General features: G+C 66.1%; 102 protein-coding genes (1 of these 102 only partly in view). 49 read left to right on the top strand and 53 right to left on the bottom strand.

What is annotated here, in order from left to right; genetic code table 11:
* The 9 genes from pstC to AC1DOM_RS07150 all read left to right on the top strand — a co-directional run.
* Positions 1-844, top strand: the 3' portion of a protein-coding gene (gene pstC, locus AC1DOM_RS07190; protein ID WP_498961706.1) for a phosphate ABC transporter permease subunit PstC. The gene continues 128 nt to the left of window position 1, outside the view; the window shows 844 of its 972 coding nt (coding positions 129-972); its start codon lies off the left edge, out of view; it ends in the stop codon at positions 842-844.
* On the top strand, positions 844-1,710 hold the full coding sequence (gene pstA, locus AC1DOM_RS07185) for a phosphate ABC transporter permease PstA (RefSeq protein ID WP_498961704.1): 867 nt from the start codon (positions 844-846) through the stop codon (positions 1,708-1,710). Before pstC ends, pstA begins: the two co-directional genes overlap by 1 nt.
* A 38-nt stretch (positions 1,711-1,748) precedes the next feature.
* A complete protein-coding gene (gene pstB / locus AC1DOM_RS07180; RefSeq protein ID WP_498961702.1) occupies positions 1,749-2,564 on the top strand; it encodes a phosphate ABC transporter ATP-binding protein PstB in 816 nt (271 codons plus the stop codon).
* Complete coding sequence (gene phoU, locus AC1DOM_RS07175) at positions 2,561-3,256, top strand: phosphate signaling complex protein PhoU (RefSeq protein ID WP_498961700.1); 696 nt, start codon at positions 2,561-2,563, stop codon at positions 3,254-3,256. Before pstB ends, phoU begins: the two co-directional genes overlap by 4 nt.
* A 117-nt stretch (positions 3,257-3,373) precedes the next feature.
* Positions 3,374-3,808: an EF-hand domain-containing protein gene (locus AC1DOM_RS07170; protein ID WP_498961698.1), complete on the top strand. Its 435-nt coding sequence runs from the start codon at positions 3,374-3,376 to the stop codon at positions 3,806-3,808.
* Positions 3,809-3,815: 7 nt separating this feature from the next.
* On the top strand, positions 3,816-4,634 hold the full coding sequence (locus tag AC1DOM_RS07165) for an HvfB family MNIO-type RiPP peptide maturase (RefSeq protein WP_498961696.1): 819 nt from the start codon (positions 3,816-3,818) through the stop codon (positions 4,632-4,634).
* A complete protein-coding gene (locus tag AC1DOM_RS07160; RefSeq protein ID WP_498961694.1) occupies positions 4,627-5,364 on the top strand; it encodes an HvfC family RiPP maturation protein in 738 nt (245 codons plus the stop codon). Before AC1DOM_RS07165 ends, AC1DOM_RS07160 begins: the two co-directional genes overlap by 8 nt.
* Positions 5,365-5,436: 72 nt before the next feature.
* Positions 5,437-6,063: a ribonuclease T gene (gene rnt / locus AC1DOM_RS07155; protein WP_498961943.1), complete on the top strand. Its 627-nt coding sequence runs from the start codon at positions 5,437-5,439 to the stop codon at positions 6,061-6,063.
* Positions 6,038-6,358 (top strand): DUF6984 family protein, encoded by a 321-nt coding sequence (locus AC1DOM_RS07150; protein ID WP_498961692.1) that lies wholly within the window; start codon positions 6,038-6,040, stop codon positions 6,356-6,358. The genes rnt and AC1DOM_RS07150 overlap by 26 nt, the downstream gene beginning before the upstream one ends.
* A 15-nt stretch (positions 6,359-6,373) precedes the next feature.
* Here the strand turns inward: AC1DOM_RS07150 and AC1DOM_RS07145 are convergent, their stop codons facing one another.
* Genes AC1DOM_RS07145 through rlmB form a run of 3 tightly spaced genes read right to left on the bottom strand, consistent with a single transcriptional unit; the run spans position 6,374 to position 7,676 of the window.
* Positions 6,374-6,670: a hypothetical protein gene (locus AC1DOM_RS07145; protein ID WP_498961690.1), complete on the bottom strand. Its 297-nt coding sequence runs from the start codon at positions 6,668-6,670 to the stop codon at positions 6,374-6,376.
* Positions 6,667-6,936 (bottom strand): CBU_0592 family membrane protein, encoded by a 270-nt coding sequence (locus tag AC1DOM_RS07140; protein ID WP_498961688.1) that lies wholly within the window; start codon positions 6,934-6,936, stop codon positions 6,667-6,669. The genes AC1DOM_RS07145 and AC1DOM_RS07140 overlap by 4 nt, the downstream gene beginning before the upstream one ends.
* Complete coding sequence (rlmB, locus tag AC1DOM_RS07135; protein WP_498961686.1) at positions 6,933-7,676, bottom strand: 23S rRNA (guanosine(2251)-2'-O)-methyltransferase RlmB; 744 nt, start codon at positions 7,674-7,676, stop codon at positions 6,933-6,935. The genes AC1DOM_RS07140 and rlmB overlap by 4 nt, the downstream gene beginning before the upstream one ends.
* 403 nt (positions 7,677-8,079) lie before the next feature.
* Between rlmB and AC1DOM_RS07130 the strand changes: the two genes are divergently transcribed.
* The 4 genes from AC1DOM_RS07130 to AC1DOM_RS07115 all read left to right on the top strand — a co-directional run bounded on the left by AC1DOM_RS07130 (position 8,080) and on the right by AC1DOM_RS07115 (position 10,787).
* Positions 8,080-8,376, top strand: coding sequence for an XAC0095 family protein (locus AC1DOM_RS07130; RefSeq protein WP_498961684.1), 297 nt, complete (start codon positions 8,080-8,082; stop codon positions 8,374-8,376).
* Positions 8,376-8,567, top strand: a complete 192-nt coding sequence (locus AC1DOM_RS07125; protein ID WP_498961682.1) for a hypothetical protein — start codon at positions 8,376-8,378, stop codon at positions 8,565-8,567. The genes AC1DOM_RS07130 and AC1DOM_RS07125 overlap by 1 nt, the downstream gene beginning before the upstream one ends.
* Before the next feature lie 115 nt (positions 8,568-8,682).
* The gene (locus AC1DOM_RS07120) at positions 8,683-9,774 is read left to right on the top strand and encodes a DJ-1/PfpI family protein (RefSeq protein WP_498961680.1); all 1,092 of its coding nucleotides are present in this window, start codon (positions 8,683-8,685) and stop codon (positions 9,772-9,774) included.
* A 20-nt stretch (positions 9,775-9,794) separates the two neighbouring features.
* Positions 9,795-10,787, top strand: a complete 993-nt coding sequence (locus AC1DOM_RS07115; protein WP_498961678.1) for a GlxA family transcriptional regulator — start codon at positions 9,795-9,797, stop codon at positions 10,785-10,787.
* A gap of 272 nt (positions 10,788-11,059) precedes the next feature.
* Here AC1DOM_RS07115 and AC1DOM_RS07110 read toward each other — a convergent pair whose 3' ends face one another.
* Entirely contained in the window at positions 11,060-13,315 is a 2,256-nt protein-coding gene (locus AC1DOM_RS07110) for an autotransporter outer membrane beta-barrel domain-containing protein (protein ID WP_498961676.1), read from the bottom strand.
* 192 nt (positions 13,316-13,507) lie between these two features.
* Positions 13,508-14,563 carry a LacI family DNA-binding transcriptional regulator gene (locus AC1DOM_RS07105; RefSeq protein WP_498961674.1) on the bottom strand — a complete coding sequence of 352 codons (1,056 nt, stop codon included), beginning with the start codon at positions 14,561-14,563 and terminating at the stop codon, positions 13,508-13,510.
* Positions 14,564-14,651: 88 nt separating this feature from the next.
* On the opposite strand from AC1DOM_RS07105, the gene rnr reads away from it, so the two are divergent.
* Positions 14,652-17,078, top strand: coding sequence for a ribonuclease R (gene rnr / locus AC1DOM_RS07100; RefSeq protein ID WP_498961672.1), 2,427 nt, complete (start codon positions 14,652-14,654; stop codon positions 17,076-17,078).
* 4 nt (positions 17,079-17,082) lie between these two features.
* Positions 17,083-17,883, top strand: coding sequence for a hypothetical protein (locus AC1DOM_RS07095; RefSeq protein ID WP_498961670.1), 801 nt, complete (start codon positions 17,083-17,085; stop codon positions 17,881-17,883).
* Here the strand turns inward: AC1DOM_RS07095 and AC1DOM_RS07090 are convergent, their stop codons facing one another.
* From AC1DOM_RS07090 to AC1DOM_RS07080, 3 genes are read right to left on the bottom strand one after another with little or no spacing between them, the layout of a single operon-like run.
* Positions 17,884-19,563: an alpha-amylase family glycosyl hydrolase gene (locus AC1DOM_RS07090; RefSeq protein ID WP_498961941.1), complete on the bottom strand. Its 1,680-nt coding sequence runs from the start codon at positions 19,561-19,563 to the stop codon at positions 17,884-17,886.
* 32 nt (positions 19,564-19,595) lie between these two features.
* Positions 19,596-21,098 carry an MFS transporter gene (locus AC1DOM_RS07085; RefSeq protein WP_498961668.1) on the bottom strand — a complete coding sequence of 501 codons (1,503 nt, stop codon included), beginning with the start codon at positions 21,096-21,098 and terminating at the stop codon, positions 19,596-19,598.
* 22 nt (positions 21,099-21,120) lie between these two features.
* Positions 21,121-23,208, bottom strand: coding sequence for a glucosidase family protein (locus AC1DOM_RS07080; RefSeq protein WP_498961666.1), 2,088 nt, complete (start codon positions 23,206-23,208; stop codon positions 21,121-21,123).
* 206 nt (positions 23,209-23,414) lie between these two features.
* Here AC1DOM_RS07080 and AC1DOM_RS07075 point away from each other — a divergent pair, with 206 nt between their 5' ends.
* Together AC1DOM_RS07075 and AC1DOM_RS07070 are read left to right on the top strand one after the other, a co-directional pair.
* Entirely contained in the window at positions 23,415-25,028 is a 1,614-nt protein-coding gene (locus tag AC1DOM_RS07075; protein WP_498961664.1) for an alpha-glucosidase family protein, read from the top strand.
* A 95-nt stretch (positions 25,029-25,123) separates the two neighbouring features.
* On the top strand, positions 25,124-28,009 hold the full coding sequence (locus AC1DOM_RS07070) for an alpha-1,6-glucosidase domain-containing protein (RefSeq protein WP_498961662.1): 2,886 nt from the start codon (positions 25,124-25,126) through the stop codon (positions 28,007-28,009).
* Positions 28,010-28,197: 188 nt separating this feature from the next.
* Here AC1DOM_RS07070 and AC1DOM_RS07065 read toward each other — a convergent pair whose 3' ends face one another.
* Both AC1DOM_RS07065 and AC1DOM_RS07060 read right to left on the bottom strand, forming a co-directional pair.
* Positions 28,198-29,613, bottom strand: a complete 1,416-nt coding sequence (locus tag AC1DOM_RS07065; protein ID WP_498961660.1) for a sugar porter family MFS transporter — start codon at positions 29,611-29,613, stop codon at positions 28,198-28,200.
* 29 nt (positions 29,614-29,642) lie between these two features.
* A complete protein-coding gene (locus AC1DOM_RS07060; protein WP_498961658.1) occupies positions 29,643-32,186 on the bottom strand; it encodes an alpha-amylase family glycosyl hydrolase in 2,544 nt (847 codons plus the stop codon).
* 269 nt (positions 32,187-32,455) lie between these two features.
* Here AC1DOM_RS07060 and AC1DOM_RS07055 point away from each other — a divergent pair, with 269 nt between their 5' ends.
* The gene (locus tag AC1DOM_RS07055) at positions 32,456-35,257 is read left to right on the top strand and encodes a TonB-dependent receptor (RefSeq protein ID WP_498961656.1); all 2,802 of its coding nucleotides are present in this window, start codon (positions 32,456-32,458) and stop codon (positions 35,255-35,257) included.
* An 87-nt stretch (positions 35,258-35,344) separates the two neighbouring features.
* Here AC1DOM_RS07055 and AC1DOM_RS07050 read toward each other — a convergent pair whose 3' ends face one another.
* The 6 genes from AC1DOM_RS07050 to zwf all read right to left on the bottom strand — a co-directional run bounded on the left by AC1DOM_RS07050 (position 35,345) and on the right by zwf (position 41,318).
* Complete coding sequence (locus AC1DOM_RS07050; protein ID WP_498961654.1) at positions 35,345-35,590, bottom strand: hypothetical protein; 246 nt, start codon at positions 35,588-35,590, stop codon at positions 35,345-35,347.
* Positions 35,591-35,685: 95 nt separating this feature from the next.
* Positions 35,686-36,339, bottom strand: a complete 654-nt coding sequence (locus AC1DOM_RS07045) for a bifunctional 4-hydroxy-2-oxoglutarate aldolase/2-dehydro-3-deoxy-phosphogluconate aldolase (protein ID WP_498961652.1) — start codon at positions 36,337-36,339, stop codon at positions 35,686-35,688.
* Entirely contained in the window at positions 36,336-37,319 is a 984-nt protein-coding gene (gene glk / locus AC1DOM_RS07040; protein ID WP_498961650.1) for a glucokinase, read from the bottom strand. The genes AC1DOM_RS07045 and glk overlap by 4 nt, the downstream gene beginning before the upstream one ends.
* Positions 37,316-39,160 (bottom strand): phosphogluconate dehydratase, encoded by a 1,845-nt coding sequence (gene edd, locus AC1DOM_RS07035; protein ID WP_498961939.1) that lies wholly within the window; start codon positions 39,158-39,160, stop codon positions 37,316-37,318. Before edd ends, glk begins: the two co-directional genes overlap by 4 nt.
* Positions 39,157-39,858, bottom strand: coding sequence for a 6-phosphogluconolactonase (pgl, locus tag AC1DOM_RS07030; protein WP_498961648.1), 702 nt, complete (start codon positions 39,856-39,858; stop codon positions 39,157-39,159). The genes edd and pgl overlap by 4 nt, the downstream gene beginning before the upstream one ends.
* A complete protein-coding gene (gene zwf, locus AC1DOM_RS07025) occupies positions 39,858-41,318 on the bottom strand; it encodes a glucose-6-phosphate dehydrogenase (RefSeq protein ID WP_498961646.1) in 1,461 nt (486 codons plus the stop codon). Before zwf ends, pgl begins: the two co-directional genes overlap by 1 nt.
* A 125-nt stretch (positions 41,319-41,443) precedes the next feature.
* On the opposite strand from zwf, the gene AC1DOM_RS07020 reads away from it, so the two are divergent.
* Together AC1DOM_RS07020 and AC1DOM_RS07015 are read left to right on the top strand one after the other, a co-directional pair.
* Entirely contained in the window at positions 41,444-42,946 is a 1,503-nt protein-coding gene (locus AC1DOM_RS07020) for a tetratricopeptide repeat protein (RefSeq protein ID WP_498961644.1), read from the top strand.
* A 77-nt stretch (positions 42,947-43,023) separates the two neighbouring features.
* Positions 43,024-43,581 carry a hypothetical protein gene (locus AC1DOM_RS07015; protein WP_498961642.1) on the top strand — a complete coding sequence of 186 codons (558 nt, stop codon included), beginning with the start codon at positions 43,024-43,026 and terminating at the stop codon, positions 43,579-43,581.
* A gap of 85 nt (positions 43,582-43,666) precedes the next feature.
* Here the strand turns inward: AC1DOM_RS07015 and AC1DOM_RS07010 are convergent, their stop codons facing one another.
* Complete coding sequence (locus tag AC1DOM_RS07010; protein WP_498961640.1) at positions 43,667-44,776, bottom strand: right-handed parallel beta-helix repeat-containing protein; 1,110 nt, start codon at positions 44,774-44,776, stop codon at positions 43,667-43,669.
* Between the two features lie 362 nt (positions 44,777-45,138).
* On the opposite strand from AC1DOM_RS07010, the gene AC1DOM_RS07005 reads away from it, so the two are divergent.
* Positions 45,139-45,546, top strand: coding sequence for an ExbD/TolR family protein (locus AC1DOM_RS07005; protein ID WP_498961638.1), 408 nt, complete (start codon positions 45,139-45,141; stop codon positions 45,544-45,546).
* A gap of 22 nt (positions 45,547-45,568) precedes the next feature.
* Here the strand turns inward: AC1DOM_RS07005 and AC1DOM_RS07000 are convergent, their stop codons facing one another.
* The 4 genes from AC1DOM_RS07000 to AC1DOM_RS06985 form a co-directional block, all read right to left on the bottom strand.
* Positions 45,569-45,958 carry a hypothetical protein gene (locus AC1DOM_RS07000; RefSeq protein WP_498961636.1) on the bottom strand — a complete coding sequence of 130 codons (390 nt, stop codon included), beginning with the start codon at positions 45,956-45,958 and terminating at the stop codon, positions 45,569-45,571.
* Between the two features lie 44 nt (positions 45,959-46,002).
* Positions 46,003-47,544, bottom strand: coding sequence for a serine hydrolase domain-containing protein (locus tag AC1DOM_RS06995; RefSeq protein WP_498961634.1), 1,542 nt, complete (start codon positions 47,542-47,544; stop codon positions 46,003-46,005).
* Between the two features lie 70 nt (positions 47,545-47,614).
* Entirely contained in the window at positions 47,615-50,548 is a 2,934-nt protein-coding gene (locus tag AC1DOM_RS06990; protein WP_498961632.1) for a TonB-dependent receptor, read from the bottom strand.
* Complete coding sequence (locus AC1DOM_RS06985; RefSeq protein ID WP_498961630.1) at positions 50,545-52,038, bottom strand: transglutaminase-like domain-containing protein; 1,494 nt, start codon at positions 52,036-52,038, stop codon at positions 50,545-50,547. The genes AC1DOM_RS06990 and AC1DOM_RS06985 overlap by 4 nt, the downstream gene beginning before the upstream one ends.
* A 167-nt stretch (positions 52,039-52,205) precedes the next feature.
* Here AC1DOM_RS06985 and AC1DOM_RS06980 point away from each other — a divergent pair, with 167 nt between their 5' ends.
* The 5 genes from AC1DOM_RS06980 (at position 52,206) to AC1DOM_RS06960 (ending at position 58,441) form a co-directional block, all read left to right on the top strand.
* A complete protein-coding gene (locus AC1DOM_RS06980; RefSeq protein WP_498961628.1) occupies positions 52,206-53,357 on the top strand; it encodes a DUF819 family protein in 1,152 nt (383 codons plus the stop codon).
* A gap of 9 nt (positions 53,358-53,366) precedes the next feature.
* Positions 53,367-54,776: a C40 family peptidase gene (locus AC1DOM_RS06975; RefSeq protein WP_498961626.1), complete on the top strand. Its 1,410-nt coding sequence runs from the start codon at positions 53,367-53,369 to the stop codon at positions 54,774-54,776.
* Between the two features lie 21 nt (positions 54,777-54,797).
* Positions 54,798-55,895: a dipeptide epimerase gene (locus AC1DOM_RS06970; RefSeq protein WP_498961624.1), complete on the top strand. Its 1,098-nt coding sequence runs from the start codon at positions 54,798-54,800 to the stop codon at positions 55,893-55,895.
* Between the two features lies 1 nt (position 55,896).
* On the top strand, positions 55,897-56,733 hold the full coding sequence (locus AC1DOM_RS06965; RefSeq protein ID WP_498961622.1) for a MurR/RpiR family transcriptional regulator: 837 nt from the start codon (positions 55,897-55,899) through the stop codon (positions 56,731-56,733).
* Positions 56,734-56,872: 139 nt separating this feature from the next.
* A complete protein-coding gene (locus AC1DOM_RS06960; RefSeq protein ID WP_498961620.1) occupies positions 56,873-58,441 on the top strand; it encodes an arylsulfatase in 1,569 nt (522 codons plus the stop codon).
* Between the two features lie 9 nt (positions 58,442-58,450).
* Here the strand turns inward: AC1DOM_RS06960 and AC1DOM_RS06955 are convergent, their stop codons facing one another.
* Both AC1DOM_RS06955 and AC1DOM_RS06950 read right to left on the bottom strand, forming a co-directional pair.
* Entirely contained in the window at positions 58,451-59,236 is a 786-nt protein-coding gene (locus AC1DOM_RS06955; protein ID WP_498961618.1) for a transporter, read from the bottom strand.
* Complete coding sequence (locus AC1DOM_RS06950; RefSeq protein WP_498961616.1) at positions 59,233-60,813, bottom strand: arylsulfatase; 1,581 nt, start codon at positions 60,811-60,813, stop codon at positions 59,233-59,235. Before AC1DOM_RS06950 ends, AC1DOM_RS06955 begins: the two co-directional genes overlap by 4 nt.
* 149 nt (positions 60,814-60,962) lie before the next feature.
* On the opposite strand from AC1DOM_RS06950, the gene AC1DOM_RS06945 reads away from it, so the two are divergent.
* The 4 genes from AC1DOM_RS06945 (at position 60,963) to AC1DOM_RS06930 (ending at position 63,868) form a co-directional block, all read left to right on the top strand.
* Entirely contained in the window at positions 60,963-62,012 is a 1,050-nt protein-coding gene (locus AC1DOM_RS06945) for an NAD(P)-dependent alcohol dehydrogenase (protein ID WP_498961614.1), read from the top strand.
* 111 nt (positions 62,013-62,123) lie between these two features.
* Positions 62,124-62,924, top strand: coding sequence for a hypothetical protein (locus AC1DOM_RS06940; protein ID WP_498961612.1), 801 nt, complete (start codon positions 62,124-62,126; stop codon positions 62,922-62,924).
* Positions 62,925-62,969: 45 nt separating this feature from the next.
* Entirely contained in the window at positions 62,970-63,335 is a 366-nt protein-coding gene (locus AC1DOM_RS06935) for an ArsR/SmtB family transcription factor (RefSeq protein WP_498961610.1), read from the top strand.
* Positions 63,332-63,868 carry an SRPBCC family protein gene (locus AC1DOM_RS06930; RefSeq protein WP_498961608.1) on the top strand — a complete coding sequence of 179 codons (537 nt, stop codon included), beginning with the start codon at positions 63,332-63,334 and terminating at the stop codon, positions 63,866-63,868. The genes AC1DOM_RS06935 and AC1DOM_RS06930 overlap by 4 nt, the downstream gene beginning before the upstream one ends.
* 7 nt (positions 63,869-63,875) lie before the next feature.
* Here the strand turns inward: AC1DOM_RS06930 and AC1DOM_RS06925 are convergent, their stop codons facing one another.
* The 3 genes from AC1DOM_RS06925 to AC1DOM_RS06915 are packed head-to-tail and all read right to left on the bottom strand — an operon-like array spanning position 63,876 to position 66,689.
* The gene (locus AC1DOM_RS06925; RefSeq protein ID WP_498961606.1) at positions 63,876-64,667 is read right to left on the bottom strand and encodes an isocitrate lyase/PEP mutase family protein; all 792 of its coding nucleotides are present in this window, start codon (positions 64,665-64,667) and stop codon (positions 63,876-63,878) included.
* 31 nt (positions 64,668-64,698) lie between these two features.
* Positions 64,699-65,217, bottom strand: a complete 519-nt coding sequence (locus AC1DOM_RS06920) for a methylated-DNA--[protein]-cysteine S-methyltransferase (protein ID WP_498961604.1) — start codon at positions 65,215-65,217, stop codon at positions 64,699-64,701.
* Positions 65,214-66,689, bottom strand: coding sequence for a DNA-3-methyladenine glycosylase 2 family protein (locus tag AC1DOM_RS06915; protein ID WP_498961602.1), 1,476 nt, complete (start codon positions 66,687-66,689; stop codon positions 65,214-65,216). The genes AC1DOM_RS06920 and AC1DOM_RS06915 overlap by 4 nt, the downstream gene beginning before the upstream one ends.
* A gap of 229 nt (positions 66,690-66,918) precedes the next feature.
* On the opposite strand from AC1DOM_RS06915, the gene AC1DOM_RS06910 reads away from it, so the two are divergent.
* From AC1DOM_RS06910 to AC1DOM_RS06890, 5 genes are all read left to right on the top strand, one after another.
* Positions 66,919-68,286: a DUF4331 domain-containing protein gene (locus tag AC1DOM_RS06910; protein ID WP_498961600.1), complete on the top strand. Its 1,368-nt coding sequence runs from the start codon at positions 66,919-66,921 to the stop codon at positions 68,284-68,286.
* Between the two features lie 115 nt (positions 68,287-68,401).
* The gene (locus AC1DOM_RS06905; protein ID WP_498961598.1) at positions 68,402-69,457 is read left to right on the top strand and encodes a tetratricopeptide repeat protein; all 1,056 of its coding nucleotides are present in this window, start codon (positions 68,402-68,404) and stop codon (positions 69,455-69,457) included.
* The gene (locus tag AC1DOM_RS06900; protein ID WP_498961596.1) at positions 69,454-70,548 is read left to right on the top strand and encodes a HupE/UreJ family protein; all 1,095 of its coding nucleotides are present in this window, start codon (positions 69,454-69,456) and stop codon (positions 70,546-70,548) included. Before AC1DOM_RS06905 ends, AC1DOM_RS06900 begins: the two co-directional genes overlap by 4 nt.
* Positions 70,549-70,636: 88 nt before the next feature.
* Entirely contained in the window at positions 70,637-71,191 is a 555-nt protein-coding gene (locus tag AC1DOM_RS06895) for a sigma-70 family RNA polymerase sigma factor (RefSeq protein ID WP_498961594.1), read from the top strand.
* Entirely contained in the window at positions 71,188-71,958 is a 771-nt protein-coding gene (locus tag AC1DOM_RS06890) for an anti-sigma factor (protein WP_498961593.1), read from the top strand. Before AC1DOM_RS06895 ends, AC1DOM_RS06890 begins: the two co-directional genes overlap by 4 nt.
* Here AC1DOM_RS06890 and AC1DOM_RS06885 read toward each other — a convergent pair.
* The 5 genes from AC1DOM_RS06885 to AC1DOM_RS06865 all read right to left on the bottom strand — a co-directional run bounded on the left by AC1DOM_RS06885 (position 71,953) and on the right by AC1DOM_RS06865 (position 75,570).
* A complete protein-coding gene (locus AC1DOM_RS06885) occupies positions 71,953-72,426 on the bottom strand; it encodes a GNAT family N-acetyltransferase (RefSeq protein WP_498961591.1) in 474 nt (157 codons plus the stop codon). The two genes, AC1DOM_RS06890 and AC1DOM_RS06885, sit on opposite strands and share 6 nt — an antisense overlap.
* 22 nt (positions 72,427-72,448) lie before the next feature.
* Complete coding sequence (locus AC1DOM_RS06880; RefSeq protein ID WP_498961589.1) at positions 72,449-72,994, bottom strand: cytochrome P460 family protein; 546 nt, start codon at positions 72,992-72,994, stop codon at positions 72,449-72,451.
* 72 nt (positions 72,995-73,066) lie between these two features.
* Positions 73,067-73,807, bottom strand: a complete 741-nt coding sequence (locus tag AC1DOM_RS06875; RefSeq protein ID WP_498961587.1) for a DUF72 domain-containing protein — start codon at positions 73,805-73,807, stop codon at positions 73,067-73,069.
* The gene (locus AC1DOM_RS06870; RefSeq protein WP_498961585.1) at positions 73,804-74,922 is read right to left on the bottom strand and encodes a sensor histidine kinase; all 1,119 of its coding nucleotides are present in this window, start codon (positions 74,920-74,922) and stop codon (positions 73,804-73,806) included. Before AC1DOM_RS06870 ends, AC1DOM_RS06875 begins: the two co-directional genes overlap by 4 nt.
* Positions 74,923-74,994: 72 nt before the next feature.
* Positions 74,995-75,570: an NADPH-dependent FMN reductase gene (locus tag AC1DOM_RS06865; protein WP_498961584.1), complete on the bottom strand. Its 576-nt coding sequence runs from the start codon at positions 75,568-75,570 to the stop codon at positions 74,995-74,997.
* Positions 75,571-75,674: 104 nt separating this feature from the next.
* Between AC1DOM_RS06865 and AC1DOM_RS06860 the strand changes: the two genes are divergently transcribed.
* Positions 75,675-76,088, top strand: a complete 414-nt coding sequence (locus AC1DOM_RS06860) for a cupin domain-containing protein (protein WP_498961582.1) — start codon at positions 75,675-75,677, stop codon at positions 76,086-76,088.
* 4 nt (positions 76,089-76,092) lie between these two features.
* Here AC1DOM_RS06860 and AC1DOM_RS06855 read toward each other — a convergent pair whose 3' ends face one another.
* Genes AC1DOM_RS06855 through AC1DOM_RS06845 form a run of 3 tightly spaced genes read right to left on the bottom strand, consistent with a single transcriptional unit; the run spans position 76,093 to position 77,622 of the window.
* Positions 76,093-76,512: a carbonic anhydrase gene (locus tag AC1DOM_RS06855; protein WP_498961580.1), complete on the bottom strand. Its 420-nt coding sequence runs from the start codon at positions 76,510-76,512 to the stop codon at positions 76,093-76,095.
* Between the two features lie 25 nt (positions 76,513-76,537).
* Positions 76,538-76,690 (bottom strand): hypothetical protein, encoded by a 153-nt coding sequence (locus tag AC1DOM_RS06850; protein WP_498961579.1) that lies wholly within the window; start codon positions 76,688-76,690, stop codon positions 76,538-76,540.
* Positions 76,691-76,710: 20 nt separating this feature from the next.
* On the bottom strand, positions 76,711-77,622 hold the full coding sequence (locus AC1DOM_RS06845) for a transporter (protein ID WP_498961578.1): 912 nt from the start codon (positions 77,620-77,622) through the stop codon (positions 76,711-76,713).
* A 149-nt stretch (positions 77,623-77,771) separates the two neighbouring features.
* On the opposite strand from AC1DOM_RS06845, the gene AC1DOM_RS06840 reads away from it, so the two are divergent.
* Positions 77,772-79,127: a hypothetical protein gene (locus AC1DOM_RS06840; protein WP_498961576.1), complete on the top strand. Its 1,356-nt coding sequence runs from the start codon at positions 77,772-77,774 to the stop codon at positions 79,125-79,127.
* Between the two features lie 42 nt (positions 79,128-79,169).
* On the opposite strand, the gene AC1DOM_RS06835 is transcribed toward AC1DOM_RS06840, so the two are convergent.
* From AC1DOM_RS06835 to AC1DOM_RS06805, 7 genes are all read right to left on the bottom strand, one after another.
* Positions 79,170-80,360: an epoxide hydrolase family protein gene (locus AC1DOM_RS06835; protein ID WP_498961574.1), complete on the bottom strand. Its 1,191-nt coding sequence runs from the start codon at positions 80,358-80,360 to the stop codon at positions 79,170-79,172.
* Entirely contained in the window at positions 80,357-81,427 is a 1,071-nt protein-coding gene (locus AC1DOM_RS06830; protein WP_498961572.1) for a LuxR C-terminal-related transcriptional regulator, read from the bottom strand. Before AC1DOM_RS06830 ends, AC1DOM_RS06835 begins: the two co-directional genes overlap by 4 nt.
* 148 nt (positions 81,428-81,575) lie before the next feature.
* The gene (locus AC1DOM_RS06825; RefSeq protein WP_498961570.1) at positions 81,576-82,790 is read right to left on the bottom strand and encodes an epoxide hydrolase family protein; all 1,215 of its coding nucleotides are present in this window, start codon (positions 82,788-82,790) and stop codon (positions 81,576-81,578) included.
* Between the two features lie 134 nt (positions 82,791-82,924).
* Positions 82,925-85,111: a tetratricopeptide repeat protein gene (locus AC1DOM_RS06820; RefSeq protein WP_498961568.1), complete on the bottom strand. Its 2,187-nt coding sequence runs from the start codon at positions 85,109-85,111 to the stop codon at positions 82,925-82,927.
* Positions 85,112-85,371: 260 nt separating this feature from the next.
* On the bottom strand, positions 85,372-85,662 hold the full coding sequence (locus AC1DOM_RS06815; protein ID WP_498961566.1) for a hypothetical protein: 291 nt from the start codon (positions 85,660-85,662) through the stop codon (positions 85,372-85,374).
* Positions 85,663-85,712: 50 nt separating this feature from the next.
* Positions 85,713-88,304, bottom strand: a complete 2,592-nt coding sequence (locus tag AC1DOM_RS06810; RefSeq protein WP_498961564.1) for a helix-turn-helix transcriptional regulator — start codon at positions 88,302-88,304, stop codon at positions 85,713-85,715.
* Between the two features lie 61 nt (positions 88,305-88,365).
* Positions 88,366-88,851 carry a nuclear transport factor 2 family protein gene (locus tag AC1DOM_RS06805; protein WP_498961562.1) on the bottom strand — a complete coding sequence of 162 codons (486 nt, stop codon included), beginning with the start codon at positions 88,849-88,851 and terminating at the stop codon, positions 88,366-88,368.
* A 243-nt stretch (positions 88,852-89,094) separates the two neighbouring features.
* On the opposite strand from AC1DOM_RS06805, the gene AC1DOM_RS06800 reads away from it, so the two are divergent.
* Positions 89,095-91,536 carry a YadA family autotransporter adhesin gene (locus tag AC1DOM_RS06800; protein ID WP_498961560.1) on the top strand — a complete coding sequence of 814 codons (2,442 nt, stop codon included), beginning with the start codon at positions 89,095-89,097 and terminating at the stop codon, positions 91,534-91,536.
* Positions 91,537-91,693: 157 nt separating this feature from the next.
* Here the strand turns inward: AC1DOM_RS06800 and AC1DOM_RS06795 are convergent, their stop codons facing one another.
* Positions 91,694-93,280 carry a tetratricopeptide repeat-containing sulfotransferase family protein gene (locus AC1DOM_RS06795; protein ID WP_498961558.1) on the bottom strand — a complete coding sequence of 529 codons (1,587 nt, stop codon included), beginning with the start codon at positions 93,278-93,280 and terminating at the stop codon, positions 91,694-91,696.
* Between the two features lie 167 nt (positions 93,281-93,447).
* On the opposite strand from AC1DOM_RS06795, the gene AC1DOM_RS06790 reads away from it, so the two are divergent.
* The gene (locus tag AC1DOM_RS06790) at positions 93,448-95,112 is read left to right on the top strand and encodes a M4 family metallopeptidase (protein WP_498961556.1); all 1,665 of its coding nucleotides are present in this window, start codon (positions 93,448-93,450) and stop codon (positions 95,110-95,112) included.
* A 73-nt stretch (positions 95,113-95,185) separates the two neighbouring features.
* Here the strand turns inward: AC1DOM_RS06790 and AC1DOM_RS06785 are convergent, their stop codons facing one another.
* Entirely contained in the window at positions 95,186-95,944 is a 759-nt protein-coding gene (locus AC1DOM_RS06785; protein ID WP_498961554.1) for a hypothetical protein, read from the bottom strand.
* 183 nt (positions 95,945-96,127) lie between these two features.
* Here AC1DOM_RS06785 and AC1DOM_RS06780 point away from each other — a divergent pair, with 183 nt between their 5' ends.
* The gene (locus AC1DOM_RS06780) at positions 96,128-97,576 is read left to right on the top strand and encodes an ArnT family glycosyltransferase (protein WP_498961552.1); all 1,449 of its coding nucleotides are present in this window, start codon (positions 96,128-96,130) and stop codon (positions 97,574-97,576) included.
* A 10-nt stretch (positions 97,577-97,586) separates the two neighbouring features.
* Entirely contained in the window at positions 97,587-98,285 is a 699-nt protein-coding gene (locus AC1DOM_RS06775; RefSeq protein ID WP_498961550.1) for a phosphatase PAP2 family protein, read from the top strand.
* Here the strand turns inward: AC1DOM_RS06775 and AC1DOM_RS06770 are convergent.
* On the bottom strand, positions 98,282-98,911 hold the full coding sequence (locus tag AC1DOM_RS06770; protein ID WP_498961548.1) for a phosphatase PAP2 family protein: 630 nt from the start codon (positions 98,909-98,911) through the stop codon (positions 98,282-98,284). The genes AC1DOM_RS06775 and AC1DOM_RS06770 overlap by 4 nt on opposite strands.
* A 192-nt stretch (positions 98,912-99,103) precedes the next feature.
* On the opposite strand from AC1DOM_RS06770, the gene AC1DOM_RS06765 reads away from it, so the two are divergent.
* Together AC1DOM_RS06765 and AC1DOM_RS06760 are read left to right on the top strand one after the other, a co-directional pair.
* Positions 99,104-99,310, top strand: a complete 207-nt coding sequence (locus AC1DOM_RS06765) for a hypothetical protein (RefSeq protein WP_498961546.1) — start codon at positions 99,104-99,106, stop codon at positions 99,308-99,310.
* Positions 99,311-99,348: 38 nt separating this feature from the next.
* A complete protein-coding gene (locus AC1DOM_RS06760) occupies positions 99,349-100,488 on the top strand; it encodes a hypothetical protein (protein ID WP_498961544.1) in 1,140 nt (379 codons plus the stop codon).
* A 1-nt stretch (position 100,489) separates the two neighbouring features.
* On the opposite strand, the gene AC1DOM_RS06755 is transcribed toward AC1DOM_RS06760, so the two are convergent.
* Positions 100,490-100,948 (bottom strand): GNAT family N-acetyltransferase, encoded by a 459-nt coding sequence (locus tag AC1DOM_RS06755; RefSeq protein WP_498961542.1) that lies wholly within the window; start codon positions 100,946-100,948, stop codon positions 100,490-100,492.
* A gap of 172 nt (positions 100,949-101,120) precedes the next feature.
* Between AC1DOM_RS06755 and AC1DOM_RS06750 the strand changes: the two genes are divergently transcribed.
* The 3 genes from AC1DOM_RS06750 to AC1DOM_RS06740 are packed head-to-tail and all read left to right on the top strand — an operon-like array spanning position 101,121 to position 105,007.
* Positions 101,121-101,657 carry an outer membrane beta-barrel protein gene (locus AC1DOM_RS06750; RefSeq protein WP_498961540.1) on the top strand — a complete coding sequence of 179 codons (537 nt, stop codon included), beginning with the start codon at positions 101,121-101,123 and terminating at the stop codon, positions 101,655-101,657.
* Positions 101,658-101,713: 56 nt separating this feature from the next.
* Entirely contained in the window at positions 101,714-103,270 is a 1,557-nt protein-coding gene (locus AC1DOM_RS06745; protein WP_498961538.1) for a phospholipase D family protein, read from the top strand.
* 39 nt (positions 103,271-103,309) lie between these two features.
* Positions 103,310-105,007, top strand: a complete 1,698-nt coding sequence (locus AC1DOM_RS06740; protein ID WP_498961536.1) for an esterase/lipase family protein — start codon at positions 103,310-103,312, stop codon at positions 105,005-105,007.
* On the opposite strand, the gene scpC is transcribed toward AC1DOM_RS06740, so the two are convergent.
* Genes scpC through AC1DOM_RS06700 form a run of 8 tightly spaced genes read right to left on the bottom strand, consistent with a single transcriptional unit; the run spans position 104,948 to position 112,071 of the window.
* Positions 104,948-106,456 (bottom strand): succinyl-CoA:acetate CoA-transferase ScpC, encoded by a 1,509-nt coding sequence (scpC, locus tag AC1DOM_RS06735; protein ID WP_498961534.1) that lies wholly within the window; start codon positions 106,454-106,456, stop codon positions 104,948-104,950. The two genes, AC1DOM_RS06740 and scpC, sit on opposite strands and share 60 nt — an antisense overlap.
* Positions 106,453-106,914: a hypothetical protein gene (locus AC1DOM_RS06730; protein ID WP_498961532.1), complete on the bottom strand. Its 462-nt coding sequence runs from the start codon at positions 106,912-106,914 to the stop codon at positions 106,453-106,455. The genes scpC and AC1DOM_RS06730 overlap by 4 nt, the downstream gene beginning before the upstream one ends.
* 36 nt (positions 106,915-106,950) lie before the next feature.
* On the bottom strand, positions 106,951-108,567 hold the full coding sequence (locus tag AC1DOM_RS06725; RefSeq protein WP_498961530.1) for a response regulator: 1,617 nt from the start codon (positions 108,565-108,567) through the stop codon (positions 106,951-106,953).
* Positions 108,560-109,426, bottom strand: a complete 867-nt coding sequence (locus tag AC1DOM_RS06720) for a sensor histidine kinase (protein ID WP_498961528.1) — start codon at positions 109,424-109,426, stop codon at positions 108,560-108,562. The genes AC1DOM_RS06725 and AC1DOM_RS06720 overlap by 8 nt, the downstream gene beginning before the upstream one ends.
* Entirely contained in the window at positions 109,423-110,439 is a 1,017-nt protein-coding gene (locus tag AC1DOM_RS06715) for an ATP-binding protein (RefSeq protein ID WP_498961526.1), read from the bottom strand. Before AC1DOM_RS06715 ends, AC1DOM_RS06720 begins: the two co-directional genes overlap by 4 nt.
* A 7-nt stretch (positions 110,440-110,446) precedes the next feature.
* The gene (locus tag AC1DOM_RS06710; protein ID WP_498961524.1) at positions 110,447-110,851 is read right to left on the bottom strand and encodes an anti-sigma regulatory factor; all 405 of its coding nucleotides are present in this window, start codon (positions 110,849-110,851) and stop codon (positions 110,447-110,449) included.
* A complete protein-coding gene (locus AC1DOM_RS06705; RefSeq protein WP_498961522.1) occupies positions 110,848-111,210 on the bottom strand; it encodes an STAS domain-containing protein in 363 nt (120 codons plus the stop codon). Before AC1DOM_RS06705 ends, AC1DOM_RS06710 begins: the two co-directional genes overlap by 4 nt.
* A gap of 3 nt (positions 111,211-111,213) precedes the next feature.
* Positions 111,214-112,071: an STAS domain-containing protein gene (locus AC1DOM_RS06700; protein ID WP_498961520.1), complete on the bottom strand. Its 858-nt coding sequence runs from the start codon at positions 112,069-112,071 to the stop codon at positions 111,214-111,216.
* A gap of 238 nt (positions 112,072-112,309) precedes the next feature.
* On the opposite strand from AC1DOM_RS06700, the gene AC1DOM_RS06695 reads away from it, so the two are divergent.
* The 3 genes from AC1DOM_RS06695 to AC1DOM_RS06685 all read left to right on the top strand — a co-directional run bounded on the left by AC1DOM_RS06695 (position 112,310) and on the right by AC1DOM_RS06685 (position 114,040).
* Positions 112,310-112,993 carry a DsbA family oxidoreductase gene (locus tag AC1DOM_RS06695; RefSeq protein WP_498961518.1) on the top strand — a complete coding sequence of 228 codons (684 nt, stop codon included), beginning with the start codon at positions 112,310-112,312 and terminating at the stop codon, positions 112,991-112,993.
* Complete coding sequence (locus AC1DOM_RS06690; protein ID WP_498961516.1) at positions 112,990-113,280, top strand: DUF1330 domain-containing protein; 291 nt, start codon at positions 112,990-112,992, stop codon at positions 113,278-113,280. The genes AC1DOM_RS06695 and AC1DOM_RS06690 overlap by 4 nt, the downstream gene beginning before the upstream one ends.
* Positions 113,281-113,365: 85 nt before the next feature.
* Positions 113,366-114,040, top strand: coding sequence for a type 1 glutamine amidotransferase domain-containing protein (locus tag AC1DOM_RS06685; protein WP_498961514.1), 675 nt, complete (start codon positions 113,366-113,368; stop codon positions 114,038-114,040).
* Positions 114,041-114,143: the final 103 nt, after the last annotated feature.

Here is a 114,143-nt window from a genome sequence, read left to right as displayed (position 1 = left end):
CGCCTTCTCGATGTTCTGGGGCGGCCGGCTGGCCTTCCAGACCTTCGGCCTGAAGTTCCTGTGGACCGACGTCTGGGACCCGGTGAACCAGACCTTCGGCGCGCTCGTGCCCATCTACGGCACGCTCGTCACCGCCTTCGTCGCCATGCTCATCGCCGTGCCGGTGAGCTTCGGCATCGCGATGTTCCTCACCGAGATCGCGCCCAAATGGTTGCGCGGCCCCGTGGGCGCGGCGATCGAACTGCTCGCCGGCATCCCCTCGATCATCTACGGCATGTGGGGCCTGTTCGTCCTGGTGCCGGTGTTCTCCGAGCACGTGTATCCGTGGGTCGACGAACACATGGGCACGCTGCCGCTGGTCGGCCGCTTCTTCTCCGGCCCGCCGCTGGGCCTGGGCATGGGAACCGCGGGCCTGGTGCTCGCGATCATGGTCATCCCCTTCATTGCTTCGGTCATGCGCGAGGTGTTCCTCACCGTGCCGGGCCGCCTGAAGGAATCGGCGTACGCGCTCGGATCCACGCGCTGGGAAGTGGTGTGGGACGTGGTGCTGCCCTACACGCGCTCGGCGGTCATCGGCGGCATCTTCCTCGGCCTGGGCCGCGCGCTCGGCGAAACGATGGCGGTCACCTTCGTGCTCGGCAACGCGCATGAGCTCACCGCATCGCTGCTGATGCCCGGCAACTCGATCGCCGCGACCATCGCCAACGAATTCGCCGAAGCCGATTCGGAGATGTATCGCAGCTCGCTGATCGCGCTGGGCTTCGTGCTGTTCCTGGTCACCTTCACCGTGCTGACCATCGCGCGCCTGATGCTCCGCCAGCTGTCGCGCAAGGAAGGCAACTGATGGCCAGCATGGAAACCCTCTACAAGTTCCGCCGCGCGAAGAACCTCACCGCGCAGGTGCTCGCCACGGCCGCGACGATCTTCGGTCTGTTCTGGTTGGCATGGATCGTGTGGACGACGCTGACCAACGGCATCGCCGCACTCGACCTGGATCTTTTCACCAAGATGACGCCGCCGCCCGGCGACGACGGCGGCCTGCTCAACGCGATCTTCGGCAGCGTGGCGATGAGCCTGCTCGGCGTGCTGTTCGGTGCGCCGATCGGCGTGCTCGCCGGCACCTACCTCGCCGAGTTCGCACGCACGCGCTTCACCGCGCGCCTGGGCGAAACGATCCGCTTCATCAACGACATCCTTCTGTCGGCGCCGTCGATCGTGCTCGGCCTGTTCGTGTACACGCTCGTCGTCGCGCCGATGGGGCACTTCTCGGCGCTGGCCGGTGCGATCGCGCTCGCCTTCATCGTGCTGCCGGTCGTGGTGCGCACCACCGATGAAATGCTGCGCCTGGTACCCGCGCAGATGCGCGAGGCCGCGCTCTCGCTCGGCGTGCCGCAGTGGAAGGTGACCGTGCAGGTGCTCTATCGCGCCTCGCTGCCGGGTATCGTCACCGGCATCCTGCTCGCGCTGGCCCGCATCTCCGGCGAAACCGCGCCCCTGCTGTTCACCGCACTCAACAACCAGTATTGGACCACCGACCTGTCACAGCCGATGGCTAACGTACCGGTGGTGATCTTCCAATACGCCATGAGCCCCTACGAGGCCTGGCACACGCTCGCCTGGGCCGGCGCGTTCGTGCTGACCGCCTTCGTGTTGCTCGTTTCCCTGGCCGCCCGCGCGATCGTCTCCCGCTCGCGCATGGTCCACGACTGATCCTTCCCTCTATGACGCTCTTCCAGCGGACCCCGGACATGAACGACGCACGCATCGCCGTCGCCACCCCGCAACGCGACAACACATTGGCGACCGTCTCGCCGATCAAGCTCGCCGCGCGCGGTTTGGACTTCCACTACGACAAGTTCCACGCGGTGAAGAACATCCACCTCGAGGTCCCCGAGCATCGCGTGACCGCGCTGATCGGGCCGTCGGGCTGCGGCAAGTCCACGCTGCTGCGCATCTTCAACCGCATCTACGCGCTGTACCCCAAGCAATACGCCTCGGGCGAAGTGCTGCTGGACGGGCAGAACGTGCTCGACCCGAAGTACCCGCTCAACCGACTGCGCAGCAAGGTCGGCATGGTGTTCCAGAAGCCCGTGCCGTTCCCGATGACGATCTACGAGAACGTCGCCTACGGCATCCGCCACCACGAGCGCCTGTCGAAGTCCGACATGGACGCGCGCGTCGAAGAAGCCCTGCGCCAGGCCGCGTTGTGGGACGAGGTGAAGGACAAGCTGAAGCAGAGCGCGCTGGGCCTGTCCGGCGGCCAACAGCAGCGCCTGTGCATCGCGCGCGCCGTGGCCCTGCGCCCCGACGTGTTGCTGCTCGACGAGCCCACTTCCGCGCTCGACCCGATTTCCACCAGCCGCATCGAACAGCTGGTGGAAGAACTCAAGCAGCGCTACACGATCCTCATCGTCACCCACAACATGCAGCAGGCTGCGCGCGTTTCGGACTACACGGCCTTCATGTACCTGGGCGACCTGATCGAACACGACACGACGGAAGTCATTTTCTCCAACCCCTCGAAGCAACAGACCGAGGACTACATCACGGGGCGTTTCGGATGAACCAGGTCCACGACCACATCGTCAAGAGCTACGACGAAGAACAACGCCGCCTGCTCGACGAAATCGTGCGCATGGGCACGATGGCCGCGGCGCAGCTGGAAGCCGCGCTCGACGTGGTGGAACGCCGCGACGACAAGGCCGCCGAACGCATCGTCGCCAACGACGAAGCGATCGACGCCATCGAGCGCGAGATCGACCACGGCGTGATGAAGCTCGCGCTGCGTGGCCCGATGGCGCGCGACCTGCGCACGATCCTGGCCGCGTTGAAGGTGTCTTCCGACATCGAACGCATCGGCGACTATGCCGCCAACGTCGCCAAGCGTTCGTGCGCGCTGAACCTCTCGCCGCCGCTGCCGCATACGCGCGGTCTGGATGCCCTCGGCCGCCTGGCGCTGGAACAGGTGCGCGATGTCATCGTCGCCTACCGCGACAGCGACGCCGAAGCCGCCCAGCGCGTCCGCAATCGCGACGCGGAACTGGACACGCAGTACACCGGCCTGTTCCGCGAACTGCTGACCTACATGATGGAAGACGCGCGCGCGATCACCCCGTGCACGCACTTGCTGTTCATGGCGAAGAACCTGGAACGCATCGGCGACCACGCGACCAACATCGCCGAGAACATCTGGTTCCTGGTGCATGGCGAAGAACCCTTGCCGCCGCGGGAAAAGCGCGACGCGACCAATAGCTGACCATGACCTGTGGCAGGGGCCGCATCCGCGCCCCTGCCCCCTGCGTATCTCCCCCGAGCTCAGGCATCATTGCCCGCCTGCTCGCCCCTGCGGCCAAGCCGCGTCATGGAGATGCGTATGTCCAGCAAGATCAAATCCCCCCTGGCCCTGAGTGCCGCGCTCGCAGGTGGACTGGTGCTGACCGGTTCGGCGTTCGCGATGCAGCCCTTGTCGACGGGCTACATGGCATCGGACTCGGCCGTGGCCGAAGGCTCGTGCGGCGCCGACCACAAGGCCGCCGAAGCGAAGAAAACCGCCGACACCGGCATGAAGGCCGAAGAAGGCAAGTGCGGCGTGGCGAAGATGGACAGCGACAAGGACGGCAAGGTGTCGAAGGCCGAGTTCGCCGCCGCGCACGACAACGACGACAGCAAGTTCGCCTCGCACGACACCAACAGCGACGGCTTCATCACCGCCGAGGAAATGGAAGCCCACATGGGCGGCTCCGGCGGCGCGGGCAAGATGATGGAAGAAGGCAAGTGCGGCGAAGGGAAGTGCGGCGCCAGCGCGTGATCGCGTGATGGCATTGCCTGCCGCATCTGCGGGACTCGGCCTGCGGCGCGCTCTCATGGGCGCGCTGCAGGACGCTTCGATGGGTGCGTTCGATTTCCTCGAATGCGCGCCGGAAAACTGGATCGGCGTGGGCGGGCGATTGGGCGACCGGTTCGCGACGCTCGCAGCGCGGCATCCGATCACGTGCCATGGGTTGTCGCTGTCGTTGGGTGGGCCTGCGCCGCTCGATGACGGATTTGTCGATCGCATCGGCGCGTTTCTCGACGGCCGCGGCATCTCGCATTACAGCGAACACCTGAGCTACTGCAGCGACGACGGCCAGTTGTACGACTTGATGCCGATCCCCTTCACCGACGCGGCCGTGCGCCACGTGTCCGACCGCATCCGCCGCGTGCAGGATCGCCTAAGGCGCCGCATCGCGATCGAGAACGTCAGCTACTACGCAGCGCCGCAGCGCGCGCTCGACGAAGCCGACTTCGTCAACGCCGTCCTCGACGACGCCGATTGCGATCTGCTGCTCGACGTCAACAACGTCTACGTCAACGCGATCAACCACGGCTACGACGCGCGCGCCTTCCTGGCCGCGATGCCGACGGCGCGCGTCACGCAGTACCACATCGCCGGGCATTACGACGAAGCCGACGACCTGAAGATCGACACGCACGGCGCGCCGGTGAAGGACGATGTGTGGGCGTTGCTGGACCACGCGTACGCCTTGCACGGCGTGCGGCCGACGCTGCTGGAACGCGACTTCAACTTCCCGGCATTCGACGTCTTGCTCGCGGAAGTCGAACGGATTCGCGAAATCCAGCGTCGCCATGTCTGACACATTGCGACAACAGCAATTGGCGTTCGCGGCGCACGTGCGCGATCCCGCGAACAACCCCGCGCCCGACGGCATCGAAGACCGGCGCATGGCGATTTACCGGGATCTGTTCTTCAACAGCCTCCAGAGTTTGCTGGCGTCCAACTTCCCCGTGATCCGCAAGACACTGGGCGACGACGCCTGGCGCGCACTCGTTCGCGCGTTCTACGCAACCCATCGCGCGCAAACACCGCTGTTCACCGAAGTCGGCAACGAATTCGTCGAATGGTTGTCGCCGCGCGATGGCTGGCTCCCCGAACTCGCCCACTACGAATACGCGGAACTGGCGCTGTCGATCTCCGACGCACCGATTCCGCCGCACGACCCGAGCGGCAACCTTCTCGACGCCATCCCCGTCGCCTCCCCGCACGCGTGGCCCCTCGCCTACACCTGGCCCGTCCATCGCATCGGCCCCGACTTCCAACCCGATGCACCGCCGGCGGAACCCACCCTCCTCCTGCTCCATCGCGACCCCGCAGGCGACGTCCACTTCTCCACCCTGTCGCCCGTCACTTTCGCCCTGCTCGCATCGATCGAAACCAACACGACCGAAAGCGGCCGCAACCTCCTGCAAACCCTCGCCACGCAAGCCCAGGCTCCCGACCCGGCCGCTTTCCTGCAAGACGGCGAAGCCACCCTCCGCGACCTCCATACCCAAGGCGTGCTGCTGGGAACCGTGCCGCGCTGCTAGGCTGTCGCGATGACGCAGTCCGACACCCCGCCCGCCACCGAACCCGGCAGCGAGGCCCCCGCCTTCCGCCGCATGTCCGACCGCTTCCGCGGCTACCTGCCCGTGGTCGTCGACGTCGAAACCGGCGGCTTCGACTGGCAGAAACACGCCCTGCTCGAAATGGCCGTCATCCCGATCGACCTCGACGCCCAGGGCCGCTACATCCCCGGCGAAGTCGCGAGCTCCCACTTCATCCCGGCCCCCGGCCTGGCGATCGACCCCAAGTCGCTCGAAATCACCGGCATCGTCCTCGACCACCCCTTCCGCTTCGCCAAACACGAAAAAGAAGGCCTCGACCACGTCTTCGCCGCCGTGCGCGCCGCCGTGCGCAAACACAACTGCCAGCGCGCGATTCTCGTCGGCCACAACGCCCACTTCGACCTCAACTTCCTCAACGCCGCAGTGGCCCGCGTGCAACACAAGCGGAACCCCTTCCACCCCTTCAGCGTGTTCGACACGGTGACACTGGGTGGCGTGGCCTTCGGGCAAACGGTGCTCGCGCGCGCGGTGCAGGCCGCCGGAATGGAATGGAACGGCGAGGAAGCGCACTCGGCGGTGTACGACGCGGAGAAGACAGCGGCGTTGTTCTGCAGCGTGGCGAACAAGTGGGGGATCGGCATGGGGAGCCGCGACGATGGAACGACAGCTCACGTCAGCTGAGAAAGGCTTGATCCGTGCGCTGATCGAACGCGCACAAGGATTTGAAATTCCCTTCGAATGGTTGGACCAAGTGAAGGTCGAACCGATGGAGGACGGCGGGATGGGCAGCCTGCGTTTCCTGCCCGCGTCGCCCGGGCAAATGTTCGGCAAGGAAGTCGCTGAAGTGCTCTTTGATGACGCCGACGGCGTGGTGGTCAGTGCCACATTGAACGTGGACAGATCCGGCGTCCTATTCGAGCTCGATGTCTGGAAGGTCGATCAAAGCCCGCTCATTCGCATCCCGAATCGCTTCTAGCCGACTTCGCGGAACTTACCGGCTAAAGAACCACACGAGCCAAACGACGAGCATCCCGACCAACCCAGTGATCTCCGTCGCGAAATAGGCGCGGATCAACAAGCGGTCAGCGGGCTCGAAACGCCACGACTCCCACAGCAAGCGCATGGGAAGAGAGCCCCCGTAGAAAAGCCTTGGCGGCCTCCCTGCCTCTTCGAACCGGCCGGTCCGATGCAGCCACGAGATCACCCGATTGCGCAGCACCATCGAGGCCAGCACAAACCCGGCAATGACGTAGAGCGCGACTTCCAGCGCTGGACTCAGCCCCTTCACCTGTCCGCCGCGCTCGCACGCGCCCGCAAACTCCGCGACCGCCACAACCCATACGCACTCACCAACACCCACGTACTCTCGAGCACGAACACCGAGATGTTGAACGACCCCATCAACGACACGAGGATGCCCAGCGCGCCGAACAGATTGAGCAACTGATACGTCGCCCCATCCCCGCGCATCTTGCCCATCTGCTGCGCCGCGAACGCCGCGAGGATCATCAGCGTCCCCGCGAACCCGACCACGTCGTACCAGGCGAAATTCACAGCCGCTGCCTCACTGCTTCGAACAATGCGACGCCCGTGGCGACCGACACATTGAGACTCTCGAACTCGCCCGGCATCGGAATGCGCACCAACTGATCGCAATGCTCGCGCGTCAACCGGCGCAGGCCATCGGCCTCGCCACCGAGCACCAACGCGACATTGCCCTTCATGTCGATCGAATACAGCGACGCCTCGGCCTCGCCCGCCAACCCGTAGATCCACACACCCTGCTGCTGCAGATCGCGCAGGCACCGCGCGAGATTGGTCACGCGCACGACCGGAATACTGTCCGCCGCACCCGCCGACGTCTTGCGCACCGTCGCGTTGACCTGCACCGCCTTGTCCTTCGGAATCACCACCGCAGTCACCGCCGCAGCGGCCGCACTGCGCAGACACGCGCCGAGATTGTGGGGATCCTGCACCCCGTCGAGCACCAACACGAGCGCCTTCCCCGCCGCGGCCTCGACCAACCCCTCCAACTCATCCTCGCCCCAGGTCTTGGCCGCCGCATACCGCGCGACCGCCCCCTGGTGCCGCAAGCCACCGGCGACCCCGTCGAGCGCGTTCTGCGCCACCCGCCGCACCTCGATCCCGAGCCGCCGGGCCTGGGTTTCGATCTCGGTGATGCGCGGGTTCTTGGCATTGGCCTCGAGGAGGACCTCCCGCACGTTCTCGCCGTCGTGCTCGACGGCCGAAGCGACGGCATTGATGCCGGCGATCCATTGGGATTGTTTGTTCATGGGGCCTATTGTGCCGCAGAGCTCCCACACGGGTCTCCACATGGCCAAAACCTCGCCAGCGACGAGCCGGGGACAAAGCCGTCGAGAAGGCGGGCTATCGCCGAGCTCAGCGCAAGAAGAAACCCGCCGTCGCGAACGAGCAATGATGGAAGTCTGTTGATTCGTCGGACGCGCAACGCGTTCGCGTCTGATTTCTTGCGCTGCCATTGGTCGGCAACATTCGGCACGGAGCTAGAAACTCCTCTTGATGACGTCCAATGCAGTGCGCTCCTCCTGCGTCGGGAGGGGCCGGAATACAAGACCTCGCAAGAGGAAATACGTCCGCCGACATCAAGCGGTTTTCTACCTCCCGACACCTTGCGTCGCATTTGCGACGCAAGTCCTTCCAGTCCAGGAGGTTGCCATGTCCAAAGATCTTCACGACCCTCGCACCAGCACCGCAGTCCTCGCCATCCCTGAGCCCGCGCACTTCTCGCTCGTGCAGATCGCCTACTTCGTCCGCTTGATGGCGCACCTGACCGAACCCGGCACCAACGCCAGCAACTACGACGCGATCCTGCGCCCGAATTCCCTGGGCTGGTACTTCTCCAACCTGTCGAAGGAACTCGACGCAATCATCGACGCCACCTACCTCGCCGGCGAAGGCCCAAAGTCGCGACCAAACAAGCCGGCAACCCGCATCCGCCGCAAACTCAATTGATGCAGCGCCCCGCGCTTTCGCATCCCGAAACCGATCAGCTACCTGCAAAGCTGCGCTTTGCAGCCCCCAATGCCCGCTCGGGCGAAAGCCCCCTGATCGAAGCGACCCGCAAGGTGATGCCCCAGCGTGGGGAGTTTCAGATTTTTTTCCCAAAAAAATCTGGAACTTCACACGTTCGGGCGGCGCACTGATCGGTTTCGAGCGGGCTTTCCTCCGCGCACCAACTTGGCAGGAATTGACAGTTCATTGGCGCACGACACGCAGGTCGGGCAGGCAAATTGAAGGCCCCTCCTAGGTGCCGCCCCCATGTCCCGCCTCAACTTCCTCCGCACCACCGCCCTCGCCCTGGCCGTCGCCACCCTCCCGGCCCACGCCGACGAACACTTCGCCCCCTACACCCCGCAACACGGCCACACCAAACCCGTAGTCGCCGTCATCGGCCACAACGCCGGCACCGAACTGACCGACTTCGTCATCCCCTACGCCGTCCTCCAACGCTCCGGCGCAGTCGAGACCTACGCAGTCGCCACACAACCCGGCGCAATGACAATGCGCCCCGCCCTCCACCTCCAACCCGACCTCGACACCAACACCTTCGACACCCGCTACCCCGAAGGCGCCGACTACGTCATCGTCCCCGCCGTCGTCCATCGCGACGACCCCGCCCTCCTCGCCTGGATCAACCAACAGAATGCGAAGGGCGCCACCATCGTCAGCATCTGCGACGGCGCCCTTGTCGTCGCCGCCACGGGCCTGCTGAAAGGCCACCGCGCGACGGCCCATTGGGCGACCGAGTCCTACCGCCGGAAGACCTACCCGGAAGTGACGTGGGTCTCGAACACCCGCTACATCGTCGATGGCCGCCTCGCCTCGAGCGCAGGCATCAGCGCCGCGATCCCCGCATCGCTCGCCCTGCTCGAATCCATCGCCGGCCACGACAAAGCCCTGGCCGTCGCCGCGCAATTCGGCGTCACGTCCTGGACCACGCAACACAACAGCGACACCTTCAAACCCCACATGGGCAACCTCGTCGCCCTCGCAAAAACCAACGCGACCAACAAGTGGTTCCACTCCAACGAAAAACTCGGCCTGCCGCTGCAGGACGGCATGGACGACATCGCGGTGGCACTGACCGCCGACGCCTGGTCGCGCACCGGGCGCAGCCAGGCGTATGGCATCTCCCCCACGCAGAAGGTGCGCAGCCGCTCCGGCCTCGTCTGGCTCTCCGACAGCGCGCGCCCAACCGACATGCAACACGCCATCGCCGCCGTGACGGCCAGCGCAGGCGTGCCACTCTTCGACGCCGTCCTGGCTGCCATCGAAGGCCGCTACGGCCGTTCGACTGCACAGGGCGTTGCGATCGACTTTGAGTACCCTTGGGCGCCGGCGGCCGAATGAGCGCTGCCCGGGAGAGTGCAATGTCGAACGCCGCGCGCGTGGTGGCCGTCACCACCTACGACCACATGAACCTGCTGGACCTGAGTGGACCGCTGCAGGCGCTCGCGACGGCCAATCGGCTCGTCAGGCCGGATCAGCGCTACGACGTGCACGTCGTGTCGGTGCACGGTGGGCCGATCACGACAGGCTGCGGATTGCAGGTGATGTCAGATCCCGTGGATTCGCTCGATGCGATTCGCGTCGATACATTGATCGTGCCCGGCGGCTGCGCAGGCTCACGCTTCGAAGCGCCGTCTGCATTAGCCAAGTGGGTCGGCGAAACCGCGTCCTCCGTGCGCCGCGTCGCCTCGGTCTGCACCGGCGCATTCGTCCTCGCCGAAGCCGGCCTCCTCGCCGGCCGCCGCGCCGCCACGCATTGGCATTGGGCGGACCAACTCGGCGAACGCTTCCCCGCGATCGACGTCGACGCCGACCGCATCTTCGTCAAGGACGGCGCGATCTGGACCTCGGCCGGCGTGAGCGCAGGCATCGACCTCACGCTCGCCTTGATCGAAGAAGACCACGGACATCGCATCGCCATCGAAACCGCGCGCGAACTCGTCGTCTTCGTAAAGCGCGCCGGCGGCCAATCCCAATTCAGCGTGCCGCTGAAGGCGCAGACCAGCAAGGACGCACGCTTCGCCGACCTGCACGCATGGATGGCCGCCAACCTGCGCGGCGACCTGCAGGTGGAACTGCTCGCCGAACGCATGGGCATGAGCCCGCGCACCTTCGCGCGCACCTACGCGGCGAACGTCGGGCGCACGCCGGCGAAGACGGTGGATGCGATGCGCCTGGAAGCGGCGTGCCGATCCCTGGAGGAGACGGCATTACCGTTGAAGGCCGTTGCGGCGCAGGCAGGTTATATCGACGAGCAGGCGCTTCGTCGTGCATTCCAGCGGCAACTCGGCGTCGGGCCCACGGATTACCGTGCGCGCTTCTCGCAGCATGCGTTGGCGGGCGACGTGGCCTGACGCTTCCCGAAAACGATCGGCTACCTGCAAAGCTCGCTTTGCAGCCCCCAGTGAACGCTCGGGCGAAAGCCCACTGATCGAAGCGACCCGCAAGGTGATGCCCCAGCGTGGGGAGTTTCAGATTTTTTTCCCAAAAAAATCTGGAACTTCACACGTTCGGGCGGCGCGTCGATCGGTTTCGAGCGGGCTTTCCGAGGCGCACTACCCCACCCAAAAAGAAACCCGCCTTTCGGCGGGCTTCTTTTTGACCTCCCCTGGAGGGGAGGTGGGCATCACCACGTCCACCGCACGCCCACGTCCGCACCACGCCGGTCGACGTGCGTGCCTTCCAAGGATTGCGCATACGACAGCGACACGAACGCGGTCGCACCCGTCCGCAACTTCGCCGACACACCGACATCCACCGTCGCCTGCAAGCCGAGGTCGTGGTTGGCGTAGCTCTGCATCGTTTCCGATGTATCCATCCGCAGCACGGATGCCGCAACCGTCGGTTCGCCGATCGTGTCGGCGACGCCCACCAACATCCACGGCCGCCACATCCCCGACTTCATCTCGATGTCGCGCTCCACGCGCACCGCCGTGCGGGCGTGGCCGAGGAGGCCATCGGCGAGGTTCAGGTCCATGCCGTTGAAGTCGTGGCGGTCCTGCCAATGCACGGCGTCGACCCCCACTTCGACTTCGGGCGCCATCGTCCAGCTATCGCCCATCGCGAACTTGCGGCCGACGTTGGTCGACGCCGACAGCGTGTTGCCGCGCAGCTCGTCGTGCGTGCCGTCCGTGAACACGTCCGCGTCGTGCAGGTAGGCGGACAGCACGAAGTCGGCCCACATGTCGTTCTTCCAGGTGTTGCCGAGATAGAAGCCGCCCATCGGCGTATGCGTGCGGATGTTCGCATCACCCTTCCCCACCGGCCCGCTACCGGCGACCGTGCCGTCGGTCCAGTGGTTGCCGTCGATGTAGCCGAGCACCCAGCCGGCGCGCAGCTTGCGTTCGCCGGTATCTCGCATCTGCGTGTCGGCGCCGATGTACACGCCGTTGATGTCGCCGTCGAAGGCGTAACCGCGGCCCTTCGAAACATGGGTTTCGTCGCCGGACACCGCCATCCAGAAACCGTGGCAGTCGGTCGCGAGTTCGGCCTTGGCGCGGGCGTCGCGATCGTCCTGCATGCGGCAGTCGTCGTGCGCGCGTGCGTCATCGAGGCGGCCGAACACGCGTTGCGTGGCATCGCGCACCGGCAGGCCGCCGATGGTGTGCAACACGGCGACGCCGGGGATTTCCGGGACGACTTCTTCCTGCGTGGTCGTCAGGTACCACGCGTGGTCGGCCTGGTCCTGGCCGAAGGCCCACATCCACGGAGTGCCGTCCAGGCGGACACGGCCGCCGACAGCCTCCGCGGCGACGAAGCCACCGTCGCCGGGCGTGTCGTTGGGGCTGTCGATGACGCGCACCTTCTTCGACATCGGGTCGGTGCCGTCGCTCGTGAAGCGCACGCCGGTCGTGCCGACGATGTTGCCGCCGATGTCCAGGCCGCCCGCGGTGCCGTTGCCGGGTGAGACGAAGACGTCGAGCAGGCTGCCGTTCGATCCGGTGTAGTCCCCGGAAATCGCGAGGCGGTTGGCGCCGACCTCGATGCGGCCTGCATTCTCCACTGCACCGTCGATGCGGGCGCCGGCGCGCGCGTCGAGGCGCGAGGTGACGTCGATCGCGAGCGTGCCGGTGACCAGCGGCGTCGACAGGGTCATCGCACTGCCGTCGAGCAGTTCGGTGCGTTCGAAGCCGGTGGCGGTGAACGGCGCCTCCAGCGTCATGCCGCGGAAGAGCAGGCGATCGTTGCCTGCGCCGCCGGCGATCGTCGCGGCGTCGATCGTCGCCTGCGCGAATTCGACCGTGTCGTCGCCGGCACCGAAATCCAGTGCGCCCTTCACGGTGCCCGCGGCGAAGAAGCGGTCGTCGCCGGTGGTGCCGGTGAAGGTGCCGCGGACGTCGAGCGTCGTGCCGGTGCCGACGAAGGTATCGGCGCTGGTGAGCGTTCCGCCTTCGGCGACGTCGAGCGTGCCGCCGACGAGTTGCACGGTGTCGAACGCCTGCGTCCCCGCGAGCGCCAGGGTGCCGGCGCCGGTTTTGCCCGTGAGCGTGACGTTGCCGCCGAGCGTGGTGAGGTCACCCGCAGTGATCGCGTTGCCGAGCGTGATCGTGTACGTGCCGCTCGAGGGGAAGATCGCGCGGTTGTCGCCATTGGTCCAGCCGATGTCGGCGCCGCCCGTCAACGCGGTGTCGAAGTTCGTCAGCGTGGAGTTCCAGGTGCCGTTGCCGCCGTTGGCGTTGGCCGCGGGATTGCCGCCGTTGACCGTGCCGCCATCCCAGTAGAAGTCGGTCGCATGCACCTGCGCGCACGCCATCGCCAGCAGCGACGGCAGTATCGCGTGGCGGAGCGTGCGGCGTGCGCTGGTGCGTGTCCGCGCCAGCTCCGACACGACGACCCACGCACCGAGCACGCGCGACCAGATGACACGGAAGACATGATTCATCGCACTATCCCCGGGGAATTGCCGAGGACGCTAAGGGTTCGCGGGACGAATCGACATTGACACTTGGGGCATTCGAGCCCTTTCCGATCACGTTGCCCGAACGGGCAATGTCTTGCGGCGGATGGTCGCGATGGACGCATCCGGCGGCATTTGCCCAAGTGGTGCGCGCGAAACGTGCGCGGCGCGGAGACGTTATTCCGTGATCTCGTCCACGAGCGCAACACTGCCGCTCGACTTCCGGACAATCAGGCTCGCCGGGATCATCTGGCTCTCGACCGGCTCGTCGCGGATTTGCCGCAGCAGCGCATCCACCAGCATTTCGCCGGCGCGCTGCGTGTTCTGGTACACCGTCGTCAGCGGCGGGTTGGCGAAGCGCGCCATCGGGATGTCGTCGAACCCGACCACCGAGACATCCTCGGGAATGCGCAAGCGCTGCTCGGCCAGCGCACGCATCGCGCCGATCGCGATCAGGTCGCTGGCCGCGAAGACCGCATCGAAGGGCAGGCCACGTTCGAGCAGCGTGCGCGCCGCCGCATAGCCCGCGTCTTCCGAACTCTCCGCATCCACCTGCAATGCCGGATCCATGCCCACGCCCAGGTCGTGCAAGGCCACGTCGCAGCCGCGGTAGCGCGCGAAGAATTCCGGATAACGCGTGCTCGCATCGCCGAGGAAGGCGACCTTCCGCCGCCCGACCGAATACAGATGCTCGCCGACCAGTTGCCCGCCGTGGAAATTGTCGCAGCCGATCGAGACGCCCGGTTGCCCCGGGAGCACCGCGCCCCACCGCACGAAGTGCGTGCCCTGCTCCACCAGGCTTTCGAGCGTGCTCTGGTACAGCAGGTAGTCGCCGTAGCCGAGCAGGATCAGGCCGTCGGCCTTCATGCTGTTCTCGTAATCGGCGTGCCAGTCGTTCGACAGCTGCTGGAACGACACCAGCAGGTCCTGCCCGTGCTTGGCGCACGCGCGCGTGATCGAGCCGAGCATCGACAGGAAGAACGGGTTGATGTGCGATTCGTCGGGCGTGGGATCTTCGAACAGCAACAAGGCGATGCAACCCGCGCGTTGCGTGCGCAGGCTCGAGGCGTGGCGGTCGACCTTGTAGTTGAGTTCGCGCGCGACCGCTTCCACCCGCTTGCGCGTTTCGATGTTGACTAGGGGGCTGCCGCGCAACACGCGCGAGACCGTCGCCTGCGAAACGCCGGCGCGGTAGGCGATGTCGACGGAGGTGGCTTTCGGCTTCTTCCCCATAGCGGCCGAGGATGACAGGGCCGGGGCCGCCGTGTGAAGGGCCGGGCGTTGACGGTCCCGACATGAACGGGCGTGCGACCATGGGCGCATGGCCAAACCCCCCAGCAAGCGCGGCAGCAGCCGCGGCAAGACCCCGAATTCCGCCGGAGCGCCCAAGGGCGCGAAACCCGGCGCCCCGAAGCACAAGGCGGCGCAACGCCCCGGCTGGATGCCCGCCCCGCCGCCGCCGCTGCGTGGTGCACCGCCGTCGCGCTCCGGTCCGCCACGGCCGGCCCCCAATCGCGATCCGCACCACGCGCGCGAATCGGCTCGGTACGACCAACCCATCGCCAGTCGCGAGATGCTGCTGCGCATCCTCGAAGCCAACGACGGCCCGATGGATGCCGATGCGCTCGCGCAAAAACTCTCGCTCACCGAACCCGACCGCTTCGACGCACTGAGCAAGCGCCTCGGCGCGATGGTGCGCGACGGCCAGTTGCTGCAGAACCGCACCGGTTCCTACGCACCGGCGCAGCGCATGGACCTGATCCCCGGCGTGGTGATCGCGAATCCCGACGGCTTCGGCTTCCTGCGCCCCGATGCGGGTGCGCGCGCCGACGATCTGTTCCTGCCGCCCTTCGAAATGCGCAAGGTGATGCACGGCGATCGCGTGCTCGCCTCGGTCACCGGCATGGATCGTCGCGGGCGTCGCGAAGGCGCGATCGTCGAAGTGCTGGAACGTCGCCTCAATCGCCTGATCGGGCGTTACACGGTCGAAGCCGGTATCGGTTATGTCGTGCCCGACGACCGCCGCATCCAGCGCAACGTGCTCATCCCGCCGGGCGAAACCAGCGATGCGAAGCCCGGCCAGCTCGTCGTCGCCGAACTGGTGCAGGCACCCGATCCGCAGCGCCCCCCGATCGGCAAGATCCTCGCGGTGCTCGGCGACAAGCTGACGGCTTCGCTCGCAGTCGAAGCGGCGATCCACGCCCACGAAATCCCGCACGAATTCCCGCCGCAGGTGCTGGCTGAAGCCACGCTGGTCCCACTCGTCGTCGAAGAATCGATGACGCAGGGCCGCGTCGACCTGCGCAAGCTGCCGCTGGTGACCATCGACGGCGAGGATGCGAAGGACTTCGACGATGCGGTGTATTGCGAACCCACGCGCGATGGCTTCCGCCTGGTCGTGGCCATCGCCGACGTGTCGCACTACGTGCGCCCCGACACGCCGCTCGACGACGAAGCCAAGCTGCGCGCGACCTCCGTGTACTTCCCGGGTTTCGTCGTGCCCATGCTGCCGGAGACGCTGTCCAACGGCATCTGCTCGCTGAAGCCGAACGTGGATCGCATGTGCTTCGTCTGCGACATGCAGATCGATCGCGAAGGCCAGGTCACCAAGTCGAAGTTCTACGAGGCGGTGATGAACTCGCACGCGCGCCTGACCTATACGCAGGTCTGGAACGCGATCGACGAAACCGCGCTGCCCGAATTGCGCGACGAGGCCTTGCAGGTGATCGGCGAACAACTGCCGCAGGTCCAGCGCCTGCACCAGTTGTTCCAGGTGCTGAAGAAGGCGCGCGGCAAGCGCGGCGCCATCGAGTTCGAATCCTCCGAAGTGCGTTTCGTCCTCGGCCCGCAGGGCGAAGTCACGCAGGCCGGCATGCTCCAACGCAACGACGCGCACATGCTGATCGAGGAATGCATGATCGCGGCGAACGTCGAAGCCGCGCGCTACATCCTGAAGAAGAAGATCCCCGCCCCCTTCCGCGTGCACGACAAGCCGCCTGAGCAGAAGTACACCGACCTGCTGGAATTCCTCAAGGAATTCGCGCTCAAGATGCCGCCGTGGTCGAAGGTCGAGCCGCGCGATTTCACCGCGCTGTTGAAGAAGATCCGCGAGCGGCCCGATGCCACGTTGCTGGAATCGGTGCTGCTGCGCAGCCAGTCGCTGGCGGTCTACGCGGCCGAGAACCTCGGCCACTTCGGCCTGGCACTGGATGCCTACGCGCATTTCACCTCGCCGATCCGCCGCTATCCGGACCTGCTGCTCCATCGCGCGATCAAGCACGCGCTGTCCGGCGGCACGGCGGTGGACTTCAAGTACAGTGAGCACGAAATGGCCGCGCTGTGCCTGCAATGCTCGGAGCGCGAACGCCGTGCCGACGAGGCCGAGCGCGAAGTCGACGAGCGTTACCGCGCCGCGTGGATGGAACAACACGTCGGTGGCCAGTTCAGCGGCACGATCAGCGGCGTGACGAGCTTCGGCCTGTTCATCGAACTCGACGAATCCAAGGTCAACGGCCTGGTCCACGTCACGCAGTTGCCGAACGACTATTACCACTTCGATCCGATCCGCAAGACGCTCAAGGGCGAACGCACGGGACGCGAGTTCCGCCTGGGCGATCGCGCCGACATCGTCGTGCTGAAGGCCAGCGTCGAAGATCGCAAGATCGATTTCCGCCTGGTCGAAGAGCGCGGCGAGAAACCCCTGCCGCCGCGTGGCATGCCCGCGAAGAAGGTCAAGCAGCGGTATTGACCCGATGCAGAACGCGCAGCAGCCCGTCGAGATCTTCTGGACCGGTGGATGGGATTCTACCTTCCGCGTGCTGACGGTGCTGCTCGAGCACCGTTTGCGGGTCGCGCCGATCTATCTGCTGGACCGCACGCGCCCGTCGACGCAGATCGAAATCGAGACCATGGACCGGATCCGGGCCGCGCTGGCCGAAACGCATCCGGAGACGCGCACGTTGCTGTTGCCGACGACGATGTCGGAAGTGACGGACATCGCACCGGACGCGGACATCCAGGCCGCGGGAGAGCGGCTCGCGCAACTCGGTGTCGGCAGCCAATACCCGTGGCTCGCGCGCTATTGCAAGCAGCACGGAAAGCGCGAGATCGAGCTGTGCACCGAGAAGGCCGCGCACATCCATGGCGCGGGCGTGGTGCTGTACGACAACATGTCCGGGCCGCTGCCTTCGCCGCATGGCTACACGACGCACCGCATCCTGCCGGACGCGCCCAATCACGATGCCTACCTGATTTTCGGCGCCTTCTCGTTCGCGATGATCGACGTCTCGCGCCCGCGCATGGTCGAAGTCGCCAGGCGCAACGGCTGGGAACCGCTGATGGGCCTGACCTGGTTCTGCCACCGCGCCAAGCGCGACCGCCGGCCCTGCGGGCTCTGCAATCCCTGCATCAACGCGATCGACGAAGGCTTCGGCTGGCGCATCCCGCGGTCGCGACGCGTGTTGTCGGCGCTCTACAAATCGACGCTGTGGCCCTTGCGCAAAGCCGCGAGGAAGTTCGTCCTGCGGCGTCGCATGACCGGCTCGCAGGCCTGATCAATTCCCCACGTGCCGCCGCGCGCGCGCCATGCCGCGGTCGAGCTCGGTCTTCAGGGTCGGATCGCTGACAGGCGCATCCAGGATGTAGACGGCGACATCGTGCGGCGCCACCGTCGCATCGAGGGTTCCGCCACGCGGGACATCGATCGCCGCGCCGCCGAGTGCCGCCTTCCATTGCCCCGGCTGCATCGACGCGCGCACGCTGAAATCCGCCGGCGCGCCGCCCTTGTTGAGCAGCACCAGCGCGATCTGCGCCGTCTTGCCCTGCTGCAACACCCGATAGAACGCCGCGTGGTCACCCTGCATCTCGACGTTCACCTGCAGGCCGCGCTGCAGCGCCGGCGTTTGCGCACGCAGGTTCGCGATGCGGCGCAACTGGCGATAGATACGGCTGCCCGGCGCGGCATCGACGCGTTCCTGGCCGTAATAGTTGCGATTGCCCTGGTGTTCGGCGGTGCCGCGTTCGAAGCCCGTTTCCGATCCGTAGTAGACCGCGGGCGTGCCGCGCAGGGTGAACAGCGCGTTGTTCGCGTCGACGAAGCCATCGTCGGTCGCATCCAGGCGCGCCATGTCGTGGTTGTCGTAGAAGATCATCAGGTCGTACGGATTCGCGTACGGGCCGTTGGTCAGGTACAGCGCCTGGTCGATGCGTTCGAAACCCAGCTGCGCCTTGCCGAAGGCTTCGCCCATCGCTTTCTGCAACGGGAAATCGAGCACGCTCACGCCCGCGTTCTCGGGCAGGGTGTGTTCGGCGATCTTGTTGGCGTCGTACTCGAAGGCTTCGCCGAACATGAAGAAGCCCGGATGCTTCTCGCGGATGCGCGTGGTGAACTTGTGCCAGAACGGATGCGGCATCCAGCCGATCGTGTCGACGCGGAACGCATCGGCGCCCTGCCCGATCCATTGCTCGTACGCGCCGACGAAGTACTCGAGCACGCGCGGGTCGTTCTCGTTGATGTCCGACAACTGCGCCAGCCCGCCCTTGGTGTTGTAAAAGGCGTTGAGCGGGTTGTTCGGATCGAGTTTCTCCGGCGGCAGGTTCATGTGGTCGGCGATCAACTTGCCGTCCTTGTCGAAGATCTGCCCGTATTTCGGCTGCGCCTTCGGCATCGTGTACGCGGGCGAGCCGTGGTTGAGCACGATGTCGAGCACGGTCTTCAGGCCGTGCGCTTTCAAACCCTTGGTCAGGCCGCGGAAATCCAGGTCCTTGCTCGGCAGGTGTTCGTCGAGCTTGTAGAAGTTGTCGCCCCAGTAGCCGTGGTAACCGGTCTTGCCCTTGTCGGTCCACATGCCGCCCCACTTCACCGGCTGGCCGCCGGTGAAGGCTTCGTCGGGGTTGTCGACGATCGGCGAGATCCACACCGCGCCGAATCCCATGTCCTTGATGTAGTCGGCGTTGTCGAGCACGCCGCGGAAGTCGCCGCCGAGATAACCGATGTTGTCGGACTTGCCTTTCGGCGCGTTGGGCACCGGACGATCGAAGGTGTGTAGCGCAGGGCCCTTGCCCTGGTCGCGGTGGTCGTTCGACTTGTCGCCATTGACGAAACGATCCGTGAGGACGAAATAAACGGCGTCGGCCGCGAAGGGTTCGTTGGTGCCGTAGTACTCGACCGGCTTGGGGGCTTCGGCTTTTTTCGCGGGCACGGCGGGGGGCGCGGACGGCGCGCAGCCGGCCAGTGCCACCACACAAACCGCGAGCAGCGCGGGCCTCACGGCGACACCGCCGCGGCCACGCGCGGTGCCGGTTCGCGCACGCGCAACACGCACAATCCGGCGACGATCAGGCTCACGCCACCGATCACCAGTGCATAGATCGGGTGGTTGCCGAAGAACAATTTCAGCATCAATCCCAGCAGGCTCGCCGCCACCAACTGCGGGATGACGATGAAGAAATTAAAGATGCCCATGTAGACGCCCATTTTCCCCGCCGGCAAGGAATCGGACAGCAGTGCGTAAGGCAACGAGAGGATCGAGGCCCACGCGAACCCCACGCCGACCATCGAGAGCAGCAGCCACTGCGGATCGCGGATCACCGCGATCGACAACAGGCCCAGCCCGCCGAGCACGGCGTTGATCAGATGGCTGGTCCGCAAGCCCCAACGTTTGACCATCCACGGAATGACGATCGCCGCCAACGCCGCGAAACCGTTGTACGCAGCGAACAAGACGCCGACCCAGTTCGCGCCTTCGTTGTAGGCAGCCGAGGTGGGGTCTGCGCTGCCGAAGTGCACCTGCGTCACCGCGCCCGTCGTGTAGATCCACATCGCGAACAACGCGAACCACGAGAAAAACTGCACGACCGCGAGCTGGCGCATCGTCGGCGGCATGTCGTACAGGTCGTCCATGATGTTGGCGAAGCCGCTTTCGCCGCCCATCATCGTGCGAACGAGCAGCGCCAGGCCGTAGCCGGCAATCAGGCCGCCGAGGACATACAACTCGCGCGCCCAGCCTTGCATCCACACCGTCGCGATGAAGGCCAGGCCGACAATGAGCCAAGCCAGCGCCGTGGTGCGCATACGGGAAGCGTCGCGCGCGCGCGGTGCGATGGGCGGCGCTTCATCCCACGCGTGCAGTTTCTCCGGCGGATATTCGCGTGTGGTCGCGATCGTCCAGACGATGGCGCCCAGCAACACCGCGCCGCCGAAATAGAACGCGTAATGCACCGTGTCGGGCACCTGGCCCGGACCCGCGGTGTTGGCGACGCCCCACTTCGCCAACAGCCACGGCAACAGGCTCGCGATCACCGAACCCACGCCGATGAAGAAGCTCTGCATCGCGTAGCCGGAGGCGCGTTGCTTCACAGGCAACTGGTCGCCGACGAAGGCGCGGAAGGGCTCCATGGAAATGTTGATCGAGGCATCGAGGATCCACAGCAGGCCCGCGGCCATCCACAACACCGGCGAATTGGGCATCGCGAACAAGGCCAGCGAAGCGAGGATCGCGCCGACGAGGAAATACGGCCGCCGCCGCCCGAGCCCCGTCCACGTGCGATCCGACAGGTACCCGACGATCGGCTGCACGATCAGGCCCGTGAAGGGCGCGGCGATCCACAACATCGGAATGTCGTCCATCGGCGCGCCGAGCGTCTGGAAGATACGGCTCGCATTGGAGTTCTGCAGCGCGAAGCCGAACTGGATGCCGAGGAACCCGAAACACATGTTCCAGATCTGCCAGAACGTCAATGTCGGCTTGGCGGTGGGCGTCGCGGTCATCGCGGGGTGTCCTCGTGGGAACTCAGGGTAGCGGCACGATCGTTAGCGTGCCGATATCGGCTTGGTTGAGCGGGCCCGAAGCCCCGCCCTTGCCGCCGGTGTAGTGGACGAAGTGATCCAGGTCGCTCATGTTCGTGCCGCCCCCGATGCTGAACCTGCATTCGGCGCCGGCCTTCGCCTCGAAGATGGCGGACGTCGAGTCGGTCTCCGCTTCGTTGTGCGGCATGACGACCTTGCCGAAGCGCGCGCCATCGCAATCGCTCTTCTTGCTGCACGACAGCTTCAGGCCTTTGACGCCGGCGGTGATGCCGGTGTTGATCGGCCCGTTGGCGTTGCGATAGCGGAGCGTGACGCGATAGCGGCCGGTTTTCGGCACTTTCCATGTCCGCGGCCAGTCGCCGGTCAGCGTTTGCGACGGGCCCACGCAGGTCGTGCGGGACGGCAGCGATTCGATTTCGTCGGCGATGCGCGTCGCGCTGAAACACTGCGAGACGCCCGTTGCCGGCACTTTGATCGACTTATCGCCATCGAATCGTTCGACGCGTTTTCCGTCGGCGTAAAGCACCGTGCCCGCCGCCATGGAGATTCGCCAGGCATCGCCATCGCGCACCGGTTCCGGCGCCTGCGGCTGCGGGGGCGCGAATTGTGCGCCGTTGCGATGCAGCCGCTGCACGGGAACGTCCTGCGGCACGAGATCGACGATGGTCTGCCGCCCTTCCGTGCGTTGCGTTCCGCCTACCAGCAGCGTGGCGGCGCCGAGCGCCTTCGGCTTGCGCAATTCGATGCTGCGCTCCGGCATTTCAAGCACGATGCTGTCCTTCGTGCCGAACAGATCCGACAGCAACTGCGCCGGAATCATCGGCTGCACCGAACCATCGTCTTCGACGCCGAACACGCCGCGCATCACCATGTCCAGATAGGCCGCCACCGACCACAATTGTCGCGGCGAATTCACCACCGGCCCGCTCAGCTTGCCGTCTTCGAAGTGCACGCTTTGCGTGGTGAGTTCGAAGTTCTCCATGTTCGACCCGGCCTTCGCCGCGCCGCGCATCAGCGAACGGATCTCGAAGGCGATGCGTTCGGGGTTGCGCGTGGTGCGTGCGGCGCGCAGCGCGTACGCGCTGACGAAAGGCCACATTGCGCGGTTGTGGTAGATCGGCGTCTCGGGCTGCTGCGGCCAGATGACCGGGCTTCCGAGTTCTGCGACGGGGTAGTTCGCCAGCGCGCGTTGCGCGCGATCGGGCGGCGCGACGCCGGAAGTGATCGCCAACGACGTGCCCAACAGGTCGTAACTCTCCACCGGCACCGGATGGAACGCGGTGCCGATGTAGCTCATGTACATCCCGCGGTCTTCATTCCAGAAGTGGCGGTTGATGGCATCGCGCAGTGCGTCGGCTTCGCTGGTGTAATGCCCGGGAAGCGTGCGTCCGCTCCGCTCCCGGTCCAGGCGATCGGCCAGGCGCAGCGCTTCGTAATGCAGCACATTGGTCGACAGCGCGAAGGACTCGGCGATGAAGGTCGTGTCCTTCGCCGTCCACGCCGGGTAATTCTGTTCGCGCCAGTCGAGGAAGGAGGTCTCGCCGCGATACAGGCCCATCTGCGCATCGAATGCGAAGGCGCGATCGGTCATCAACGTGCCGAAGAGCGCGCGCTCGACATCGTCCCGGAATGCCGCGTCGTCCACCAGGTGCCGCGCGGCGAGGAACCAGACGACGCGATCGGTGCTGACCGGCCAACTGCCGCCCGAGCCGGTGTCCTGCGCGACTTCCAGGAACTCGGGCCTGCGGTATCCCATGACCTTCGGGTTGCGCACCGCACCCAACTTGAACCGCAACGAGGTCTTCGTCCGCTCCGGATCCAGCTTCGCCAACGCCAGGTCCGCCGCATACGACAGATCGCGCGTCCACACGTAATGCCACTTCTCGCCGGTTTCGAAACACACGCACGGGTACGGTTTCTGATCGTTGAACGACCAGTCGGTGATCGCGTCGACCTTGTCTTTCTCCAATTCGGTCTGCGCGAGCACGAACAGGCGATCGAATTCGGCGCTGGCCGTCCGGGTCTTCATCGCCGGTTCGCCGGCCAAGGCGAGCGCCGGGAGCAATGCCATGAGGCAGCCCGCCACCCGTTCCAAGCCCCGCGGTATGCCACCGGCCATGCGTCCCCCTTTCGTCGCCCCATGGTAGTCGAGCGCCCTGCGCATGGACGGCCCGCCTGCAAACGTATTCAATGCGCGGCTCCGCCCGTGCCGTGGAAGATGGCGCACGGCGCTGCGTCGGGAACCGCACGCGCGCAGCAGGCATTTCGAGGGAACGCATGGACAACAATCGCTGGTGGCGTGGCGCGGTGATCTACCAGATCTACCCGCGCAGCTTCCTGGACACGGACGGCGACGGCGTCGGCGACCTCCCCGGCATCCTCGATCGGCTCGACTACGTCGCCAGCCTCGGCGTCGATGCGATCTGGATCTCGCCCTTCTTCAAATCGCCGATGGCCGACTTCGGTTACGACATCGCCGACTATCGCGCGGTCGATCCCCTGTTCGGCACGCTCGCCGATTTCGACCGCGTGCTGGCGAAAGCGCATGCGCTGGGCTTGCGCGTGATGATCGACCAGGTGCTCAGCCACACCTCGATCGAGCACCAGTGGTTCACCGAAAGCCGCGCTTCGCGCGACAACCCGAAGCACGACTGGTACGTGTGGGCCGACGCGCAACCGGACGGCACGCCGCCCAACAACTGGCTGTCGATCTTCGGCGGCGTGGCGTGGCGCTGGGAACCACGTCGCGGCCAATACTTCCTGCACAACTTCCTCGCCTCGCAGCCCGACCTGAATTTCCACAACCCGGATGTGCAGGCGGCGACGCTCGACAACGTGAAGTTCTGGCTCGACCGCGGCGTGGATGGCCTGCGCCTGGATGCGATCAACTTCTGCTTCCACGACGCGCAACTGCGCGATAACCCGCCCAAGCCCGTCGAACTGCGCACCGGCCGCGGCTTCAGCGCCGACAATCCGTATGCGTTCCAGTACCACTGGTTCAACAACACGCAGCCGGAAAACCTGCGCTTCCTCGAAGACCTGCGCGCGTTGCTCGATCGTCATCCCGGCGCGACTTCGCTCGGCGAGATCTCCTCGGAAGACTCGCTGGCGACGATGGCCGAGTACGTCGGTGACAAGCGCCTGCACATGGGCTACAGCTTCGAGCTGTTGACCGACGATCGCAGCGCCGCCTACATCCGCAAGACGGTCGAGACGCTCGAAGCGAAGATGCCGCACGGCTGGCCGTGCTGGGCGATCTCCAACCACGATGTCGTGCGCGCGGTGTCGCGCTGGGGCAACGGCAAGGACGACGCGGCGCTCGCCGGGCAGTTGATCGCGCTGGTGAGTTCGCTGCGCGGCTCGGTTTGTCTCTACCAGGGCGAGGAACTCGGGCTGACCGAAGCCGAAGTCGCGTTCGAAGACCTGCAGGATCCTTACGGCATCACCTTCTGGCCGAACTTCAAGGGCCGCGACGGTTGCCGCACGCCAATGCCGTGGTCGGATGCACCCAACGGCGGGTTCTCCGCCGACAAGCCGTGGTTGCCCGTGCCGGAGGCGCATCGCGCGCTCAATGTCGCCACCCAGGAGGCGGACGCCGGTTCGGTGCTCAACGGCGCGCGTGCATTCCTGAAATGGCGCAAGCAGCAAGCGGCACTCGTCGACGGGGCCATCGCGTTCCTCGATGCGCCCGAGCCGATCCTGTGTTTCGTCCGCCGTGACGCGGCGCAGTCCATGCTGGTCGCCTTCAACCTGTCGGATACCGAGGTCGAATGGACACTTCCCGAGCATGGCGCGGCGACGCCGTTGCAAGCCCCGGGCACGACGCCCGGCGCGATCCGCGACGGGCGTCTGGTGCTGCCGCCGCGCGGCGTGGTGTACGCCGCGCTCTGAAATCGCTCGCGGCGCTTTGCGTCGCGTGTTGCGCCGGGCCCGTGTTCGCTGCGTTGCCGACGCGCGCGGATTGCGATGATCCCGCGCCTTCGACCGTGCTCGCGACACGCGTGCGCCAGTTGGCGTACGAAACGCTGTCGCCTGCCGAGTTGGACAAGAAGTACGGCGACGCGGCGGATTCACTCGCGCTGGGTGCCTCGTCGAAGGGCTTCGTGCTCTGGGCCCCGACGGCGAAAAATGTGTCCGTTTGCGTGTACGAAGGCCCGAGTTCGACATCGACGGCCTTGCACGCGATGCAGCGCGATGAACGCACCGGCGCCTGGCGCAGCGATGTGCCCGTGCGCGAAGGCACGTATTACCTGTACCTGGTCGACGTGGTGGCCGGCACCGCTTTGGTCCGCCAGCGCGTCACCGATCCCTACTCGGTTGCGCTCGCGGCGAACGGCACGCGCAGCCTGTACGTCGATCTCGATTCGCCCGCAACGAAACCGGAAGGTTGGGACCCGAAGGCGACGCCCAAACGCATCGCCTCGCAGACCGACCTGGTGATCTACGAACTCCACGTCCGCGATTTCTCGCGCGACGACGCCACCGTTCCCGCCGCGCATCGCGGCAAGTACCTCGCGTTCACCAATACGCAGTCGGCGGGCATGCGCCATCTGCGCGCATTGGCCGATGCGGGCGTGACCGACATCCATTTGCTACCGGTGTTCGACTTCGCGACCGTTCCCGAGCGCGATTGCGATCCCAATGGCGACGCCGCCCACGACTGCTTCAACTGGGGCTACGACCCGGTCCACTTCAACGTACCCGAAGGCAGTTACGCGAGCGACGCGGACGGCATCGCGCGCATCATCGAATTCCGACGCATGGTGCAGGCGCTGCACGCCGCCAACCTGCGCGTGGGCATGGACGTGGTCTACAACCACACGATGGCCGCCGGCCAGGCGCCGTGGTCGGTGCTCGATCGCATCGTCCCCGGCTACTACCATCGTTATAACGACGACGGCACGCTCGCGACGTCGACGTGTTGCGCGAACACCGCCACCGAACATCGCATGATGGCCAAGCTCATGCGCGATTCGGTCGTGCTGTGGGCCACGCAATACGGCATCGATTCCTTCCGCTTCGACCTGATGGGCCACCAACCCCGCGCGGCGATGGAAGACCTGCAGCGCGCGCTCAAGACGGCGACCGGCCACGACGTCCCCCTGATCGGCGAAGGCTGGAACTTCGGCGAAGTGGCCGACGGCAAGCGCTTCGTGCAGGCCTCGCAACTCTCGCTCGGTGGCTCGGGCATCGCGACCTTCAGCGATCGCGCACGCGACGCCGTGCGCGGCGGCGGTCCCGGCGACAAGATGCCTGCACTGGTCGAATCGAAAGGCTGGATCAACGGCGGCGCCAACGACACGAACGCCGACATGGTGCGCGTCGGCCTGGCGGGCACGCTGCGCGATTACCTGCTCGACGGACGACCGCTTTCGAAAATCGACTACCACGGCCAACCCGCGGGTTACGCAACGCAACCCGGCGAAGTCGTCAACTACGTCGAGAACCACGACAACCAGACCCTGTACGACATCGATCAACTGAAACTGCCGAAGGACACGCCCCCCGACGAACGCGCGCGCGTGCAACTGCTCGGCACCGCGACCACCGCCTTCAGCCAGGGCATCGCCTACTTCCACGCGGGCATCGACGTCCTGCGTTCGAAGAAGCTCGATGGCAACAGCTTCGATTCCGGCGACGCGGCCAATCGCCTCGACTGGTCCTATCGCGACAACGGCCAGGGCGCGCGACCGCAGGACATCGCCTTCATGCGCGATGCCTTCCGCGACCTGCTGCGCATCCGCGCGAGCTCGACCCTGTTCCGCCTCCCCACGCGCGACGACGTCATCGCACGACTCACGTTCCCGCAGACGAACACCCCCGACCTCATCGCCGCCCGCCTCGACGGCAAAGGCCTTGAAGGCGCGCGATTCCCGGCCGTGCAGTACTTCCTCAACGCATCCACGCAAACGCGCAGCATCACCCTGCCCGCCGCACGCGGCGAACCCTGGATCCTGCACCCCGTCCATCTCTCGCCGACGGCTGCAGACCCCCGCCCCCGCGACGCCCGCTTCGACCGCGCGACCGGCGAATTCACGATCCCTCCGCGCACCGCCGTCGTCTTCGTGCAACCTGAAAGCACAGTGTTGCCCGACCTGCTGACCTTCCGCCTCCCCGCACACCTCTCGGAAGACGAAGACATCACCGTCGACGTCCAACGCCCCGCCGTCTACGACACACAAGAACGCTACCCCGTCCTCTACCTCGACGACGGCCAGGACTTCGCCGACGTCCACGTCCGCGACACCATGGAAAAACTGCGCAACGAGATAGCCCCCTTCATCGTCGTCGCCATCCACATGCCGCGGGACCGCATGGCCGGCTACGGCCTCGCCAACCGCGCCAAAGGCCAAAGCGTCATCGCACCCACGAAATACGGCCCCGTCGGCGCGAACGCACAGGCTTACTCGGAATGGGTCGTCCGCACACTGATCCCCTACGTCGACACACACTGGAACATCCAGCCCAACCCAAACGGCCGCACCATCCTCGGCTGGTCCCTCGGCGGCATCAACGCCTTCTCGCTAGGCTGGAACTACCCCGAAGTCTTCGGCCAAATCGGCGCCTTCTCCCCCTCGTTCTGGCTGTCGAACGACAACAAGGCAGGCATCGCGCAAAACCTCGTCGCCGACTCCCCGCCCAAACATGGCCTGCGGGTTTACTTCGCGGCGGGCACGAAGGAAGAAGAAAGCGACCGCGACAAGAACGGCGTCATCGACGTGATCGACGATGCGAAAGACGTGGCGAACCTGCTCCGCACACACGGCAACAACGACGTCAAAGTCGTCGAACTACAAGGCGGCATCCACCGCCAATCCTCGTGGGCACAAATGCTCCCACCCTTCCTCCAGTGGGCCTTTCCCAAACAATGATCGGCTCCCTGCAAAGCTTGCTTTGCAGCCCCCAATGAAAGCTCGGGCGAAAGCCCCCTGATCGAAGCGACCCCGCAAGGTCGATGCCCCAGCGTGGGGAGTTTCAAATTTTTTTCCCAAAAAAATTTGGAACTCCCCACGTTCGGGCGACGCGCAAAATCGGTTCCGAGCGGGCTCTACTACCAAACCTAGCCCGTCATCTGCTCCAACTCCATCCCCTTGGTCTCACGAACCGCCCGATAAACAAACACGTAAGACACCACCGCAAACGCCGCATACAACCCGTAAGCAAACGCCAACCCGATCTCAGCCAACCCCGGAAACGTAGCAGTAATCACGAAGTTGGCAATCCACTGCGCCGAAGCCGCGACAGCGAGCGCAATCGCCCGAATCCGATTGGGGAACATCTCCCCCAACAACACCCACACCATCGGCCCCCAACTCAACCCGAAACACACCACGTACAAATTCGCCGAAACCAGAGCGACCATGTTCCAGGGCGCCGGCAACGACAACCCATCTGCCGTCGAAACCGCATTCGCGAAACACACCGCCATCGCGCCCAGCGTCACCGCCATCCCAGCAGAACCAACGAGCAACAACGGCTTCCGCCCCACCTTGTCGACCAACGCAATGGCCACCAAGGTCACCAACACATTGACCACCGACGTCGCCACCGTGATCTCGAACGAATCGGCCTCGCTGAACCCGACCGAATGCCACAGCGTCGCGCTGTAATAGAAGATCACGTTGATGCCCACGAACTGCTGGAACACCGACAACAAAATGCCCACCCACACGATCGGCAACAGCCCCATCCGCGGCCCGCGCAGATCGGACAACCGCGGCACATACTCCGAACGCAGGCTGTCGCGGATATCGGCGACCTTCGCCTCCAGCGCAGTTTCGTTCTTCATGTCGAGCACATCGCGCAACACCTGCTTGGCCTGCGCCAGCCGGCCCTTCGCGACGAGATGGCGCGGCGATTCGGGCACCCCGAAGACGAGCGCGCCGTAGATCAGCGCCGGCACGATCGCGACGAGGAACATCCAACGCCACGCGCCCAGCCCGAACCACAAGGGCTGCGCCGCACCGCCCGCACTGTTCGCGAGCCACGCATCGGCGAGCAGCGAGGCGAAGATGCCGAGCACGATCGCGAGCTGCTGCATCGACCCCAGCCGCCCGCGCACGTGCGCCGGCGAGACCTCGGCGATGTAGGTCGGCGCGATCACCGACGCCACGCCCACGCCGATGCCGCCCACGATGCGCCACAGGATCAGGTCCCACACGCCGAACGCGAGCCCCGCGCCCAATGCGCTGACGGCGAGGAAGGCCGCCGCGACCCGCATCGTGTGCACGCGCCCGAAGCGATCCGCCAGCGGACCTGCATACCACGCACCGAGCGCGGAACCGAGCAACGCACAGGACACCGCGAACCCCGTGGCCGTCGCGCTCAATCCGAATTCACCGCGGATCGCGTCGACCGCTCCGTTGATCACCGCGGTGTCGTAGCCGAACAAAAAGCCGCCCAATGCGGCGCAGGCGGAGATCAACAGCACGCGAATGGTGGCGTGCTGTTCGATCGCGGGTGCGGCTGTATTCATTTCGGTGTTTCCCCCAGGGTGTGCGGTACTTACGGAATCTTGAGCGGTCCGACGGCGTCGAGCACGCGCGGGTCGCGCGCCGCATCGCCACCACCGAAGGCATGCGGGCCGGCCTGCGGCGCGAGTGCGCGCCAGCCGCCGTCGTAGTCCCAGGTCGTCACGTACACGCGCGCGTTTTCCAGGTCGGTCGCGCGCAACAACGTGGTGGCCGGCAACGTGAACGTGATCGTGCGCGCCTTCGCATCCACGCGCATGCGCGCGGCCGGCATGATCGGCATGCCCTCGATGGTCGCGGACGCACCGCTGGCGGAGAACGCCGCGTTCGTCCATCCGTTCGCGCGCAGGTGGACGTCCCATTCCATGCCTTCGGGAAGCACGCCGTTCTGCAAGGGCATCGCGGTGGCGCCGCCGCGCAGTTTCGGCAGGTCGATGAAGATCGAGAACGCCACGTGGTCGAAACCGTTGGGCGGATTCCACGCCGTGGACAACATCCGCATGCGGAGCACGATCTGCATCGCACCGCCCGAGGTGGAAATCGCGACATGTTCGATGTCGCCCGGATGGTCCGCATAACCGGCATCGGTGGGATACGTGTAGCGCCCGCCCGGGCCGGTGTCGTCGCCCTGCGGGTCGTCCTGGAACACGCCCAGCTTCCAGGGGCGCGCGATCTTGAAGGTGCGGCGTTCGCTCGCGTTCTTCGTCGCGGGCTCGTAGACGACCACGGCGTGTTCGACCTCGGGGTCGATCATGCGCGCGGTATCGATCAGCGCTTCCCAGTGGCCGTCCTTCGGCGTGACGACGCGGCCGTGGATCGCGTCGTCGTCGATCACCACGCGGATCGGCTCCGAACCGATGGACGTGCCGCGGATGGTGAAGTCGCCGGTGAACAGATCCTGCGGCAAGGCATCGATCGTCGGCGGACGCATGCCGATCGACGGCGGCGCCCATTGGCCGAGCCCCTTCCACACCACGCCCGATCGCGGCGGCAACAGCGCGGTCGCGCGGCCTTGCCGATCGACGGCGATCGACGGGATCTCCGCGTCGACGGCGAACACCGTGGAAAGCGCCGAATCGGGCGCCGCGCCGGTGTCGATGTTGTCGAGCAACACGCTGTTGCTCGCCGTATTGATCGCCACGATCGCGATGGCGCCGTCCGGCCCTTGCACGCGCCACGCGATGGGACCCGGGCCCACGCGGTTTTCGCGCAACACCGTCGGCGTGCCGCGCGAAAAGAGCTTATCGCCGCGACGCAGCGCGATCACGCGCTGCAGATACTGGTACAGCGGCGCGGACACATCGAAGTTGTCGTGGCCGCCCGAACCATACCCACCCGCGAACATCGAACCGCGCATCTCCGTGAAGCCCTGCTCGGTGCCCTGCCAGATCACGGGAATGCCGGGCAGCGTCATCAGCATCAGCAGCGCCTGCTTCAACGCCGTCTCGTCGCCCTGCACGAGGAAGCGATCCACGTCGTGGTTGTCGAGGAAGGTCGGCATGCGCCACGGATCGGCGAACACCTGCATGCGGCGGCGAATGCGGTCGCCCAGTTGCGCCGTCGGCGCGCCGCGCGCGAAGACATCCAGCGCCGTGCCGTACAGCGGGAAGTCGATCATGCCCGGCAACGCGCGCGTCCCGTCGGGCATGCGCATGTAGGCATCGATGCGCTGCGATTGCGTACCGTCGAAGGGCTTGTCGAGCGCGAAGCCCTCGCCGAAGACGTGGAATTCCTTGCGGCCGGTTTCGTTCGCCACGCGCTCGATGCCGGGTGCCTGCGGGTCGTCGGCGCGCAGGAAATCGACGAAGAACGCCGGCGGCACGTAGAACGCGGTGTCGACGCGGAATCCGTCGACGCCTACCTCGCGGATCCAGTTGCCGTAGGTCGCACGGAATGCACGGCGCACTTCGGGCGATTCGGTGTCGATGTCGTCCAGGCCTGCGAGTTGCCAGGTCAGGCGTTGCGTATCGCTGCCGAAATCGCGGATGTCGGGCGTCCAGTGATAGATCGCCTGCGCGCGTTGGGCCGGATCGCGCGGATCGTTGCGGTCGAACGGCGTTTGCGTCGGCGCGCCCTGCCCCTGCGTGTCGCGCACGAAGGACAGGCCGCGCGCGGGATCGGCCGCATCGGGCACGTCTTCGTATCGGAAGAAGTCCGCGGTGTGGTTCACCACGATGTCCTGCACCAGCACCATCTGTTCGCCATGCAAGGCGCGCGCGAGGGCCTGGTAATCGGCGAGCGTGCCGAAATGCGCGTCGACCTTCGAGAAATCCGTCGCCCAATAGCCGTGGTAGCCGCCGTAGTGCGCGCGCGGGCTCCACCATTGGTTGGCCACCGGCGGCGTGATCCAGACGCCGGAAGCGCCGAGCGCCTTGATGTAGGGAATGCGGTCGCGGACGCCACGCAGGTCGCCGCCACTCCACTTCGCGCCGTCCCCCGGATCGAACTCGCCGGCGTGCTGGTCGTCGTTGGCGCGGTCGCCGTTGGCGAAGCGATCGATCATCAGCAGGTACAGGACCTGGTCGCGCCAGTCGGGCGAGGGAATGTGCTGCGGCCCCTCCTGCGGCGCCGCCGCCAAGGCACTTCCCGCGCTCCCGAGCGTGCACGCGAGCCATGCCCCGAGCCGGGCGAAGGCCCGGAACTGCGCGGTGCGAGGCGAGCGTGGACCTGAATGCATGGGGCGTGGGGCGGACGTCGAAGGCGTGGTCCGGACTATTCCACGCATCGCGACACCGGCGCGGATGGCCCGACAAGCGGCCGTAATGAATACGTATGCAGAAAACGTCGGCGGCCCCGGACCTGCGCCTACCATCCGTCACGGGGAAAACATCTTTCGGAGGGGAACAAATGCAGCAACTGAAACGCAACCTGCTCAGCGTGGCGCTCGCGTCGGCCACGATGATGCTGGCGACGGGCGCCTGGGCGCAGTCGACCACCAGCACCACCAACGACCCTGCCGCCAAGCCGCAGGAAAAGGAAACGCCGGAACAGCTGGCCGCCAAGCAACAGGCCAAGCAGCTCCAGACGGTCACCGTCCAGGGCATCCGCGTCGGTATCGAGCAAGCCAACACGATCAAGAAGGAATCGACCTCGATCGTCGAAGCCATCTCGGCCGAAGACATCGGCAAGCTGCCCGACATCTCCATCGCCGAATCGATCTCGCGCCTGCCGGGCCTTGCCGCGCAACGCGTCGGGGGACGCGCGCAGGTGATCAGCGTCCGCGGCCTGTCGCCCGACTTCGCGACCACGCTGCTCAACGGCCGCGAAATGGTCAGCACCGGCGACAACCGCTCGGTCGAATTCGACCAGTACCCCTCCGAACTCATGGCGGGCGTCACCGTCTACAAGACGCCGGACGCAGCGCTCGTGGGCCAGGGCCTGTCGGGCACCATCGACATGCGCACCGTGCGCCCGCTCGACTTCGACAAGCCGGTGTACGCGCTCAGCGCGCGCTACCAGCGCAACTCGCTCGGCTCGGCGGCCAACGCCGACGGCGACGGCAACCGCATCAACGCCAGCGTGATCACGCAGATGGCCGGCGGCGACCTCGGCCTCGCGCTCGGCTTCTCGCATTCGGACATTCCGATCCAGGAAGAGCAGACCGGCCTGTATGAGCCGTGGACGCGCACCGATGCCACCAGGAACATCAACCGCAACGGCGTGCCGGACAACACCTTCGTCACCGACGGCGGCAAGGCCCTGCGCCGCACCGGTTACATCCGTCGCAATGCGGCGATGGCCACGGTGCAGTTCGCGCCGATCAGCGAGTGGACCTCCACGCTGGACATCTTCCACACCTCCGCCGTGCAGGAAGACACCGCCAACCAGTTCGAAGCGAACTTCAACTACAACGGCAATCCCGTCGGGCAGGTCTGGACGCCGAACGTCAACGGCAACGGCACCCTCGTCGGCGGCACGCTGACCAACGCCTACCCGCTCGTGCGCGGCATGTACAACAAGCGCGAAGACACGATCGACGGCGTGGGCTGGGCCAATGCGATCCGCATCAACGACCAGGTGAACCTCACCACCGACATCAGCTGGTCGAAGTCGCACCGCGACGAGCTGAGCCTGGAAAACAACACGCAGCTGTTGCCGAACCCCTCGTTCGACACGCTGCAGCTCGCCTTCCCCGAATCGGGCTTCGCCACGATCCATCCGGGCCGCGATTACTCCGATTCCAACAGCCTGTTCCTCGCCAACACGATCTACGGCTCGGGTTACGGCAAGACGCCGAAGGTCGTCGACGAGCTGAAGAGCGCCAAGGTCAACCTGAACTTCGCCTCGCCCTTCCTCGAGAGCATGTTCTCGGACTGGGACGTCGGCGCCAACTACGCCACGCGCGAGAAGGACAAGCGCCAGCCCGAAGGCAACATCAACCTCGGCCCGCAGGGCGTCACCTCGATCGCACCGGACCTGCAGTACGGCCTGGTCGACCTGACCTTCGCCGGCGTGGGCTACGTGCCGTCCTGGAACGTGCCGGGCGCCGTCGCGCGTTACATGACCTTCAACCCGGGTGAAGACGCGTCGTACCTGGTCGGAAAGGCCTGGACGATCAACGAGGACATCACCTCCGGTTGGCTGCGCGGCAACATCGACACGACCTGGGGTTCGATTCCGGTGCGCGGCAACGTCGGCATCCAGATGCAGCACACCGACCAGTCGTCGGATTCGTACTACTGGGATCCCTCGCAGCCGGCCGGCCAGAACCGCATCCCGTACGGCAACGGCAAGACCTACACCGACTGGCTGCCGAGCCTGAACCTCGCGTTCTCGTTCTCGCACGACCAGACGCTGCGTTTCGCCGCGGCCCGCCAGGTCGCGCGCGCACGCCTCGACCAGCTGCGCTCCTCGTTCGAGTTCGGCGTGGCCACCGGCGGCCCGGACGTCGGCACGGTCCAGGGTTCGGGCGGCAACCCGCTGCTGGATCCGTGGCGCGCCAACGCGTACGACATCTCCTATGAGAAGTACTTCGACGGCACGAAGGGTTACGTGTCCGCCGCGGCCTTCTACAAGGACCTCGTCACGTACATCTACACCGAGCGCCGCGCGTACGACTTCACGCCGTTCATCACGCCCGACCTCACCCCGCAGCCCACCACGCCGATCGGCGGCTTCACCGCGCCGTACAACGCGAAGGGCGGCTACCTGCAGGGCCTGGAACTGACGGCCTCGCTGCCGCTGGACCTGTTCTGGGACGCGGCCGAAGGCTTCGGCGTCGTCGCCAGCGCCTCGTTCTTCGACAGCAACATCTCGATCCCGCCGGATCCGAGCAGCGTGTCGAGCGTGGGGTCGCAGGACATCTCGCTGCCGGGCCTGTCGGACGAGGTGTACAACTTCACGGCGTACTACACGCACGGCGGTTTCGAAGCGCGCATCAACCAGCGCTGGCGTTCGGACTTCATCGGCGAGATCAGCAACTTCGCCGCCGAGCGCACGCTGCGGTTCGTCGAAGGCGAGGACCAGACCGACGCGCAGGTGAGCTACTCCTTCGGCGAAGGCTCGGCACTGAAGGGCTTCACGATGCTCCTGCAGGCCAGCAACCTCACCAACGCGCCGTACCGCACCTATACCAACACGAAGGACCGCCCGCTCGAGAACATCGAATGGGGCCGCACCTACCTGCTGGGCGTGAGCTACAAGTTCTGATCCAACGCAACAAACGCGAAGCCGTGTGACCTCCACCCCTGCCGGCCCTCCGACAGGGGTTTTTTTTCGGCGCGCGACGCCGATGCGCTACGGCATCGCAATCGCGACCCCGCCACAACGCCCCACGACTTCATCCACGACCGCGTTGGCCAGGCCCTGCCCGCGCACGCGCTTCAAGCGCACGCGCAGCCATTCGCAGGCCTGCGCCTCCTCGTGCGCGTCCTGCCAGCGGTAGACCATCGACGCGCCTGCCAGCTGCACGCGGTACGGCGCGCCGAGGGCGGCGCGGAGTTCGGGTTCCTTCATGCCGATGTGGACGGCTTCGATGCGCATGTCACGCTCCCTGTGATGTTGGAGCCAGCGTCGCGCAAACGAAAACGCCGCGGCATCGGTGGATGCCGCGGCGCGCTGTAGGAGTTTCGGAAGGCTTACGCGCCGCGCAGCCGCGTGCACTCGGCCGCCAGGCGCCCGATCGTCGTCCAGTCGCGCGCCTCGAGCGCCGCCTTGGGCACCATCCAGGAACCGCCGACGGTCGAAACATTCGGCAAGGCCAGGTAGGCCGGCGCCTTCGCCGCATCGATGCCGCCGGTCGGGCAGAACTTCACATGCCCGAAGGGCCCGGCGAACGCCTTCAGGGCCGCGATGCCGCCCGAGGATTCGGCCGCGAAGAACTTGAAGCGCGCATGCCCGAACTCCAGGCCGCGCATCAACTCGCTCGCCGTGGCGATCGCGGGAATGAAGGGAATCGGCGCTTCGGCCGCGGCCTCGTACAACGCATCGGTGCAACCCGGCGCGATCGCGAAGCGCGCGCCGACATCGACCATCGAGCGCAAATCGTCGGCACGCAATACCGTGCCCGCGCCGACGATGGCCGCGGGCACTTCTTTTGCGATGCGCGCGATGGCTTCGCGCGCGATCGGCGTGCGCATCGTGACTTCGAGCACCACCAATCCGTTGTCGACAAGGGCGCGCGCCAGCGGCACGGCGTCTTCGAGGCGTTCGATGGTGAGCACCGGCATGACGGGGGCCGCGTCGAGGATCGCGTCGGCCGACGCCATGCGCTTTTCGTTGGTCCAGTTCATGCGTTGTCCCTCGCCCTCGCCCGCAAAGCGGTCGCCGCGCCGAGCAAACCCGGCTGCGGATGGGTGATCACGTGGATGGTGATGCCTTCGAGATAGGCGACGAAGCGCCCTTTCGCCAGGAATCGTTCGCGGAAATTGCTGCTGCGCAGGAAGGGAACGAAGCGCGGCACCATGCCGCCGGCGATCACCAGCGTGCGCGCGCCATGGATCAGCGCCGCATCGCCCGAAACGCTGCCGAGTACCGAACAAAAGCGCGCCAACGCGCGCCGCGCAGCGACGTCGTGGCCTTCCAACGCGGCGGCGACGATGTCGGCCGGATCCCGCAAGGCCGGCTTCGCCCCGATGTCGTTGGCCATGCCACGCAACACCGCATCGACTTGCGCCAGGMCCGCGCCGCACAACACGCGTTCGTTCGAACAGCGGCCGTGCAAGGCCGTCAGCCAACGCGCGATGGCCTGCTCCTCGTCGCCGATGGGCGCGAAGGTCACGTGCCCGCCTTCGGTTTCGACCGGATGCCACCCGTGCGCATCGCTTCCGACGAGCAAGGCCACGCCCAAACCGGTGCCGGGCCCCATCACGGTGACCGGCCCGTGCAAGGGACCCGAGACCGGCCCGTGCAGGGTTTCGCGATCGGCCTGCGTCAGCGCGGGCACCGCCCAGGCGATCGCGCCGAAGTCGTTGATGACGCGCAATTCGTCGAAACCGAGCGTGCGTTGCAACGCCGTGCGCGAAAACGACCACGCGCGATTGGTCAGCCGGATCTCGTCGGTATCCGCGGGACTCGCCACCGCGAGTGCGCCACGCTTTGGAGCGACGCCGACCGACGCGAGGTAATGCTCGATCGCATGCTCCAGGCTCGCGAACTCCGAGGCCTTCAGCGCCTGCATTTCACGCAGCGCGGGCGTGGGCGCGTCGAGGTCGGTCAGCGCGAAACGTGCGTTGGTGCCGCCGATGTCGGCGACCAGGGCGACCGACGTCATCGCGCGCTCCGGTCTTCATCGAGGAACAAGGCACTGCCGCCCGACTCCGCCGTGCCGACCTGCGCACGCATCATCGCGAACAACTCGCGACCGAAGCCGACGCGGTTGGCGCGCAGATCGCCGTGTTGCACTGCGCGTGCGTCCCACTCCGCGGCGGGCACGTCGACATCGATCGTGCCGGCGTCGGAATCGATGCGGATGCGGTCGCCGTCGCGCAGTTTCGAAATCGGCCCGCCGTCCGCCGCTTCGGGCGTGACGTGGATGGCCGAGAGCACTTTGCCCGATGCGCCCGACATGCGCCCATCGGTGAGCAAGGCCACGCGCTGTCCGCGGTCCTGCATCGCCGCGAGCGTCGGCGTGAGCTTGTGCAACTCCGGCATGCCGTTGGCGCGCGGGCCCTGGCCGCGGATGACGGCGACCAGATCGCCCTGCAAGGTCCCGGCCTTGAACGCGACCAGCAGATCGTCCTGCGATTCGAACACGCGCGCGGGCGCTTCGATCTTCCGGTATTCGGGCGCCACCGCGGAAATCTTCACGATCCCGCGTCCGAGGTTGCCCTGCACGCGGCGCAGGCCCCCTTCCTTGTCGAAGGGATCGGCGACCGGGCGCACGACGGTCAGGTCGAGCGAGGCCTTCGGGCCTTCGCGCCAGCGCAAGGTCGTGCCGTCGAGATACGGCTCCATCGCCTGCTGTCGCAGGTCGCCGCCGTGCACGCAAGGCACATCGGCGTGCACGAGGCCGGCGTCGATCAATTCACGCAGCACGAAACCGATGCCGCCGGCGGCGTGGAAATGATTGATGTCGGCCGCGCCGTTCGGATACGCGCGAACGATCAGCGGCGTGACGCGCGAGAGTTCGTCGAGATCGTCCCAGTCGATCAACACGCCGGCGGCGCGCGCCATCGCGACGAGATGGATCGCGTGGTTGGTCGAGCCCCCGGTGGCCGCCAGTGCGACCATCGCGTTGACGATCGCGCGCTCGTCGACGGTCTTGCACAACGGACGATAGTCGTCGCCGAGCTTCGAGATGCGCAGCGCCTGTTCCGCCGCGGCAACCGTCAGTGCATCGCGTAGCGGCGTGCCGGGATTGACGAACGCGGTGCCCGGCATGTGCAGGCCCATCGCTTCCATCATCGTCTGGTTGGAATTGGCGGTGCCGTAGAACGTGCAGGTGCCGGGCGCGTGGTACGAGGCGGCTTCGGCATCGAGCAACTCCTCGCGCGTGGCCTTGCCTTCCGCGTAGCGCTGGCGGACCGCGGCCTTTTCCTTGTTGGTCAGCCCCTGCGGCATCGGCCCGGACGGGACGAAGATGGCCGGCAGGTGGCCGAAGCTCAGCGCGCCGATCAACAGACCCGGCACGATCTTGTCGCACACGCCCAGGCAAAGCACCGCATCGAACATGTCGTGCGAGAGGGAGACCGCAGTGGCCATCGCGATGTTGTCGCGCGAGAACAGCGACAACTCCATGCCCGTGCGGCCTTGCGTGACGCCATCGCACATCGCGGGCACGCCGCCGGCGACCTGCGCGCTGCCGCCGGCATTGCGCGCGGCCATGCGGATGAGCGTCGGGTACTGCTCCATCGGCTGGTGCGAGGAGATCACGTCGTTGTAGGCGGTGACGATGCCGATGTTGCCGGCGCTGCCGCCGCGCAGGCGCACCTTGTCGTCGCCGGCGGCCGCGAAGCCGTGCGCGAGATTGCCGCAGCTCAGGCGTTGGCGCGACGGCCCGCCTTCGCGATCGGCCGCCGCCTGCGCCATGCGCGCGAGGTAATCGGTGCGCGTGGTGCGGCTGCGTTCGACGATGCGTTCGGTGACGCGGGCGACGACGGGATGCATCATCAGGGACTCCAATGCGTTTGCACGGTCGCTTCACCTTCGGCCAGCGCGGCGACCGGATGACGCGCCATGTTGCCGGATGCGCGCGCGGCCTGCAGGACATCGCGCTTGGCCTGGCCGGTGAGCGCCAGGTGCAGCGCGCGCGTGCGCAACAGGCGCGACAAGGTCAGGCTGATGCGCGGGAACGGCGCTTCGGGTGGGAGGGGTTGCGGGTCGATGCGCAGCGCGTCGACCGCGCTGTCCAGGTCGAGCGCCGCGTGCAACTGCGGCGCGCCGGGGAATAAGGAAGCGGTATGCGCGTCCTGCCCCATGCCGAGCACGATCGCGTCGAAGGCTTCGGGATACAGCGCCAGGCGCCTGCGCGCGTGCGCTTCGGAACGCTCGGGCTCGCCATCTTGCGTGGTCAGCGATTCGATGACCACGCCGCGTGCATCGGCGAAAGCGTTGCGCAATTCGGCGACGTTGCACGCGGGATGATCGTGCGGCACGCAGCGTTCGTCGCTCGGCAGCAGCACGACGCTGGGCCAATCCAACGGCATCGCGGCAAGCGCGCGATACGCGGGAAACGGCGTGCGTCCCCCGGCGAGCGCGAGCACCGCGCGGCCGCGCGCGGCGATGGCGTCGCGGCACGCAAGGTGCAGCGTTTGCGCGAGCGCCCTGGCCAGCGCATCGGGATCGCGGTAGTCGTGTTCGACCCAGCCCATCACTCGCGCCAGGTATGCCCGTGGCGCTCGGTCATCGCCACGGCGCTGGCCGGACCCCAGGTGCCGGCGGGATAGGGTTTCGGGGAGATGTCGTTCGTGCGCCAGCCGTCGATGACGGCATCGACCCACTCCCACGCCGCTTCGGTTTCATCGCGGCGTACGAACAGCGTGCCGACGCCTTCGAGCGCGTCCAGATACAGGCGCTCGTACGCGGGACGCCGCGAGGCCGCCGCGAATTCCTCGTGCATGTCCAGGTCCAGCGCGACCTGCGACAACTGCAGGCCCGCGCGATCCAGCCCCGGCGTCTTGCTCATCAAGCGCAGCTCGATGCGTTCCTCGGGCTGCAGGCGGATGGTCAGCGCGTTCGGTGCGATCTTCGCGCGCGGGTCGAAGATCGAATGCGGCACGGCGCGGAACTGCAGGTGGATCTCGGTGGCGCGGCGCGGCATGCGCTTGCCGGTGCGCAGATAGAACGGCACGCCCGACCAACGCCAATTGTCGATATGCGCGCGTAGCGCAACGAAGGTTTCGGTGCGGCTCGCGCGGCCGAGTTCTTCGGCATAGCCCGGCACGACCTTCCCGCCGACGGCGCCGGAGGTGTATTGCCCCGTCACCGTTTCGGTCTGCACCTCGGCCGGCCCGATGCGCCGCAGCGAACGCAGCACCTTGATCTTCTCGTTGCGCACGGCGGTGGGTTCGAAACGCGCCGGCGGTTCCATCGCGGTCAGGCACACCAGCTGCAGCAGGTGGTTCTGCATCATGTCGCGCATCGCGCCGCTGGTGTCGTAGTAATCGCCGCGGCCTTCGACGCCGACGGTCTCGGCCACCGTGATCTGCACGTGCTGGATGTGGCGCGCATTCCACAGCGGTTCGAACATCGCGTTGCCGAAGCGCAACGCGATCAGGTTCTGCACGCCTTCCTTGCCCAGGTAATGGTCGACGCGGAACACGCGGTCTTCGTCGAACACGCGCGCCACGCCGTCGTTGATGTTGGTCGCGCTGGCCAGGTCGGTGCCGATCGGCTTTTCCAGCATCACGCGCGTGCCCGGCCCGGCGAGGCCGAGCGCACCGAGCGCAACGCAGATCGGCACGTAGAAGCGCGGCGCGGTGCTGAGGTGATAGAGGATTTCGCCGGTGCGCAGCGACGTGATGCGTTCGCCCAGGCGCTGCATGGATTCGGCATCGCCGCTGTCGGCGGCGTGGTAGGTGATGCGTTCGAGCAGTGCCTCCAGCGAGGCTTCGTTGAGATCGGCCTCCGGCACGTTGCGGCGCACCGCATCGGCGACCTGCGCGCGGAATGTCGCGTCGTCCATCGCGCTGCGCGCGGTGCCGAGGATGCGCAGTTCGGGCGTGAGCAGCCCGGCATGCTGGAGGCCGTAGAGCGAAGGCAGCAGCATCCGCTGCGCCAGGTCGCCGGAGGCACCGAAGATCACGAGGAGACAAGCGCAGTTGCCGGGCATGCGACCTGAATGGGGAAGGGGCGAGCCCGAAGCGTAAACCGCAATGGACGTATCTGCGGTGACGGCGGCGGTGATTACGTATGCAAAGGCGCTGCTACGATCCGCCCAGACCCGGGAGACGGACCATGAAACAGACTCTGCGTCGCGCGGCGCTCGCGTTTTCATGCGTTTTCATCGGCCAGGCCGGCGCGGGCGACCCGCATGCCGGCCACGGGGGCACGTCCGACTTCCACGTCCATTGCGCGCCCGACGTGCGCGCCGACTTCGACCGTGCGCTCACCCTGCTCCACCACATGACCTACCCGCAGGCGCGGAAAGCCTTCGCGGCCCTCGCCGCCAAGGACCCGAAATGCGCCATGGCCCACTGGGGCGTGGCGATGACGCACTTCCAGCCGCTGTGGCCCACGCGGCCGGACCTGGCCGAGCGCAAGCTCGGCTGGGAGGAAGTCGGCAAGGCGCGTGTCCTGGGCTCGGAGGATCCGCGCGAGCGCGAATTCATCGAAGCGGCCGCCGCCTTCTTCGAAAGCCCCGAGGCCGATGATTACTGGGCGCGCATCCGGCGTTGGTCCGATGCGTCGCAGAAGGTGCACGCCGACTTCCCGAAGGACCACGACGCGAGCGCCTTCGCCGCGCTGGGATTGCTCGCGACCACGCCGCAGGATCGCGCGACGCGCGAAAACGCCGACGCGGCCGCGGCACTGTTGACGGGCGTGTTGCGCGAAGACCCCGACCACCCCGGCGCGATGCATTACCTCGTGCATGCCGACGACGTGCCCGGTCGCGAACGCGAATCCGCCGACGTCGTGCATCGCTACGAAACGATCGCGCCCGACAACCCGCATGCGCTGCACATGCCCACGCATGTCTACACGCGCCAGGGCGATTGGGCCGGCGTGGTGCGCGGCAACCTGCGCGCGGCCGATGCGGCGCTGCGTTACCCGGCCGGCGACAAGGGCCAGTACGTGTGGGACGAGTTCCCGCATGCGATCGAATATCTCGTCTACGCTTATCTGCAGCAGGGCGATGTCGCCGATGCGAAGCAGCAACGCGATCGCCTGCTCGCCACGCAACATCTGCAGCCATCGTTCAAGACCGCGTTCCACCTGGCGTCGGTGCAGGCGCGCATTCCGCTGGAAACGCGCGACTGGGCCGCGGCCGCGAAGCTGCAACCACGCACGCCGGCGTGGGTCGAGTGGGACAAGTACGCGTGGCCCGAAGCCATCGCGCAATTCGCGCACGGCATGGGCGCGGCGCACACCGGCGCGAAGGCCGATGCGCTCGCCGCGATGGATCGCCTGGGTGTGTTGCAACAGAAGATGGAAGCCGCCGGCGAATCCCTGTTCGAACGCAACATCCACATGTTGCGGCTGGAACTGGAAAGCGCGATCGCCAACGCCAACGGCCATCCGAAAGAGGCGATCGAAAAACTCGAGGCGGCCGCCGCGCTCGAAGCATCGACGCCGAAACACGCCGTCACGCCCGGCCCCACGCTCCCCGCGCAGGAATTGCTCGGCGATCTGTACCTGCAACTCGGCCAGCGCGCGAATGCGCACGCCGCCTACGCGCGCGCGCTCGCGCAATACCCCAAGCGTCGCGCATCGCAACAAGGCGCCGACAAGACGGGTTAACCCGACCGCCGCCCCGCGCGCTTTGCGTTGTTGGAACCGCCGGAGATGCATCCGGCTATCCGACCGTGGAGATCCCCATGTCCAGAACCCTCCTGGTGCTCGCCCTGTGCACGGCCGCCTGCGCGACCGCCGCGAGCGAAAAGGACAAAAAGGCCGCGCCTTCCGACGAGCAACTCATCCAGAGCGCCACCAAGGCCGCGCCGGCGAAAGTCGCCGCGGGCGCCAAGGTCATCGTCGTCGACGACAAGGGCGTCGCGCGCACCTTGCGCGAAGGCAGCAACGGATTCACCTGCATGCCCGACAACCCCACCACGCCCGGCCCCGATCCGATGTGCATGGATGCATCCGCGATGGAGTGGGCGAATGCGTGGATGGCGAAGAAGGCACCGACCGTCGGCAAGATCGGGCTGATGTACATGCTCGAAGGCGGGACCGATGCGAGCAACACCGATCCGTATGCGACGGCGCCGTCGAAGGAGAACCATTGGGTCCAGACCGGCCCGCACGTGATGGTGGTCGGCGCGGCGCCCGAGTTCTACGCGATGTACCCGGGCAACGCCGATCCCGACACCGGCGTTCCCTACGTCATGTGGGCCGGCACGCCCTACCAGCACCTGATGATCCCGGTGCATTGAGCGCGCAAAAAAAAGGCCCCCGATCGATAGCTCGGGGGCCCTCCTGCGTTGTCGCCGACGAGTGCGACAGCGTTTGCGTACTTCCTTACTGGAAGTTGTTCGTACCGACCACCACCTGCGCGCCGTTGCGCATCAGCAGGTCGCGCTCGATCTTGCTCGTCCAGCCGGTCTGCGTGAACGGCGTGCGGACCTTGGCGCCGAGGCGCGTGTAGTTCTGGTACGACAGGTTGTTGCTGTGCGAGACGGACTTGGAGTTGGTGTTGTACACCACGCCGGTCGCCGAGTTCAGGCGGAACGTGCTGTTCTTCACCGTCAGGCCCGTGACGCCGACCGTGCCCATGCCCAGGCTGCCGTTGCGCTCGAAGGTGCAGCCGTCGAACGTGATGTTGGAAGAACGGTTCCAGATGTTGACGCCGTACTTCTTGTTGTCGTTCATGCGGCAGTTCTGGATCAGCACGTTGCTGGCGGTCCAGTCGTTGTCCGGCTCGATGTCGATGCCGCACTCCGGCGCGGTGCCGTTGGTGAAGCTGAACTCCGAGTCGTACGCCTTGACGTTGGTGCAGTTGGTGATCGACAGGCCCTGGCGACGGTTGTTCGTCGAGATGATGTTGGCGATCACCACGTCGTTGGCCGAGCCGCCGATGCACACGCCGTCGCCGGTGCAGTCGGCGATGCGGGTGTCGCGGATGGTGACGCGCACGCCGCCGAGGCACTGGATGCCGTGGCCCCACTCATGCGTGCCGCCGCCGGCGTACACGTGCGTGGCGCGGTCGCCGACGAGCTGGCCGCCGGAGATTTCGACGTCGGACTTGTCGTTGATGTAGATGATGTAGTGGCGCGACAGCGACGAGGTCTTCGCCTTGAGGATCGCGCCCGGCAGCAGCTGGAAGTGCATCTTGCTGCGCAGGTTGATCTTCTTGGAGGTGTCGATCATGTACGTGCCGGCCGGGACCTGCACCGTGCCGCCGGTGGTCGGCAGCGCGTTGATGGCGGCCTGGATGGCGGCGGTGTCGTCCTTCACGCCATTGCCGAGGGCACCGTAATTCTTGACGTTCAACAGGGCCGTGCCGCGGGCGCGCGTCGGCGGGGTGGTCAGCGCGAACGCCGGCAGGGAGACGCCACCGATCAGCAGCGGGACCGCGCACAGGGCGGAGTTCTTGAGGAAGGTGCGGCGCGCGATGTTGGACTGCAACATTTGGAGAAACCCTCGGGTCTTGGAGAGAAAGCGGTTTCCCGCTCGGCGAGGGCAAATGTAGAGACCGCGTGAATTTTGGCTAGCGCGAAATGCAAAAACTGCGGATTGCGCCGCATGTATGGTTCAGCTTTAAATTCTGAATGCGAAAATCGTGCGCTCAACGCAGGCTTTTCGTGATGTTAGGAAAACCTTAAACCGAGAAACCGCGCGTGAAACGCGCGAATCAAGCGGGTGTTTCGATGTTGGCTTCACGTGAAATCGGCGCCCGGAATACCGGAAAGCCACTCCCCTTGCGCCAAATGTGAGGTCGGGCGTAGCGTTGCAGGCAACCGGGCATCGCGCCCGCGTCAGGAGGATGCGCCATGGCCGTCTCCGCTTTCGCACAGGGCTCCAACGACCGCGACTTCGCCGCGATCAACATCACCCCGCTCGTCGACGTCCTGCTCGTCCTGTTGATCATCTTCATGGTCGCCGCACCGGCGGTCACCAAGGCCGTCGACTTCACGCTGCCGCATCCCGGCCCGCCGAGCCCGATCAAACCGCAGCGCATCGAAATCGGCATCCGCGCCGACGGCTCGGTCACCTGGAATGGCGCCGTGCAGCCCGTCTCGGGCTTGCGGTCGTTGCTGGAAGTGGAGGCCCAGCGCGATCCCGCGCATCCGCCGATGCTGGTCATCGACGCAAGCGGCGATTCGGACTACGGCCTGGTCACGCGCGTGCTGGCCGATGCGAACGCCGCCCAACTCAAGCACATCAGTTTCGTCCAATGACGGGGCGCGCGCGGGCACCCGCTCAGCCGAGCGGGTGCTCGCGATGCGAAATGCGGTAACCGATCAGCCCACAGGCCAGGATCAATGCGTTGCCGGCGAAATCCAGCAGCATCCACCTGGTGAAGATCGGCTGCACGAAGTAGAAGTACCAGTTGAAGACGAAGAACGGGACCGACCCGAGCAGCCCGAAGGCGAGGAAGGTCTTCGGCGTGAACTTCGCAAACCAGATGATCGCGCCGCACAACACTGCCTGCGCCCCGAAGCACGCGATGAACACCGACGAGGCCGGCGTGAGCACCTGGTGCTCGGGGCGGATCGTCAGTTGTTCCACCATCCGCGGCAACAACATGCACCACGTGCCGAGGATGAGGAAGATCGATGCGAGGAAGCGTTGCAGGGTCTGCGATCGCATGGGGCGCTCCGTTGCCGAGGGCCGCGGGCCACCAATGTAACGCCTTACGGCGTGCAATCACCCGTTCGCGTGAAATCCAGGTCTTCGAAATCGGAGCTGAAATCGCCCTCCGGATCGACTTTGCGCATGCGCATGCGGCCCTTGTCGAAATCGACCCACGCTTCGAGATCCATGCGGTCTTCGTCCCAATCGATGCGCCACTGGCCATCGACGGTGACGATGGCGCCGGTCATCAGCGGTGATTTCTCCGACGACCATTGCAAGCGGCCGTTGACCGGACACAGGCGCACGTCGCCGAACCACGGATCGCGCCACGTGCCCATGCGCTGCGGATCGAAGGGCGGTTTGAGCACAACGCGCTTGCCGTCGGGCTTGGTGTGCGGCTTCGCTGCGGCCTCGGCCTGCTTCCACTCGGCTTCGATTTCGTCGGCGTAGGGCGCGATCGTCGTGTTGGCGCCGGGCTTGGTGAAATGCTTGGTCAACACTTCCGACAGCACCGTGCGCGTGTCGTCGGCATCGGCGTTGATCATGAAGACGAAGCCGCTGCGCATGTCGGGCAGCAACACCATCGACGAATACATGCCCGACAAGGTGCCGGTGTGCGAGACGGTCCACTCACCGTCGACATCGGCCAGGCGGAACCCGTACGCGTACGCGAGCGCGTGCGTTCTGTCCCACTTCACGCGGCGCGAGGAGATCGGCATCGGCGTGCGCGCCTTCCACATCTCCTTGCGTTGCGCCTGGGACAACCACGCCTTGTCCTGCGCATCGGGCGCAAGCCACGCCTGCATCCAGCGCAGCATGTCGTCCAGGCTGCAGCGGATGCCGCCCGCGGCGGCCGAGGTGATCGCGGGCACCTGCGCGCCATCGACATTGTCCCCCGGCTCGTAACGCATGCCCTCCCCGCGCGTATGCGGTTGCGCGACATCGCCCACCGCATCGCGGTCGAACGCGCCGACCTTGCAACGCGTCATGCGCAGCGGATCGAAGACCTCGCGCTGCACCAGCGTTTCGTACGACGCCCCGCCGGCGGCCGCGGCGACTTCGCCGGCGACCACGTACAGCAGATTGTCGTACGCATACCCTGATCGAAAACTGTAAGCCGGCTTGATGTACTTCAGTCCGCCGATGATGTCGCCGCGCGTGAAATGGTTCGGCTCGGGCCACAGCATCAGATCGCCGCCGCCTTCCGGCAGGCCGCTGTTGTGCACGAGCAGATCGCGCACCTGCATGTTCTTCGTGACCCACGGGTCGTACATCGCGAATTGCGGCAAGTACTTGGTGACCGGATCGTCCCAGCGCAACTTGCCCTGGTCGACCAGGCGCGCGAGCACGCTCGCGGTCATCGCCTTGGAATTGGAAGCGATCTTGAAGATCGACTTCGACGTGAGTGCGTGGCCGCTGCCGGCCAGCGTTTCGCCGCGCGTGGTGGCGTAGGCGATCTTGCCGTCTTCGATCACGCCGACGGCGATGCCGGGGAGTTTGTAGCGCGCGATCGTGTCGTCGACGATGCGGTCGTACGAAGACGACTGTGCCTGCGCGCCGAAGGCGAGCAGGCACAGGGCCGATGCAAGGAGTCGTTTCATGCTGGTCCCAGTGTCGCATCCCCCGAAAAAAAACGGCGGCCCGGAGGGCGGGCCGCCGGGGGTGCCGACTTTAGAAGTCAAGCGAAACGGTGAGCTGGCTGTAGGCACGCGACTGGTAGGTCGTGCCCTGGCCATACAGATTGTTGGTCCCGCTCAGATTGTTCGCCAACTGCAGGTCTTCATTGACCTCGGTGACGCGCTGCATATTGAAGATGTTGTACACGGCGAACTTCACGCGCAGGTCGGCGCTGCCGAAGGAGTGCTTGTAGGTGATGTTGGCACCGAGGTCGGCGGTCCACGGCAGGCGGCCGATGCCGCCGCGCCCGTAGTTCACGTACGTGCGATCGCGGCTGTCGTCGGCGTCGCAGTTCGCCACGCAGATGAACAGCGAGTGGAACTGCGTGTCATCGTACGGGTTCGCAACGCCGAAGGCGCTGACCGGTCGGCCCGAGCGCGCATCGAGCGCCGCGCCGACTTCCCACGCATCGTTGATCGCATACGCACCGTTCAACTTGATCTGGTGGCGGCGATCGTTGGGCAGGTAGCCTTCGGCATCGAGGTTGACCCACGGGTCGTCGAACGCCTCGGTGCGGCCGGTGTCGGAGAAGTCGGTGTCGGAGTTCACCGGGCCTTCCGCGTTGCCCTTGCTGAAGGCCAGCGTATAGGACGCATTGAACGACCATTTGTTGTCCCACGAACGGTCGAGCACGAACTCCAGCGCCTTGTAGTCGCGACGCGGCTTGTTCCAGCCCGTGGTTTGCAGCGGGCCCGGGTTGTCGAGCGCCCAGCCGGTCACGGCGGTGTCGATGTTGATCCAGGAATCGTTGACTTCATCGCAATCGGTGTCGCCGAAGACGGTCGCCACTTCACCCGGGTTGGCCATCATGAAGAAGTCGGTCTCGCAGAAACCGTTCCAGGTCACGCCCATGTCATCGATGGCGTTGTGCAACTTGCGATAGATGCCGCGCACGCCCCACGACCAAGACGGATCCAGCTGCTGCTGGAAGCCCAGGATGAACTCGTCCTGGTACACCGGATCCATGTTGGCATCCACTTCGCCGCGCACGTCGGGCACGGTGCCGTCGCCCTGCGAGACGTCGACCTCGCCCAACTGCTGGCCGAGGATCGGGACGTTGTTCGCGTCGAATTGCTCGTTCCAGAGATAGAACGTGCGGCGATCGAGGAACGGGCCGGCCTGCTTGATGTTGATGACGTTCGCCACCGGCAGGAAGTAACGGCCGACGTTGCCGTACACCTTCATGCTCGAGTCGCCCTTCAGGTCCCAGGAGAAGCCCAGGCGCGGGGCGAACATGTTGTCCATCTTGATGTAGCTCTCGCCCTGCCCGTTCTTGTTGTCGAACTCCTCCATGCGGATGCCGGCATTCAACAGGAAGCGATCGGTGATGCTCCAGTTGTCCTCGATGTACCAGGCCGAGTTCGTGGTTTCAAACGTACCCTGGTTGCGCACTTCGCGCGTCCGCACGTACGAGGTGGTGCCCGGCGGCACCGGCGCGTCATTGACGGTCGGGTCCTCGGTTTCGAAGACTTCGAAGCGACGGCCGTCGCCCGGATAGCGGCTGTTGTAGTCGCTCGTGTTGCTCTCGTGGTCGTAGCCGAAGCGCAGCAGGTGGTCGCCGAGCTGCCATTCGAAGTCGATGCGCGACTGCTCGCGATCGTCCTCGCGCGCGATGATGGAGGTGTTGCTCGTGCCGCCGATGAACGCGCTGCTGTTGCGACGATCCTGGACCAGCTGGCGGGTGTCGTCGGCCAAGCTGTGGATGTCGGTGGAGCGCTGGTTCTCGCCGTACATCGCGCGCACCGAGAAAGTGTCGGTGAGGTAGCCGGTGTACGTCAGGGCCCAGTTGTCGCCGCCGCTCTCGTTGAACGTGGTGTTCTGGTAGACACGGGCGCCGGCAAGGTCGTTGTCCGGCTCGATGTCGAACTCGTCGGTGGTCAGCGAGTCGTTGTCGGAGAAGGCGAGGAACGACAGCGTGTGGTCGTCGGTGATCTGCCAATCCAGCTTGGCGCCCCAGAAACCGCTGTTGGATTTGCCGTCGAAATACGTGTCGTACGAGTCGTCGGAGTTGCGCGGCTCGTAGTCGCGGCCTTCGTACATGCCGAAGAAGAACAGGCGGTCCTTGATCAGCGGGCCGGACGCGTAGAGATTCAGGCTGGCGCGATCGTATTCGTCGTACTGCGAAATGCGACCTTCGTGATTATTTTGCGTGAACTGCAGCCAATCCGGTTCCCACACCAGCTCGGCGCCGTACTTGAAGTCGTTGGTACCCGATTTCGTCACCGCATTGATGACGCCACCCGTGGTGCGGCCGAATTCGACCGAGTAACCGCCGGTCTTGACCTGGAACTCCTGGTAGAACAAGTACGGCACGCTGGAGTTGCCGACGCGGTTGTAGAAGTCGGTGACGTTCAGGCCGTTGATGTAGACCGCGTTCTCGGCGACGGACGAACCGCCGAACGAGATGCCGCCGAATTCACCCCGCACCACGCCCGGCGCGAGTTGCGCCACCGACAGCGCGTCGCGCTCGACCGGCAGGCGTTGCAACTGTTCGGCGGTGATGTTGGTGGCCGATTCGGTGGAGGTCACGTCGATCGGCGAGATCGCGGTGCCCTGCACTTCGACCGTCGCCAATTCCGCCGACGCGCCCGCGAGGTTCTGCGTGGTCGCGTTGCCGAGGCTGATGTTGACCGTGACCGGACTGCCGATCGCCTGGCCGTTCTGCCTGACCTCGACGGTGTAACTGCCCACCGGCAAGAACGGGAAGCGGTAGTTGCCTTGCGAATCCGCCGTCACCGTGCGTTCGAAACCCGTCTCGGGGTTCTTCACCGTGATCGTCGCGCCGGCGGCCGAATGGCCGACCAGCGAACCATCCGTATTCGCCGCAAACGCCGGCAGGGCGATCGGCGCAGACAGCGCCATCCCCAGGGCGAGCCAGAGCGACGTGCGATGCATCGTGTTCTTCCTGGTGCTCTTCATGCCACTCATGCCCCCTCCGGCGGTGTGGTTGGAACGACGTTCCATTCGAAGTCGTAGTCGAACTGGTCGAAGTACAGGTTTCCGCCCCGCCATTCCGCTTCCCCGCGTTGCGAGTCGACGTTGTCGGAACGGAAATGCGTCTTGTGCGGCACGAAGTCGACGCCCCATGCATCGTTGAAAGCGATGCGCCAGCCGTCGAGCCCGCCCAGGTAGAACCACTCCGTGGCCGGGTCGCCCTTCAGGCGGCCGAAGGTCACGTCCATCGGCACCCATCCATAGGGTGCGAGGTACACCTGGCCCCAGTCGTGCAGGTTCCAGTAATCGGTCGGCGAGAACATCATTCCCGACTGCCAGCGCGCGGGAATGCCGTTCAAACGCAGCAGCGTGATCATCAGCAACGTCTGCTGGCCGCAGTCGCCGTGGTGCGCGTGCAAGGCGTAATCGCCGATGTTCGGGATCGTCGAATACTCGCGCGCGCCCGCCCACGGGTACTTGTCGTCGACCAGGGCGAAGAGCTTGCGCGTGATTTCGTAGGGATTCTTTTCGTCGCCGACGGTCTGCTTCGACACCTGCCGCATCGCATCGGTGAATTGCACGTGCGGCAATTCCTGCGAGAGATACGGCGCGAGGTCGCGCTTTTCCTTCTCGCTCAGCGGCACGATCTTCGACGCATCGATCTGGTGCGATTGCGCGGAGATCGTCACTTCATAAGTGACGTCGAACTTGGTCGGCTTTCCCTTCTCGGCCTTGCCCTGCAGGTGCATCGTGCGCATCAGCGCCGACTCGGGCGCGAGATCGCCCTTCGCCGGTTCGCTGCCGACGAGTTCGATGTCGTCCTGCTGGCCCACGATGTGGCGCGGGAACGGAATCCACGCATCGATCGTTTCGCCCGCGGGCACGGCGTCGGCATTGACGGTGAGCGTCTGCGTGATGCGGAAGCGTTGCGGCAACACGCTGGCCTTGCCGCTGGCGATTGCGGCCGCGCGCGCCTGCTGGTGGTGCGGATTGAGCGATTCCAGCGGGCTTTCGGTGTACTTCGGCGGTTCGGTGCGGCGCGCGAGTGCTTCGGGATTCAAACGCCAAAGGTTGCTGACGGAGCGCTGGAAGTAGCGCTTCTGCCCGTCGATGGTCATGTGCTCGAGCGTGTTGTCGGCTTCCCATCGCGCGAACTCATCGTCGCGCAGGTCGGGGACTTGCTTCCTGATGTCGGCGCGGACCTTGGCTTCGTCGTGCGGGAAGTCCAGGCGCATGCGGCGCATGCGTTCGCGTTCGAAGGCCAGGGCGCGGGCGGTGTCGGCAGGAACGTTCTTCTGGGCGAGCGCGGCGTCGATGGCGGCGTTCGCGGCCTTGAAGTCGCCGCGGTCGATCATCGCGACGATGTCGGGCGGTGCAGGCGGCGGGTCGAAAGCAAAGGCGGCGCCGGCAACCAGCGCGGCGGACAAGGCGAGGGACAGCAGTGGCGTTCCCCTGCGCAATCGCGCGGAACGGGAAGCGGACATCCGGTGGCGACCGATCGTGTCCAAGCGCACTGAACCCCTGCATGTGGGAGCTGCGGAGCGTTGTGTAGCACCATTATGACAGTCGGTCAATAAATTATTCTTCCTTTCCGACGATCGATGAATATATATTCCAGCCGGCTCCCCACCCGGGAGCGACGGGGGACCCGATGATCCAGACGGTGTGGCCCTACCTCGCGCTCATGCTCCTGATCGCGGGGGTGTTCCCGATGCTCGAACGCCGCACGCAGTGGCGCGTGTTCTCGGTGATGCCGCCCATCGTCATGGTGTATCTGCTGGTCACCGGCTTGTCGGTCGCCGGTGCATGGAAGATCGACGGCGACATCCAGGCCGCGCAGAAGACACTGATCGCGCAGATCCTGCCGGCGATGTTGTTCCTGCTGATGATCCACTGCGACCTGCGCCACATCTTCCGGCTGGGGCCGCGCGTGCTGGCGGTGTTCTTCAGCACGACGCTCTGTTTGTTCGTCGCCTTCGTTTCGACCTACTTCCTGTTTCGTTACGCGCTGCCTTCGAACACCGCATGGCAGCCGCTCGCCGCGTTGTCCGGCAGTTGGGTCGGCGGTTCGGCGAACCTGGTCGCCGTCGCGCAGGGCGCGGGTTTGTCGGAACAATCCAAGGGCCTCGCCCTGCTCACCGATGCGCTCTGCTATTCGGTGTGGGTGGCGGTGTTGTTCTCGGTCGGGCGCCTCGCGCCGGTGTTCGACCGGTGGACGCGCGCCAAGCCGAGCACCGACATCGTCGCGACCGTGCCCGAGACCGCGGGCCCGATCACGACCGACGCCGTGCTGCTGTGGCTGGGCCTGGCGCTCGGTGCAGGCGTGATTTCGCGTGCACTGACGGAATTGCTGCCGACGTCGGCGTACGTGAGCGCGACCTCCTACACGATCATGATCGCGACCGGGCTGGGCCTGGTCGTGGCGCATACGCCGCTGGCGCGCTTCCCGGGCTCGTCGAAGATCGCCAGCGCGATGCTGATCTTCATCGTCGCGATCCTCGCTTCGCAGAGCAATTTCGAAGGCATCGCATCGGCGCCGTGGTACTTGGCGTGCGGCTTGTCGATCCTGATCATCCACGCGGTCCTGTTGGCGCTGCTGGCCAAGCTCTTCCGTTTCGACCTGTACCTGTGCGGCATTTCCTCGCTCGCCCATGTCGGCGGGGTGGCGGCCACGCCCGTACTCGCAGCGTCGTATTCCCCTGCCCTCGTCCCCGTGGGCATCCTGCTGGCGTTGCTCGGCTACATCCTCGGCACGGGCTTCGGCCTGCTCATGGCGCAAGTGCTGGCGCAGTTGCAGCCCTAGGAGATCCAGATGCGCATTCGTCCCGCCCATTCCCTGATCGCCGCCGCGCTGCTGCTCGCGCTGGCGCCGGCCTTCGCGCGCGAACCCACGCAACTCGTTCGCCCGCCGAGCGGCGTCGTCGGTGTCGAAGACCAGCAACTCGATCCGAATTTCTGGATCGGCAAGCTCGGCGCCGATGCGGACCGCGTGCTGCTCGACAAGGCCGGGATCGACGCGGCCAACACCGCAATGCGCGCGCAGGACCCGACGCTCCACGATCTGTCCGCCCTGCCCGCGTCGATCACCGCGCATCAGGCGCGCGAGTGGATCGAAGACATGTCCGAGCGTCCGACGCGCACCCTGTATGACGAAAAACACCAGATGATTCCGGCGGCGACGCTCGATGGTCTGGTCGATGCGCTCGCGCTCGACAAGCTCGCGGCTTCGACGCCTACGCGTTACGCGCTGGTCGTCGATCGCGCTTCCTTGCGCACCTTCCCCACGATGCTGCGCGCGTTCTCCAGCGACGACGACACCGATATCGACCGCTTCCAGGAAAGCGCGCTGTTCCCCGGCACGCCGGTCGCGATCGTGCACGAGAGCCGCGACGGGCAATGGGCCTTCGTCGTCAGCCCGCGCTATCGCGCGTGGGTCGAAAAGAAGCACCTGGCCGAAGGCACCCGCGATGTCGTCCTCGGCTTCCCACAGCGCACGCCCTTCCGCGTGGTGACCGGCGCAAAGGTGCGCACGGTCTATTCGCCGGAGTTGCCGCAAGGCTCCGAGCTTTCCCTGGACATGAGTACGCGCCTGCCGCTCGCGAACGCCGCGCCCGACCAGATCGTCAACGGCCAGCACCCGTATTCCTCGTGGATCGTCGACCTGCCCGTGCGCGAAGCCGATGGCGCGCTGCGCATCGCACCGACGCTGGTGCAGAAGAACACCGACACGCAGGGCGATTACCTGCCGCTCACCCACGCCAACATCCTGCGCCAGTCCTTCAAGTTCCTCGGCGAACGCTACGGCTGGGGCCACGATTACGACGCGCGCGATTGCAGCGGCTTCGTCTCCGACGTCTACGCCAGCATGGGCATCCTGATGCCGCGCAACACGCGCGATCAATCGAAGAGCCCGACGCTGCACAAGACCCTGTTCGACGAAAAGAGCACGCGCGAACAGCGCGAGTCGACGATCAAGGATCTGCAGACCGGCGACCTGGTCTACATCCCCGGCCACGTGATGATGGTGATCGGCTGGATCGGCGATCAGCCCTACGTCATCCACGACACCAACGGCGGCACGATGCGCGCCGCCGACGGCAAGCTGCGCTCGCTGCACCTCAACGGCGTCTCGGTGACGCCGCTGCTGCCGCTGATGTGGGATGAAACGCACCGCTACGTGGACCGCATGACCAGCGTCGTCCGCGTCGCCACTTCGCACTGACATCTTCAGGGACCGAACCGCATGAAGATCACCCGCATCGAATTCGGCATGCTGCGCGTGCCGCTGAAGACGCCCTTCAAGACCGCGCTGCGCACGGTGGACAAGGTCGAGGACGTCATCGTCAAGATGCACACCGACACCGGCCACGTCGGCTACGGCGAGGCGCCGGCCACGGCGGTCATCACCGGCGATACGCACGGCTCGATCATCGAAGCGATCTCGCATTACATCGCGCCGCGCCTGATCGGCCAGGAGGTCGGCGACCTCAACCGGCTCACGCGCCTGGTGCAGACCTCGATGGAACGCAACACCAGCGCGAAGGCGGCGGTGGAAATCGCGTTGTACGACCTGTTCGCGCAATCCTTCGACGCGCCGCTGTACAAGGTGCTCGGCGGCGGCGATCCGGTGATCACCACCGACATCACCATCAGCGTCGACACCATCGACAAGATGGTCGCCGACTCGCTCGCTGCCGTCGAACGCGGCTTCGATTCGCTGAAGATCAAGGTCGGCAAGGAAATCGGCGTGGACATCGAACGCGCCAAGGCGATCTACGCCGCCGTCGAAAACCGCGCCCTGCTCCGTCTGGACGCCAACCAGGGCTGGACGGCCAAGCAGGCCGTGCACGCGATCAGCGCGATGGAAGACGCCGGCATCATCCTGGAGCTGGTCGAGCAACCGGTGAAAGCCGCGGACCTGGAAGGCATGCGTTACGTCACCGAACGCGTGCGGACGCCGATCATGGCCGACGAAAGCGTGTTCGGCCCGGCGCAGGTGATCGACCTGATCCGCATGCACGCGGCCGACATCGTCAACATCAAGTTGATGAAGACCGGCGGCCTCTCCAATGCGATCCGCATCGCCGACATCGCCGCGCTGCACGGCATCGAGTGCATGATCGGCTGCATGCTCGAATCCTCCATCAGCGTCGCCGCGGCCGCGCACCTGGCCGTCGCCAAGTCCGATGCGATCACCAAGGTCGATCTCGACGGCCCGTCGCTGAGCCAGTTCAACCCCGTCGACGGCGGCGTGATCTTCAACGAGTCGGAGATCACGATCACCGACGCACCGGGCCTTGGCATCAAGGCGATCCGCGGCCTCGAACCCATTGCCACCTGACATGAAGCCGTTGCCCAAGATCCGCGCCGAACGCGACCAGATGTCCGCGATCGAGCGGCGCATCGCCGATTTCATCCTGGAGAACGCGCAACTGCTGCGCGACTATTCCTCGCAGCAGCTTGCGGCGGCCTTGGGCATCAGCCAGTCGAGCGTGGTGAAGTTCAGCCAGAAGCTCGGTTACCGCGGCTACCCGGACCTGAAGTATTCGATCGCCGAAGCGATGACGCCCGAGCCCGGCGCGGCCGGCGTACCGGCGGCTGCGGAAGTCCCCGAATTGATGTCGGGCGACCTGTGGCGCCGCAAGAGCGAAGCCGAAGCCGAGACGCGCGCGATCAACCCGCCTTCGGCGCTGGAGTACGTCGCCTCCATCCTCGGCCGCGCGAACCGCGTGCTGTTGATCGGCGCGGCCGAAGACAGCACCACCGCGCGCGCCTTCGCCTATCGCCTGGCGATGCTCGGCATCGCGAGCGTGCATCATTTCGACTATGCACACCTGGGCGCGAGCATCGCCGCCTGCCGCGCCGGCGACGTGCTGCTGGCGATCAGCGAATACGGCAAGCAACCGGCGCTGTGCCAGCTCGCGCGCAGCATGCGCGAACGCCAGGGCAAGGTGGTCGCGATCACGCGGCATTCGTCCAACGCCTTGCGCGCGCACGCGGACATCGCGTTGTTGGTGAGCGCCCAGGACGATCGTCCGCACGTGGTGCCGCTGCTGTACCAGGCAGGCGTGCAGCACCTGCTGGATCGCTTGTTCGTCCTGATGTGCGAAGGGCGCGGGGACCGGCTTGCGACTCTGCAGGCGAACCAGGAACGGATCCGCCTGTTGCCGGAAGGGTGAGGCCCTGCCCGCACGCATCTGCGAAGCGGCCGCGGGCCGCACGTAGCCAGTAGAAGTACTGATTCCCCGTTTCATGATTTTCGGTCGCGCCCCACGGCGCGCACGCAGGACACTCGCCCGGTCCCTGCGGAGAACGGCCATGGCCAAGGCGAAATCGAACGGCAAGCCCAACATCCTGGTGATCTGGGGCGACGACATCGGCACCTGGAATGTCGGCGCTTACACGCACGGGATGATGGGCAACACACCCAACATCGACAGCATCGCGCGCGACGGCATGTTGTTCACCGACCACTACGGGCAGCCCAGCTGCACGGCGGGCCGCGCGGCCTTCATCATGGGCCAACTGCCGATCCGCACCGGCATGACGACCATCGGCATCCCCGGTTCCAAGCGCGGCATCCAGGCCAGCGATCCCACGCTCGCCGAAGTCCTCAAGTCGCAGGGCTACGCCACGGCCCAATTCGGCAAAAACCATCTTGGCGACCGCAACGAATTCCTGCCGACTTCGCACGGGTTCGATGAGTGGTTCGGCAACCTCTACCACCTCAACGCGGAAGAAGAACCCGAAGAGCTCGACTATCCGGGCCAGAAGAACCCGGAATACACCAAGACCTACGGCCCGCGCGGCGTGCTGCACTGCTGGGCCACCGACAAGGACGACAAGACCGAAGATCCGAAGTTCGGCAAGGTGGGCAAGCAGAAGATCGAAGACACGGGCAAGCTGACGCGCAAGCGCATGGAGACCTTCGACAGCGAGGTCCTGGAAAAGACGCTCGACTGGCTCGATCGCACCGGCAAGAGCGGCAAGCCGTTCTTCTGCTGGTTCAACACGACGGCCTGCCACATTTGGTCGCACTCGCCGAAGAAATACATCCAGATGGCGGTCGACGAAGGACGCGCCGAGGAGGATGTCTACCGCGCCAAGATGATCGAGCACGACGAACACGTCGGCGTGCTGCTGAAGAAACTCAAGGACATGGGCGTCGACGACAACACCATCGTCATGTACAGCACCGACAACGGCAATGAGTTGATGCTGTGGCCCGACGGCGGATACGCGCCGTATCGCGGCGAGAAGGGCACGACCTGGGAAGGCGGCGTGCGCGTCCCCTGCCTCATGAAGTGGCCGGGGCACATCAAGGCGGGCAGCGTGTCCAACGGCGTGCAGAACCACGAGGACGTCTTCGCCACGCTTGCGGCGGCGGCCGGACTACCGGACCTGAAGGAGAAACTCCTGAAGGGCTACGAGATGAACGGCACCAAGTACAAGGTGCACCTGGACGGCTACAACAACCTCGACCACTGGACCGGCAAGTCGGAGAAGTCCGCGCGCATCGAATACTTCTATTACGACGAAACCGACCTGATGGCGGTGCGCGTGGGCAACTGGAAGATGCACATCGGCGTCAAGCCTACGGGCAGCTGGTTCGACCCGAAGGCGTATCCGAGCGTGCCCTACGTGTTCAACCTGCGCATGGACCCGATGGAAAAGATGGATCCGCACTCGCACGAGTGGGGCTATGCCGGGCGCAGGTTCCTCGCGGCGAAATTGTGGGCGCCCACTGCCGCCGGCCCGTTCATCGCCGCGCATCTGAAAAGCCTGATGGACTTCCCGCCCTCGCAGGGCGCCGATACGCTCAGCCTGAAAAAGGCGCTGGAATCGGCGCAACGCAAGATGGAACAACCGCACGCGAGCAGCAACTGACCGCGATGGTCAGTGCGCGGGATACAGCAGCGTCAACGTGGCCCGGACACCCCAGTCCGGGCCGCCTTCCGGTGTTTCGAAGAAGTACTTCGCGCCGACCTGCCAGCTCAACATCTGTGAGCCCACTTTCGTCACCTTGCTGTAGCCGACATTGAACGGCACGGTCCACTGCGCGTGCTTCCAGTCGTAGGTGGATTCGAAATTGAACGACAGCGTCCGTCCCTGCCCGAGCGCCTTCGACAGGAACGGCTGCAGGAAAGTCGAACTGATGTCCTGCCGATCGTCCTCGCCGGCTACCGACCAGATGTGGTTCACCAGCGCGCCGTAGGACCATCCGCGCTCCTGCTTGAGCAGGACAGCGGTCGGGCCGATGCCCCACTTCTCCGTGCCGAGCAGATCGTCGGTCGCGGTCGGAATCAGGAATGCCGGGCCGACACCGATCACCCAGCCGTTCGATGTCGGCGTCTTCGGCGTGAAGAACAAACTCTGCGTGACGTCGCCCAGGCCGAATTCGTCGCCCGATCCCGGCGGCACGTCGTCCTGGTACACGACCGGCAGGATCGTGCGCGAAATCATGTTCCAGTGGTCGGACAGCGAGATCGGCACGACAGGCTGCACGTTGATGTACGTGCGCGTGCCGCCGTCGGCGTAGCCGTCGTCGTGGTTGAACTGGAACGGCACGCTGATCAGGTCGGAGACGGGGTTGGAAAGCTTCTTCGCCAACTCGTCCGCGTCCTGGCCGTGCGCCGCGAAGGGCACGGCCAGGAGCAGGCAACAGGCAAGTCGCACGATCACGAGGAGCCCTGGACCTCGTTCATCTTCTGCATCGCCTGGTCGACGGTGAAGGTGCCGGGCATCTGCGCCGGCGGGAACTCCTTGAACGTTCCCATGAACTGCGCCGCGGCCGCGGCCGCGCCGTAGATGAAGAACGCATGGTGGAGATGCCAGTCCCAATAAGTGTTCGACGTGATGTCGGCGCGCTCGAAGGGATCGGTGCGCAGGTTGAAGATCTTCGGCACGCGCAATGTCGTGAACGGCTCCGCCCAAACCTGCATCGTGCCTTTGCAGCGTTGCTCGATGAACACGATCTTGTAGTTCTTCCAGCGGATGCCGAGCACGTCGCCGTCGTCGCTGAAGTAGAAGAACCATTTGCGCGGTCCGTTGTCCTCCTGGCCGGTGAGGTACGGCAGGAAGTTGTAGCCGTCGATGTGGTTCTTGTACTTGCGGCCGTTGACCGTCGCGCCCTTCTTCAAGCGATCCATGCACGTCGTGTCGCCAGCGGCGGCGAGCAGCGTCGGCAGCCAATCGTGGTGCTGGATGATCTCGTTGGAGATCGCGCCCGCGGGAATGTGGCCCGGCCAGCGGATCATTTCGGGAATGCGGAACGCGCCTTCCCAGTTGGTGTTCTTCTCGCTGCGGAAGGGCGTCATGCCGCCATCCGGCCAGCTGTTCATGTGCGGGCCGTTATCGGTCGAGTAGATCAGGATCGTGTCGTCGGCCAGGCCGAGATCGTCGAGCAGTTCGAGCATCTGTCTGACATTCTTGTCGTGGTCGATCATCGTGTCGTGGTAAGGCGACTGGTCTTCGCCCGCCTGGCCCAGGCTCTTCTTCTTGGTGTGCGTGATGAAGTGCATGTGCGTGGTGTTGAGCCACACGAAGAAGGGCGTGTCCTTCTTGACGCTGCGCTTGATGAAGTCGGACGCCGCGGCGACGAACTCGTCGTCGCAGGTTTCCATGCGCTTGCGCGTCAACGGGCCGGTGTCTTCGATCTTCTGCTTGCCCACGCGGCCCCAGCGCGGATGCGTGGTCTTGTCGTCCTTGTCGCTGGCGTAGCAGTGGAGCACGCCGCGCGGCCCGAATTGCTCGCGATAGCGGGGATCGGTCGGATACCCGTCCATCTCCGGCTCTTCCTCGGCATTGAGGTGGTAAAGGTTGCCGAAGAACTCATCGAAACCATGCAGGGTCGGCAGATGCTTGTTCAAATCGCCGAGATGATTTTTTCCGAATTGTCCCGTCGCGTAGCCCTGGTCCTTCAACAAGGAGGCGATGGTGACGATGTTTTCCATCATCCCTTGCGGCGCCGCCGGGATGCCGACCTTCGACAGACCCGTGCGATGCACGCTCTGCCCGGTGATGAAGGACGAACGCCCCGCCGTGCAGCTCTGCTCGCCATACGAATCGGTGAACAGCATCCCCTCGGCCGCGATGCGATCGATGTTGGGCGTCTGGTATCCCATCAACCCATGCGTGTAACAGCTCAGGTTGGCGATCCCGATGTCGTCGCCCCAGATCACCAGGATGTTGGGCTTGCGGCCGGTGCTGCCGCCGCCCTTTTTCGCCTTCGGTGGGGATGCGGTCTTGGACTTGGCCATGCGCGCGACTCCGATCGTGGGTCACCCATCATCGGAAACACGGCGGCCGTGCAGCTACGCAATAACTACCGGGACCGCATCAGTATTTCTACTGCACCGCGGTGTAACGAAGATCGATGCAGAATGCGCGCTCACCCCCGGAGTGCCCCATGACAACCAAAGCCTACGGCGCACGCGCCGCCGACAAGCCGCTGGAACCGATGGACATCACGCGTCGCACGCCCGGGCCGCGCGACGTGCAGGTCGAAATCCGCTACTGCGGTGTCTGCCATTCGGACTTGCACACCGTGCGTTCGGAATGGGGTGGCACGAAATACCCGTGCGTGCCGGGCCACGAGATCGTCGGCCAGGTCAGCGCCGTGGGCGGGAAGGTGACGAAGTTCAAGGTGGGCGAAACCGTCGGCGTGGGTTGCCTGGTCGACAGCTGCCGCACCTGCGCTTCCTGCAAGGAAGGCCTGGAACAGTATTGCGAGGTGGGCTTCATCGGAACCTACAACGGGCCGACCCAGGATCCACCGGGCCACACGTTCGGCGGTTACACGCAACGCATCGTGGTCGACGAAGACTTCGTGCTGAAGATCCGCCACCCCGAGGAACAGCTCGCCGCGGTCGCGCCGCTGTTGTGCGCGGGGATCACCACGTATTCGCCCTTGCGCCACTGGAAGGCCGGGCCGGGGAAAAAGGTCGGCGTCGTCGGTATCGGCGGCCTCGGGCACGTCGCCATCAAGATCGCGCATGCGATGGGCGCGCACGTCGTGGCGTTCACCAGCTCGGAGGGCAAGCGACAGGACGCACTCGACCTGGGCGCCGACGAAGTGGTGATCTCGCGCGACCAGGACCAGATGAGCGCGCATGCCAGCAGCTTCGATCTGATCCTCGACACGGTGGCCGCGAGCCACAACCTCGATGCCTACACCGCGATGCTCAAGCGCGACGGGACCTTGTGCCTGCTCGGTGCCCCCGAACACCCGCACCCCAGCCCGACCGCCGCCGTGCTGATCTTCGGCCGCAAATCCATCGCCGGCTCGCTCATCGGCGGCCTGCCCGAGACGCAGGAGATGCTCGATTTCTGCGCCGAACACGGCATCGTCTGCGACATCGAGATGATCCCCATCCAGGACATCGATCGCGCGTACGACCGCATGATCCGCAGCGACGTCAAATATCGCTTCGTCATCGATTCGAAAACCTTCGGTTGACTTCGCGATCACATCGATGAATTGGCGCATGTGAGGGCGTCGCGCGAAAACGACCTCGAATGGAGCGGCGCTGCGTTTCCTTCGAACAGTGGATGTCGGAGGAACGCGCCGATGCAACGGATACCCGTGAAGCTGTTGTGGACCGGTGGGTGGGATTCCACCTTCCAGTTGCTGCGCCTATTGCTGGTGCATGGCGTCGCGGTCGAACCGCTCTACCTGCTCGACCACTCGCGCGGCTCGCTCGAAGTGGAATTGCGCACGATGGACCGCCTGCGCGAAACCCTGGGGCACGACTACCCGCAGACGCGCACGCTGTTGCTGCCGACGCAATTCCATGACATCGCCGATCTCGCGCCCGATGCCGAAATCGAACACGCCTTCCACCGGATCCTGCGCACCAATGCCATCGGATCGCAGTATCCGTGGATCGCGCGTTTCCTGCGGCAGAACGACTTGCGCGAGGTGGAGATGGGATCGGAGTTCACGCACCACGGCGCGAGCCTGTTGCTGATCGATCGCACCGAGCCGTACATGGCCAGGCAAGGCTATGTCACCTTCCGCCTGTCGCCCGAAGTGCGGGATTCCGACCTCGGCCTGCTGTTCGGGCGCCTGTGCTTCCCGCTCGCGCGAACCGACAAGCACGCGATGAAGAAGGAAGCCGACCTGCGCGGATGGATTCCGCTGCTCGCGATGACGTGGTTCTGCCACAAGCCATTGGCCGGTCAACCCTGCGGCATGTGCAATCCCTGCCAGGGCGTGATGACCGATGGCTTCGGCTGGCGCATTCCGCCCAGCCGACGCGCGCTCGGCCGAGTGCATCGCGCGACGCTCGGCCCGATGAAGAAAACCGCCAAGCGCATCGTGCAGAAGTTCCGCGGCGCGTATCTGACGCCCTCCGCAACCAGCCACTGAGACAACGACCGCCCGTCGGAACGTTCAACCGAATGGTTGACAGTCATGGGCCGCGGGCGGATATTCAACCACATGGTTGAACAACCCCTCGATGCCGTTTTCCACGCCCTCGCCGACGGCACGCGCCGCGCGATGCTCGATCGCCTGGCGGAGGGGCCGCACAGCGTCGGAGAACTCGCCGCGCCCTTCGAGATGTCGCTCGCCGCGGCGTCCAAACACATTCAGGTGCTCGAGCGTGCCGGCCTGGTGCGCCGCGAAATCGAGGGGCGATCGCACAAGTGTTCGCTCCAGGCCGCGCCCATGCACGCCGGTGCCGAATGGCTGCGGCATTACGAACGCTTCTGGAACCAGCGCCTCGACGCGCTGGAACGTCTGCTCAAGCAAGACCCGAAAAAGAGGAAAGCCAAATGAACTCCCCCTACGCCGTTCCGCTTTCGTCCGACACCGTGCGCATCGAACGCACCCTCCCCGGCCCCATCGACCGCGTGTGGCAATACCTCGTGGATTCCGACTTGCGCGCGCAATGGCTCGCCGCAGGCGAGATCGAGCCGCGCGTCGGCGGTCGCGTCGAGCACGTGTGGCACAACAACGCACTCACGCAGAACGATGATCCCGCGCCACCGAAGTACGCAAAGATCGCGGACGAAGCGCGCATGCAGGGCCGCGTCACCGCATTCGATCCGCCGCATGCGCTCGCCTACATCTGGGGCGAGGACGCGAGTTCGTCGTCGGAAGTGCGCTACGAACTCACGCCGCAAGGCAACGACGTCCATCTCGTGCTGACGCACCGCCGCCTGTCGGCCGAACAGATGACCAGCGTCGCCGCCGGTTGGCACACGCACCTGGACATCCTGCGCGCACGCCTCGACGACACGCAGCCCGAAGGCTTCTGGCGCCAGCACACGCGCCTGGAACGCGAGTACGTGCAGCGGTTGCAGGCGTAATCGCCGCTCAGCGCAGCGATTCGAACAAGGCGTTGAGATCGTCGTAAGGCATCGCGCGGTCGAAGGGCCGCGTGACGTCGCCTTCCAGGAACGCGCGCGTGGCCTGCAGCCCCGCCGCGAAGGCGTGCTGGAACAAGCCGATGCCGGCGCTCACGCGACGCACCCCGGCCTGCTGCAGCTGATCGAGCGGCGGCAGGCCGGGCACGGTCATCACGTTCAAGGGCAAGGGCGTGGCGGAGGCGACCGCGGCGATTTCAGGGAACGCGCTGAGGCCCGGCACGAAGACACCGCTCGCGCCTGCTTTCTCGAATTGCACGAGCCGCTCGTTCGTCATCGCGACCGCCGCCTCGCCTTTCGCCATGCCGCGCAGGTAGACATCGGTGCGCGCGTTGATGAACAGCGGTGTGTCGCCGAGGTTCGCGCGGATCGCGTGGATCTTGTCGACGAGGACGTTCGCCGGCTTGCCGGCGTCTTCGAGATTGATGCCGACGACGCCGAGGTCGACGAGTTCGCGCACCAGCTTCGCCACGCGCCGCGGGTCGTCGCTGTAACCATCCTCCAGGTCGATGCTGACTGGAACGCGCGCGACGCGCATGATCTCGCGCACTTTGGCCAACAACGCGTCGTGTTCGAGCGGCCCGCCGTCGGCGTAGCCGCTCGCCCACGCGAGCGCGGCGCTGCTCGTGCCGATGGCCGGCGCACCGGCGTGCTGCCACAAGGCGGTGCTCGCGGCATCCCAGGCGTTGGCGATCAACAGCGGCTTGTCGGCGTGGTGCAAGGCAAGGAATCGGGCATGCATGGGCGTGCGTCCTCGTCGGTCGGGGCGGCGATCAGGCGAACAGATCGGCAGGCACCGGAGTTTGCGGCAATGCCCCTTCCAGTGCGAGCAGGAAGCGCTTGGTCGGCAGCCCGCCGCCGAAACCGGTGAGGCTGCCGTCGGCGCCGATCACGCGATGGCACGGCAGGACGATGGGAATCGGATTGCGACCGTTCGCAGCGCCGACAGCACGCACGGCGCTCGGCCTGCCGATGCGCGCGGCCAGTTGCGCGTAGCTGATCGTTTCGCCGTACGGAATCGCAGCGAGTGCGTGCCAGACCGTGCGTTGGAAGTCGGTCCCTTCGGGCGCGAGCGGCAGGTCGAAGGACTGCCGCGTGCCTGCGAAGTATTCGTCGAGCTGCGCGGCGATCGCATCGAGCAAGGGATGCGGGCCAGCGCGCCAACGCACATCGCGCACGACCGCGTGTCGAGGCGCGTGGAATTCGATCGCATGGACGCCCGCATCGGAGGCGGAGATGGCCAACGGCCCCACGGGACTTTCGTGCACGCGATGGAAGATGACGGTGCTCATGCGGCGGCATTCCACAAATGCAGCACCGCGTAGGCGCGCCAGGGGCGCCAGGCTTCGGCGTGTTCGCGCAAGGCACGCGCGGTCAGGCGCGTGCCATCGACGGGCAAGGTCTTCTGCAGCACGAGGTCTTCGGCTGGAAAGGCATCGGGATGCGAGAGCGCACGCAGCGCGATGTAGTGCGCCGTCCACGGGCCGATGCCGGGCAAGGCGGTCCAGCGCTCGACGAACGTATCGAGCGTGCGTTCCGGCGCGAAATCGACGCTGCCGTCGAGCAATGCGCGTGCGACGGTCCGAATGGTCGCCGCGCGCGCTTGCGTCAAACCGACAGCCGACAGATCCGCATCGGCCAATACCTCGGGCGTGGGGAACAGATGTTCGAACTCGCCTGCAGGCTCGAGCGGCGTGCCAAACGCACGCGCAACGCGCGAAGCAACCGTCCGCGCCGCGGCAACACTCACCTGCTGCCCGATGATCGCGCGCACCGCGATTTCGAAACCGTCCCAACCACTCGGCAAGCGCAAGCCGGGGCGACGCGCAACGAGCGGCCGCAGGCGCCGATCGACCGACAGCGCCGTCGCGATCGCCTGCGGATCCGCATCCAGGTCGAACATGCGCCGCACACGCTGGACCACCGACTGCAACTGCAGCGGCGCGATGCCCTGCACTTCGAGCCTGAGCGCCGCTTCGCCGGGCCACGCGGACACGCGCAGCCATCCGGGAGTCGCGCCGGGCGCAGCGGGCGCGACCGCGCGCCGATACGCCGTGTCGTCGACCACTTCCACACCGGGCAACGCGCGCCCCTGCAGGAAGCGCAACATCGCCGCGAAGTCGTACGGCGGCCGATACCCGAGCCGCAAGACCAACACTTCACCGCGCGAGGGCGCGGGCCGCTTGCGCAACTCGCGCGGCGCCATGCGGTAGGCGTCCTTGAAGGTCGTGTTGAAGCGCCGCAGGCTTCCGAACCCCGACGCCATCGCGATGTCGGTGATCGAAAGATCGGTTTCCGTGAGCAACTGCTTGGCGAACAACAAGCGCCGCGTGCCGTGCACATCGATCGGGGTCGCGCCCAGGCGTTCGACGAACAGCCGCCGCAACTGCCGCTCGCCAAGATTCACCCGCTCGGCCAGCACGGACACCGACGCCTCGGACAACAACCCTTCGTTGATCAGCTTGATCGCACGCGACACCGCCGCATCGCCCTGCCGCCATGCGCCATCGCCCGGCGACAACTCCGGCCGACACCGCAGGCACGGCCGGAAACCCGCGGCCTCCGCAGCGGCGGCATTCGGGTAATACACGACGTTCTTCGCCTTCGCCGCCGGCGCGGGGCACACGGGCCGGCAATAAATGCGCGTCGTCCTGACCGCCGTGAAGAACAGGCCGTCGAAGCGGATATCCCGGCTGACGCGCGCCTGTTCGCACACCTGGTGCGTCGGGAGCGCGGTGGTGGCGAGCGATGCGAAATGCGTCATGCCCGCAGGCTAACACCCGACACGGGCGCCGACTCGCCGTATTCGGACATCGACGTGGGCGCCCGCCAACTCGACGGTACGCGCGCATTTGCGAATCGCTGCATCCGCTTCCGCATCCGGGTCGTAGAGCCCTGTGGGCAAGCCACTGGCGACTTGCCGATGCCGGTGGCGAACGACGAGCGGTCGCCGGCACTTCCCCCGATGCCCGCCGATACACAGGAACACCCAGATGAAACACACGATTCTCGCCGGCGCCTACGCGGCATTGCTGGTCACAGGCACGGCCCTCGCATCGAGCCATCGCGAGGCCCCCAACATCACCAAGATCCCCAAGGTCGACAACACCGACGTCTATCTGTTCCGCAGTTACGAGAGCGGGCGCAGCGGTTACGTCACGATCCTCGCGAACTTCCAGCCCGGCGAAGACGCGTACGCCGGCCCGAACTACTACCTGATGGATCCGAACGCGCGCTACGAAATCCACATCGACAACGACGGCGATGCCAAGCCCGACCTGACCTTCCGGTTCCAGTTCCTGAACATCTACCGCAATGCCGCCTTGAACATCGGCGGCACGTCCGTGGCGGTGCCCTTGAGCAACATCGGCGCGTTCTCCTCCAGCGGCGATCCAACGCTCAACGTGGCGGAGGCCTACTCGGTGACCACGCTGCGCGAAGGCGCGCAGCCGAAGTTGGCGACCAACGCCGCGACCAACAAGACCATGTTCATCAAGCCCTTCGACAACATCGGCACGAAGTCGATTCCCAAGTACGCCACCTACGCGGAGAAGTACATCTCGCGCATCAACGTCGAGGGCTGCGCGGGAACCGGCCGAGTGTTCGTCGGGCAACGGCGCGAAGGCTTCGCCGTCAACCTCGGCGAGATCTTCGACCTTATCCACACCAACCCGGTCGGCCCCACCAACGGCGAGAGCAATACGCTGGCGAAGAAGAACATCACGACCATCGCGCTGGAAATGCCCATCGGTTGCCTGACCGCGGGCAGCCCGATCATCGGCGCATGGAGCACGGCAACGCTGCCGGACAAGACCGGCACGCAAGTGCAGGTCTCGCGCCTGTCTTCGCCGCTGGTCAACGAGGTCATCATCGGCTTGCCCGACAAGGACAAGTTCAACGCCTCCAAGCCGGTGGACGACGCGCAGTTCGCGAAGTACGTGACCAACCCCACCCTGCCCGCGTTGATCCAGGTGTTGTATCCGAGCGTGACGGCGCCCACCGTGTTCCCGCGCACCGACCTCGTGGCCGCATTCCTTACCGGCGTCCCCGGCCTCAACCAGCCCGCCAACGTGCGTCCGGCCGAAATCATGCGGCTCAATACGTCGATCGCACCGAAGGTCGCAAGCCAGCAGAAGTCGCTCGGCGTGCTCGCCGGCGACACCGCGGGCTTCCCCAACGGGCGACGCCCCGGCGACGACGTGGTGGACATCGAACTACGCGTGGCGATGGGCGTGTTGTTGAACGACCAGCAGGCGCCGTCGCGCACGCTGCCGTTCACCGATGGCGCAGATGTGCGTGCCACCGAGTTCCGGAATACGTTCCCGTATCTCAATACGCCGCTCCCGGGTGCGACCGACTGAAGTTTCGTCGCATCCATCAAACCCCCGGTGGCCAGGCGCCACCGGGGATGGAGTGATTCGAATGGGAATTCGCTTTGCACTTGTCGTGTTGCTTGCACTCGCGCCCGGGATCGCAATGGCACAGCAACCGCCTTTTATCGTTCCGACTTCGCGCGACACCGTGCTCGAACGCCTCCCGCGCGGATACGCCGCGCTGGAACCCGTCCCCGGCCCGCGCGCGCAACCGCTCGCACAGGCCAACGCCCTGCTCGCCGCCGCCGCGCGGACGGGCGATGCGCGCCTGGCCGCGCGCGCCGAAGCGATCCTCGTCGGCATACCGAAACAAACCGTCCAGGTCCGCGAGGCACGCGCGTTCGCCGCGCAGCATCGCCATGCGTTCGACGATGCGCGGCGTTTATTGTCCGCGGTGTTGGTCGAACATCCGCGCGATGGAGGCGCCCGCCTGTCGCGCGCGCAAATCCTGCTCGTGCAGGGGCATTTGACCGAAGCGCGTTCCGATTGCACGACGCTGATCCTGGGCGTCGACAGCGAAGCCGGCTTGTTGTGCGTCGCGGCGCTGGTCGGACGAGAAGGCCGGTATGACGCAGCGAACGCATCGCTGGACCAGTGGCTTGCCCAGCCCACGCGCGACCCGCAAGCCTTGCGCAGCGTGCTCGTCTCCCGCGCAGAGTTCGCCGCTCGGATGGGCGATCCGAAAGCCGACACCTTCTTCGCGCGCGCCCTGGCCATCGATCCGCAGGACGTGCGCACGCTGGCGGCGTACGCACGCACGTTGCGGGCGCGCGGTAGCAACGCAGCGGTCCTGAAGCTGCTCGCAAATGCGCCCGACAGCGACGGCCTCGCCCTGCAAAAGGCCCTCGCCGCGCACGCCGCCGGCAGCGCAGATGCCCCGCGCTTCGGCGATTCGATGCGACGCCGCTACGCGCTCGCGCACGCGGTAGGCACGCAACCGGAGATGCGCGACGAGGCCGATTTCCGCCTGCTCATCGACAACAACCCCGCTGCCGCACTCGAACTCGCGCAGAAGAACTTCCGCCAGCAACGCGATTACGAAGACGTCGACGTCCTGCTACGCACCGCCCGCGCCGCCAATCGCGCCGACATCGTCGCGGACACGATGGCCTGGCTGCAGCAATCCGGCATCGACACCCGGCGCGTGGCCTCGCGATGAACCGGCTCGTGCTCCTGCTGCTGCTACTCGCGAGCCCGGTCGCCCTGGCGCACACCCTGTCGGTGTCGCACGTCGACCTGGTGGATGCACGCGACAACGCACTCGAGGTAGAAGTCGACCTCTCCTTGCGCGACATCGCACTGACACTGCCGCTGGATCGCAACCGCGACGAACAAGTGACATGGGCCGAGCTGAAGGGGCTCGAGGCGCCGCTGCGCGCGATGGTCGAGACAGGGATCGCCATCACGCGCGGCGGCACTCGATGCACCCTCGAACCCACCGGCCTGGGCATCCGCGCGTACGACGAAGGCACGCACGCCGCGCTGCGCTTCCGCGCGCGATGCCCGAACGGCGGTCGCGTGCAGGTGCACTACGCGCTTCTGTTCGATCGCGATCCGCAACACCGCGCGTTGGTCACCTTGCACTCCGGGACGCAATTCGCCACCGGCATCGCCCGCGCCGATGCGCGCGATGTTGCGCTCGACGCCGGCACCGAAACGACCTTCCTGCAATTCGTTCGCGAAGGCACGCACCACATCCTCATCGGCTACGACCACCTCGCCTTCCTCGTCTCGCTGCTGCTCACCGCCGCGCTGATCCGCACCGGAAACGCGTGGACGCCCGCGCCCAGCCCGCGTGCGTGCATCACGCGTGCGATCGGCATCGCCACGGCCTTCACGCTCGCGCATTCGCTAACGCTGTCCCTGGCGGCGCTGGGCTGGATCGTGCCCGCCTCGCGCATCGTGGAATCGGCGATCGCCGCCAGTGTCGTGCTCGCGGCGCTCAACAATGTTTGGCCCGTGGTGGAGCGTCGCGCGTGGCTGATCGGATTCGGGTTCGGCTTCGTGCATGGCTTTGGCTTCGCAGGCGCACTGGCGGAACTCGGGTTGTCGAAGCACGTGCGGCTGGTGTCGCTGGTCGGCTTCAACCTCGGTGTCGAACTCGGGCAGATCGTGGTGGTGACGATTGCGCTCTCGCTCCTGCTCGCGATTCGCTACCGCGCCTGGTATGCACGCCGCGCCATGCCGGTGGCCTCGCTGGCCATCGCCGGCTGCGCGAGCGTGTGGCTGGTGCAGCGGCTGACGGCGTGAAGTGCACAGCGCCGCGCCCTTGCCGCGCCGACGCGGGCCCACCGCCCGTCATCGGGCATCGACGCCTCGCCATGGCATAAGGGCCCGCATGAACGCACCGGGTTTCGCCGACGCCGACCGCCTGCTGCCCCGCGTGGCCGCCGGCGATCGCGTGGCGTTCGAAGCGCTGTACCAGCAGACCGCGCCGACCCTGATGGGCATCTGCCTGCGCGTGCTGCCCGATCGCGCGGAAGCCGAAGACGTGCTGCAGGACGTGTTCGTCCTGGTGTGGGGCAAGGCCGCGCAGTTCGATCCCGCGCGTTCTCATGCGATCGGCTGGCTGTGCAGCATCGCGCGCAACCGCGCGATCGACCGCCTGCGCACCCTCCCCGCGACCGCAACGCGCGCCTCGATCGAATGGGCCGAAGCGATCCCCGATCCCGGCCCCTCGCCCGCGACCACCGCGCAACGCGCCGCCGATCACGCACGCCTGGACGATTGCATCGAGGAACTCGACCCGCGTCGCCAAGCCCTGATCCGCACGGCGTTCTACGAGGGCGCGACCTACGGCGAACTCGCCGAGCGCTCCGGCTCGCCGCTGGGTTCGATCAAGAGTTGGATCCGGCGTGCGCTCGCGCAACTCAAGGCGTGCCTGGAACGATGAACACGACCGCCGACCGCATCGACCCCAGCGATCCGTCGCCGCCGGACGATGGCGTGCTCGCGGGCGAATACGTGTTGGGCGTGTTGGATCGCGCACAACGCGAGCGCGTGCAATCGCGCATCGCGCGCGACCCTGCGTTCGCCGCGTTGGTGGCATCGTGGGAAACGCACTTCTCGCCCTGGACCGTGCGCGTGGACGCGGTCGCGCCCGGCGCGCAAGTTTGGCCGCGCATTCGCACGCAGTTGGGCTGGAGCGCGGTCGAACCGGCGCGCACCGGTTTGTGGAACAGCGTTGCCTTCTGGCGCGTCGCGACGACGCTCGCGGCTGCCGCCGGCGTCGCAGCGATCGTGCTGTTGTTGCAACGTCCGCCTGCACCTGCGCCCACGCCGCCGACGGTCGTCGTGCGCCCGCCTGCAGTCGAAGCGCCGGCCCTGCCCGTCACCGTTCTCGCGCGCGACGACGGCAGCACGGGATGGATCGCGCGCATCGATCCGGCCAACGGCAAGGTGCTGATGGTGCCGGTGCCGACGCCCGCCGACGCGAAGGGCCGCGTCAACGAACTTTGGGTCATCCCCGAAGGCCGCGCGCCGATCTCGCTCGGCAAGATTTCCAATGCGCAGGCGCTCACGATCGACGTGCCGGCGACGTTGCGACGCGAACTCGCCGTCGGCGCGACCCTCGCGGTCTCGCTCGAACCGCCGACCGGCATCCCGCACGCCGCGCCGACCGGCCCGATCGTCGCGAAGGGCGGCATCACGCAGCTATAGCGGCGGCGACTCCAGCACCATGTATACATCCGCCCGCGCGTAGTGCGACCCCGGGCGCGGCGCGGGCCGATGGCGAAACCCGACGCTTTCGTACAAGGCAAGCGCGGGCGCGAGCTTGCTGCTCGATTCCAGGAACAACTCGCGCCCTTGGATCTCGCGATACGTCGCGAGCGCCGCTTCCATCAACAGGCGACCGATGCCCTGCCCCTGGAACGCGGGGTCCGCCGCCATCTTGGTCAACTCGTAAACGCCCTCGCCTTCGTGCTTGAGCGCGACGGTGCCGATCGCCTTGTCCTCGTCGTCCACGGCGAACAACACGCGCCCGCCCTTCGCGAGGATGTGCGTGTCCGGGTCGGAGAGCACGGCGCGGTCCACGTCTTCCACGACGAAGAAGCGTTCCAGCCAGTCGATGTTGAGGCGCGCGAAATCCGCGCGCCAGCGGGGGTCGTAATCGGCGATGCGGGTCATCCCGCCAATGTTAGCGCCCGCGTCAACGCTTCTGGTACGGGTGGAAAATGAAATCCTGCTTGGCCACCTTCAGGTGGCACGCGTGGCCACAGTCGGATTTGCTGGACGCATCGGCGGAGAAGGTGTCGGTCTTGGCGTCGTAGTTGAACAACGCATAGCCCCAACCCCCGCTCTTCGGGAAGCGCTTGGCATCTTTCTCGATCACGAAAGCCTGGGTGAAAACGTCGGGCACGTCGACCACGAACGGCGCGGTGGTGCTCTTCTTCGGCTTCCACTGCAGCTTGGCGATCTTCGAGCCGTCGGGGAAGGGCTTGCCGTTGCCCGGGATGCCGGACTTGTAGGCCTTGATCATCGTCGGGTTGGCGACGATCACCTTCAGGACCTCGTCGGTGCGCGCCGACGACACCACCGACCAGTCTTCGTAGCCGCGGAAGTCGGCGAAGGCGATGCCGCTCGGCGATTTCAGGGCGTACTTGTCGCCCTTGGCCTGCGCATACAGGCCCGTTCCGCAGAGAATGGCGGCTACCGCCGCCGCGATGACAAACGTGAATCGGCTGTCGCGTTTCATGGTGGATCCTCCTTGGAGGGGGATCACAGCAGAGCGCGTGTGCGGATTCGATTGGACCTTGGTATTGCCCCGCTAACTCGACAGGATGGCCTGCAGCCGCGCGGCATCCTCCACCGCGTGCGAGTGCGCGGTGTTGTCGAACAGGCACCACGCGGGTCGACGCTGGCGTGCCACCGCACGCAACTCGACGGCGAACGCAGACAGACGCGCATCCTCGTAGGCGCTGTAGTACATGCGCGGCGCGCCGTGCAATCGAAAATAGGACCACGCCCCTGCGCCGCCGGGCACGCCCGCGCCTTCCGGCACCGGCGGATCGGCCGCCACGCGCGCGATGTCATGGCGGTCCCACAACGCATCCACGCGCGGTTCGAACCAACTGGCATGGCGCGGCTCGCAGGCGATCGGCGCATCGAACACGGCGCGCATCTGCCGGAAGAACGTCCCCGCCACGCGCGCGTCGAAGGCCAAGGACGGCGGCAATTGCACGAGCACGCCGCCGAGCTTCGTCCCCAGCCCCGCAACTTCTTCCGCGAAACGCCGGATCGCCGGACCACTGCCGACCAGGCGCGCTTCATGCGTGATGGCCTTCGGCAGCTTCACCGAGAACCGGAACGCGCGCGGCACCGCGGCGGCCCAGCGCACGAAGGTATCGGGACGATGCGACCGATAGAACGTCGAATTCACTTCGACCACGGAAAAACGCGTCGCATAACGCGCGAGAACGGAGTCGCCCGACCCGAACAACTCAGCATGTCGCGAAGCGATCGCCCACCCCGCGCAACCGATGCGGATGCTGTGCGCCGCGTCCTTCACTCCCGCGGCAGATGCAAGCGGAACGTCGTCGTCCCGTCCGCCGATTCGCCGCGGATGCTGCCGCCATGCGCCTGCGCGATCTGGCTGACGATGAACAAGCCCAGGCCCAGGCTCACGCGCTCCGAAGGACCGGCCGAGACGCCACCGCGCCGCAGCGGGTCGAACATCAGCTCCAAGGCCTCGCGCGATATGGCGGCGCCGGAATTGCGCACGACGAGATCGGGGCCGTCTCCCATGTCCCGCAATTCGACATGGATCTCGCCGCCCTGCGTGCCGTATTTCGCTGCGTTCACCACGAGGTTGGCGAGCGCTTCGCGGATCAGGCCGGCGTCGAATGCGCCGCGCATCGAGCCATGGACCGAGAAATGGATCCGCACGTCCGGCATCGCCGCCTGCAGCATCTCGACCTCCTCCCGGCAGGCATCGACGAGATCGACGTCTTCGCGCTCGAGCTCGAAGCCCACGCCCATCTCCGCGCGGTTGTAGACCAGCAGGTTGTCGAGCAGCTTGCTCATGCGCTGGCCGCTGCGCAGCAGGCGCTGCGCCGCATCGGCGACCGGCGCGTCGACGGCCATGCGCGCGATCAGTTCGGAGGTCATCAGGATGGCGCTCAGCGGGCTGCGCAGGTCGTGGCCCAGCACGCCGAGGAAGATGTGGCGCCAACGCCCGACTTCGGCCGCGAAGTGGGTGACCGATTCGGCGATGGCTTCGTCGATGGCTTCGTTGAAGCGCGTGATTTCATCGGGCGTGCCGGCCGAGGCGCTCGGCGAATCCGCCCACAACCGCAACACCGAGGCGCGCAGCGCGCGGTATTCGGACACCAGTTGCGAGATGTTGTATCCGCTGTGGGCGCGGAACAGCGCGTGCGTCCCCGCGGCCGCGCGCGGCGTGCCCGGCGGTGCGTGCGAGCGGCCCTCGGACTTTTCGATCTCCTGCGCGCGCGATTGCGGCGTGCGCAAGTCGGCGACGATCGCCGCGACGATGTCCGGCAAGTGATCGGTCAGGGCTTCGTCGTCGAGCGGCACGCCGACATCCACCGTGCGCGCGAACGTCACGGCGTGAGACACGATTTCATCGGCATGCGCTTCGATGAAGTCCGCCAACTTGTTGGCCATGTGGCCCACCCGGTCCGGATCAGTTGGCGGACATCCTACGGCACCCCGGGGCGGACTCCCCGGGGCCGGCCTTCACGCGTCGCGGGGCAACACGGTCAGCACGCGGGCCACGAACAAGTGGAACTCCCGGAGGTAATTGCGAAGGAATTCCTCGGTGGAGGCATCGGTCACCTCTCCCTGCTCCGTGATGAGCCCGGGCTTGAACTGGATATAGGCCTCCACCGTATTCATCAACGGCGAGTTGCAGAAGCACAACACGCTGCGCAGGTGTTGTTGCGCGACCGCCGTGCCGATCGCGCCCGGCGAGGTGCCGATGATCCCCGTCGCCTTGCGCGCAAAGGAGTTCTCGCCCCAGGGGCGGCTGGCCCAGTCGATGGCGTTTTTCAGCGCGCCGGGAATGGACCGGTTGTATTCCGGCGTGACGAACAGGATGCCGTCCATGCCCTCGATCGACTTCTTGAATGCGCGCGCCACCGGCGGATAGTCGGCGTCGAAGTCGTAGCAGTACAGCGGCAACTCGCGGATGGGGATTTCCTCGAGCGAGAGATTGGCCGCGTGCCCCATCTTCGCGAGCGCCTGTGCGAGCAGGCGATTGATCGAACCCTTCGCCAGGCTTCCCACCAGGAAGCCGATCTTGTACGTCGCCATGATTCACCTCCGGACACGCATGTCCGGAGGATGCTTGCATTGCGTGCGTTAGCGATCGGTCATTCGCGCACCGCGATGCATTGACGACAGAGGAGTGGCATCGAATGAAAGGCAATCGCGGATTCAACCCGGCATTTGCAGCGCTCGCGTTACTGCTGAGCGTGCCCGCGCTGGCGCAGGCCCAGCAGTCCGGGATTTCGCGCAAGGACCTGGTGCAGGAAGACCTGAGTGCGCCGGGCCTGCAGGCCGTCCAGGTGCGCGTGGGTTTCGCGCCCCGTGTCACGGCCGCGCGCCACAGCCACCCCGGCGAAGAGATCGCGTACGTCCTCACCGGACGCATCGAATATCGCGTCGATGGAAAGCCGCCCGTCGTGCTCGAACCGGGCCAATCGTTGTTCATTCCCGCGGGTGCCGTGCACGATGCGCGGAACCTGGGCGACACCGACGCGAGCGAGTTGGCGACCTACATCGTCGCGCGCGGCAAACCGCTGGTGATACCCGCGGCGCCCGCGCCGTGACGCATTACTCGAGGAAGCGCACGCGTCCGCTCGTCATTTCATAGATCGCGCCGACCGCCTGCCGGTCGACCTTGCCCAGGCGCGCCTGCCATTCCGGCGATTCGATGACGCGCCGCAGCGTCCAGCGCACGTTGGCTTCCACGCCCGCGTCCATCATCTCTTCATGCGGAAGCGATGCGTCGATCCCTTCCAGCGCCGGCGTGATGTTGGTGAGCAGCAGCGCGATGCGGCTGCTGTGCGTGGCGTCGTGGAATTTCTCGTCGATCGCCGCTTCCACCGCGCCGCAGCCTTCGTGCCCGAGGACGACGAGCAAGGGCGTGTCCAGATGTTCGCCGGCGTATTGCAATGACCCGGCGATCGCAGGATCGATGACGTTGCCCGCGACGCGAATCACGAACAACTCGCCGAATGAGGCATCGAACACCAGCTCGGGTGGAACGCGACTGTCGCTACACCCCAGGATCGTTGCGAAGGGATGCTGGCCTTTCGCGAAGATCGGCGAGGATGTCCTTCTGCACGGTCGGGAAGCGTGCGTGACCGGCGAGGAAACGTTCGTTGCCGCGCTTGAGCCGTTCCAGCGCCTCGGCGGAGGTGGGCCGCATTTCATCGATGATCGGCTTTCTCACAGGCCTGCTCCCCAACGGTATTGCCACGCCACGCCGAGCGCATCGAAGTTGTTGCCGGTGCGCGCGGACACGCCGCTGCTCGCGGAAAACTTGATCGAATTGCGGCGATTGACCGGAATGGCGAGGGTCGCGCCGATGCGCCAGTTCTGCTGCAGGTCGTTGCTCAAGCGGTCGTCGATCGTCGAACGGCCGCCGGCGAACCACGTGCCGTCGACCGACAACCACTTGCCCGAGGCGAACCCGTAGATCACGTGCGCCTGCAGGGAATACAGCGGATCCTGCGCGCGCGTGCGGCCACCGTAGAAGTCGTTGTTGTCGGTGAAGAAGGTCACGGCCGCCTGCCCTTCCAGCGTCCAGGGCCCGAGCGCCTTGGAAATCCCGACCTCCGGTTTAAACGACCAGCGATGCGTGCCGATGTTGACGAGCTTGTCGGCGTCGTACTGCCCCAGCGGCGGCGAGACCTGCAGGCTCGCGCCGATGATGAGGTCCTGCTTCCAACCGCGGAATTCCTGCATCGATAACGCCGGCGCACCGATGAGGTTGATCGACACGCGGAAGGCCGGACGGGCGAACCCATCGACCCTGCGTTCGACGGGCGCGCCCTGGTACAGCGCGTTACCGTTGAGCCAGGTGTAAGGCGCGATCACGTCGAACTTGCCGGACTTGCCACCGATGTCGAGCACGCGTGCGTAGGCCACGAGCAAACTCGACGTGTTCAATTGCGGGTCGGTGACCGGGATCGACGGATCGGTCGAAAGACCGCCGCGCGTGGCAACCGCGCCGGCGATGACGAAATTCACGCCAACGGGGGCGTTGGAATAGGCGCGGGGTTCGATGTCCTGGGCGCGAGCACTGACTGCGAGGCCCGAGAGACTCAGCAAGGCGAGCGCAGGCAGGACCCGGTTCATGCGTCGCATCATCCGCCATTTCCGCACCAACGCTAACCCGGAAGGGTGCGTCGCTTGCGTCACGGGCCTGCGTTCCCCCCAGTGTCGGCTTCATCCATGCGGTACGGCGCCCCATGCCGGAAGCGGAAGCCGCGCGCAGGGATTCCATCATGCATATCCGCACTCATCGCGCGGCCAGCGTCGCTTGCGTCCTGGCCGGCGTTTTCTTTTCCGCCGCAGTGCACGCGCAAAACATTTCCGGCGCCATCTTCACCACCATCGCCGACGGCAGCACCGTCAACGGCAACCACTACGACAGCAAGCTCGACGTTTATCTCAACGGTGGACCGCAGAACTGCATCTCGCCGGGCCTGCCGGCTGGCGACTATTACTTCATGGTCACCAATCCGCCGGGCAACCTGTTGCTCTCCCTGGATTCGACCTTCGACCGCAAGTTCCGCGTGACCGCGGCCTCTTCGGGCAAGATCGCGGAGAACATCGGCAACACGCTTACGCACCCCAACGGCACGTCGCCCTGCGCGGGTGGCATCACCGTGCGCCTGGCGAAGGACCTCACCGACTTCGCCGACACCGACAACCCCGGCGGCGTGTACAAGGCCTGGATCACGCGCGCCGCGGATTTCGAAGCCTACTGCGGCGTCGGCATCGACTGCGGGCTGGACGGCTTCATCCACAGCAACACGAAGACCGACAACTTCAAGGTCGCCGGCGAAGAAGCCTTCAACGGTGCGCTGGAGGCGTACAAGTTCTACGACAAGAATGCGAACGGCCAATACGACGCGGGTTACGACATCGACCTGCCGGACTGGCCCATGACGCTCACCTCGGCCAAGCAGGGCGTGAATTCGACACATCAGACTGGCGCGGATGGTGTCGCGACGTGGGATCCGCTGGTGCCCGACAACGACTACTTCGTGCAGGAAGGCACGCCGGTGCAGGGTAACTGGGTGCACTCGACGACGATCTACGTCGGTCACGACGGTTCGCCGCAGAATCCGGGCGGCCCGCTCACGGTAGTGGGCGGCGCGACGACGACGATCGCCTTCGGCAACTACTGCACCATTCCGTCGAACGGCCGCACGCTCGGCTTCTGGAGCAACCGCAACGGACAGGCACTGGTGGATGCGGGCGATCTCGCGGCGTTGGTCGCGCTCAACCTGCGCAATGGCGCCGGCGCCAATTTCGACCCGGCCAACTACGCAGCGCTCAAGACCTGGTTGCTCAACGGCAATGCGGTCAACATGGCCTACATGCTGTCGGTGCAGCTCTCGGCGATGAAGTTGAACACGCTCAATGGCTTCGTCAACGGCAACGGCTATTACGTGCCGGCCGGCATGACCATCAACGCCCTCATGACGGCGGCCAACACGTCCCTCGGCCTGTACGGCTTGACGTTGAGTGGCCACGCGCAGCGGGCGAACCAGGAGCAGTTGAAGAACTGGCTCGATCAGTTGAACAACAACGCCGGCGTGCTGTCGCGGTATCCGTGCAAGTACTCGTTCTGAGGCACGTATCGGGGCGGGACTCTCTTCATCGAGAGCCCCGTCTCACTGCATCCGTCGAAACCCGGCCCGCACCTCGTCGGTGAAGAAGACCGGTTGCTCCCAGGACGGGAAATGCCCACCCCTGGGCAGCGTGTTGAAATGCACGAGCTTCGGGTAGGCCTGCTCCGCCCAGCTTCGCGGCATCTGGAAGATCTCGTCCGGGAAGGCGCTCACCGCGGCGGGTACGTTCACGCCCTTCACCGCGAAGTACGGCGTCTTGTTTTCCCAGTAGAAACGCGCCGCGGAAATCGCGCTGTTCGTCAGCCAGAACAGCGTGATGCTGTCGAGCACGTCGTCTGGCGTAAGACCTTCGGGCACCCCATCGATCGAGCGCGCGATCATCTCGTAGCTGCGCGGATACAGATCGATCATGAAGGCCGCCAGGCCCACGGGTGAATCGGCGAAGGCCGTGAGCGTCTGCGGACGGTCGCCCATCAGCACGGCATAGCCGATGTGCTTGTAGGCGAATGCGATCTGCTCGCAGGCGTGCTGCTCTTCCTTGCTGAGCCCTGCGGGCAGCGGATCGCCACGCGCGAGTGCCCGGTCGATCTCCGGCGGCACGACGCCCCCCATGTTCGTATGCATGCCCACCAGGCCGGGCGGCGCCTTCGATGCGATCAGGTCCACGATGATCGCGCCCCAATCGGTCCCGGAGATGCCGTAGCGCGTGTAACCCAGGCGCTCCATCAATGCGATGTAAGCATCGGCGACGCGCACCGGGTTCCAGCCCGTTGCGGCGGGCTTGCCGGAGAAACCGAACCCCGGCAACGAGGGGATCACCAGATGGAACGCATCGGACGCCTCGCCGCCGTGCGCCGTCGGATCGGTCAGGGGCCCGATCACTTTCATGCGTTCGATGATCGAACCCGGCCAGCCATGCGCCAGCAGCAGCGGCAGCGCATCGTCATGTTTCGAACGCACGTGGAGGAAGTGGAAATCCAGCCCGTCGATGGTCGTGATGAAGTTGGGCACTGCATTCAACGCCGCTTCCATCCGCCGCCAGTCGTACTGCGTGGCCCAATGGCGCGCGAGCTTCTGGATGGTCGCCAGTTGCGTGCCTTGGGTCGAATCGTCGACGGTCTCGCGATCCGGCCATCGCGTGCTCTCGATCCGCCTGCGCAGATCGGCCAGGTCGGCGTCCGATGCCCGGAACTCGAACGGGCGGATCGCAGCGATGTGGTCGATGCGTGTCATGAGCCCAGGATCACGGCCAGGTTGACCAGTTCGGCGAACGATTGCGCCTGCATCTTGCGCATCACGCGGCCCCGATGGACCTTGACCGTGATCTCGCTGATGCCCAGGCCCGCGGCCACCTGTTTGTTGAGCAGGCCCGAGACGACACCACGCATGACGTCGCGTTCGCGCTGCGTCAGGGAGATGTAGCGCGCTTCCAGTGCTTCTTCCACCTTCGCGCGATCGATCGCCGACCGGCTGAAGGCGATCGCGTCGCGGATGGCATTCAACACGGCGTTCTCGGACACCGGTTTGGAGAAGACTTCGATCGCACCCGCCTTCATCGCGTGCACGGTCGTCGGCACGTCGCCATGTTGCGTCATCAGGAGGACCGGCAAGGATGCGCAGTGGGCGACCATGCGTTCGTGGAGTGCGCGCTGATCCAGGTCGGGGAGTTCCGCGTCGACGATCGCGCAACCGGGAACGCAGGGATGCCGGTGCGCGAGGAAGGCGCGCGCGGCGTCGAAGCACTGCACCTTCCAACCGCATCGCAACAACAAACCCGCGAGCGAACTGCGGAAGCCTGCATCGCCATCGACGATGTAGACGATCGGTTTGGCGGACCACGAAGCTCGGGGCGTCGCCGCCTCCCGCGCACGCCAGGGTTCCCGGCCGATGGAGATCGCCCGATGATGGCGCCGCGTCTCGCGCGCCGGACGCAAGTAACAGGCGAACATCAGGTGACCCTTGCACTCCAGCGCACGCACCGCGAGCCGCAGGCAAGACAGCGCACCATCGGCGCGCAGCGTGCACGCTTCGGCGAACCCGCCGTTGGCCTGCACGTCGCGCAGCCATCCCATGCCATCGCCCTGCACGGACGGGCGCAGCAGATCGATGAAGTTGAGTCCCTTGAGGTCCGCGCTCGCGTAGCCCAGCAAGCGTGCGGCCACCGTGTTGAGCGTCACGACGATCCCCGCTTCGTCGATCGCGAGCATGCCATCCGGCGCAAGCGCCACCAGCGCGGTCGACATCGTCTCTTGCGCGAACGTGCGCCCTTCAGGCGCTTCGGAACGTGGGGCGGCGGACATGCCGAAACGGAACATGCGGGAATCACGCAAGCATGCGCCGGGGACGCACGGAGTGCACGTGCTTTTTCGTGCCAACGCCGCACGCGATGCCGATGATCTCGGCATCGCGTTTGATAAAACCGCAATCGACATGATTGCAACCGTCGCTTCAGTTGCGCAGCGTCCGGAAGCCCGCACGCATTTCTTCAGTCAACAACTGCGGCTGTTCCCAGGCGGCAAAATGCCCGCCCTTCGCCACGCGGTTGTAATGCATCAACTTCGGATACGCCTTCTCGCTCCAGCTCTTGGGCGCCGGATACAGCTCGTCGGGGAAGACGCTGACGGCCGTTGGCACCTTCGCGCCCTTGACGTCGAAATACGGCTCCTTGAATTCCCAGTACAAGCGGCCGCCGGACACGAAGGTGTTCGTCAACCAGGCGATGGTGATGTTGTCGAGGATGTCGTCCTTCGTCAGGCCTTCGCTCTTGCCTTCGAACACGCGCGCGATCAGCCGGTAGCTGCGTTGATCGTGATCGAGGAAGTAAGCGGCCAGACCGATGGGCGAATCCGCCTGGCCATACAGCGTCTGCGGCCGCAGGCCCATCTGATAGCCGTACGCGACGCCCTTGGTGTAGACGAAGCGCAGGCGATCGAATGCTTCCTGTTCTTCCGCCGTCATGCCGGCAGGCGGCGGTGCGCCGGTAGCGAGCGCCTTCGAAACATCGGCCGGCACCACGCTGGGCAGGTTGACATGGATGCCGAGCAACCCCGCAGGCGCCTGCGCGCCCATGTATTCGGTGATGAACGAGCCCCAGTCGCCGCCCTGCGCGACGTACCTGTCATAGCCCAGGCGCGTCATCAGCACGTTCCAGGCTTTTGCGATCTGTTTGGGATCCCAGCCGGTGGTGCTCGGGCGCTCGGAGAAGCCGTAGCCCGGCATCGAGGGAATCACCACGTGGAAGGCATCGGCGGCCGTTCCGCCGTGCGCGGTTGGATCCGTCAACGGTTCGATCAGCTTGAGCTGTTCGATGATCGAGCCCGGCCAACCATGCGTGATGATGACCGGCATTGCGTTTTCGTGCTTCGAGCGCACGTGGATGAAATGGATGTCGAGCCCGTCGATGTTGGTGATGAATTGCGGCAGGCCATCCAGGCGTGCTTCGACTTTCCGCCAGTCGTAGCTATCGCCCCAATATTTGGCGAGCGCCTGCATCGTCGCCAGTTGCACGCCCTGCGAATCGTCGTCGACGGTCTCCTTCTCCGGCCATCGTGTCGCCTTGATACGGCGTTTCATGTCGGCCAGGTCGGTATCCGACGCCTTGAAATGGAAGGGGCGAATGTCGGTGGGGGCACCGGCAGTCGTAGTTTCTGCTTGTCGAGCCATGGCTGTTTCTCCTTTCGGTGCCAAGGGCTGACGGCCGCTGAGCGGCGAAGTCCCTAGCCGACGAATGACAACAGACCGGCATGCATGCGGCGATTACACGTTGGTATCGGCGATACAAAGGTATATCGCGGGCGTCACTGGCTGCGGAACGTCGCGCCCTCTGCAGGCAGCAGTGACACCTGTTCCCTCGCCAACATCGCCGCCAGTCCTGCATGTTGTTCGCGATACAGCCGATGCAATTCCGCATTGCGCGCGACGATACGCGGATCACCGGCAATCCCGAGCCAGCGTTGGCGTGCCTCCCTGCCCGCTTGTTCGGTGTAACGCGACTCCAGCTCGACGCGCACCAACGCTTCGCGATCCGGCCGCAGGAAGGCGACATACCGCGCATTCCAGGGCTTGCGCATCCACGCCTCCCCTTTCAACGCCGTCACCGCGGCGAACAACTGCGCGCGTTGCGCATTCCAGTCGGCCGGTTCGGCCAGGCACGGCGCCAACGCCGCGAGCCTGCGCACCTGCGCGTTGATCTGCACGCCGCTCGTGGCGAGTGCGCGGATATCCGTGGCGTCGTAGCGCGCAGGCAGCACGCCGGCGCGCACAAGAGCCTGGCGCATCTGCGCCGTGCGCCCGAGTTCCACTGCCGCCAGACAGCCCGCGCCCATGGCGGCAGTCCAGTTCCAGCGGCGTTCTTCGGCGGCGCGTGGGATCAATGCGATCGCACCGTCATACGCGGCCAACGCATTGCCACGCGCGTTCTCGAGTACCACGCGGTTGCTTTCGGCGAACAGGTTGCCGGGCGCCAGGCGTTGCGACACGGCGAGCCATGCATCGGCGGCGGCCGGTTCGCCCAGGCCCTCCAGGAAGGGCGTCATCTCCGCAATCGTCTCCTGGTCGTCCGGATCGATGCGATGCGCGACGAGCGCCCAACGCACATACCCGGCGAGGTCGTTGCGGAACGCGGCGACACCCGCCATCGCCGCCGCGGAATTCGGGTTGCGGGGCTGCAACGCCCACGCGCGCTGCGCACTGACCTGTGCTTCGTCGATCCGGCCCAACCACAACAACGCACTGGTCCTGAGGAAATACAGCGAGCCGTTGAGCGGATCCAGCCGCAGCACCGCATCGATGTCCGCCAGTGCCGCCTCGAACTCCATGTCGTACAGGTGATGCCGCGACTGCGTGGCGCGCAGCCACGTGTCGTTGGGCGCGTGCGCGATCGCCTGCGCCAGCAAGCGCCGCGCATCGTCGAACTCGCCCGCGTCTTCGGCCAACTCCGCGCGGAACCCGAGCAACTGCCCGTTGCCCGGATCGATCCGTGCGATGCGATCGAGCCAGGGCCGCGCACGCAGCCCCGCGGTGCGCCGCGAAATCTTGCCGGTTTGCGCCATCAACATCCACACGCGCACCAGGCCGTACATCGCGTCTACGTAATGCGGATCGTGGGATAGCGCCTTCTGCATCGCTTGCTCCGCGACACCGAGCGAAGCGTAACTGTCGATCGCGATCTGCTGCAGCCCATGCGCATACGCATCGTAAGCCGCCACGTCGTGCGTACCGCCCTGCACGATCTGCGCGCGCTCGCCCGGCAGCACTTCACCGACGAGCGCCTTGGCGACTTCCGCGGCGATCTCGTCCTGGATCGCGAACAGATCGGCCATGCGGCGATCGTAACTGCGCGACCACAACTCCGACCCATCGTCGGTGCGCACCAACTGCGCCGTGATGCGGACCATGTCGCCGGACCGTTGCACGCTGCCTTCCACGAGCGTCGCCACGCCGAGCAACTCACCGATGCGGCGCACGTCCTCTTGCTTCCCACGGAAAGTGAAGGACGAAGTGCGCGCAGCGACCTTGAGCTTCGGCACCTGCGCGAGTTGATGCAGCAGCGTCTCGCTCAACCCGTCGGAGAAATATTCATCCTCCGGCCGCGACGAGAGATTGAGGAACGGCAACACCGCCGTCGACGCCGCCCCCAGCCGCGCATCCGACCCGCGCAACCCCACATCGCCACTCAACCCGTGCACGAACCAACCCACGGCCGCCGCAAACAACAGCGCCGCTACGGTGAACACGCGCTTGTTGCCCTTCGGCGCCCGCTCCAACTTCAGGCCTTCCGGCGTGAGCTCGGTGAGCCACGCGATCACCACCGCCACCGGCAGCCCCAGCAACATGAGCAACGTGATCATCCGCGGCGCCCAATCGGGCAAGCCCAACTGCGGCGCCACCGTGGCACCGACCTGGATCACCAGCCATGCGACCACCAGGTAGCCTGCGGCGACCTTGAAGACCTTGCGGCGCTTGAGCTCCGCGAGCAGCGACATCGGCTCTCCGGCATGGGCCGGGAGACACCGGCACACTCCATCCAACGGGGGAGGTCGGTGGGACCGGTCCTGGGGGCGTTAAATTTCGGGATAGCCGGTCATCACTGAAAGCATGAGCATGGTCAGCCAAGCGTAGTGGCGACCATTCCCTTGAAGATCCAGCGTGTGACTTGGGGCAGCGCGTCGGGTCTGGTGGTCAGCGACGAGTTGATCGAAAGTCATTGGATGCATCCAAACACCAACCTTCCATCATTGAAGGGTCAATTCTTGGCACTGCGCTTCAAGATCAAAGAGAGTTCCGAAAGGAAATACTCCAGCATTTCGTCCTGGGACTCGAAACTCGCGGCTTCCAGCATCCTGTCGGTTTCGACACCCTTCATCCCAAGCTCGTCTTCGTAAATCCACAAGGTCAATGACGGCAACACAGCGACAAGGAAGGTCTCCTTGACCCCACCCAGCTGAAAATCAATCGCCGTCCCGGCCTCTTCAAACAGCGCCTCAATTGCCAGCCGGGATTTGATTTGAAACGGCGTCAGCGTCGTACCGGCCATGCGAACCCACGGTGCCCTGCCCCTTGGGCAGCGTACGGCGTAACCGCGACCTACGCCACCAACCCCAACATCCGAGCCCGCTCCAACGCATGGCTACGCGACCCGGCCGACAGCTTCGCGTACACATTCTTCAGATGCCACTTCACCGTCTCGCCGCTGACGTCCAGCACGCGCGCAATCGCCTTGTTCGGTAACCCCCGTCCAAGGAGGTTGAGGACTTCCGATTCCTTGGAGGTGAGCATCGGCGACTGCAGGTCGCCGGCGGCGATGACGGGTGCGCGTTCGGGTACCTGAGCGCGTGCGATCAGTTTCTCGGCCTGGGGATGCGAGTCTGTGGACAGGCGTGCGTGGCCGGTGATCGAGGTCAGTGCCTGCGCTTCGTGCAGCAGGGCGTCGGCGCCGGCGTCGCCGAGTTGGGTGCCGACGATGCCGCGCAGCATCTTGATGCGCAGGTCGTCGTAGCCGCGGTGGAGGCTTGCGGCCAGACCGTCGGCTTCGGCGAGGTGCAGTTTGGCCGCGCCGAGGTCGTCCGCGCCGATGGCCGCATGCGCGCGGGCGATCGCGGCGGCGAGGCGGTATTCGCCGCGGAGCGGTTTGAGGTCGTCGGCGTCGAACGCGGGCGCGAGGCTTTCGAGCGTGGCCAGGTGGCGCGCGACGGTTTCGCGGCGTGCGTGCGCGGCATGCAGGCGGATCTGTTCGGAGAGTGCGACGGCGCGCAGGCGCGGCAGCTTGCGTCGCACGGCCAGTGCGTCGAGTTGTTCCAGCGCCGCCATCGCGCTGCGTTCGTCGCCTTGTTCGAGTGCGGCGAAGGCGAGCGTGCGATAGGCGAACAACAGGTTGTCGGGAAAGCCGTTGCGCTCGATGACATCCAGGCGATTGGCGAGCATGGCCTGCGCCTGCGCCGCGTCGCCGCGCTGGTAGACGGCGGTGGCGACGACCGAAGCGAGCAGGCACGCGATGACGGTGCGGCGGCCTTCGCGTTCGGCGTGCAACAGGGCCGGGAGCAGCGCGGCTTCGGCGCGCACGGGCTGGCCGTCCCACAGGTGCGACATCGCGCCGAGCATCTGTCCCAGCGCCGCGGCCAGGCGCAGCGTGCCGGCGTTGCCGTAGGGTTGTTGCTGCGCGATGCAGGCGCGCGTCTGCGCGGTCTGGCCCTGGTGGAGCGTGTAGACGGCGCGCGTGTTCAAGGCCGCGAGTGCGTACAGCGGGCCGCCGCCCTCCTCGTCTTCGCCGGGCCAGCGCTCCAGGAAACCGGGCAGCAGGCCGAGGCGATCGGCGAACACGGCCGACCCGGCACCGATGCGCAACGCAGTTGCGCGCGCGCGTGGTGTCATGTCGGGTTCGTCGAGGACTTCGCGCGCCATCGCCAGCGCATCCACGTTGCGATCGCCGAAGGCCAGCACCGATGCGCCGACCAGGCGCAGTTCCAGATTATTGGCGATCATCTCCGGCGGCAGGCGATCCAGCCATTCGCGCGCTTCGGCGAGTTTGCCGACGGTGCTCAGGGCCCACAGCGAACGCGCGGCGTAATCTTCGGCCAGGGCGTCTTCGCCGGCGGCGAGTGCATGCGTCGCCGCTTCGTGGAAGCGTTCGCGCTTCGCGTACCAGCGCGAGGCGCGCGCATGCAGGGCGTTGCGTTCGTGCGGGGGCAAGGCTTCGAGCCGGCTCGACAGGAAGTCGCGCGCCAACGGATGCAGGCGCACCCATTGCGTGTGTTCGCCCGAAACCATGAGCGGGGTTTCCCGCACGAGGTGTTCCAGCATCGCCTGGGGTTCGGCGCAACCGGTGACGGCCTCGAACAGATCTGCGTCGAAGTGTTCGAGGATCGAGGCGCGCACCAGGGCTTCGCTGACTTCGGGCGACAGGCCGGCGAGCAAGGCGGTGTCGAAATACGCCTGCAATGGTCCGTGGCGCGCGGACAGCGTGCGCACCGCGCGGCCCGGATCGTCGGCGCGTTCGATTTCGCCGATCGCCAGTTGCAGGCCGATGGGCCAGCCTTCGGTCGCTTCGTGCAGTTGCGCGCATTCGTCGAGCGTGAGGCGTTCGCCCAGGCGCGTCTGCACGATTGCGTTGGATTCCTCGAAGCGCAGACGCAGGTCTTCGGTGCCGAGTTTCGCCAGCTGGCCCTTGGCCGCGAGTTCGGACAGCTGCAATGGGAGCTCGATGCGCGAACCGATGGCGACATGCAGGTTCGACGGCGCATTGAGCAACAGGTATTGCAGCGCGGCACGCACGCTGTCGCCGGGCAGGCGTTCGGCGTCGTCGATCACCAGGCCCACCGACTTGCGGCAGGCCGCGACCGCGGCGAGCAACTTGGTCAGGCCCGACACTGCGTCGTCGTCGCGCGCATCGTCGGTATCGACGTCCAACACGCCGCCCACGCGCAGTGCGTGCCCGAGTGCGATCACGAAACGCGCCGGGTGGTCGTTTTCCCCGGAGGTCATCCAGGCCACGTGCGTGCCTGCGTCCATCCACCAGCGGCGCCATTGCAGGAGCGTCGTCGATTTGCCGTAGCCGGCGGGCGCCGTGATCGTCAGGACGGCGTCGTTGTGGTGTTTCCGCCATGCCGCGTGCAGGCGTTCGCGCTCGAGCGCGGCGCGGGGCATGCGGGGCGGTGTGGCCTTGAGGACGAATTCGGACACGTTCATTACGTCCAGAACGACGCGGACGCTCGTCGGAAGCGGTCAGCGCGGCAACGCGAAGTCAGCCGTGGCGGCCGGACCAGTGCACGTGGGTGATCTTCCAGCCTGCGTCGGTTTTCGCGAGCAGCATGGTTTCGACCACCATTTCGCTCGGTCCGCTGCCCGGCGTCGCGATGGCGCGCAGGCGCTTTTCGCTCACGACCCAGGCCACGTCGTTGCCGGCGCGCGCGTCGCGTCGCACCAGTTCGCGGTGGACGGTGCGCAACGCGGCCGAATCGCCCTTCGCCGCGCCGTCGATGTAGGCGTCGCGTTCGCCCAGGACCTGGCCGTTGGCGACGACGACGGCGTTGGGCGTCATTTGCGCGCGCGCAGTTTCGAGATCGCCGCCGACCATCGCCGACATGAAGGCGTCGACGACTTGCGCCGCATCCCTGGCGGCGGGCGAGGCATCGGGCGCACCGATGGACGTCCCGTTCGCCTGCGCGAAAGCCGGGCCGACCGCGATGGTTGCGAGCGCGAGAGAGGTGGCAAGAACGAGAGAGCGCATGGCGTTGACGGAGTACGGGGGATGCGCAATTAGCGGTAGTCGCGCTGTCGCACGCACCTCCCCAAAACGGGGGGGAGCCAATGGCCTTGCGATGAAAGCAGAGTCGGATGGTTGGCGCGTCAGGCCCAACCTGCTCGGCCTTGCCGATCCGATTACTCCAGGGGACTTCATTTCGTGAAAACCGCTCGTCGACACGCGCGTTCCAGGACTCTCGTCCGCGCGAACCTCACCGCTTCCTTGCTGATGGCCATGGGCCTGGCGCCGTCCATCGCAATGGCGCAGGACTGCGCCACCGCCACGCCGGGCCAGACCCAGTGCGCGGGCGCGACCGCGACCGGCGCGTTCGCCACCGCCGTCGGCAACCTCGCCACCGCCACCGGCACGAACAGTGCCGCGTTCGGCTACAACGCGAAGGCCACCAACACCAACACCGTCGGCGTCGGCAACAACGCCAACGCCAGCGGCCTGAATGCGATCGCCATCGGCAACAACGCGGTCGCCAGCGCCAACAACAGCACCGCGATCGGCAACGGCGCGAAGGGCCTGGGCATCTACGCCAATGCCATGGGTTACCTGGCCAATGCGCAGGGTTCCTACAGCAACGCGATCGGCGCCTACTCCAACGCCACCGGCAGTAACGGCTCGGCGTTCGGCTACTTCGCGCGCGCCACCGGCACGGCGACCACGGCGGTCGGCCGTTCGACCAACGCCTCGGGCGCCAACGCGACCGCCGTCGGCGATCGCGCGGCCGCTGCCGGTGCCTATGGCACCGCGATCGGCGGACGTGCCACCGCGGGCGGCATCTGGAGCACGGCGGTCGGCAAGTCGGCGAACGCCAGCGGCGCCTATGGCACTGCGCTCGGTGCGCAGGCGAAGGCTTCGGGCGCGCTGTCCACGGCCGTCGGCGTCGTCACCGAAGCGCTGGGCAAGTTCTCGGTCGCACTGGGCACCGATACGCACGCCTACCAGGACAACTCGCTCGCCATCGGTTCCTACGCGCGATCGATGAAGCAGTACGGCATCGCGATCGGCACGGGTGCGTACACCACGGGCCTGTTCTCGATGGCGATCGGCAACGAGGCGTTCGCCAACGGCTTCGACGCGACGGCCATCGGCTTCAGCGCCGGCGGTATCGGCGACGAATCCATTGCCGTGGGCTCCTATTCGTGGGCCTCGGGCAAGAACAGCGTTTCGATCGGCCTGGTGTCCACGGCGCGGTCGGACTACGCCTCGAGCCTGGGTGCGTACGCCAACGCCTACAGCTTCGCCAGCACCGCGATCGGCACGTATTCCAACGCCTTCGGTGAATTCAGCAACGCCACGGGTGCGTATGCGTGGACGGCCGGCGATTTCTCCAGCGCCACCGGTGCCTACGCCACGGCGCTGGGCAAGATGAGCACCGCCGAAGGCGCGTATGCGCAGGCGCGCGGCGAAGTCAGCGTGGCGACGGGTGCGTACAGCCTCGCCGTCGGCGACTACAGCACCGCCGTGGGCCCGCTGGCCGTGGCCGGTGGCGTCTCGAGCGCCGCCCTGGGCGATACCTCGTCCGCCGTCGGTGATTACGCCACCGCACTCGGTGCGTACAGCACGGCGCTGGCGAACAACAGCGTCGCGCTGGGTTCCTACTCGGTCGCCGATCGCGACAACACGGTGTCCGTCGGTGCGGTCGGTGCAGAGCGCCAGATCACCAACGTTGCGGCCGGTGCGCAGGATACCGACGCGGTCAATGTCGGCCAGCTCAACAACGCGCTGGTCGCGGTGGGCGCGAGCAGCGCCGCGCAGCTCGACACCGTCGCGGCTGCCTTCGGTGGTGGTGCGTCGATCGACGTCAACGGCCTGCTGGCGATGCCGACCTACAACCTGCAGGGCGCGAGCTACTACAGCGTGGGCGATGCCTTCGGCGCGGTCGACGGCTTCATGAGCAACCTGAGCAGCACGGTCACCCAGCTCACCACGCGCGTGTACACGCTGGAAAGCACGCCGGGTCTCGGCCTGCCGGTCGGCACCGGCACGGGCCTGGGCCTGGGCGCCGGCAGCAGCACGGCCGATACCACGGACGTGGCCTTCGGCCCGAACGCGACCGTCGGCGCCGACAGCGGCACGGCGATCGGCAGCGGCGCGACCGTGATCTCGACCGCGACCAACGCGGTGGCCATCGGTGCGAATTCGGTCGCCGACCAGTCCAACACGGTCTCCGTCGGCTCGGCCGGCGCCGAACGCCGCGTGACCAACGTCGCCACCGGCACGGGCACCACCGATGCCGCCAACGTCGGCCAGGTGCAGGCGGGCGATGCCGCGACGCTGCAGTCGGCCAACGCGTACACCAACACCTCCTCGGCGCAGGCCGTGAGCAGCGCGAATGCGTACACCGACGGCCGCATGCAGGCCTTCAGCGACCAGTTCACGCAGTTGCAGGACGACGTGAACCTGCGCCTGAACCACCAGGACCAGCGCATCGACCAGCAGGGCGCGATGAGCGCGGCGATGTTGAACATGGCGATCAACGCCGCGCACAGCCGCAGCGAGAACGGTCGCATCGGCGTCGGCGCGGGCTGGATGAACGGCGAAAGCGCGCTGTCGGTCGGCTACTCGAAGCAGATCGGCGACCGTGCGTCCGTCAGCCTGGGTGGCGCGTTCACCAGCGACGACAGCTCGGCCGGTATCGGCTTCGGTATCGACCTGTAGGGAGACGGGTCAGCGGCGCTCGCTCGGGGGAGAGAGCGCCGCGCAGGACACCGTGCCGGATCCGTCGTGGCGATTGGACCGGCACGGTGCTCCTGTTTTCATGGGTGTTTTAGTTGGTGTTTCGATCGGCGCGCCCGCATGGGCGCGTCTTTCGTTTTCAGGCTTCGTAAGCGTCGATCAGATCGGCGAGCGATGCCTGCACCGGCGCCAGGCCGGCGGCGTAACGGCGCCAACCACCGACGTTGCGCGTATGGATCGGCTGGCGCAGCTGCAAGGTGCTGGCAGTCGTGGTGACCGAGGTGTTGGCGAGGATGTCGGTGACACCCTCCACTTCCGGCAGGCCGAGGTAGGCCTGTACCCAGCGCGCCTCGGTGTCGGGATCCGCGGCCAGGTCTTCGTAGCGCACGTCGAGGATGCGGCCAGGCGCGATCGCGTGCCAATGGCGCATCAGGCGCGTGTAGTTGCGGTAATGCGTCGCCAGCTCGTCCAGCGCGTAGCTGTACGCGTAGTACTTGTGCGCGAACAGCTCCTTGAGGTTGGAGAAGCAGCTGTCCATCGGATGGCGGCGCAGGTGGACGATCTTCGCGTGCGGCAGCGCCCGCAGGATCGCGCCGCACCACTGGAAGTTCATCGGGTGCTTGTCGACGTAGAACGCCTTGCCGTCGGCGAACCAGGCGGTCTTGGCGAGGTAACGGTTGCCGAGCAGGGTCGGATCCAGGCACGCGAGGTAATCGCCGAACCATGGTTCCAGCGCCAGGTTGAGCCGATGGTTGTTCACCCACTGCATCTGCTGGCGGAAATCGTTGAGCTCGCCGCAGGTCTTGATCTGCGGGTGATTGCCCAGGATGCGTTCGAGCAGCGTCGTGCCGGTGCGCGGCATGCCGACGACGAAGATGGGGGTCGCCTCGCGCGGCACATCGCCGCAGTCTTCGATCCATTCGCGCGTGGTGGCGGCGATCAGCGCGTCGTAAGCGGCGGTTTCCTGCGCGGGGTCGTGTTCGGTCACGCTGCGGCGGGCGTTCGCACCGGCCATGAGCGACTCCCACGCAGCGTCGGTGTCGCCGAGCGCGTCGAGTTCCTTGAACAGGCCGTAGTGCAGGTAGGTGACGTCGTCGTTGTCGAGTTCGGGATGGCGCAGCGCCGCCTGCATGCGGGCCACGCGCTCGCGTGCGTCGTCCTTGCGCCCCAACTGGGCGCGGAACCAATGCGCGTGGCCGAAACACGGGGCTTGCGCGATGCTCTCTTCGCAGGAAGCCACCGCGCCGTCGAGCTGGCCGACGAAGCTGCGGACGATCGCCTGCATGTTCGCGACCATCGGATGGTCGAAGCCGGTTTCGCGCGCGCGGTCCAGGCACGACAGCGCCCGTGGCTGGTCTTCCAGGCTGCTGTACAGGCGCGCCAGATCGACCATGAGGTACGCGTTGTCCGGATGTTCCACATCCACCAGTCCCAGCGTGGCGTGGGCCAACTGCCATTCGCCGACTTCCACCAGCACCTGCGCGATCTCCAGCAGCTCCGCAGGCGCCGCGTGCATCGCGCGCGCGCTGGCCTGGAAGGCGTTGAAGGTCGCTTCGCGCGTCAGCCCGACCGCGTGGCAGATCTGCGCCAGCATCGCGTAGGCGAGCGGCAGGTCCGGCGCGTGCTGGATCAACTGCACGCACAAGGCTTCCGCCTCGGCCAGGCGCTTGTGCTGGAAATGGTCGATGGCCTGCTGCCACAAGGCCTGGAGATCGGGGTGCTGCATGGCGGATTACCGGGGGGCGAGGCTCGCGCCCGCAAACGCCAGTTGACCACCGTGCGCCCTCCCCCCGCCCCCCCTGAAATGGGGAGTTTCAATGCCCGCACGGGACGCCGGAGTCTTCGTTGTCGCGGTCAACCGCGTCGATCCGAATCTATCTTCCAGGGGAAAACATGTCGCCGCTTGCCAAGGCCCTGTCCGTGGCCATTTTCATGTCTGCCGCCGGCCACGCCGCCGCGGCCGACACCGCTTCGCCCGCCACCCGCGCACTGGGCGCGATCCACCAGAATCCGGCGGCCGCGCGCCTGTCGGCGTACGACAACTTCCAGGTGCGTGGCGTCGTGGTCGACCGCGACGGCACCGAACACGTGCGCATGGATCGCACCTACCAGGGCCTGCCCGTGATCGGCGGCGACCTGGTCGTGCATTCGAAGGCCGGCGTGCTCAAGCGCACGAGCATCACGCAAGCCGCGCCACTCAACCTCTCGGTCGCACCGACGATCGGTTCTCAGGCCGCCATCACCGCCGCGGGCACGCAGTTCGGCACGAAGTTCGATGTCCTGCCCACATCGCGCCTGGTCGTCTACGCACGCACCGCCAAGCCGAAGCTGGCCTATGACGTGCTGTACGTCGGCGCGAAGCAGGACGGCACGCCCACGCGCATGCACTACTACGTCGACGCCGCCAACGGCGCGATCCTCGGCAAGGTCGATGCCATCGAAACCGGCACGCTGCCCGGCACCGGCGCGCAGACCGGAACGCAGCCGGCCCCGCCGGTCACCACGCCGGCCATCGGCCCGGGCCTGTCGCTGTTCGCGGGCAACATCACGCTGAACACGCAGTGGAACGCCACGCGCCGCATCTACGAGCTGAAGGACACCACGCGCGGCGGCATCGCCATCACCGACATGGGCAACGGCTACCGCGGTACCGGCACGCTCATGGTCGATGCCGACAACAAGTGGGGCAACGGCCAGCTGAACGATCGCGCGAGCGCGGGCGTCGACGCGGCCTACGGTTTCGCGAAGACCTGGGACTTCTACAAGACCGCCTTCGGCCGCGAAGGCGTGCGCGACGACGGCGTGGGCGCCTTCGGTGCGATCCACTACCGCATCAACTACGTCAACGCATTCTGGAGCAACGACTGCTCCTGCATGTCCTTCGGCGACGGTAACGGCAGCACGGTGCGTCCGCTGGTGTCGATCGACATCATCGGCCACGAAGTCAGCCACGGCGTGACCGCGGCGACGGCCGCGCTGGTCTACAACAGCGAATCGGGCGGCCTCAACGAAGCCACCTCCGACATCCTGGGCACGATGGTGGAGCACTTCGCCAACAATCCGAAGCAGCCGCCGAACTACGTGATCGGCGACCAGATCTTCACCACGCCGGCGCCGGACAAGTTCATCCGCACGATGTTCAAGCCGCACCTGGATGGCATTTCGCCGGATTGCTACCCGAGCGCGACCAATGCCTCGAACGGGATCACGCTGGGCAACTTCAAGGCGATGGACGTCCACTACTCCTCGGGCGTCGCGAACCATTTCTTCTATCTGCTCGCCGAAGGCGCGGTGGTCCCGAACGGTTACGGTGCGGGCACGCCGACCAACCTGGGCGCGAGCGACCTGGTGTGCAACGGCAATGTCGGCCTGGCCGGCATCGGTCGCGACGCCGCCGCGCAGATCTGGTACCGCGCGCTGACCCTCTACATGGTGTCGAACACGGATTACGCCGGCGCGCGCATTGCGACGATGAATGCCGCGGGCGATCTCTACGGCGTGGGTTCGCCGAACCAGCTGGCCGTTGCGGCAGCATGGGATGCGGTGATGATGCCCTGATACGGGCGCGTCGAATGCTGGAACGGAAAACCCCGCCTCGTGCGGGGTTTTTCGTTTTGGCCTGGCGTTCTCCTCAACGCAATCCGAACTGCACCAACTCCGCGCCACCATGCGCGACTGGTGCTTCGACGCGCACCACGCCGAGGTTGCGGCAGTAATACTTGTATTCGACATCGCCGGGCGTCAGCGCCGTCGTCTCGCGCGTCTTGATGCAATCATGGAAACGCCCCAGACCCGTTTCGACGCGAATGCCCACGCTCTGGATCAGCGCAGCATCTTCGGCGACACCCGCTTCGAACTCCTGCAAGTAATACGTTCCGACCACGGGCCGGTTGAACATCAGGATGCCCGCCTTCGCGCCGCGCGAGCCCGCCTGCCACGATCCCTCGTGCGAGGCATCGATGCGTTTGCCGGCGTCGTCGTAGGTGTATTCGACCGTGGCTTCGCCGAAATACCAGACGTTGCCGCCGTTGTCCTGGCCGTACCAGTCCTGCGTGTCTTCCAGCAACAGCACGCGTTTGCCGTTGCACTGCGGATCCGACCACACCTTGTCGGTGACCGTGCGCGCCGCCAGGCCCGCGTAGGCGCCCTTGAAATCGCGCTTGGCCGCGTTGGTGACCACGACGTCGTTGACCTTGCACTCGCCGTCTTCCAACTCGTACGACACCGTGCGCGTGCCCGGCTGCATCGGCGCGTACGGATTGTCGATCACGAGCGGTGCGTGGAAATTGGAGAGGCGGAATTCCGGTTGGATGGGACCGGCTGCGAAAGCAGTGCTCGCGGAAAAGGCCAGGATCGGAAGCAGACAGGCCACTGCGGTGCGGTGCTTCATGGCAAATCCTCCGCGCGGGCCCATCAGGTTGACTGCCGAATGCGTAATGCGCGCTCATGACTTCCTCAGCGGGCCGTTAAGCCCTCGCACTGCCGCGTGGCACGGCTGAGTTGCGCTGCGGCCGTTAACGGCCGCCTGAGCCAGCATTAAGGGGGAATTACTTGCGCGCGCCCACGATGGCCCATGGTCGCGTTGCGTCTCTCGCAGGCAAGCCAACGCGCGCTTCTGTTCGCGGTCTTCTTCGCGTTGGCGTTCGCCTTCCTGGGCAGCCGCGGCCTGTGGGATCCCGATGAGGGGCGTTACACCAATGTCGCCGCGAACATGTTGTCGAGCGGCGATTGGCTGGTGCCGCATCGGCAGCAGGAAGTCGGCCATTGGACCAAGCCGCCGCTGACGTACTGGGTGGTCGCCGCAAGCATGGGCGTGTTCGGGCTCAATCCCTGGGCCGCGCGGCTTCCCGTCGCACTCGCCTATCTCTCGTGCATCTGGATGGTGTCGCGGATTGCGCGACGGCTCGCACCCGGCCAGGAAACGCGCGCCGCGATCACCTTCGCCACGATGTTGTTGCCGGCGATCGCCTCGCAACTGGTGACGACGGATTTCCTCCTCGCCGCATTCGAAACGCTGGCGATGTGGGCCTACGTCGAGTTGCATTGGGGCGATGGCCGCGCGCATTGGCGATGGCTCACGTGGATCGCCTTCGCGCTCGCCTTCCTGACCAAGGGGCCGCCGGGCTTGTTGCCGATGCTGGTGGTGATCGGAGCCGAATGGAAAGCACCGCGCGAACGTCGCGTGTTCCGGCCGCTGGCGTTCTTCGTGTTCGCGCTGTTGGCGACCTCGTGGTTCGTCGCGGTCACCACGCGAAACCCGCACTTGTTGCGTTACTTCCTCGGCATGGAAGTCATCGATCGCCTCACGACGAACGAATTCCGCCGACACGGGGAATGGTATGGCTGGGCGGTGGTCTACATTCCGACGCTGTTGGTCGGCACGTTTCCGTGGACCTTCGCGTTGTTCGGATGGATCAAGGGACGCTTGCCGACGTCCATCGATCGCTTCGTGGCGGCATGGATCCTGGTGCCACTGATCGTGTTCTGCATCGCGCGCTCGCGATTGCCGCTGTATCTGCTTCCGCTGTTCGTGCCCCTGGCGATCGCGACCGTGCTGCCGCGACCGGGGCTCGGTCCGATCCAGTGGAATGCGTTGATGGTCTGGGTCCCCATCCTGATCGCGATTCGCATCGTGGGCGCGGCCATCGACTCGCCGCAGGATGCGCGCGCCTGGGCCGATGCGATCCGCCAGCGCGCGCCGGGCCACGTCGACCAGGTGGTGTTCGTCGATGACCCCGCGCGTTACGGACTGCGCGTGCATCTGGATGCGGAAATCGAAGACGTGTGCCTGGCGCCGATGGCGCCGCCCGGCGACACGGCGATCAACCCGGCCTACGACGAGGACGCGGCGCGCGAGTTGCTCGACGATCCTGATCCGTTGCACACCGTGTGGGTCGTGCAGCAAGTGCAGTGGACGCAGGTGCAGGCCTATCTGCATGCGCGCGACCAGCGCGCCGTCGCACTGGGTGATCCATGGAGCGGGCGCGTGTTCTTCCGCGTCGAATCGCCGTCGACCCCATGACGCCGCACGCGTGACATCCGCGCGGCTCTATCGCCCGCAGCTGATCGCGATGGCGGTGACCGCCGTCGCCCTCGCATGGGTCTTCCACGCCTCCGCACTCGACCTGCGTCTTGCCAACCCCTGGTACGACCCCGTCAGTCATAGCTTTCCATTGCGGTCCTCGTGGATCACGAAGTACGCGATCCATCGGCAGCTCAAGCTCCTGTCGATCCTCCTGGGGCTGATCATGTGGTGGATCGCCCTGCGTGCCTTGCGCGCGCGCACGGGCTTCCTGGCCACGCACAGGCGACGGCTGTGGTGCGTCGCGATTTCCTTCCTCGCCGTGCCGGCGGTGATGGCGATCCTGCAGACCATGAGCTCGATGCACTGTCCGTGGGACGTGATCGAGTACGGCGGCGGCGCGCCTTATCGCGACCTGCTGCAGGCGCCGCTGGCCGGCGTTCGCCCCGGCCATTGTTTTCCCGCGCGGTTCCTGACCACCGGCTCCTGGATGCTGTCCTTCGCGTGGTTGTGGTATCCGGAGAAACCGCGACGCTGCATCGTCATCGGTGTCCTCGCACTGGCGTGCGCGTTTGCGCTCGGATGGATACAGCAGATCCGGGGCGCGCATTTTCTTTCGCACACGCTGTGGTCGCTGTGGATCAGTTGGGGGATCGTGCTGTTGGTCCACGCGCTGTGTGGTGCGTGGCGCGAGTCGACGGACGCTTAGAACTTTTTCTGGTAGGCGACCATGACGCCACCGTGCGGCAGCAATCCCATGATCAACGGGTGCTCCCGCTTGTGCGCCCAGATCCCCCACGCCACGCCGATGCCCGCGCCCACGATCACGTCGCTCTGCCAGTGCCCGTGCACCTTGACGCGCGCGATCATGTCGTAAGCGGGCAACAGGGTCAGTGCCCACACCGCGGGGTGGTCTTCGTGGTACTCGGCGATGAAGGGCGTCACGATCGAACTGATTTCCGCGGCCTCGCCACTCGGAAAGCTGCCGTAGCCGCTGCCGTCGAAGAAGTCGCCGGGATCGCTGTTCTGGCTGGGGCGTTCGCGCGAGAACACGGCCTTCATGACCGTCGTCGTGCCCGCGGTGAGCACCATCGAATCCAGTGCCTGGTCGAAGGTGCGCCCCATGCGCGTGTCGCTGTCGGCGAAGGCAGCCCCACCGATCGTCACGACGGCGGCGGTCAGCGCGAATTTCTTCTGCGTGTCCCGATTCCAGATGCCAGAGTCGTCGTAGGTGACCACGTGATCGATCAGGAACGGGTTGCCGGCGTGCGATCGACACGGAACGAGCAAGGCGCCGACCAGGAACAGCGCGGGGGCGGCGCGACGAGGAAACATGGGCGAGCTCCTGGCGTTGTTACAGCCGTTATTCGCCCTTGCGCGTTAGTCGATGCTGGGCGGGAACTCAGCCGTGCGTTAACGCCGGAACGCGGGCTGACCCGCGATTGCCTGAACACGACGAGCGGGCTGGCCCGCCGGCCAACGCCGGACTACGATCCTTGCCTGCCTGCGCTCCACGGGAGATCGATGATGCAGTTGTCGCGCGCCGAACTCGATGCCGCCCTGTTCCAGCTCCACGCGTCGGTCCCGCTGTGGCGGGACGCGCTCGAAGACGAAGACGCATTGCGCACGACCTACTGGCGCCTGGCCGATCGCCTCGTCGACGCGGCCCCCACGCACGATCGCGATTGGGTGGCGCAGCAAGTGGCGGCCATCGAACGCAGCCGATCCGTCTGACCTAGCGCCGTCATCTTCCTTCGGCCAACATCAACGATATGGCCGAAGCCCGCGAGACCCCTCCCCCGCCCCCGCGCGTCGAATCCGGCGCGTGCATCGCGCATCGCCTGTTCGACGTCGCCGATGCGATCGACCTGGGGTTGGCCGAGGAACTCTGGTTGTCGGCGGCAGGGCGGCCGACGCGCCGTACGCATCTGTCGCGCGCGTCGGCGAATGAACTGGCGTACGAAGTCCCGCCCACGCTGCTCGCCTTGTCCCGGATCGAGGTGCAGGTCGAAGGCGTTGCGCTGCAGGCGGACGTCACCGCGCGCCTGTACGACTTCGGCGTGATCGCCATTGCGCTGCGCTTCGATGCCAGCGGGCGCACGTGGGACGCGTTCGCCGAGTACTGCAACCAGTTGGATCGCGCGACCGGTGCAAGCCAGGACGCCTCGCTCTGGAACGCCACCTTGCGCGGCGTGCTGGACGTCATCGCGCCGGCCTTGAGCAAACCCTCCGCGCAACACCTCGAAGAAGACTATCTGTTTGCCGTCGTGCATCGCTTCAGCGAACCGATGACGGGCGCGCAGGTGCGTTCGCGCGTCGACCTGGCGCAATGGTTGTCGGGCGATCCGGGCGCCCTGTCCCGCCAGGAACAGGACGAACTGACGCGCCAGTCCTACTCCTATCGCGTCGACGATCTCGTCGTGCTGACCTGGGATCGCGCGTTCATCCTCGATCCGCGCGGCGAATCGGATGTCATCGACATCATCGAAGTCGCCAACGCGCAGTTGCTGGAGATGCGCTACTACGACGAATTGCTGGACGACGAGTTGTCGACGATGTACCACCTGCTCGAGAACGCGCGCGGCGGGTTGTCGCTCGTTGCATCACGGCGCGCCGCGCGGCTTGCGCGGCGGTTGTATGGCCTGGTGGCGGAGGTGACTCGGCTCACCGAGCGCGTGGACAACTCGTTGCAGGTCACCGAAGACGTGTATCTGGCGCGTGTCTATGGTGCGGCGCTCGATTTGTTTCGCGTGCCGAAACTCGGTGCGGCGGTCGATCGCAAGCTCGCGATCATTCGCGATACCTACGGCGCGTTGTACGAGGAAGCGTCCAGTCGCCGCGCCGAGCTTCTGGAGCTGGCGATCGTGCTGCTGATCGTGTTCGAGATCGTTCTGGCGCTGGCGAAGTGGTGAATCACAGGATCCGGCGATACACGATGAATCCGGATCGCTCCGCGACGGTGTCATAGAGCTTGCGTGCGACTGTGTTGGTCTCGTGGGTCTGCCAATACACGCGCGGCAGGCCCGCGTGGCGGGCGAAGTCGTACACCGCTTCGATCAAGGCCTTCGCCACGCCGCGGCCGCGCACCGCAGGGGACACGAACAGATCCTGCAGATAGCAATTGGATTCGATCTGGATCGTGCTGTGGTGGAGGATGATGTGGGTCAGGCCGACGAGCACGCCTTCCTGCTCCGCTACGAAGGCGCGCATGGGCACGGCCGGATCGAGTAGCCGCGCCCAGGTCGTGGCGGTGATCTCCGGCGCGAGCGCAGTCGCGCCATCGCGGCCGTAGAAGGCGTTGTAGCCAAGCCAGAGCGGCAACCACTGCGCATGGTCGCTGGGGGTGATCCTGCGGATTTCGATTGTGGCCATAGCGCTTTTCGGTCCCTGGACGCAAGCCGCATCCGCCCTGGCGAATATCCCACTCGTGGGAATGATTGTCTTCGATTCGCGCAATTGTTCGTCGCCACGCGGCCCATAGAAAGGTCCCGCTGCACGTTGCCCTGGCGTTGGCCGGGGCCCTCCAACAAGGAACGAACACATCATGCGCAACACCAAGCTGGTCTCTTCCCTTCTCCTCGCCGCCACGCTCGGCGCCGCCGCCTTCGGCGCGCAGGCGCAGGACAAGGGCTTCTACGCCGGTGCCGGCGTCGGCCAATCCTTCGTCGACGAAGGTGCCTACGACGACGAGGACACCGCCTTCTCCGCGTTCGGTGGTTATCAGTTCAATCGCTATTTCGCGCTGGAAGGCGGTTACGCCGATTTCGGGCAGATCGAATCCGACCGTCCCGGCCAGCCTTCTCTGGAAGGCGACACCGCGTATCTCACCGCGGTGGGCATCATTCCGATCACCGACAAGTTCTCCGCCTACGGCAAGGCGGGCGTGCATCGCTGGAACCTGGACAACGCGTTGCCCACCCTGACGGGCAGCAACGACGACAGTGGCAGCGACCCGACCTATGGTGTCGGCGTGCAGTACCGGATCAACGATCGCGTCGCGTTGCGCGGCGAATACAGCCGATTCGAGATCGGCGATCTGGACACCGACCTGGCGCAATTCCAGATCCGCTTCGATTTCTGATCGCACCAATCTCCGCTGATCTTTGACGCATACTTCCTCCCCTGCGGGAGGAAGCGATGCGTCGTTTGCTCAGCTGGTTTTGCGTAGCAGCGCTGATCCTGCTCGTCATCGCGGGCGGTGGGCTGCTGCGTGCAAGCCGCATCGCGCCGGCGGCCACGGGCAGACCCAGTCACGCCCTGCCCTTGCAGCCGGCGCAAACGGAAATCGACCGCGAACTCTCGCCCCTGCTCGCTGCCCATCCCGGCGAGACAGGGGCGATTTTCCTGTCCGATGGCGTCGATGCGTTCGCGGCGCGCGCGCTTTCCGCGCGCAAGGCCGGCCGCAGCCTCGACCTGCAGTACTTCATCTGGCACAACGACCTCGCCGGCCGCCTGCTGGCGAACGAAATCCACGACGCCGCGCAACGCGGCGTGCGCGTGCGGATCCTGCTCGACGACATGAACGCCGTCGGGCTGGATCCCTACCTGCTCGCGATGGATGCGCACCCCAACATCGAACTGCGCGTCTACAACCCGTTCCGCAATCGCGAAACCGCCGGGCGCGTCTTCGACCTGCTGCTGCGGCCCTTCAGCGTGAACCACCGCATGCACAACAAGGCGTGGATCGCCGACGGCCGCGTTGCGATCATCGGCGGTCGCAACATCAGCGAGCAGTATTTCAGCGCAGATGCGCAGGTGAACTTCCGCGACCTGGATCTGCTCTTGCTCGGACCGGCCGTGCAGCAGGCGAGTGCGATTTTCGATGCGTATTGGAACAGCGCCGCCGCGGTGCCGATCACGACCCTGGGGACGGGGGATCCGAACGCGCTGCGCACGCTGATGGCGGGCGTCCATCGCGACGCGCGTAGCCGAGCCGCACGGCGCTATCTCGATCGCGTGGCCGATTCGCAACTGCGGCGCGACTACTATCGGAGAACATTGCAGCCGCGCTGGACGGCGGGCATCCAGGTCGTCGCCGATCCACCGATCAAGTGGAAAGACGACAACCGTGCGCAATGGCTGGTCGGGCGGCTCACGCCGATGATCTCCTCGGCACGCCATCAGGTGTTGGTGATCTCGCCCTACTTCGTGCCCGGCGAGGACGGCACGGCAAGGCTCACCGCCTCGGTCGAACGCGGCGCGTACGTCGGCGTCGTCACCAACTCCCTGGCAGCCACCGATGTCTATGCCGTGCACAGCGGTTACGCGCAATACCGCGAGCGCCTGCTGCGAGAAGGCGTGGATCTCTACGAACTGCGTGCGACTCCGCGCGCGCAAGCGACACCGATCTTCGTCGGCAACGGCGCCAGCCTGCACACCAAGGCCTTCGTGGTCGACGGTGCGCGCGGCTTCGTCGGATCGTTCAATGTCGACCCGCGCTCGAAGACGCTCAACACCGAGATGGGTGTGGTGTTCGAAGACCCGGTCATGGCCGCGCAATTGCGCGGCGAGTTCCTGCGCCTGATCGCTCCGCCGATGAGTTACCGGGTGTATCGCAACAAGGACGGGGAGCTGCGCTGGCTCGACCGCACGCCCTCCACCGCCGTCGTCATCGAACACGAACCGGACACGAGCGCCTGGCGCCGCAGCCTCGCGCGGATGTCGGGCTGGCTGCCGATCGAGTCGCAGCTGTAACGTGGCGCGCGGCCGCGCAACGCGATTACCCTTCGCTGCATGACCTGGCGTGCAACGCGGTGGCACCTCCTCGGCGATCGCCGGGGCTGGCTCATGGCTGCCGCGATCGCGATCGTCGGCTGCACGGCGCCGGGACGCGCGTCCGGCGCAGAGGATCCGATGCAGGTGGCGCGCGATGCCGCCGCGCGCGCCGAACGTGCAACGGGCAAACGACAGGCGACCCGCGAATGGTTGCGCTGCGCCGGCAACGCATGGCGCGCGATGCCGGCTGCCCGCGACGATGCTGCCAAACTGTCGACGCGATGCACCGACGCATTCCTCGCACGGGCCTTCGCACAACGTGCGCATGGCTGGAAAGCCGGCGCGACACGCGTGGATGGCCAGGATCTCCGCGTCGAGTTCCGCGGCCTCTCGCCCGACCTGCAAAGTCCGCTGACACTCGCTCGCGCCTTGGACATCGACCTGGGCCCCTATGGCGAGCGCCATCTGACGCCCGGCTATGGCGTCGCACTCGCGGTGATGTCCGCGCGCTGCAAGGACACGCCGCGCTGCGCGCTCAATCCGCCGGAGGGGGTGTTCCGGCCCGCGACGGCGTGGATCGAACAGGACGCCGATGCCGACGTCCCCACGCTCGTGTTGACCGATCCGTTCCGCCACCCCGTCTTGACGACTACGTCGGGCGATCGACCCTTGTCCGTCGATGCGTCCGCGCCCTATGCCCTGGGCGCCGGCACATCGAAGTTGAACCGGCTGGGTGTCTGGGGATTGCTGGGCGGCCACGAGATCGGTCGACGCGTGGGCGTGTACCTCCTCGACGAATACGACCCGAACAAATCGCCCATCGTGATGATCCACGGGCTCGGCAGCAGTCCGTTGATCTGGGGCCGGTTGTCGAACGCGATCTGGGCCGATCCCGCTCTCCGCGCCCGCTATCAGATCTGGCACGTGGTGTATCAGACCGACCCGCCGCTGCTCGCCGCGCGCCTGCGGGTGCAACGTTATCTCGACGCTGCATGGCGCGTGCTGGATCCGGAGTGCGACGACCCGGCGCGCGCGCACATCGTGCTCGTCGGCCACAGCATGGGCGGCCTGGTCGCGCGCATGCTCTCGGTCGACAGCGGACAGGCGCTGTGGAATGCCGCGTTCGTCGAGCCGCTGTCGCAACTGCGCGGCGATCCGAAACTACTGGCGACATTGGACGCCGTCTTCCACTTCCACGCGTACCCGGGCGTGTCGCGCGACATCTTCCTGGCCACGCCGCACCATGGCGCGCCGCGCGCCGAGACCATGTTCAGTCGCTTCGTGCGTGCGCTCGTGGGCAACAACACGCCGGAAATCCGCGGGCTGCGCAAGATCGCGCAGGACAATCCCGACGCCATGCAACCGGCCTTGCGCGAGGTGTACCAGCGCGGCGCGCTCAACAGCATCTCCACGCTGCAGCGCAAGCAACCGGTGCGCGCGGCGGGCGAAGCGCTGCTTCCGCGCCCCGGCATCGCGTACCACACGATCGCGGGTGTGTTGCCCGGTTCGCAACCGCCGGGCGATGGCGCGGTGCCCCTGGAAAGCGCGCGCATCGCGGGCGCGGAGTCGACGCTCGTGATCCCGTCGCACCACCAGATCTACGACAACCCCGAGGCCATCGCGGAAGTCCTGCGCATCCTGCACGAGGACCTGGGATCAATGCATCGTGCCGCGCTCGATGAACCGCTGATGCCAGGACAGTGCCTCGCCAAGTAAATGCGGCGTGTGCTTGCCGTAGGCCTCGCGTGAAGCACGATCGAAGTAATCCTGAAGCGCGTCCCGATAATCCGGGTGTGCGCAGTGCGCGATGACGACCCGCGCACGTTGCTTCGGCGACAGTCCACGCAAGTCCGCCAGCCCCTGTTCGGTCACCACGACCATGACGTCGTGTTCGGTGTGGTCGACGTGGCTGACCATCGGCACGATCGTGGAAATCGCACCATTCTTCGCCGTGCTGGGCGCCATGAACACCGACAGGTATGCATTGCGCGCGAAGTCGCCGCTGCCGCCGATGCCGTTCATGATGCGGCTGCCCGCGACATGCGTGGAATTGACGTTGCCGTAGATGTCGGCCTCGATCATGCCGTTCATCGCGATGCACCCCAGGCGCCGGATCAGCTCGGGGTGGTTGGAGATTTCCTGCGGCCTGAGCACGATGCGTTCGCGGTAACGCGCGACGTTGGAAACGAATGTCTCGATGGCCGTTGGACTCAGCGAAAACGCCGTCGCCGAAGCGACGCGCAGGACATCGCGTTCGATCAGGTCGAGCATCGCGTCCTGGATGACCTCCGTGTACGCGGTGAGATCGTGGAAGCCCGAGTCGGCCAGCCCGGGCAGGACGGCGTTGGCGATATTGCCGACGCCCGACTGCAGGGGAAGTAACGAAGGCGTCAACCGGCCGCGTTGAATTTCATGGCGGAAGAATTCGAGCAAGTGTTCCGCGATCCGGCGCGATGCGGCATCCGGCGGATCGAAGGGTGTGTTGCGATCCGGCGCGTCCGTCTCGACGACGGCGACGATCTTGTCCGGATCGCACTGCAGCCATGGTTCGCCGATGCGGCTGTCCGCGCGCACGAGCGGGATCGGCTTGCGGTTCGGCGGCAGTGCCGTGCCGTAATAGATGTCGTGCATGCCGCGCAACGCAGCCGGCTGCCAGTGGTTGACCTCCAGGATCACGCGCTGCGCCTGTTCGAGCCAGGTCTTGTTGTTGCCGACCGACGAGGAGGGCACGAGATGGCCGTCTTCGTCGATCGCGGTGACTTCCACGATGGCCACGTCGATCGGACCGAAATAGCCGAACCACGTGTATTGGGCGACGTGGCTCAGGTGGAGGTCGATGTAGTCCAGTTCGCCGGCGTTGATGCGTGCGCGCAACACAGGGTCGGATTGGTAAGGAAGGCGCAACTCGATGCCTTCGGCTTGCGCAAGCGCGCCATCGAGTTCCGGTGCGGTCGACGCGCCGGTCATCACCTTGATGCGGAACACCTCGCCGCGTTCGTGGGCCGCATGCACGCGGGCGGCCAGCGCGGTCGGCACCGCCTTCGGATAGCCCGCGCCGGTGAATCCGCTCATCGCCACGGTCATGCCGTTGCCGATCAACGCTGCCGCCGCGTCGGCATCCATGCGCTTTGCGCGCAGTCGCGGGTCGCGGATGCGATCGCTCATCGGAATCTCCTCATGGCGCTCGGGTCGCGCCCCGCCAGTTCTTCGCGGCACGCCATGCTGAATTCGGCCATCGGATTCATCGCCACGTTGTCCATGATCTCGTGGACGTCGCCGAAGGTCTTGTTGGGCGCGCGATAGGTTTCGATGATCTGGCGAACCACCAGGTCGCCCTGCTCGACGACCCGCGCCGACGACACTACGCGCATGCGACTGAGCAGTGCGTACAGGGTGACCATGTTGGAGATCTGCGGCGTGTCGTGCTCGTAGGCATCTGCATACCAGCGCGAGGCCTCTTCGATGAACTTGCGGTAGAGCTTCTCCTGCCTGTTACGGCGGAGCGCCAACTGCCGCTGGGTGAATTGCAAGCGCTGGCTGAGCCACGACGAGGCCATAATGGTCACGCCGCCGATGGTCGATCCGGCCAGTGCCGCCGTTGCTGACATCATTGCAGGATCCATGCTCGGCCTCCCGGGTTGTCGGGCGAGCTGCCGCGATCAGGCCGCCCGCACCATCTGCCCCACCTTCGCCAGCAGATGCTCTACCTCATAGGGCTTGGTCATCAAGTCCATGCCGTGCCCGAGGAAGGACCCCACTTCCACGCTGTGCCGCGAGTAGCCGGTGAGGAAGAGCACCGGCAAGGTCGCGTCGCAGCGACGCGCGGCATCGGCCAATTCGCGGCCGTCCATGCCCGGCAGGCCGACGTCGGTGAGCAGCAGGTCGAAGCGTTCGCTTTCCAACAGCGCGAGCGCCTTCTCCACGGTGTCCACGGCCGTGCATCGATAGCCGAAAGCGAGGAGCACCAGGGTCGTGACTTCGCGCACCGAGTCGGAGTCCTCGACGAACAGGATGTGCTTTCCGTCCCCGACCTTCGGCAACAGGGCGACCGGCGCGATTTCCATCGGCAGCGCGAGCCCGTCGCCGCTCGGCAGGCGCAGGGTCACGGTCGTGCCCTGGCCCGGGACGCTCGCGATGCGTGCATCGCCGCCGGATTGTCGTGCGAACCCGTAAGTCATCGCCAAACCCAGGCCGGTGCCCTGCCCGATCGGCTTGGTGGTGAAGAAAGGTTCGAAGACGCGGTCGAGGATGTCCGCGGGAATCCCGACGCCATCGTCGACCACCGTCAGCTCGACGTACTGGCCGGGTGCGACGTCTTCGCCTGCGCCCGACTCCACGCGGCGCGTGCAGATGCGCACGTTGCCGCCGTCGGGCATCGCGTCGCGCGCGTTCACCACGAGGTTGAGGACCGCGTTCTCGAGTTGGTTGGCGTCCACGCGCGCGATGCGCGCCGCCGGATCGAGATCCAGGGTGAGCGACACGCGTTCGCCGATCGTCCGGCGCAGCAGGTCTCCGAGGGAACCGATGCGGGCGTTGATGTCCACCGCGCGCGCGTCGAGCGGTTGTTGCCGCGCGAAGGCGAGCAGTCGGTGCGTGGCCGCCGCGGCGCGCCTGGCCGAGTCGCTGGCTGCCTCGGCGAATCCGCGCAGCCTGTCGGTCTTCCCGGCGTCCAGGTCGCGCTGCATCAGGCTCAACGAGGTCAGGATGCCGGTCAGCAGATTGTTGAAGTCGTGTGCGATGCCGCCGGTGAGCTGGCCCAGCGCGTCCATCTTCTGCACCTGCATCAGCTGCGCTTCGGTGCGCTGGTGCGCCGAGATTTCCCGTGCGAGTTGCGTGTGCGCCTTCTCCAGCCGTTCGCGCTGGGCGGCTTCGTGGATGAGGCGCAGTTCTTCTTCGGCCACGCGCACGCGCAGCAGCGTGCGCACGGTGGCGATCAGCACACCGGGGTCGACCGGGTGGATCAGGTAGGAATCGGCGCCCGCTTCGAGCCCGACGATCACATCGCGCGTGTGGATCGCGGCGGCAGAGACCTGGATGATCGGCAACAAGGCGGTCCGTGGATCGGCGCGCAGGTCGCGCACGATGTCGAAGCCCGAATCGTCGGGCAGGTTCACGTCCAGCACGATGACGTCGATCGCGTCCGCGGCGATCAGTGCGCGGCCCTCCTGCCCCGTACCGGCCTCGAGCACGTGGTAGCCCTGGCGTTCGATGACGCGCCGCATCGCGTAACGCGTGGCGGCGTTGTCGTCGACGATCAGGATCACTGGCTTAGTCATGGACGGGTGCCTCCGCTTCGACGAGGGTCGGCAAGGCGATCGGCAGGCGCACATGGAATTGCGAGCCCTTGCCCATCTCGGAGGTCACGCCGACCGTGCCGCCCAACAGCGCCGCGAAACGCTTGCAAAGCGCCAGGCCCAGCCCCGTGCCGCGTACGCGACGCTGCAGCGGCGAATCGACCTGGGCGAAATCCTCGAACAGCATGTCCAGCATGCCGGCGGGAATGCCGATGCCCGTATCGGCGACGGTGAATCGCACCCAGTTTTCGCCGTCGCGCTCGGCGCTGACGCGCACGGTGCCCGACGGCGTGAACTTCAGGGCATTGGCGATGTAGTTGCGCAGGATCTGCGCGACCTTTTTGTCGTCCGTGTACAGCTTGGGAATGCCTTCGGGTTCCTCGAACACCAGGTCGACGTCCTGCCCTTCCACGATCGGGCGGAACATGCCGCGCAACGCGGAGAACAGGTCGACCATCTCGAACCAGCCGGGCGAGATCGTGATGCGGCCCGCTTCGATCTTCGCCAGGTCGAGCAGGTCGTCGACCATCTCGCTCAGTTCGGCCGCGGCGGTGCTGATGAACTGCACCTGCTTGTGTTGTTCCTCGTTCAACACGCCGTCCAGTTCGTCGTCGAGCAGGCGCGTCATGCTGCGGATGGAGCCCAGCGGCGTGCGGAATTCGTGGCTCATGTACGACAGGAAGCGCGACTTCAGCTCCGAGGCCTGCCGGAGCTGTTCGGCCTGGGTGTCGAGTTCGCCGTAGAGCGCGAGCACGCCCTGGTTGGTCTCGTCGAGTTCCTCGCGCAGCGCGGCGTTTTCCGCGCGCAGCCGTTCGAGGTCCGGGTGTTCCGGTGTCGTCATGGACGGCCTCCGAGTGGCACGACGACGACGGTGGCGTCGTCGCGGCCGCGGTCATGGTCGCGCAACAAAACCGCGGCGATCACCGCGGGATGGCGGTTCATCAGGCCGGGGGTGTCGCGCAGGGCCCAACGCGTCGCCAGGCCGTCGCTGTACATCACCAACAGCTTGCCGGTGGACTCCGGGAAGTCGAACGCCCTCGCATTGCGATAGGCGACGCCGGTGATGCCCGGATGCGAGGCGAGCCCGCGCGAACCTTCCAGCGTGTGCAAGGCCGCGGAGATGTTGCCGATCCCGGCGAAGCGCAACATGCCGCTGTCGTGTTCGTAACGCGCTATCGCCGCGGCGCCGCCGCGCGTGCCGTTCATCGCCACGTGCAAGGCATCCATGCCTGCGCCGACATCCTGGGAGGGATCTTCTTCGAACGCGACCGCGCCCGCGACCGCGGCCTTGTGCGCGAGCGCGCCGTGGCCGAGGCCGTCGATCATCAGCACGCTGGTGCTTCCGGTGTCGAACGCCACGCGCCATGCGTCGCCGCACACCGGCTCACCTTCGTAGGCATGCACCGCCGCGCCATAGCGCAGGTCGGCGTTGGCCCGTTGCTTTGCGTGCAGGCGCGACAGCACGACCGATCCGTTCGCATCGGAGTGCACGTCGAACACCTGCGATTGCCGCGCCACCGCACCCAGGCCGATGCCCTGCGTGCCGCGCGTGGACATGCCGTCCTCCATGCAGCGCGGAAGGTCGAAGCCGGGGCCTCGGTCCACCGCCACCAGTTCGAGCCCGCGCGCGCCATCGCGCGCGGCGATCTGCTGCACGTACAACGCGCCGCGCCCGGCATGCTTGAAGACATTCGACGCGAGCTCGGTCGCCACGAGCGCGGCGCGCGCGGCGTCGGTTTCGTCGAAGCCGAGCTCGCGCGCGGATTGCTGCGCATGGCGCCTCACCTGCCCGACGCAGGAGGCATCCTCGATGGGGATCCGATGCGGCACGTGACCAGCCAGGACGACTTCCATCGCGCTGTCAGGTCCACTTCGTGATCGTCACGCGCGTCCCGTTGCCGGCGGCGGTCTGGATCTCGAATTCGTCGACAAGGCGCTTGGAACCGGTGAGCCCCAGGCCCAGCCCGTTGCCCGAGGTCCAACCATCGGTCATGGCGAGCTTGAGGTCGGGAATGCCCGGACCTTCGTCATGGAACATCAGGCGCAGGCCCTTGTGCGTGCCGTTGAACACGATCGACCAGTCCATCGCGCCACCGCCACCGTAGATGACGGTGTTGCGCGCCAATTCGCTCGCGGCGGTGATCAGCTTGGTCTGGTCGACCAGGCGCAGGCCGATGTGGATCGCCAGTTTGCGCACCATCTGGCGCGCGACGACGACATCCTGTTCGACAAGGATCGGTTGCGATCCGCTGGCGCTGGCGTTCACTGCGTGACCGCGCGTTGGCGCAACAGCGCCATGCCGCGTTCGACGTTCAACGCGGTCGCAACGCCCGGCAAGGTGAGTCCGAGTTCCACCAGGGTGATGGCCACGGCCGGCTGCATGCCGACCAGCACCGTCTGCGCATCCATGATGCGCGACAGGCCGGAGATCGTGCCGATCATGCGGCCGATGAAGGAGTCGACGATCTCCAGCGCGGAGATGTCGATGAGCACGCCGCGCGCGCCCGTCGTGCGGATCCGCTCGGCGAGGTCGTCCTGCAGGGTCAGCGCGAGTTGATCGTGCATGTCGACCTGGATGGTGACCAGCAGGTACTGGCCCATGCGCAGGATGGGGATACGGTCCATGCGTCAGTTCGCCTTCGTCACCTTGAGGTTCAGGCGTTGCATCGCCAGGGCGAGTGCATCGGCGAGATTGGCCTTGGTGACGATGCCCTGCAGGTCCAGCCCGAGATGGACGATGGTCTGCGCGATCTGCGGACGCACGCCCGAGATGATCGCGTCGGCGCCCATCAGGCGGATCGCGGTGACGGTCTTGAGCAGGTGCTGGGCGACCAGCGTGTCGACGGTCGGCACGCCGGTGATGTCGATGATCGCGATCTCCGACCCGGTGTCGACGATGCGTTGCAGCAGCGACTCCATCACCACCTGCGTGCGCTGCGAATCGAGCGTGCCGATCATCGGCAGCGCCAGCACGCCGTCCCACAGCTTCACGACGGGCGTGGAGAGCTCCAGCAGTTCTTCCTGCTGGCGCGCGATGATGTCTTCGCGCGATTTCTGGAACGCGGTGATCGTCAGCATGCCCAGGCGGTCGATGAGCTCGCTCACCTGCCAGGTCTGGTCGGCCATCATCTGCGGAGAGTCGAGGTACTCGGTGCGCATCTGCTCGAACATCGCCTGCTTCAGCGAGAAGATGAAGTTGGCGGTCTGCGCGGCCTCGAAGCCTTGCAACGCGCGCGCGCGGGAAAGATTTTCGAGGAAGCCGCGGGTGTCGCTCCACTCGCTGCCGCGCAGGTCGGCGGCGTCGCCCTTCGCCGAGGCGTCCACGAGGTGGTTCAGGAATTCCCGGGCCTGGCGGGCGACTTCGTCGCTGCTGATGCGCGTATCGCGCTGGGCGCCGCTCTCGGTCAGGCTCTGGGTCCAACGAGACAGGATGCCCGCTTCGTTCTTTCGGATCGATTCGATCGTGCGTTGCTGCAGGACGGCCATCTTGTTGTTCCCCCTAAGTAGTCCGGCACTATGGGGGGCTCGCCTGCGTAATGGAAGTTATTATTTTTAAAGGGTTTTTCACCCCTTCTTCACGGGCTCTCAGGCACGCGCGAACGTCGACGATTCCATCGCCTGGCGCAAGACAGCCTTCCGAACGACGTGGATTCGCAACGGACCTGCGCACGCCTAGATTGGCGTCATCGCCGGCAACGGCATTGCTCCCGGAATCGAGTTTGTCATGAAACCTTCCAACAAAACGCTGAAGCTGCAGGTCGTCGTCGACCTCGTCTGCCCGTGGTGCTTCATCGGCAATCGTAGTCTCGAGCAAGCGCTGCCGCGCCTGGCAGCGCAGGGTGTCGATGTCGACGTCGAGTGGTTGCCGTACCTGCTCAATCCCGACTTGCCCGAGGAAGGCATGGAACGCAAGGCCTTCCGCACCCGCCGCTTCGGCTGGGAGGCGTCGCTCGCCATGGACGCGCGCGCGGTGGAGGCCGGTCGCGCCGTCGGCGCGAACATCGATTACGCGACGCAGTCGCGCACCTCGAACTCCATCGCGGCACACGCCCTGGTGGCCATCGCGCGCGAAGAAGGCGGCGCAGCGCTGCAGGCGCGCGTCGTCGACGCCGTGTTCGGCGCGTACTTCGAGCAGGGTCGCGACATCGGCGACATCGCGGAACTGGAACGCATCGCCGTGCAGAGCGGCATGATGGAAGGCGCCGTCGGACGTGCCTTGTCGCGACGCGATGCAGTCCGTGCAGACGTCGACGCAATCCTCGCCAAGGGTTTGAGCGGCGTGCCGACTTACCTCGTCGACGGACGTCCGTTGTTCAGCGGGTCGCAGAGCGTCCAGGGCTACGTCGATCGGCTGGCCCGCGCGGCCGAGGCACAGGCTTTCGCAGGACAAGTAGGAGCGATGGGATGAAAGGCTATTGGGTGATGACGTTCCGCTCGATCGACGACCAATCGGGCGTGGACCGCTATGCGGAGGCTGCGCAGCCGGTGATTCGCGCATTCGGCGGCAGGGTGCTCGCCGCAGGCGTGCCCGAGCACGTGCACGAAGCCGGCCTGCGGGAACGCGTGGCGATCGTCGAATTCTCGAGCGTCGACATTGCCGAAGCCGCGTACAACAGTCCGGAGTACCTGGCGACGGTGCGGCATCTGGAAGGAGCAGCGGTCCGCGACGCTCGCATCATCGGCGGCCTCGATTGATGGGTTGCAGACCACACGATTCCTGCACCGGGCGGTAACCCGTGGATGTCGATGATCGCTCCGTCGTTTTTACGGGAGACGCTCGGTGAAAGTCCTCATGGTCCTGACATCGCACGACCAGCTTGGCAATACCGGCGACAAGACCGGATTCTGGCTGGAGGAATTCGCATCGCCTTATTACGTCTTCAAGGACGCGGGCGTGGACGTTACCGTCGCTTCGCCGAAAGGTGGGCAACCCCCGATCGATCCGAAGAGCGACGATCCGGCCAACCAGACCGACTCGCAGAATCGTTTCAAGGCCGATGCGCAGGCGCAGACCGTGCTTGCCAACACGCAGCGCCTGGATGGCGTTTCGGCGGCCGACTACGACGCCGTGTTCTACCCCGGCGGCCACGGCCCGATGTGGGACCTCGCCGAGGACGCCACGTCCATCAGGCTCATCGAGAATTTCTACACCACCGGCAAGCCGGTCGCGGCGGTTTGCCATGCGCCTGCGGTGTTGCGGCACGTGCAGATCGACGGGCAGTCCATCGTGAAGGGCAAACGCGTCACGGGCTTCACCAATAGCGAAGAAGAAGCCGTGCATCTCACGAAAGTGGTGCCTTTCCTGCTCGAAGACGAGCTCAAACGGCTCGGCGGCAAGTACGAGAAGGTCGCGGACTGGGGCAGCCTGGCCATCGTGGATGGCCGGCTCATCACCGGCCAAAACCCGGCCTCGTCAGAGGCGACCGCGAAGGCGCTGTTGAACGTGTTGCATTGAATCGCGGCTCCAGGCCTGGACGGCGTAGCGCAGGCAACAAAAAACCCCGCGTTCCGGCGGGGTTTTCCTGGAATCTGGTGCCGGGAGAGGACTCTATCCTGTG

Source organism: Lysobacter sp. P5_B12 (genome assembly GCF_056400425.1).
Note: the sequence above shows the minus strand (reverse complement) of the source record. Positions and strands in the feature narration are given on the sequence as shown.

Excerpts from the sequence above, each read along its gene's own strand:
- zwf (WP_498961646.1), bottom strand. The coding sequence starts at position 41,318 with ATGCCCGGCAACTGCGCTTGTCTCCTCGTGATCTTCGGTGCCTCCGGC.
- AC1DOM_RS06995 (WP_498961634.1), bottom strand. The coding sequence starts at position 47,544 with ATGAAACGACTCCTTGCATCGGCCCTGTGCCTGCTCGCCTTCGGCGCG.
- AC1DOM_RS06880 (WP_498961589.1), bottom strand. The coding sequence starts at position 72,994 with ATGAAACGCGACAGCCGATTCACGTTTGTCATCGCGGCGGCGGTAGCC.
- AC1DOM_RS06865 (WP_498961584.1), bottom strand. The coding sequence starts at position 75,570 with ATGGCGACGTACAAGATCGGCTTCCTGGTGGGAAGCCTGGCGAAGGGT.
- AC1DOM_RS07005 (WP_498961638.1), top strand. The coding sequence starts at position 45,139 with ATGGCCGTCTCCGCTTTCGCACAGGGCTCCAACGACCGCGACTTCGCC.
- AC1DOM_RS06840 (WP_498961576.1), top strand. The coding sequence starts at position 77,772 with ATGCATATCCGCACTCATCGCGCGGCCAGCGTCGCTTGCGTCCTGGCC.
- AC1DOM_RS07170 (WP_498961698.1), top strand. The coding sequence starts at position 3,374 with ATGTCCAGCAAGATCAAATCCCCCCTGGCCCTGAGTGCCGCGCTCGCA.
- AC1DOM_RS06845 (WP_498961578.1), bottom strand. The coding sequence starts at position 77,622 with ATGAACCGGGTCCTGCCTGCGCTCGCCTTGCTGAGTCTCTCGGGCCTC.
- rlmB (WP_498961686.1), bottom strand. The coding sequence starts at position 7,676 with ATGAACAAACAATCCCAATGGATCGCCGGCATCAATGCCGTCGCTTCG.
- AC1DOM_RS06980 (WP_498961628.1), top strand. The coding sequence starts at position 52,206 with ATGATCCAGACGGTGTGGCCCTACCTCGCGCTCATGCTCCTGATCGCG.
- AC1DOM_RS06745 (WP_498961538.1), top strand. The coding sequence starts at position 101,714 with ATGCGTCGTTTGCTCAGCTGGTTTTGCGTAGCAGCGCTGATCCTGCTC.
- AC1DOM_RS06910 (WP_498961600.1), top strand. The coding sequence starts at position 66,919 with ATGAAACACACGATTCTCGCCGGCGCCTACGCGGCATTGCTGGTCACA.
- AC1DOM_RS06915 (WP_498961602.1), bottom strand. The coding sequence starts at position 66,689 with ATGACGCATTTCGCATCGCTCGCCACCACCGCGCTCCCGACGCACCAG.
- phoU (WP_498961700.1), top strand. The coding sequence starts at position 2,561 with ATGAACCAGGTCCACGACCACATCGTCAAGAGCTACGACGAAGAACAA.
- AC1DOM_RS07075 (WP_498961664.1), top strand. The coding sequence starts at position 23,415 with ATGGACAACAATCGCTGGTGGCGTGGCGCGGTGATCTACCAGATCTAC.
- AC1DOM_RS06960 (WP_498961620.1), top strand. The coding sequence starts at position 56,873 with ATGGCCAAGGCGAAATCGAACGGCAAGCCCAACATCCTGGTGATCTGG.
- AC1DOM_RS06805 (WP_498961562.1), bottom strand. The coding sequence starts at position 88,851 with ATGCGCTCTCTCGTTCTTGCCACCTCTCTCGCGCTCGCAACCATCGCG.
- AC1DOM_RS06895 (WP_498961594.1), top strand. The coding sequence starts at position 70,637 with ATGAACGCACCGGGTTTCGCCGACGCCGACCGCCTGCTGCCCCGCGTG.
- AC1DOM_RS06920 (WP_498961604.1), bottom strand. The coding sequence starts at position 65,217 with ATGAGCACCGTCATCTTCCATCGCGTGCACGAAAGTCCCGTGGGGCCG.
- AC1DOM_RS06930 (WP_498961608.1), top strand. The coding sequence starts at position 63,332 with ATGAACTCCCCCTACGCCGTTCCGCTTTCGTCCGACACCGTGCGCATC.
- AC1DOM_RS06780 (WP_498961552.1), top strand. The coding sequence starts at position 96,128 with ATGGTCGCGTTGCGTCTCTCGCAGGCAAGCCAACGCGCGCTTCTGTTC.
- AC1DOM_RS06755 (WP_498961542.1), bottom strand. The coding sequence starts at position 100,948 with ATGGCCACAATCGAAATCCGCAGGATCACCCCCAGCGACCATGCGCAG.
- AC1DOM_RS07065 (WP_498961660.1), bottom strand. The coding sequence starts at position 29,613 with ATGAATACAGCCGCACCCGCGATCGAACAGCACGCCACCATTCGCGTG.
- AC1DOM_RS06925 (WP_498961606.1), bottom strand. The coding sequence starts at position 64,667 with ATGCATGCCCGATTCCTTGCCTTGCACCACGCCGACAAGCCGCTGTTG.
- AC1DOM_RS06765 (WP_498961546.1), top strand. The coding sequence starts at position 99,104 with ATGCAGTTGTCGCGCGCCGAACTCGATGCCGCCCTGTTCCAGCTCCAC.
- AC1DOM_RS07150 (WP_498961692.1), top strand. The coding sequence starts at position 6,038 with ATGGAACGACAGCTCACGTCAGCTGAGAAAGGCTTGATCCGTGCGCTG.
- rnt (WP_498961943.1), top strand. The coding sequence starts at position 5,437 with ATGTCCGACCGCTTCCGCGGCTACCTGCCCGTGGTCGTCGACGTCGAA.
- AC1DOM_RS06945 (WP_498961614.1), top strand. The coding sequence starts at position 60,963 with ATGACAACCAAAGCCTACGGCGCACGCGCCGCCGACAAGCCGCTGGAA.
- AC1DOM_RS06740 (WP_498961536.1), top strand. The coding sequence starts at position 103,310 with ATGACCTGGCGTGCAACGCGGTGGCACCTCCTCGGCGATCGCCGGGGC.
- AC1DOM_RS06825 (WP_498961570.1), bottom strand. The coding sequence starts at position 82,790 with ATGGCTCGACAAGCAGAAACTACGACTGCCGGTGCCCCCACCGACATT.
- AC1DOM_RS06705 (WP_498961522.1), bottom strand. The coding sequence starts at position 111,210 with ATGGACCGTATCCCCATCCTGCGCATGGGCCAGTACCTGCTGGTCACC.
- AC1DOM_RS07050 (WP_498961654.1), bottom strand. The coding sequence starts at position 35,590 with ATGCGCATCGAAGCCGTCCACATCGGCATGAAGGAACCCGAACTCCGC.
- AC1DOM_RS06770 (WP_498961548.1), bottom strand. The coding sequence starts at position 98,911 with ATGTTTCCTCGTCGCGCCGCCCCCGCGCTGTTCCTGGTCGGCGCCTTG.
- AC1DOM_RS06935 (WP_498961610.1), top strand. The coding sequence starts at position 62,970 with ATGGGCCGCGGGCGGATATTCAACCACATGGTTGAACAACCCCTCGAT.
- AC1DOM_RS06725 (WP_498961530.1), bottom strand. The coding sequence starts at position 108,567 with ATGACTAAGCCAGTGATCCTGATCGTCGACGACAACGCCGCCACGCGT.
- scpC (WP_498961534.1), bottom strand. The coding sequence starts at position 106,456 with ATGAGCGATCGCATCCGCGACCCGCGACTGCGCGCAAAGCGCATGGAT.
- AC1DOM_RS06860 (WP_498961582.1), top strand. The coding sequence starts at position 75,675 with ATGAAAGGCAATCGCGGATTCAACCCGGCATTTGCAGCGCTCGCGTTA.
- pstB (WP_498961702.1), top strand. The coding sequence starts at position 1,749 with ATGAACGACGCACGCATCGCCGTCGCCACCCCGCAACGCGACAACACA.
- AC1DOM_RS06885 (WP_498961591.1), bottom strand. The coding sequence starts at position 72,426 with ATGACCCGCATCGCCGATTACGACCCCCGCTGGCGCGCGGATTTCGCG.
- AC1DOM_RS06835 (WP_498961574.1), bottom strand. The coding sequence starts at position 80,360 with ATGACACGCATCGACCACATCGCTGCGATCCGCCCGTTCGAGTTCCGG.
- AC1DOM_RS06800 (WP_498961560.1), top strand. The coding sequence starts at position 89,095 with ATGGCCATGGGCCTGGCGCCGTCCATCGCAATGGCGCAGGACTGCGCC.
- AC1DOM_RS06900 (WP_498961596.1), top strand. The coding sequence starts at position 69,454 with ATGAACCGGCTCGTGCTCCTGCTGCTGCTACTCGCGAGCCCGGTCGCC.
- AC1DOM_RS06850 (WP_498961579.1), bottom strand. The coding sequence starts at position 76,690 with ATGCGGCCCACCTCCGCCGAGGCGCTGGAACGGCTCAAGCGCGGCAAC.
- AC1DOM_RS06965 (WP_498961622.1), top strand. The coding sequence starts at position 55,897 with ATGAAGCCGTTGCCCAAGATCCGCGCCGAACGCGACCAGATGTCCGCG.
- AC1DOM_RS06815 (WP_498961566.1), bottom strand. The coding sequence starts at position 85,662 with ATGGCCGGTACGACGCTGACGCCGTTTCAAATCAAATCCCGGCTGGCA.
- AC1DOM_RS07120 (WP_498961680.1), top strand. The coding sequence starts at position 8,683 with ATGTCCCGCCTCAACTTCCTCCGCACCACCGCCCTCGCCCTGGCCGTC.
- AC1DOM_RS06795 (WP_498961558.1), bottom strand. The coding sequence starts at position 93,280 with ATGCAGCACCCCGATCTCCAGGCCTTGTGGCAGCAGGCCATCGACCAT.
- AC1DOM_RS07095 (WP_498961670.1), top strand. The coding sequence starts at position 17,083 with ATGCAGAACGCGCAGCAGCCCGTCGAGATCTTCTGGACCGGTGGATGG.
- AC1DOM_RS06940 (WP_498961612.1), top strand. The coding sequence starts at position 62,124 with ATGCAACGGATACCCGTGAAGCTGTTGTGGACCGGTGGGTGGGATTCC.
- AC1DOM_RS06715 (WP_498961526.1), bottom strand. The coding sequence starts at position 110,439 with ATGGAAGTCGTCCTGGCTGGTCACGTGCCGCATCGGATCCCCATCGAG.
- AC1DOM_RS06975 (WP_498961626.1), top strand. The coding sequence starts at position 53,367 with ATGCGCATTCGTCCCGCCCATTCCCTGATCGCCGCCGCGCTGCTGCTC.
- AC1DOM_RS06690 (WP_498961516.1), top strand. The coding sequence starts at position 112,990 with ATGAAAGGCTATTGGGTGATGACGTTCCGCTCGATCGACGACCAATCG.
- pstA (WP_498961704.1), top strand. The coding sequence starts at position 844 with ATGGCCAGCATGGAAACCCTCTACAAGTTCCGCCGCGCGAAGAACCTC.
- AC1DOM_RS07130 (WP_498961684.1), top strand. The coding sequence starts at position 8,080 with ATGTCCAAAGATCTTCACGACCCTCGCACCAGCACCGCAGTCCTCGCC.
- AC1DOM_RS07020 (WP_498961644.1), top strand. The coding sequence starts at position 41,444 with ATGAAACAGACTCTGCGTCGCGCGGCGCTCGCGTTTTCATGCGTTTTC.
- AC1DOM_RS07015 (WP_498961642.1), top strand. The coding sequence starts at position 43,024 with ATGTCCAGAACCCTCCTGGTGCTCGCCCTGTGCACGGCCGCCTGCGCG.
- AC1DOM_RS06905 (WP_498961598.1), top strand. The coding sequence starts at position 68,402 with ATGGCACAGCAACCGCCTTTTATCGTTCCGACTTCGCGCGACACCGTG.
- AC1DOM_RS07080 (WP_498961666.1), bottom strand. The coding sequence starts at position 23,208 with ATGGCATTGCTCCCGGCGCTCGCCTTGGCCGGCGAACCGGCGATGAAG.
- AC1DOM_RS07105 (WP_498961674.1), bottom strand. The coding sequence starts at position 14,563 with ATGGGGAAGAAGCCGAAAGCCACCTCCGTCGACATCGCCTACCGCGCC.
- AC1DOM_RS06760 (WP_498961544.1), top strand. The coding sequence starts at position 99,349 with ATGGCCGAAGCCCGCGAGACCCCTCCCCCGCCCCCGCGCGTCGAATCC.
- AC1DOM_RS06750 (WP_498961540.1), top strand. The coding sequence starts at position 101,121 with ATGCGCAACACCAAGCTGGTCTCTTCCCTTCTCCTCGCCGCCACGCTC.
- AC1DOM_RS06970 (WP_498961624.1), top strand. The coding sequence starts at position 54,798 with ATGAAGATCACCCGCATCGAATTCGGCATGCTGCGCGTGCCGCTGAAG.
- AC1DOM_RS06990 (WP_498961632.1), bottom strand. The coding sequence starts at position 50,548 with ATGAGTGGCATGAAGAGCACCAGGAAGAACACGATGCATCGCACGTCG.
- AC1DOM_RS07000 (WP_498961636.1), bottom strand. The coding sequence starts at position 45,958 with ATGCGATCGCAGACCCTGCAACGCTTCCTCGCATCGATCTTCCTCATC.
- AC1DOM_RS07045 (WP_498961652.1), bottom strand. The coding sequence starts at position 36,339 with ATGAACTGGACCAACGAAAAGCGCATGGCGTCGGCCGACGCGATCCTC.
- AC1DOM_RS06790 (WP_498961556.1), top strand. The coding sequence starts at position 93,448 with ATGTCGCCGCTTGCCAAGGCCCTGTCCGTGGCCATTTTCATGTCTGCC.
- AC1DOM_RS07010 (WP_498961640.1), bottom strand. The coding sequence starts at position 44,776 with ATGTTGCAGTCCAACATCGCGCGCCGCACCTTCCTCAAGAACTCCGCC.
- AC1DOM_RS06820 (WP_498961568.1), bottom strand. The coding sequence starts at position 85,111 with ATGTCGCTGCTCGCGGAGCTCAAGCGCCGCAAGGTCTTCAAGGTCGCC.
- AC1DOM_RS06695 (WP_498961518.1), top strand. The coding sequence starts at position 112,310 with ATGAAACCTTCCAACAAAACGCTGAAGCTGCAGGTCGTCGTCGACCTC.
- pgl (WP_498961648.1), bottom strand. The coding sequence starts at position 39,858 with ATGGGCTGGGTCGAACACGACTACCGCGATCCCGATGCGCTGGCCAGG.
- AC1DOM_RS06720 (WP_498961528.1), bottom strand. The coding sequence starts at position 109,426 with ATGACGACACCGGAACACCCGGACCTCGAACGGCTGCGCGCGGAAAAC.
- AC1DOM_RS07165 (WP_498961696.1), top strand. The coding sequence starts at position 3,816 with ATGGCATTGCCTGCCGCATCTGCGGGACTCGGCCTGCGGCGCGCTCTC.
- AC1DOM_RS06730 (WP_498961532.1), bottom strand. The coding sequence starts at position 106,914 with ATGGATCCTGCAATGATGTCAGCAACGGCGGCACTGGCCGGATCGACC.
- AC1DOM_RS07115 (WP_498961678.1), top strand. The coding sequence starts at position 9,795 with ATGTCGAACGCCGCGCGCGTGGTGGCCGTCACCACCTACGACCACATG.
- AC1DOM_RS07055 (WP_498961656.1), top strand. The coding sequence starts at position 32,456 with ATGCAGCAACTGAAACGCAACCTGCTCAGCGTGGCGCTCGCGTCGGCC.
- AC1DOM_RS07160 (WP_498961694.1), top strand. The coding sequence starts at position 4,627 with ATGTCTGACACATTGCGACAACAGCAATTGGCGTTCGCGGCGCACGTG.
- AC1DOM_RS06890 (WP_498961593.1), top strand. The coding sequence starts at position 71,188 with ATGAACACGACCGCCGACCGCATCGACCCCAGCGATCCGTCGCCGCCG.
- AC1DOM_RS07125 (WP_498961682.1), top strand. The coding sequence starts at position 8,376 with ATGCAGCGCCCCGCGCTTTCGCATCCCGAAACCGATCAGCTACCTGCA.
- AC1DOM_RS07085 (WP_498961668.1), bottom strand. The coding sequence starts at position 21,098 with ATGACCGCGACGCCCACCGCCAAGCCGACATTGACGTTCTGGCAGATC.
- AC1DOM_RS06700 (WP_498961520.1), bottom strand. The coding sequence starts at position 112,071 with ATGGCCGTCCTGCAGCAACGCACGATCGAATCGATCCGAAAGAACGAA.
- AC1DOM_RS06870 (WP_498961585.1), bottom strand. The coding sequence starts at position 74,922 with ATGGCCAACAAGTTGGCGGACTTCATCGAAGCGCATGCCGATGAAATC.
- AC1DOM_RS06985 (WP_498961630.1), bottom strand. The coding sequence starts at position 52,038 with ATGTCCGCTTCCCGTTCCGCGCGATTGCGCAGGGGAACGCCACTGCTG.
- rnr (WP_498961672.1), top strand. The coding sequence starts at position 14,652 with ATGGCCAAACCCCCCAGCAAGCGCGGCAGCAGCCGCGGCAAGACCCCG.
- AC1DOM_RS06830 (WP_498961572.1), bottom strand. The coding sequence starts at position 81,427 with ATGTCCGCCGCCCCACGTTCCGAAGCGCCTGAAGGGCGCACGTTCGCG.
- AC1DOM_RS07110 (WP_498961676.1), bottom strand. The coding sequence starts at position 13,315 with ATGAATCATGTCTTCCGTGTCATCTGGTCGCGCGTGCTCGGTGCGTGG.
- AC1DOM_RS06785 (WP_498961554.1), bottom strand. The coding sequence starts at position 95,944 with ATGAAGCACCGCACCGCAGTGGCCTGTCTGCTTCCGATCCTGGCCTTT.
- AC1DOM_RS06950 (WP_498961616.1), bottom strand. The coding sequence starts at position 60,813 with ATGGCCAAGTCCAAGACCGCATCCCCACCGAAGGCGAAAAAGGGCGGC.